Origin of the sequence: Pseudomonas sp. NFACC37-1, from assembly GCF_900101575.1 — a bacterium.
In the GTDB taxonomy this organism is placed as follows: domain Bacteria; phylum Pseudomonadota; class Gammaproteobacteria; order Pseudomonadales; family Pseudomonadaceae; genus Aquipseudomonas; species Aquipseudomonas fluorescens_AA.
In genome coordinates this window covers 1-115,343 of the sequence record NZ_FMUZ01000013.1, presented here as the reverse complement: position 1 = coordinate 115,343, position 115,343 = coordinate 1, and the positions used below count along the sequence as shown (strand labels likewise).

At 61.3% G+C, this 115,343-nt stretch carries 94 protein-coding genes, 1 tRNA gene and 2 pseudogenes; 53 read left to right on the top strand and 44 right to left on the bottom strand.

Going from position 1 to position 115,343, the window contains the following annotated elements; translation table 11 throughout:
* Positions 1-159 precede the first annotated feature (159 nt).
* A complete protein-coding gene (locus tag BLP82_RS15845) occupies positions 160-789 on the bottom strand; it encodes a response regulator (protein ID WP_060740366.1) in 630 nt (209 codons plus the stop codon).
* Positions 790-859: 70 nt separating this feature from the next.
* Positions 860-3,256, bottom strand: coding sequence for a PAS domain-containing sensor histidine kinase (locus BLP82_RS15840; protein WP_092169700.1), 2,397 nt, complete (start codon positions 3,254-3,256; stop codon positions 860-862).
* Positions 3,257-3,330: 74 nt separating this feature from the next.
* Between BLP82_RS15840 and BLP82_RS15835 the strand changes: the two genes are divergently transcribed.
* Positions 3,331-4,323: an alpha/beta hydrolase family protein gene (locus tag BLP82_RS15835; protein ID WP_092169696.1), complete on the top strand. Its 993-nt coding sequence runs from the start codon at positions 3,331-3,333 to the stop codon at positions 4,321-4,323.
* 196 nt (positions 4,324-4,519) lie between these two features.
* On the opposite strand, the gene BLP82_RS15830 is transcribed toward BLP82_RS15835, so the two are convergent.
* The 3 genes from BLP82_RS15830 to BLP82_RS15820 are packed head-to-tail and all read right to left on the bottom strand — an operon-like array spanning position 4,520 to position 6,982.
* Entirely contained in the window at positions 4,520-5,287 is a 768-nt protein-coding gene (locus BLP82_RS15830) for a TerB family tellurite resistance protein (protein ID WP_092169691.1), read from the bottom strand.
* 1 nt (position 5,288) lies between these two features.
* Positions 5,289-5,960, bottom strand: coding sequence for an N-acetylmuramate alpha-1-phosphate uridylyltransferase MurU (gene murU, locus BLP82_RS15825; protein WP_092169686.1), 672 nt, complete (start codon positions 5,958-5,960; stop codon positions 5,289-5,291).
* Positions 5,957-6,982: an aminoglycoside phosphotransferase family protein gene (locus tag BLP82_RS15820; RefSeq protein WP_092169681.1), complete on the bottom strand. Its 1,026-nt coding sequence runs from the start codon at positions 6,980-6,982 to the stop codon at positions 5,957-5,959. Before BLP82_RS15820 ends, murU begins: the two co-directional genes overlap by 4 nt.
* A gap of 130 nt (positions 6,983-7,112) precedes the next feature.
* On the opposite strand from BLP82_RS15820, the gene BLP82_RS15815 reads away from it, so the two are divergent.
* The 11 genes from BLP82_RS15815 (at position 7,113) to BLP82_RS15765 (ending at position 21,202) form a co-directional block, all read left to right on the top strand.
* A complete protein-coding gene (locus tag BLP82_RS15815; RefSeq protein ID WP_092169677.1) occupies positions 7,113-9,911 on the top strand; it encodes an LPS-assembly protein LptD in 2,799 nt (932 codons plus the stop codon).
* Positions 9,892-11,208 (top strand): peptidylprolyl isomerase SurA, encoded by a 1,317-nt coding sequence (gene surA / locus BLP82_RS15810; protein ID WP_139197862.1) that lies wholly within the window; start codon positions 9,892-9,894, stop codon positions 11,206-11,208. Before BLP82_RS15815 ends, surA begins: the two co-directional genes overlap by 20 nt.
* Entirely contained in the window at positions 11,205-12,194 is a 990-nt protein-coding gene (gene pdxA, locus BLP82_RS15805; RefSeq protein WP_092169668.1) for a 4-hydroxythreonine-4-phosphate dehydrogenase PdxA, read from the top strand. The genes surA and pdxA overlap by 4 nt, the downstream gene beginning before the upstream one ends.
* On the top strand, positions 12,191-13,009 hold the full coding sequence (rsmA, locus tag BLP82_RS15800) for a 16S rRNA (adenine(1518)-N(6)/adenine(1519)-N(6))-dimethyltransferase RsmA (protein WP_060740358.1): 819 nt from the start codon (positions 12,191-12,193) through the stop codon (positions 13,007-13,009). The genes pdxA and rsmA overlap by 4 nt, the downstream gene beginning before the upstream one ends.
* Before the next feature lie 116 nt (positions 13,010-13,125).
* The gene (gene apaG / locus BLP82_RS15795) at positions 13,126-13,506 is read left to right on the top strand and encodes a Co2+/Mg2+ efflux protein ApaG (protein ID WP_053125932.1); all 381 of its coding nucleotides are present in this window, start codon (positions 13,126-13,128) and stop codon (positions 13,504-13,506) included.
* Entirely contained in the window at positions 13,506-14,381 is an 876-nt protein-coding gene (locus BLP82_RS15790) for a symmetrical bis(5'-nucleosyl)-tetraphosphatase (protein ID WP_092169664.1), read from the top strand. Before apaG ends, BLP82_RS15790 begins: the two co-directional genes overlap by 1 nt.
* 32 nt (positions 14,382-14,413) lie before the next feature.
* Positions 14,414-14,743, top strand: coding sequence for a thiosulfate sulfurtransferase GlpE (gene glpE / locus BLP82_RS15785; RefSeq protein WP_060740356.1), 330 nt, complete (start codon positions 14,414-14,416; stop codon positions 14,741-14,743).
* 299 nt (positions 14,744-15,042) lie between these two features.
* Positions 15,043-16,965, top strand: a complete 1,923-nt coding sequence (locus BLP82_RS15780; RefSeq protein ID WP_053125937.1) for a PrkA family serine protein kinase — start codon at positions 15,043-15,045, stop codon at positions 16,963-16,965.
* A 113-nt stretch (positions 16,966-17,078) separates the two neighbouring features.
* On the top strand, positions 17,079-18,350 hold the full coding sequence (locus BLP82_RS15775; RefSeq protein ID WP_003206179.1) for a YeaH/YhbH family protein: 1,272 nt from the start codon (positions 17,079-17,081) through the stop codon (positions 18,348-18,350).
* On the top strand, positions 18,347-19,912 hold the full coding sequence (locus BLP82_RS15770; protein ID WP_060740355.1) for a SpoVR family protein: 1,566 nt from the start codon (positions 18,347-18,349) through the stop codon (positions 19,910-19,912). The genes BLP82_RS15775 and BLP82_RS15770 overlap by 4 nt, the downstream gene beginning before the upstream one ends.
* Positions 19,913-19,975: 63 nt before the next feature.
* Positions 19,976-21,202: a multifunctional CCA addition/repair protein gene (locus BLP82_RS15765; protein WP_092169660.1), complete on the top strand. Its 1,227-nt coding sequence runs from the start codon at positions 19,976-19,978 to the stop codon at positions 21,200-21,202.
* 150 nt (positions 21,203-21,352) lie between these two features.
* On the opposite strand, the gene folK is transcribed toward BLP82_RS15765, so the two are convergent.
* Together folK and folB are read right to left on the bottom strand one after the other, a co-directional pair.
* On the bottom strand, positions 21,353-21,871 hold the full coding sequence (gene folK, locus BLP82_RS15760) for a 2-amino-4-hydroxy-6-hydroxymethyldihydropteridine diphosphokinase (protein ID WP_092169657.1): 519 nt from the start codon (positions 21,869-21,871) through the stop codon (positions 21,353-21,355).
* Positions 21,862-22,215: a dihydroneopterin aldolase gene (folB, locus tag BLP82_RS15755; RefSeq protein ID WP_039590767.1), complete on the bottom strand. Its 354-nt coding sequence runs from the start codon at positions 22,213-22,215 to the stop codon at positions 21,862-21,864. Before folB ends, folK begins: the two co-directional genes overlap by 10 nt.
* A 74-nt stretch (positions 22,216-22,289) precedes the next feature.
* On the opposite strand from folB, the gene plsY reads away from it, so the two are divergent.
* A complete protein-coding gene (plsY, locus tag BLP82_RS15750) occupies positions 22,290-22,859 on the top strand; it encodes a glycerol-3-phosphate 1-O-acyltransferase PlsY (RefSeq protein WP_092169652.1) in 570 nt (189 codons plus the stop codon).
* Between the two features lie 8 nt (positions 22,860-22,867).
* On the opposite strand, the gene tsaD is transcribed toward plsY, so the two are convergent.
* Positions 22,868-23,893 carry a tRNA (adenosine(37)-N6)-threonylcarbamoyltransferase complex transferase subunit TsaD gene (tsaD, locus tag BLP82_RS15745; RefSeq protein ID WP_092169646.1) on the bottom strand — a complete coding sequence of 342 codons (1,026 nt, stop codon included), beginning with the start codon at positions 23,891-23,893 and terminating at the stop codon, positions 22,868-22,870.
* Positions 23,894-24,092: 199 nt separating this feature from the next.
* On the opposite strand from tsaD, the gene rpsU reads away from it, so the two are divergent.
* The 5 genes from rpsU (at position 24,093) to BLP82_RS15720 (ending at position 32,621) form a co-directional block, all read left to right on the top strand.
* On the top strand, positions 24,093-24,308 hold the full coding sequence (gene rpsU / locus BLP82_RS15740; RefSeq protein ID WP_002551877.1) for a 30S ribosomal protein S21: 216 nt from the start codon (positions 24,093-24,095) through the stop codon (positions 24,306-24,308).
* Between the two features lie 478 nt (positions 24,309-24,786).
* A complete protein-coding gene (dnaG, locus tag BLP82_RS15735; RefSeq protein ID WP_092169641.1) occupies positions 24,787-26,745 on the top strand; it encodes a DNA primase in 1,959 nt (652 codons plus the stop codon).
* 67 nt (positions 26,746-26,812) lie between these two features.
* Entirely contained in the window at positions 26,813-28,660 is a 1,848-nt protein-coding gene (gene rpoD, locus BLP82_RS15730; protein WP_092169636.1) for an RNA polymerase sigma factor RpoD, read from the top strand.
* A 125-nt stretch (positions 28,661-28,785) separates the two neighbouring features.
* Positions 28,786-32,529, top strand: a complete 3,744-nt coding sequence (locus BLP82_RS15725) for a bifunctional diguanylate cyclase/phosphodiesterase (RefSeq protein WP_092169632.1) — start codon at positions 28,786-28,788, stop codon at positions 32,527-32,529.
* Between the two features lie 15 nt (positions 32,530-32,544).
* Positions 32,545-32,621 (top strand) — tRNA-Ile (locus BLP82_RS15720).
* A 183-nt stretch (positions 32,622-32,804) separates the two neighbouring features.
* Here the strand turns inward: BLP82_RS15720 and BLP82_RS15715 are convergent.
* A complete protein-coding gene (locus BLP82_RS15715) occupies positions 32,805-33,056 on the bottom strand; it encodes a helix-turn-helix transcriptional regulator (protein WP_170842323.1) in 252 nt (83 codons plus the stop codon).
* A gap of 370 nt (positions 33,057-33,426) precedes the next feature.
* On the opposite strand from BLP82_RS15715, the gene BLP82_RS15710 reads away from it, so the two are divergent.
* Both BLP82_RS15710 and BLP82_RS15705 read left to right on the top strand, forming a co-directional pair.
* Positions 33,427-35,766, top strand: a complete 2,340-nt coding sequence (locus BLP82_RS15710) for a hypothetical protein (protein ID WP_256576620.1) — start codon at positions 33,427-33,429, stop codon at positions 35,764-35,766.
* Positions 35,767-35,801: 35 nt separating this feature from the next.
* Positions 35,802-36,263, top strand: coding sequence for an Lrp/AsnC family transcriptional regulator (locus BLP82_RS15705; protein ID WP_092169790.1), 462 nt, complete (start codon positions 35,802-35,804; stop codon positions 36,261-36,263).
* Positions 36,264-36,379: 116 nt separating this feature from the next.
* On the opposite strand, the gene BLP82_RS15700 is transcribed toward BLP82_RS15705, so the two are convergent.
* Positions 36,380-36,694 (bottom strand): XRE family transcriptional regulator, encoded by a 315-nt coding sequence (locus BLP82_RS15700; protein WP_025215812.1) that lies wholly within the window; start codon positions 36,692-36,694, stop codon positions 36,380-36,382.
* Positions 36,687-37,052 (bottom strand): type II toxin-antitoxin system RelE/ParE family toxin, encoded by a 366-nt coding sequence (locus BLP82_RS15695; RefSeq protein ID WP_092169623.1) that lies wholly within the window; start codon positions 37,050-37,052, stop codon positions 36,687-36,689. The genes BLP82_RS15700 and BLP82_RS15695 overlap by 8 nt, the downstream gene beginning before the upstream one ends.
* A 358-nt stretch (positions 37,053-37,410) precedes the next feature.
* Here BLP82_RS15695 and BLP82_RS15690 point away from each other — a divergent pair, with 358 nt between their 5' ends.
* From BLP82_RS15690 to BLP82_RS15650, 9 genes are all read left to right on the top strand, one after another.
* Positions 37,411-39,093: a flavin monoamine oxidase family protein gene (locus tag BLP82_RS15690; RefSeq protein ID WP_092169618.1), complete on the top strand. Its 1,683-nt coding sequence runs from the start codon at positions 37,411-37,413 to the stop codon at positions 39,091-39,093.
* 12 nt (positions 39,094-39,105) lie between these two features.
* A complete protein-coding gene (locus tag BLP82_RS15685; protein ID WP_092169614.1) occupies positions 39,106-39,900 on the top strand; it encodes a carbon-nitrogen hydrolase family protein in 795 nt (264 codons plus the stop codon).
* Between the two features lie 62 nt (positions 39,901-39,962).
* Positions 39,963-42,395 carry a pyrroloquinoline quinone biosynthesis protein PqqF gene (gene pqqF, locus BLP82_RS15680; protein WP_092169610.1) on the top strand — a complete coding sequence of 811 codons (2,433 nt, stop codon included), beginning with the start codon at positions 39,963-39,965 and terminating at the stop codon, positions 42,393-42,395.
* Positions 42,396-42,565: 170 nt separating this feature from the next.
* Positions 42,566-42,640: a pyrroloquinoline quinone precursor peptide PqqA gene (pqqA, locus tag BLP82_RS15675; RefSeq protein ID WP_003177660.1), complete on the top strand. Its 75-nt coding sequence runs from the start codon at positions 42,566-42,568 to the stop codon at positions 42,638-42,640.
* An 80-nt stretch (positions 42,641-42,720) separates the two neighbouring features.
* A complete protein-coding gene (gene pqqB, locus BLP82_RS15670) occupies positions 42,721-43,632 on the top strand; it encodes a pyrroloquinoline quinone biosynthesis protein PqqB (protein ID WP_092169607.1) in 912 nt (303 codons plus the stop codon).
* Positions 43,633-43,829: 197 nt separating this feature from the next.
* Positions 43,830-44,582 (top strand): pyrroloquinoline-quinone synthase PqqC, encoded by a 753-nt coding sequence (pqqC, locus tag BLP82_RS15665; protein ID WP_060740340.1) that lies wholly within the window; start codon positions 43,830-43,832, stop codon positions 44,580-44,582.
* The gene (pqqD, locus tag BLP82_RS15660) at positions 44,579-44,854 is read left to right on the top strand and encodes a pyrroloquinoline quinone biosynthesis peptide chaperone PqqD (protein WP_060740339.1); all 276 of its coding nucleotides are present in this window, start codon (positions 44,579-44,581) and stop codon (positions 44,852-44,854) included. Before pqqC ends, pqqD begins: the two co-directional genes overlap by 4 nt.
* On the top strand, positions 44,826-45,995 hold the full coding sequence (pqqE, locus tag BLP82_RS15655) for a pyrroloquinoline quinone biosynthesis protein PqqE (RefSeq protein ID WP_092169603.1): 1,170 nt from the start codon (positions 44,826-44,828) through the stop codon (positions 45,993-45,995). The genes pqqD and pqqE overlap by 29 nt, the downstream gene beginning before the upstream one ends.
* On the top strand, positions 45,961-47,790 hold the full coding sequence (locus tag BLP82_RS15650; RefSeq protein ID WP_092169598.1) for a S9 family peptidase: 1,830 nt from the start codon (positions 45,961-45,963) through the stop codon (positions 47,788-47,790). Before pqqE ends, BLP82_RS15650 begins: the two co-directional genes overlap by 35 nt.
* Positions 47,791-47,917: 127 nt before the next feature.
* Here the strand turns inward: BLP82_RS15650 and BLP82_RS15645 are convergent, their stop codons facing one another.
* The 14 genes from BLP82_RS15645 to bioB all read right to left on the bottom strand — a co-directional run bounded on the left by BLP82_RS15645 (position 47,918) and on the right by bioB (position 62,509).
* Complete coding sequence (locus tag BLP82_RS15645) at positions 47,918-48,076, bottom strand: YqaE/Pmp3 family membrane protein (protein WP_003177654.1); 159 nt, start codon at positions 48,074-48,076, stop codon at positions 47,918-47,920.
* A 347-nt stretch (positions 48,077-48,423) separates the two neighbouring features.
* Positions 48,424-50,202 (bottom strand): acyl-CoA dehydrogenase C-terminal domain-containing protein, encoded by a 1,779-nt coding sequence (locus BLP82_RS15640; RefSeq protein WP_092169594.1) that lies wholly within the window; start codon positions 50,200-50,202, stop codon positions 48,424-48,426.
* Positions 50,203-50,456: 254 nt separating this feature from the next.
* Positions 50,457-52,253: an acyl-CoA dehydrogenase C-terminal domain-containing protein gene (locus tag BLP82_RS15635; protein WP_092169590.1), complete on the bottom strand. Its 1,797-nt coding sequence runs from the start codon at positions 52,251-52,253 to the stop codon at positions 50,457-50,459.
* Positions 52,254-52,344: 91 nt separating this feature from the next.
* A complete protein-coding gene (locus BLP82_RS15630; protein WP_060740334.1) occupies positions 52,345-53,634 on the bottom strand; it encodes a GGDEF domain-containing protein in 1,290 nt (429 codons plus the stop codon).
* Positions 53,635-53,814: 180 nt separating this feature from the next.
* On the bottom strand, positions 53,815-54,327 hold the full coding sequence (locus BLP82_RS15625; protein ID WP_218189422.1) for a DoxX family protein: 513 nt from the start codon (positions 54,325-54,327) through the stop codon (positions 53,815-53,817).
* Positions 54,328-54,413: 86 nt separating this feature from the next.
* Positions 54,414-54,905 (bottom strand): DUF1097 domain-containing protein, encoded by a 492-nt coding sequence (locus BLP82_RS15620; RefSeq protein ID WP_092169585.1) that lies wholly within the window; start codon positions 54,903-54,905, stop codon positions 54,414-54,416.
* Positions 54,895-55,029, bottom strand: a complete 135-nt coding sequence (locus BLP82_RS31665; RefSeq protein ID WP_256576619.1) for a hypothetical protein — start codon at positions 55,027-55,029, stop codon at positions 54,895-54,897. The genes BLP82_RS15620 and BLP82_RS31665 overlap by 11 nt, the downstream gene beginning before the upstream one ends.
* 359 nt (positions 55,030-55,388) lie before the next feature.
* The gene (locus BLP82_RS15615; protein WP_060740332.1) at positions 55,389-57,194 is read right to left on the bottom strand and encodes a phenylacyl-CoA dehydrogenase; all 1,806 of its coding nucleotides are present in this window, start codon (positions 57,192-57,194) and stop codon (positions 55,389-55,391) included.
* 276 nt (positions 57,195-57,470) lie between these two features.
* A complete protein-coding gene (locus BLP82_RS15610) occupies positions 57,471-57,767 on the bottom strand; it encodes a pyrroloquinoline quinone biosynthesis protein PqqE (protein ID WP_092169580.1) in 297 nt (98 codons plus the stop codon).
* Positions 57,768-57,885: 118 nt separating this feature from the next.
* A complete protein-coding gene (gene bioD, locus BLP82_RS15605) occupies positions 57,886-58,566 on the bottom strand; it encodes a dethiobiotin synthase (RefSeq protein ID WP_092169576.1) in 681 nt (226 codons plus the stop codon).
* A complete protein-coding gene (gene bioC / locus BLP82_RS15600) occupies positions 58,563-59,375 on the bottom strand; it encodes a malonyl-ACP O-methyltransferase BioC (RefSeq protein ID WP_092169571.1) in 813 nt (270 codons plus the stop codon). The genes bioD and bioC overlap by 4 nt, the downstream gene beginning before the upstream one ends.
* Positions 59,368-60,099 (bottom strand): alpha/beta fold hydrolase, encoded by a 732-nt coding sequence (locus BLP82_RS15595; RefSeq protein WP_092169567.1) that lies wholly within the window; start codon positions 60,097-60,099, stop codon positions 59,368-59,370. The genes bioC and BLP82_RS15595 overlap by 8 nt, the downstream gene beginning before the upstream one ends.
* The gene (gene bioF, locus BLP82_RS15590; protein ID WP_092169562.1) at positions 60,092-61,270 is read right to left on the bottom strand and encodes an 8-amino-7-oxononanoate synthase; all 1,179 of its coding nucleotides are present in this window, start codon (positions 61,268-61,270) and stop codon (positions 60,092-60,094) included. Before bioF ends, BLP82_RS15595 begins: the two co-directional genes overlap by 8 nt.
* Positions 61,271-61,453: 183 nt before the next feature.
* Positions 61,454-62,509 carry a biotin synthase BioB gene (gene bioB, locus BLP82_RS15585; RefSeq protein ID WP_014340550.1) on the bottom strand — a complete coding sequence of 352 codons (1,056 nt, stop codon included), beginning with the start codon at positions 62,507-62,509 and terminating at the stop codon, positions 61,454-61,456.
* Positions 62,510-62,599: 90 nt separating this feature from the next.
* Here bioB and BLP82_RS15580 point away from each other — a divergent pair, with 90 nt between their 5' ends.
* The 5 genes from BLP82_RS15580 to rarD all read left to right on the top strand — a co-directional run bounded on the left by BLP82_RS15580 (position 62,600) and on the right by rarD (position 68,402).
* Complete coding sequence (locus tag BLP82_RS15580; protein ID WP_092169558.1) at positions 62,600-63,340, top strand: ComF family protein; 741 nt, start codon at positions 62,600-62,602, stop codon at positions 63,338-63,340.
* Positions 63,341-63,398: 58 nt separating this feature from the next.
* Complete coding sequence (locus tag BLP82_RS15575; RefSeq protein WP_092169552.1) at positions 63,399-64,163, top strand: TOBE domain-containing protein; 765 nt, start codon at positions 63,399-63,401, stop codon at positions 64,161-64,163.
* A gap of 67 nt (positions 64,164-64,230) precedes the next feature.
* Positions 64,231-66,132: a PhoX family protein gene (locus BLP82_RS15570; RefSeq protein WP_092169548.1), complete on the top strand. Its 1,902-nt coding sequence runs from the start codon at positions 64,231-64,233 to the stop codon at positions 66,130-66,132.
* Positions 66,133-66,318: 186 nt separating this feature from the next.
* Positions 66,319-67,293 (top strand): serine/threonine protein kinase, encoded by a 975-nt coding sequence (locus tag BLP82_RS15565; RefSeq protein ID WP_060740323.1) that lies wholly within the window; start codon positions 66,319-66,321, stop codon positions 67,291-67,293.
* A 221-nt stretch (positions 67,294-67,514) separates the two neighbouring features.
* Positions 67,515-68,402 carry an EamA family transporter RarD gene (rarD, locus tag BLP82_RS15560; protein WP_092169544.1) on the top strand — a complete coding sequence of 296 codons (888 nt, stop codon included), beginning with the start codon at positions 67,515-67,517 and terminating at the stop codon, positions 68,400-68,402.
* Positions 68,403-68,619: 217 nt separating this feature from the next.
* On the opposite strand, the gene BLP82_RS15555 is transcribed toward rarD, so the two are convergent.
* Positions 68,620-69,138: a glycine cleavage system transcriptional repressor gene (locus BLP82_RS15555; protein ID WP_092169539.1), complete on the bottom strand. Its 519-nt coding sequence runs from the start codon at positions 69,136-69,138 to the stop codon at positions 68,620-68,622.
* A gap of 571 nt (positions 69,139-69,709) precedes the next feature.
* On the opposite strand from BLP82_RS15555, the gene BLP82_RS15550 reads away from it, so the two are divergent.
* Positions 69,710-71,887 (top strand): malate synthase G, encoded by a 2,178-nt coding sequence (locus tag BLP82_RS15550; RefSeq protein ID WP_092169534.1) that lies wholly within the window; start codon positions 69,710-69,712, stop codon positions 71,885-71,887.
* 258 nt (positions 71,888-72,145) lie between these two features.
* Here BLP82_RS15550 and BLP82_RS15545 read toward each other — a convergent pair whose 3' ends face one another.
* Entirely contained in the window at positions 72,146-72,592 is a 447-nt protein-coding gene (locus BLP82_RS15545) for a response regulator (protein WP_092169530.1), read from the bottom strand.
* A 260-nt stretch (positions 72,593-72,852) separates the two neighbouring features.
* Here BLP82_RS15545 and BLP82_RS15540 point away from each other — a divergent pair, with 260 nt between their 5' ends.
* The 8 genes from BLP82_RS15540 to BLP82_RS15500 all read left to right on the top strand — a co-directional run bounded on the left by BLP82_RS15540 (position 72,853) and on the right by BLP82_RS15500 (position 82,241).
* Entirely contained in the window at positions 72,853-74,787 is a 1,935-nt protein-coding gene (locus BLP82_RS15540) for a putative nucleotidyltransferase substrate binding domain-containing protein (protein WP_305883176.1), read from the top strand.
* The gene (locus BLP82_RS15535; RefSeq protein WP_092169521.1) at positions 74,784-75,491 is read left to right on the top strand and encodes a 3'-5' exonuclease; all 708 of its coding nucleotides are present in this window, start codon (positions 74,784-74,786) and stop codon (positions 75,489-75,491) included. Before BLP82_RS15540 ends, BLP82_RS15535 begins: the two co-directional genes overlap by 4 nt.
* A gap of 225 nt (positions 75,492-75,716) precedes the next feature.
* Positions 75,717-76,235 carry an RNA polymerase sigma factor gene (locus BLP82_RS15530; protein ID WP_072405804.1) on the top strand — a complete coding sequence of 173 codons (519 nt, stop codon included), beginning with the start codon at positions 75,717-75,719 and terminating at the stop codon, positions 76,233-76,235.
* Positions 76,232-77,206 (top strand): FecR domain-containing protein, encoded by a 975-nt coding sequence (locus BLP82_RS15525; protein WP_092169516.1) that lies wholly within the window; start codon positions 76,232-76,234, stop codon positions 77,204-77,206. Before BLP82_RS15530 ends, BLP82_RS15525 begins: the two co-directional genes overlap by 4 nt.
* A 251-nt stretch (positions 77,207-77,457) precedes the next feature.
* Positions 77,458-79,896, top strand: a complete 2,439-nt coding sequence (locus BLP82_RS15520; protein ID WP_092169512.1) for a TonB-dependent siderophore receptor — start codon at positions 77,458-77,460, stop codon at positions 79,894-79,896.
* Positions 79,897-80,113: 217 nt separating this feature from the next.
* Positions 80,114-81,244, top strand: coding sequence for a PepSY-associated TM helix domain-containing protein (locus BLP82_RS15510; RefSeq protein WP_092169507.1), 1,131 nt, complete (start codon positions 80,114-80,116; stop codon positions 81,242-81,244).
* Positions 81,241-81,420: a hypothetical protein gene (locus BLP82_RS15505; protein ID WP_092169502.1), complete on the top strand. Its 180-nt coding sequence runs from the start codon at positions 81,241-81,243 to the stop codon at positions 81,418-81,420. Before BLP82_RS15510 ends, BLP82_RS15505 begins: the two co-directional genes overlap by 4 nt.
* A 191-nt stretch (positions 81,421-81,611) precedes the next feature.
* Positions 81,612-82,241 (top strand): glutathione S-transferase, encoded by a 630-nt coding sequence (locus BLP82_RS15500; protein WP_092169497.1) that lies wholly within the window; start codon positions 81,612-81,614, stop codon positions 82,239-82,241.
* A gap of 197 nt (positions 82,242-82,438) precedes the next feature.
* Here BLP82_RS15500 and creD read toward each other — a convergent pair whose 3' ends face one another.
* The 4 genes from creD to BLP82_RS15480 form a co-directional block, all read right to left on the bottom strand.
* On the bottom strand, positions 82,439-83,812 hold the full coding sequence (gene creD, locus BLP82_RS15495) for a cell envelope integrity protein CreD (RefSeq protein WP_092169493.1): 1,374 nt from the start codon (positions 83,810-83,812) through the stop codon (positions 82,439-82,441).
* A 220-nt stretch (positions 83,813-84,032) separates the two neighbouring features.
* A complete protein-coding gene (gene creC / locus BLP82_RS15490; RefSeq protein WP_092169489.1) occupies positions 84,033-85,451 on the bottom strand; it encodes a two-component system sensor histidine kinase CreC in 1,419 nt (472 codons plus the stop codon).
* Positions 85,451-86,131 carry a two-component system response regulator CreB gene (creB, locus tag BLP82_RS15485; protein WP_092169486.1) on the bottom strand — a complete coding sequence of 227 codons (681 nt, stop codon included), beginning with the start codon at positions 86,129-86,131 and terminating at the stop codon, positions 85,451-85,453. The genes creC and creB overlap by 1 nt, the downstream gene beginning before the upstream one ends.
* 69 nt (positions 86,132-86,200) lie before the next feature.
* Positions 86,201-86,707, bottom strand: coding sequence for a retropepsin-like aspartic peptidase RloA2 (locus BLP82_RS15480; RefSeq protein WP_092169482.1), 507 nt, complete (start codon positions 86,705-86,707; stop codon positions 86,201-86,203).
* Positions 86,708-87,035: 328 nt separating this feature from the next.
* Here BLP82_RS15480 and BLP82_RS15475 point away from each other — a divergent pair, with 328 nt between their 5' ends.
* Together BLP82_RS15475 and BLP82_RS31660 are read left to right on the top strand one after the other, a co-directional pair.
* Positions 87,036-87,932 (top strand): acyltransferase, encoded by an 897-nt coding sequence (locus tag BLP82_RS15475; RefSeq protein ID WP_092169478.1) that lies wholly within the window; start codon positions 87,036-87,038, stop codon positions 87,930-87,932.
* Positions 87,933-88,012: 80 nt separating this feature from the next.
* Complete coding sequence (locus BLP82_RS31660; RefSeq protein ID WP_256574128.1) at positions 88,013-89,098, top strand: RHS repeat-associated core domain-containing protein; 1,086 nt, start codon at positions 88,013-88,015, stop codon at positions 89,096-89,098.
* Between the two features lie 47 nt (positions 89,099-89,145).
* Here the strand turns inward: BLP82_RS31660 and BLP82_RS15465 are convergent, their stop codons facing one another.
* Complete coding sequence (locus BLP82_RS15465) at positions 89,146-89,718, bottom strand: DUF2780 domain-containing protein (RefSeq protein ID WP_092169473.1); 573 nt, start codon at positions 89,716-89,718, stop codon at positions 89,146-89,148.
* A gap of 303 nt (positions 89,719-90,021) precedes the next feature.
* On the opposite strand from BLP82_RS15465, the gene BLP82_RS15460 reads away from it, so the two are divergent.
* The 5 genes and pseudogenes from BLP82_RS15460 (at position 90,022) to BLP82_RS15440 (ending at position 92,347) form a co-directional block, all read left to right on the top strand.
* On the top strand, positions 90,022-90,444 hold the full coding sequence (locus BLP82_RS15460; protein ID WP_092169469.1) for a DUF3757 domain-containing protein: 423 nt from the start codon (positions 90,022-90,024) through the stop codon (positions 90,442-90,444).
* 105 nt (positions 90,445-90,549) lie between these two features.
* Positions 90,550-91,124: pseudogene (locus tag BLP82_RS32035) on the top strand (hypothetical protein).
* Positions 91,125-91,546: 422 nt separating this feature from the next.
* Positions 91,547-91,687 (top strand): ash family protein, encoded by a 141-nt coding sequence (locus tag BLP82_RS32030; RefSeq protein WP_092169466.1) that lies wholly within the window; start codon positions 91,547-91,549, stop codon positions 91,685-91,687.
* Positions 91,684-91,956, top strand: a complete 273-nt coding sequence (locus BLP82_RS15445) for a hypothetical protein (RefSeq protein WP_092169463.1) — start codon at positions 91,684-91,686, stop codon at positions 91,954-91,956. Before BLP82_RS32030 ends, BLP82_RS15445 begins: the two co-directional genes overlap by 4 nt.
* A gap of 178 nt (positions 91,957-92,134) precedes the next feature.
* Entirely contained in the window at positions 92,135-92,347 is a 213-nt protein-coding gene (locus tag BLP82_RS15440) for a cold-shock protein (protein WP_092169783.1), read from the top strand.
* A gap of 503 nt (positions 92,348-92,850) precedes the next feature.
* On the opposite strand, the gene fdhA is transcribed toward BLP82_RS15440, so the two are convergent.
* From fdhA to BLP82_RS15400, 8 genes are all read right to left on the bottom strand, one after another.
* Complete coding sequence (gene fdhA / locus BLP82_RS15435) at positions 92,851-94,050, bottom strand: formaldehyde dehydrogenase, glutathione-independent (protein ID WP_092169460.1); 1,200 nt, start codon at positions 94,048-94,050, stop codon at positions 92,851-92,853.
* 199 nt (positions 94,051-94,249) lie between these two features.
* Positions 94,250-95,107 (bottom strand): formyltetrahydrofolate deformylase, encoded by an 858-nt coding sequence (gene purU, locus BLP82_RS15430; RefSeq protein WP_060740301.1) that lies wholly within the window; start codon positions 95,105-95,107, stop codon positions 94,250-94,252.
* 205 nt (positions 95,108-95,312) lie between these two features.
* Entirely contained in the window at positions 95,313-95,945 is a 633-nt protein-coding gene (locus tag BLP82_RS15425; RefSeq protein ID WP_092169451.1) for a sarcosine oxidase subunit gamma, read from the bottom strand.
* 135 nt (positions 95,946-96,080) lie between these two features.
* Complete coding sequence (locus tag BLP82_RS15420) at positions 96,081-99,098, bottom strand: sarcosine oxidase subunit alpha (protein ID WP_060740299.1); 3,018 nt, start codon at positions 99,096-99,098, stop codon at positions 96,081-96,083.
* On the bottom strand, positions 99,095-99,424 hold the full coding sequence (locus BLP82_RS15415; RefSeq protein ID WP_014340581.1) for a sarcosine oxidase subunit delta: 330 nt from the start codon (positions 99,422-99,424) through the stop codon (positions 99,095-99,097). Before BLP82_RS15415 ends, BLP82_RS15420 begins: the two co-directional genes overlap by 4 nt.
* Before the next feature lie 15 nt (positions 99,425-99,439).
* Positions 99,440-100,690 (bottom strand): sarcosine oxidase subunit beta, encoded by a 1,251-nt coding sequence (locus BLP82_RS15410; protein WP_003177603.1) that lies wholly within the window; start codon positions 100,688-100,690, stop codon positions 99,440-99,442.
* A 21-nt stretch (positions 100,691-100,711) separates the two neighbouring features.
* Positions 100,712-101,965 (bottom strand): serine hydroxymethyltransferase, encoded by a 1,254-nt coding sequence (gene glyA / locus BLP82_RS15405; RefSeq protein ID WP_003206308.1) that lies wholly within the window; start codon positions 101,963-101,965, stop codon positions 100,712-100,714.
* A 403-nt stretch (positions 101,966-102,368) separates the two neighbouring features.
* On the bottom strand, positions 102,369-103,073 hold the full coding sequence (locus BLP82_RS15400; protein ID WP_092169446.1) for a TraX family protein: 705 nt from the start codon (positions 103,071-103,073) through the stop codon (positions 102,369-102,371).
* A 195-nt stretch (positions 103,074-103,268) separates the two neighbouring features.
* On the opposite strand from BLP82_RS15400, the gene BLP82_RS15395 reads away from it, so the two are divergent.
* Positions 103,269-104,309 carry a threonine aldolase family protein gene (locus BLP82_RS15395; protein WP_092169442.1) on the top strand — a complete coding sequence of 347 codons (1,041 nt, stop codon included), beginning with the start codon at positions 103,269-103,271 and terminating at the stop codon, positions 104,307-104,309.
* 116 nt (positions 104,310-104,425) lie between these two features.
* Here the strand turns inward: BLP82_RS15395 and gbcB are convergent, their stop codons facing one another.
* Positions 104,426-105,526, bottom strand: coding sequence for a glycine-betaine demethylase subunit GbcB (gene gbcB / locus BLP82_RS15390; RefSeq protein WP_060743118.1), 1,101 nt, complete (start codon positions 105,524-105,526; stop codon positions 104,426-104,428).
* Between the two features lie 281 nt (positions 105,527-105,807).
* On the opposite strand from gbcB, the gene gbcA reads away from it, so the two are divergent.
* The gene (gene gbcA / locus BLP82_RS15380; protein WP_092169437.1) at positions 105,808-107,103 is read left to right on the top strand and encodes a glycine-betaine demethylase subunit GbcA; all 1,296 of its coding nucleotides are present in this window, start codon (positions 105,808-105,810) and stop codon (positions 107,101-107,103) included.
* Positions 107,104-107,232: 129 nt separating this feature from the next.
* On the opposite strand, the gene BLP82_RS15375 is transcribed toward gbcA, so the two are convergent.
* From BLP82_RS15375 to BLP82_RS15365, 3 genes are all read right to left on the bottom strand, one after another.
* Positions 107,233-108,477: a metallophosphoesterase family protein gene (locus tag BLP82_RS15375; protein WP_092169434.1), complete on the bottom strand. Its 1,245-nt coding sequence runs from the start codon at positions 108,475-108,477 to the stop codon at positions 107,233-107,235.
* A 27-nt stretch (positions 108,478-108,504) separates the two neighbouring features.
* Positions 108,505-110,373, bottom strand: a complete 1,869-nt coding sequence (locus tag BLP82_RS15370; RefSeq protein ID WP_092169429.1) for a c-type cytochrome — start codon at positions 110,371-110,373, stop codon at positions 108,505-108,507.
* Positions 110,374-110,494: 121 nt separating this feature from the next.
* Positions 110,495-113,947: a GMC oxidoreductase gene (locus BLP82_RS15365; protein WP_092169426.1), complete on the bottom strand. Its 3,453-nt coding sequence runs from the start codon at positions 113,945-113,947 to the stop codon at positions 110,495-110,497.
* A 1,276-nt stretch (positions 113,948-115,223) separates the two neighbouring features.
* Between BLP82_RS15365 and BLP82_RS31645 the strand changes: the two are divergent.
* Positions 115,224-115,343 (top strand): annotated as a pseudogene (locus BLP82_RS31645) (IS110 family transposase); the annotation flags it as partial.

The window sequence follows — 115,343 nt, the reverse complement described above, 5'->3', positions numbered from 1 at the left end:
CAAAAAGCGCTGTCGGGGTGTGTCGCAAATGGATATGCCGACACAAAACCCTGTGGGAGCGGGCTTGCTCGCGAATACGGCGGACAGTCGATACAGATGTAACTGAAGCACCGCATTCGCGAGCAAGCCCGCTCCCACAAGGGGAAACTGCGGTGGGGCTCAGAGCAACTTATGCTCCATCGCATATTTCACCAACTCGGCCAATGAGGTGATGTTGAGTTTCTGCATCAGCCGCGCCTTGTGGGTGCTGATGGTCTTGCTGCTCAGGGCCAGTTGCTGGGCGATGTCGTTGACGTTGGCGCCCTGGGCCAGGCGTTCGAAGACTGAGAATTCACGCTCGGACAGCAGCGAGTGCAGCGGTCGCGTATCCGTCAGGCCGACTTCGAAGACCATGCGGTCGGCCAGGTCCGGGTCGATGTAGCGCCCGCCGGCCGCGACCTTGCGAATCGCCATGAGCAGCAGGGCCGGGTCGCTGTCCTTGGTGGCGTAGCCCGCGGCACCGACCTTCAGGGCACGGGCGGCCATTTGCGCCTCGTCATGCATCGACAGCACCAGGATGGCCGGCGGATTGTTCAACGCACGGATCCGCGGGATCGCCTCGAGGCCGTTGACGCCCGGCATGGAGATATCCAGCAGCACCACTTCGCAGGGCACCTGGCGCAAGGTCTCGAGCAACTGTTCGCCATTGCTCGCCTCTCCCACCACCAGCAGATCCTTGGCCAGGCCAATCAACTGCTTGATGCCTTCGCGGACGATGGTGTGGTCTTCGGCTACCAGTACACGGATCACATTACTCTCCAGATTCAGGATCTCATCGCGAGCTGGCTCGCGATAGCGTCAGCCCAGGCAACCCAAACCATCAGGCCTCATTCAACGGCACCCGCACCGACAGGGTGGTGCCCTCCCCCGGCTCGCTTTCCAGGGTCAACTGTCCACCCATGATCAGTACCCGTTCACGCATGCCGACCAAGCCAAAGGACGTTGGCCGGCTCGTATCGGCAATAAATCCTACACCGTCGTCACTGACAGCCAGACATAAATCAGCGCCTTGCTGAACCAGCGTCAACTCCACAGTATGCGCCTGGGCATGGCGCATCACGTTGGTCAGTGCCTCCTGGAGAATCCGAAACAGACCGATGGCCTTGGCGTCGCTCAGGGGCGGCAGGTTGTCCGGCACCTGCACCAGGCAAGGAATCTGCGTTCGCGCCTCGAAGCGCCGGGCCTGCCATTCGATGGCCGAGGCGATGCCAGCATCCAGGATTGGCGGGCGCAACGCCGTCGCCACGTCCCGCACCAGCTGGAACAACTGAGCAATCAGGCGCTTCATGCTGTTAAGTCGCTCATGCAGGCCCGGGTCGAGTTGCGCGTAGGCCAATTCACACATGGAAGTTTCAAGCTTCAATACCGTCAGCATCTGGCCCAACTCGTCGTGGACCTCCCGGGCAATCCGCGCTTTTTCCTCTTCCCGCACGCTTTCCAGGTGCGCCGACAACTCGCGCAACTGCTCCCGGGAACGGGCCAATTCCAGTTCGATACGCTTGCTGTCGGTGATGTCCCAGACGATACCGTCCCAGACATAGGCGCCATCCTCGAGGCGCCGAGTGATCGCCTTGATCTCGGCCCAACGCTCCTGGCCTTCGCGGGTCAGGATACGGCCCTGCCATGCCCAGTCACTGTCGGTATCCAGCGCCTGGTCCTGGGTGCGGTGGTAATCGGCCTTGTCCTGCGGATGCACCAGACTACGCAGCCCGGTGTCGCTGCGGGCCAGGGTTGCAGGGGAATACCCCACCAGGCTTTCGCTGCCTTCGCTGATGTAGGCAAAGTCGATCTGGCCGGTCACCGGCGCCCGCTCCAGGCGAAAGACCAGGCCCGGCACATTGGCGGCGATGCCTTGCAGCCGCGCCTCGCTTTCGCGCAACGCTGCCAGCGCACGTCGGCGCTCGGTCACATCATTGAGGTAGACCACCAGGTATTCGGCGTCGCGAAAACGCAGGAAGCTCAGGGAAACGTCGGTCGGCAGGATGCTGCCATCGGCTCGCACGCACTCGGTTTCGAAGCTCAGCGGCCCCTCTTCACTGGCCCGGGCGCGCTTCCACAGGTTCAACCAGCGGTCCATGTGCAAGCCCGGCTCGAAGTCGATCAAGGGCCGCTCGATGATGGCGCCCGGGGCATAGCCGAGCATGGTTTCGGCCGCTCGGTTGGCATAACGCACGTGGCTGTCCCAATTGACCCACAGGATGCCGACCGTGCTTTGATCGATGGAGAACTGGGTCAGGCGCAAGGCTTCTTCGCTGGCTGCACGCTGGGCGATGTCCTCCCTCGCGACACGCAGACGGCGCTCCAGTGCGCCTTGCTGGCGGCGCTGCCAGAACACGATGGCGACGCTGCTGAACAGCAGGACCAGGATCAACAGGGTCAGGTTCTGCCAGAAACCCGGGGTCTCGGTCAGGCGCGGGTATTTTGGCTTGAGCCAACGGCTGTGCAGCTGCTCCAGCTCCTTGGCCGGGATTGCCTGCAACCCTCTGTCGATGATTTCTGCCAGCTCCGGCCAGTCCCGGCGTGTGGCAACCCGTAGTAACTGCGGCAGGCCAATGTCGCCCACCACCGCCAGCTCGGCGAATTCGGGTTCGACCATCAACCTGCCCAGTTGCGCCTCGTCGACCACCGCGTACCGGGCCTGCTGGGTCAGCAGCAATTGCAGGGCCTCGCGCTCCATCGGCACGCCTTGCAGGTTCAGCGTCGGGTAGTTGCTGCGCAGGTAATCGGCCGTCGCACTGGGCATGCGCACCGCAACGCGGGCCTGGGCGTCGAGTTTTTCCAACTCCACCCCCTCGGCGCCTTTCTGCGCGCCGACGATCAATTGCGGCACGCGCATGTAGGGATCGGAAAACTGCCAGAGCTTGAGCCCGCCCCGGGATTGGGTCAGGCCCGGAGCGACGTCCACCTCGCCGGCACGCACCGCGGCTTCCAGTTGCGCCACGTCCTGGAAGTTGCGCCAGGTCAGCTCGACGTTCAACGCCTTGCCCAGCCACTGCATCAACTCGACATTGGTGCCGGACAAACGCTGCAAGCGCCGGTCGTATTGCGCATAGGGCGCCTGCAAGACCAGGCCGACCCGCCATTGCGGATGTTGCACCAGCCATTGGCGCTGCCCTGCATTCAATTGCACCCCAGGCGTCGACGGCGCGGGCGCGGCCCACGCCATCAAGGGAAGCCATAAACAGCCGATAACCCACAGGCAGCAAAAACGCATCATTGAAGTCTCACGCACTGACAAATACTGACCAACCCATTAGGCTGCCGGAAATACTTCTGGTCATGGAATATCCGATGCCCTCTGTTTATCGCCTGGCGTTGCCAGCATTGTGCCTATCGCTGATCCTGCCAAGTGCCTTTTCTGTCCAGGCCAGCGAAACGGCCCCCGCCGCCGAGCAACCTGCCGAGGCAAAACCTGTCGAGCGCCAGCCTTTGCTCGAGCGTAGCCAGGAAGAAGCGGCCGCACTTGGACGAGAACTCCCGCCCCAGGAACAGCAACAGTTGCAGACCGGCAGCGACACTTTCCTGGCACTGTGGAAACCGGCCAACACCAGTGATCCCAGAGGCGCGGTCATTATCATCCCCGGTGCCGGCGAAACCGCTGACTGGCCTCAAGTCGTCGGCCCATTACGCAAAAAATTGCCCGATGTTGAATGGAGCAGCCTGAGTATCACCCTGCCGGACCTGCAAAGCGATGTCATCGCACCGCGCGTGGTGGAAGCCGCGCCCGAGACCAAGCCGGCCGATACGGCTGCCGCGGCACCGGACGCGACCACTTCGGCGCCGATCGAACAGGTCGCCGGCGGCGAAGCCGATGCGGTGGATCCGGTCGTTGCGCAAACCGAAGAAGAACATGCCAAGGCCGACGCCGAGCGCATCTTCGCCCGCATTGATGCGGCGCTGGCCTACGCCGAACAGCAAAGCGCACGCCGTATCGTGCTGCTGGGCCATGGCACCGGCGCCTATTGGGCCGCACGTTACTTGAGTGAAAAGCAGCCTTCGCAAGTCGAACGCTTCGTGATGGTAACTGCGCAGACTCCGATCACTGCCAAGCCCGGCCTGGCCGAACTGACCCCGACCTTGAAACTGGCGACCGCCGATATTTTCTACATGGACAAACCGCTGGATCGCAACGCGGCGCTGGAGCGCTTGCAGGCGAGCAAACGCTTGAAAGGTTCGACCTTCAGCCAGGTGTCCCTCAAGGCCCTGCCGAACCCGGCGGCGGAGCAGGAGCAGCTGTTTCGTCGGGTTCGGGGTTGGTTGAATCCGCAGAAGGTGGGGGAGTAAGGCTTACTGCTGGCCAAGCCGAAGACTGACTTTGTGGCGAGGGGATTTATCCCCGCTGGGTTGCGCAGCAACCCTAAAACCCGCGCAACAACACAATCTGATAGCGAGCGCTGCGCACTCGAGCGGGGATAAATCCCCTCGCCACAATAAATCCCCTCGCCACAGTTTTTCCCCTCCTTATCTACTGTTATCCCTTCTAGCGAAAATCCCGCCGCTCGCGAATCAACCGATAGGCGTTATGCAGCTCTCGGGTTTTGTCGGTGGCTTCACGCACCTGCAAGGCCGTCGCCCCGCTGCCGGCAATCTTGTCCGGGTGATGGCGGCTGAGCAGTCGCCGGTAAGCCCGCTTGATCTGCGACGGTTCGCTGGTGGCCGAAACCCCCAGCAAGCGCAAGGCCTCCTGATAGGTCACGCCGGCGTTGGGCCGCGACAGTTTCTGCGGTTCATAATCAGCCGCCAGCGCCTGGACCTGTTGCGGCGTCCAGCCCAACCAGCGGCCCCATTGGGCAACCAGTTCCCGCTCGCCGACACCGGCACGCCCATCGGCCCAGACCATCCGCCAACAGGCGCGCAATACCCCTTCAGCCGCATGGGGCTGGACGGCCAGGCGACGCATATAACCGCGCAACCGATCGTTTCCGGACTTGCCCCGGTTGAACGCCGCGATCGCCCGGCGCTGCGCCGATTCACTCAAGTCCAACGCCCGCATCTCCTGGCGAGCCTGCTGGATGTGGCCATCGACCACGCGCCCATCGCATTTGGCCAGACGCCCGAGCAATACAAACAACAACTCATCGTTGCGCAACGCCGGGCGCCCGCCCAGCCGTTCGCGTATTTGCGCCCAGCCCTGCAAGTTCAGGCGCCGGTCCAGCGCCTGCCCCAACAACGCGCCAAGCATGGCCCCCGGAATGCTGGCGATGGCAAAGCCCGCCCCGGCTCCAATCAGAGTCCCTGGCCACCACATATCAACCGCTCGCTTCTATCAAGGTTTCGACCTGCGCCAACCGTTCATGGGTGCCGACATCGACCCAATGCCCTTTCAGGTGCTCGCCACTGACGCTCCCCTCGGCCATGGCCGTGCGCAACAGCGGTGCGAGCTTGAAGGCACCGCCTGTGCAACCGTCGAACAACCGTGGGTGCAGGACGGCGATGCCGCTATAGGTCAGGTTGTCGGCAGGCGTTCGCCCATCGTGAACTTTTCCGTCGGCCAGAATGAAATCGCCGTTCGGGTGATGCTCCGGATTATCGACAAGCACCAGGTGCGCCAGCCCTTTGAGCGGCCTGCGCAACGCGCTGAAATCGTAGTCGGTCCAGATATCGCCATTGACCACCACAAACGCGTCATCGCCCAGCAACGGCAAGGCCCGGAAAATCCCTCCCCCGGTCTCCAGCGGCTCGCCTTCAGGTGAAAACCGAATGCTCACGCCAAAACCCGAACCGTCCCCCAGGTGATCTTCGATCTGCTGGCCGAGCCAGGCGTGATTGATCACGATCTCGCTGAACCCGGCCTTGGCGAGCGCCCGCAAGTGGTATTCGATCAAGGGAACGCCACCCACGCGAATCAACGGCTTTGGCGTGGTGAGGGTCAGGGGGCGCATGCGCTCGCCCTTGCCCGCCGCCAGGATCATTGCCTTCATGCCGTTGCTCCGGCCGACTGCCGCAGGCTGCCAAGCAGCTCATCGAGCGGTGCCAGTTCAGGACGCCGGGCAATGACCGCTTCTATATAAGCAAAGAAACGCGGCACATCGCCGAGGTAACGAGGTTTGCCATCACGGTGGCAAATGCGCGCGAAGATCCCGATGACCTTGAGGTGACGCTGCACGCCCATCAAGTCGCTGGCCCGCAGGAAATCCTCGAGATCGGGCTGGACAGGAATGCCAAGGGCGCCTGCCTGCTGCCAGTAACGCTCCAGCCAGCCGCGCACACGCGCCTCGGGCCAACTGAGGAAGGCATCCTTGAACAGGCAGGTCACGTCGTAGGTCACCGGGCCATAGACCGCATCCTGAAAGTCCAGCACACCGGGGTTCGGTGCGCTGAGCATCAGGTTGCGCGGCATGTAGTCGCGGTGCACCAGCACTTTGGGCTGAGCCAGGGCGCTGTCGATCAACAGCTCGCTGGCCTGTTGCCAGAGTTGCTGCTGGGCCGGATCGAATTCGATGCCCAGCTCGCGCTTGACGTACCACTCGGGAAACAATTCCAGCTCCCGACGCAGCAACGCGACATCGTAGCTCGGCAACGGCGCGACCATTGGCAGTTGCTGGAAAGCCAACAAGGCTTGCAAGGCATCGCCGAATAAATCGTCGGCATTTTCGCTGTCGATCACGTCCAGGTAGGTCTGATTGCCCAGGTCATTGAGCAAAAGAAAGCCGCGTTCAAGGTCTTCAGCATAAATTTTCGGCACGTTGATGCCGGATTTAGCCAATAAAAAAGCAATATCCACGAAGGGTTTGCAGTTTTCCTGGGGCGGTGGCGCATCCATTACGATCAAACTGCGGCCCTCGCCTTCCCAGCGGAAATACCGCCGGAAACTCGCGTCACTGCTGGCGGCGGTCAACGTGGCCGGGGGTACGGTGCCCCAGCCCTGTTGAGTGAAAAGGATCGGCAGCTGTTCATCGAGCCAAACTTTCAGGTGTTGCAAGCGTACATCTTGGTCGGGCATTGCAAGGGTCTCCGACGGCGCTAGCCGTCAAGCGGGTCATGCTTTATTATCCAGCATCTTTTTCAGACCATCGAGAGGCGTGCGGCCCACACCGCGGGCAGATGGCACGCAGGAAGCCCGGACTAATAAGATGGCATTGAAATCCCCCGCGTTTCGTAAAAAATTTCCGTTGCTGGTCACCGGCAGTCTGCTGGCCCTGCAACCCCTGGCCTCTTCATTCGTCGTCGCGGCGCAGCAGTATGACTGCTCCGTCTCCGCTTCGGGTGCCTGGGACTGTGCGCCCAAGACGCCGGCCGCCGCGTTGCCGCCACGCCCCGTGCATGACGGCAGTGCGGTTTCCGACAGCGGCGCGGCGCCAGCCGACAGCAGCTCGGGCGAGGAAGCCGGCGAAAAGCCGATGCTCGTTACCGAAGCCAAGGGCCGCGGCCTGAAGTCGCGCAGTGCAGACTACAGCCACCTGGATTGGGTTCCACGCGAGAACCTCACCCCGGCGCAACTGGCTGAAACCGGTCCTTACTGCGCCGGTGCCTATATCGAGCCAACGCGTCCTGGCATGAATGACAAGACCGCCAAGAGCGATGCGCCCACGTTCCTCGGTGCCAAGGCTTCACGCTATCAGCAGGAAGAACAGGTGGCGACCCTGGCCGGTGACGTGGTCATGCGCCAGGGCAGCATGCAGGTCGAGGCCGACGAGGCCAGCCTGTACCAGGCCGAGAACCGTGGCGAGCTGAGCGGCAACGTACGGGTTCGCGACAACGGTGCGCTGATCGTCGGCGACCATGCCGATGTACAGCTGGACACCGGCGAAGCCAAGGTCGACAACGCCGAATACGTGATGCACAAATCGCGCATCCGCGGTAACGCGCTGTACGCCAAGCGTGCCGAGAACGCGATCATCCGCCTCAAGGACGGTACGTACACCACGTGCGAACCGGGCAGCAACGCCTGGACGCTCAAGGGCAACAACATCACCCTGAACCCGGCCACCGGCTTCGGCACCGCGACCAACGTGACGCTGCGCGTCAAGGACTTCCCGGTCCTGTACACGCCGTACATCTACTTCCCGATCGACGACCGTCGCCAGTCCGGCTTCCTGCCGCCGACCATCGGCAGCGGCAGCGACACCGGCTTCCTGCTGGTCACCCCGTACTACTTCAACCTGGCGCCGAACTACGACGCCACGTTGTACCCACGCTACATGAGCAAGCGCGGCCTGTTGATGGAAGGCGAGTTCCGCTACCTGACCAAGTCCAGCGAAGGTCAGTTCGGCGCGGCGTACCTCAACGATGAAGATGATGAGCGCAGCGGGCAGAGCGATTACGACAAGACCCGCTACATGTACAACTGGCAGCACAAGGGCGGCCTCGATTCCCGCGTGCTGACAGAAGTCGACTACACCAAGATCAGCGATCCGTACTATTTCCAGGATCTTGAAAGCGATCAGATTGGTATCGAGTCCAATGATTACGTCAATCAGCAAGGCGCAGTCAGCTATCGCGGCGACAGCTACACGGCGCGGGTGAATGCCCAGGCCTACCAGATGGCAACGATTTCGAAGATCACCCCTTACAACCGCTTGCCTCAGATCACCTTCATCGGTGAGCTGCCGCAACACCCGTATGGACTGGACCTCGCCTACAAAACAGAGCTGGTGCGGTTCGATCGTGATCTGCGGACCGGCGCCTACACTGACGAAGACGGTAACTCCGAGCCAAGGCTGGACTCCAACGTTCGCGGACTGGCACGGGCCAACGGTACTCGCCTGAATCTGGCGCCGGTAATGAGCCTGCCGATGGAAGCCACCTACGGCTTCATCACGCCGTCGCTCAAATACCAATACACCCAATACGATTTGGATCTGGACGGCACTGGCAAATCCCAGATCGCCGCGCAATCCGCCGAGACGGATCGTCTGCGTGGCACGTACAGCGGCAGCCAGAGCCGCGGCGTCCCAATCGCCAGCATCGATAGCGGCCTGTATTTCGACCGTGATACCCAGTGGTTCGGCACCAACTATCGCCAAACTCTGGAACCACGCCTGTTCTATCTCTACGTACCTGAGAAAGACCAGAGCGATATCCCTGTGTTCGACACCGGTGAGTACACCTTCAGCTACTCCTCGCTGTTCCGTGACAATCGTTTTTCGGGCTCCGACCGTGTCGGCGACGAGAACAAACTGTCGCTGGGCATAACCAGCCGCTGGATCCAAGAAAACGGTTTCGAACGCCAGCGCATCAGCGTCGGCCAGGCCTTGTACTTCAAGGATCGCGAAGTCCAGTTGCCGGGCATCGACTTCAATACGCGCGAAGACGCCAAATCGGATGTATCGCCTTACGCCCTGGAATATGAGTTCCGCTGGAACCGCGATTGGCGCACCACGGCTACCTACAACTGGGACCCGGACACTCGCAGCCCTCGCTCGGGTAGCGCGATGTTCCACTACCAGCCTGAAGACAACCCGAACAAGGTCATCAACGCCGGTTATCGCTATCGCAACGACCAGGTCCGTTACGACCAGACTACGGGTCAATGGTCCGTGGGCGGTGGCGACTACGGTACGCCTGGCCAGCCTGGCTACGTGAAGGACTACTACAAGATCCAGCAGCACGACTTCTCGGTCATCTGGCCGATCGTGCCGCAGTGGAACGCGATCAGCCGCTGGCAGTATGACTACAACCGCAACCGTACCCTGGAAGCCTTCGGTGGTTTCGAATACGACAACTGCTGCTGGAAATTGCGCCTGATCAACCGTTACTGGGTCGACTACGAAGAGTTCAGTCAAGCCGCCCCGGAAAACGAAAAAGGCGACCACGGCGTCTTCCTCCAAATTGTTCTGAAGGGACTCGGCGGCCTTACCGGCGCCAAGGTAGAGAGCTTCCTCGACAAAGGCATCCAAGGTTATCGTGAACGTGAAGACCAAGCTTTCTGATTGTCTGCGCCCGCTGATGCTGGGCGCGCTGTTCCTGGGTACCGCGGCCAACGCCGCGGTACAGCCCATCGACAAGGTCGTGGCCATCGTCGACAACGACGTGGTCATGCAGAGCCAGCTGGACCAGCGCGTCCATGAAGTGCAGCAAACCATCGCCAAGCGCGGCGGTGGCCTGCCGCCTCCGGGTGTGTTGGACCAGCAAGTGCTCGAGCGCCTGATCGTCGAAAACCTGCAACTGCAGATCGGCGAGCGTTCCGGCATTCGCATTACCGATGAAGAACTGAACCAGGCTGTCGGCACCATTGCCCAGCGCAATAACATGAGCATCGACCAGTTCCGCGCCGCCCTGGCTCGCGACGGCCTCTCCTACGAGGACGCCCGCGATCAGATCCGTCGCGAAATGGTCATCAGCCGTGTGCGCCAGCGCCGTGTCGCCGAACGCATCCAGGTGTCGGAGCAGGAAGTGAAGAATTTCCTCGCCTCCGACCTGGGCAAGATGCAGCTTTCCGAAGAGCTGCACCTGGCGAACATCCTGATTCCTACTCCGGAAAGCGCCAACTCCGAAGCCATCCAGAGCGCTTATCGCCAGGCAATGGATGTCTACCAGCAGCTCAAGCAAGGCGCTGATTTCGGCCAGATGGCCATTGCCAAGTCGGGCAGCGACAACGCCCTGGAAGGCGGCGACATGGGCTGGCGCAAGCCCGCTCAACTGCCGCCTCCGTTCGACCGTGAACTGAGCGCCATGGCCGTGGGCGACATCACCCAGCCAGCACGCACCCCAGGCGGCTTCATTATCCTGAAAGTGCTGGAAAAACGCGGTGGCGGAACCCAGGTCCGTGACGAAGTGCATGTTCGCCACATCCTGATCAAGCCAAGCGAGATTCGCAGCGAAGCCGAGACCAAGCGCCTGGCGGAAAAACTCTACGACCGCATCGAAGCGGGCGAGGACTTCGCCGAACTGGCGAAGAGTTTCTCCGAAGACCCGGGGTCGGCCCTCAACGGCGGTGATCTGAACTGGGTTGACCCGAATGCACTGGTTCCCGAGTTCCGCCAGGTCATGGCCGATACGCCGCAAGGCCAACTGTCCAAGCCGTTCAAGAGCCCGTATGGCTGGCACGTACTGGAAGTCCTTGGCCGTCGCGCCACCGACAGCACCACCCAGGCACGCGAACAGCAGGCGATGACCGTATTGCGCAACCGCAAGTACGACGAAGAGCTGCAAACCTGGCTGCGTCAGATTCGCGACGAAGCCTACGTTGAAATCAAACTTCCTGGTGCAGACCAGGCAGCGCAGTGAAACCCAAGCGTTTCGCGCTGACACCCGGCGAACCAGCCGGCATCGGTCCCGACCTGTGCCTGCTGCTCGCCTCGCACCCCCAGCCGCACCCTCTGATTGCCATCACCAGTCGCGACCTGCTCCTTGAACGGGCCGCGCAACTGGGGGTGGTCGTCGACCTGTTGCCAGTGACACCGCAGGCCTGGCCGGATGCTCCGGCACCCGCCAACAGCCTGTATGTCTGGGATACGCCCTTGGGCGCCCCGGTCGTCACCGGGCAGTTGGACAAGGCCAACGCCGCGTTCGTCCTGCAAACCCTGACCCGCGCTGGCCAAGGCTGCCTGGACGGAACGTTCGCCGGCATGATCACCGCACCGGTGCACAAGGGCGTGATCAATGAATCCGGGATTGCCTTTTCCGGACACACCGAATTCCTGGCGGACCTGACCCACACCGCGCAAGTGGTGATGATGCTCGCCACCCGCGGCCTGCGTGTGGCCCTGGTGACCACTCACCTGCCCTTGCGGGACATCGCCGACGCCATCACCCCGGAACGCCTGGAGCGGGTCACGCGTATCCTGCACGCCGACCTCCAGGCAAAATTCGGCATCGCCCGGCCACGCATCCTGGTCTGCGGGCTCAACCCCCATGCCGGCGAAGGCGGTCACCTGGGCCGTGAAGAAATCGACATCATCGAACCCACTTTGGAGCGCTTGCGCAGCGAGGGCATGGACCTGCGTGGCCCGCTGCCTGCCGACACTCTGTTTACCCCCAAATATCTGGAGCACTGCGATGCGGTGCTGGCGATGTACCACGACCAGGGCCTGCCCGTGCTGAAGTACAAAGGCTTCGGCGCGGCAGTCAACGTGACGTTGGGGCTGCCGATCATCCGTACCTCCGTGGACCATGGCACCGCCCTGGACCTGGCCGGCAGCGGCAAGATCGATACCGGCAGCCTGCAGGTCGCCCTGGAAACCGCCTACCAGATGGCCGAGACCCATTTATGACCGAGCAATACCAACACCGCGCGCGCAAGCGCTTCGGCCAGAACTTCCTGCATGATGCCGGCGTGATCGATCGCATCCTGCGCTCCATCCGGGCCAAGCCCGACGACCGCCTGCTGGAAATCGGGCCGGGCCAGGGCGCCCTGACCGAGGGCCTGCTCGACAGCGGCGCGCAACTGGACGTGGTGGAACTGGACAAGGACCTGGTCCCGATCCTCAACCAACAGTTCGCCGGCAAGAGCAATTTCAACCTGCACCAGGGCGACGCATTGAAGTTCGACTTCAATAGCCTGAATGCCGCGCCGAACAGCCTGCGGGTGGTGGGAAACCTGCCGTACAACATCTCCACACCGCTGATCTTCCATCTGCTGAGCAACGCCAGCCTGATCCGCGACATGCACTTCATGTTGCAGAAAGAAGTGGTCGAGCGCCTCGCCGCCGGCCCTGGCGGTGGCGATTGGGGCCGCCTGTCGATCATGGTCCAGTACCATTGCCGGGTCGAACACCTGTTCAACGTCGGCCCGGGGGCATTCAACCCGCCGCCGAAAGTCGATTCGGCCATCGTCCGCCTGGTACCTCATGCCGTCCTGCCGCACCCGGCCAAGGATCATCGCCTACTGGAGCGGGTGGTGCGCGAAGCGTTCAACCAACGCCGCAAAACCTTGCGCAACACCTTGAAACTATTGCTCAGCAGCGCCGAAATCGAAGCCGCCGGCGTCGACGGCAGCCTGCGCCCCGAGCAGCTGGACCTGGCAGCTTTCGTACGCCTGGCCGACAAGCTCAGCGAACAGGTCGCTCCGCAAGCCGACGCCAGCTGAACGGGTGACAAGCGCTATCGGGCAGTACGCCAGTCTGGTCTACTACCCGATACTTGGCCTAGACTGATCTCCTGAGTCGCGCCCGCGTCCCGCTTCGTTTTTAAGGCCTTATTTGCATGTCTGATCCTCGTTATCAGGTCGACGTCAGCGTCACCACCCGTTTTCTGGCAGAACAGTCGCAACCCGAGCATGACCGCTTCGCCTTCGCCTACAGCATTACCGTGCGCAACAACGGCTCCTTGCCAGCCAGGCTGCTGTCGCGGCACTGGGTCATCACCGATGGCGACGGCCATGTCGAAGAAGTGCGTGGTGAAGGCGTTGTCGGCCAGCAGCCGTTGATCGACGCCGGTAAAAGCCACAGCTACAGCAGCGGGACCGTCATGACCACCAAGGTCGGCACCATGCAGGGTACCTACCAGATGCTGGCCGAGGACGGCACACGCTTCGACGCCGTCATCAAGCCCTTTCGCCTGGCCGTGCCCGGAGCGCTGCACTAATGGCCACGTATGCGGTCGGCGACCTGCAAGGCTGCCTCGATCCGCTCAAATGCCTATTGGAACGCGTCGCCTTCGATCCCCAGAAAGACACGCTGTGGCTGGTGGGTGACCTGGTCAACCGTGGCCCGCAATCCCTTGAGACGCTGCGCTTTCTCTACGGCATCCGCCAGTCGCTGGTGTGCGTGCTCGGCAACCACGACCTGCACCTGCTGGCCGCCTGGCAGAACATCGAGCGCCTGAAAAAATCCGACACCTTGAAGGAAATCCTCGACGCCCCCGATTGCGTTGAGCTGCTGGAGTGGCTGCGCCAGCAAAAGCTCATGCACTACGACGAGCCACGCAACCTGGCGCTGGTCCATGCCGGCATCCCGCCCCAGTGGTCCCTGCGCAAGGCGCTCAAGTGCGCCGGCGAGGTGGAACAGGCCCTGCGCGACGACAATCTGTTCGCGCCCTACCTGGATGGCATGTACGGCAACGAGCCGGTCAAGTGGGACAACGACCTCACCGGCAGCGCCCGCCTTCGCGTCATCACCAATTATTTCACGCGCATGCGCTTCTGCACCCGCGACGGCAAGCTCGACCTCAAGGGCAAGGAAGGCATCGAGACCGCACCACCCGGCTACGCCCCCTGGTTCAAACACAGCGAGCGCAAGACCCGTCACCTGAAAATCATTTTCGGGCACTGGGCGGCACTGGGCGGTCAGTGCGACGAACCCGGCGTCTTCGCCCTCGATACCGGCTGCGTGTGGGGCAGCGCCATGACGCTGATGAACGTCGACACGGGCGAGCAACTGCGTTGCGACTGCGACGAACAGGGCCACGCCAGAATCCATCACCCGACCGCAGCACCATTGCCGGCCGGCACCGCCATTTGACCGGCGTTGCGCTCAAGCTACAGGAGTCCCCCATGACCGAATTCAAACGCATCCCCCCGGAACAGGCCCAGGCCCTGCGCGAGCAAGGCGCGGTCGTCGTCGACGTTCGCGACCCAGCCACGTTCGCAGCTCTGCATATCAGTGGCGCCAAGCACCTGGATAACCATTCCATCGCCGACTTCATCCGCGCCGCCGACCTCGATGCACCGACCGTCGTGGTCTGCTATCACGGCAACTCCAGCCAGAGCGCAGCCGCCTATCTGATCAGCCAGGGCTTCACCGACGTCTACAGCCTGGACGGTGGTTTTGAGTTGTGGCGCACGACCTATCCTGCAGAAACGGCGCAAGGCACCGCCGAATAATTTTTTATGCCGGCCAAGCCCGCGTGAACCGTGGGCTTGAGCGAGGGCAGACGAACGGTCTGCCACAACTAATTACTTATTCCACCTTTACCTCCGCGATTCCGAACTATCCTTAGCCTCAGGCCATCCAAAACAGGGGAGAGCCGGTACACCGGCGCGCGGGTCATCGGGAGTCAGCTTTCAGGAGCCTGCATTCTTGAAAGCATTCTGGGGGGTAAACGGCAACTGGGTTCCCAGCGGCTGTCCAGCATCGACTGATTGATCCGACACCGGCTCCACGTATCGAGCGAGGTGACGTCATGAGCATTTTTAGCCACTTCCAGCAACGTTTCGAGTCCACGCGGCAAGAGGAATACTCGCTGCAGGAATACCTCGAACTCTGCAAGCAGGACCGCAGTGCCTATGTGTCGGCTGCGGAACGTCTGTTGCTGGCCATCGGAGAACCGGAGCTGCTGGATACCTCGACCAACTCGAGGCTCTCGCGCATATTCTCCAACAAGGTGATTCGCCGCTATCCGGCCTTTGCGGACTTCCACGGGATGGAAGAATGCATCGAACAGATCGTGTCCTATTTCCGCCATGCCGCCCAAGGCCTGGAAGAGAAGAAACAAATCCTTTATCTGCTCGGCCCCGTGGGTGGTGGTAAATCGTCCCTGGCCGAAAAACTCAAGCAACTGATTGAAAAAGTGCCCTTCTATGCCATCAAGGGCTCGCCGGTGTTCGAATCGCCCCTGGGGCTGTTCAATGCCACAGAGGACGGCGCGATCCTCGAGGAAGACTTCGGTATTCCACGCCGCTACCTCAATACCATCATGTCGCCATGGGCGACCAAGCGCCTGGCCGAGTTCGGCGGTGATATCAGCCAGTTCCGGGTGGTCAAGCTCTATCCCTCGATCCTCAACCAGATCGCGGTAGCCAAGACCGAGCCGGGGGACGAAAACAACCAGGACATCTCGGCACTGGTGGGCAAGGTCGATATCCGCAAACTGGAAGAATTCCCACAGAACGACGCCGACGCCTACAGCTATTCGGGTGCGCTGTGCCGGGCCAACCAGGGCCTGATGGAATTCGTCGAGATGTTCAAGGCACCTATCAAGGTGCTGCACCCGCTGCTGACCGCCACCCAGGAAGGCAACTACAACAGCACCGAGGGCCTGGGGGCCATTCCGTTCACCGGCATCCTGCTGGCGCACTCCAACGAGTCGGAATGGCATACCTTCCGCAACAACAAGAACAATGAAGCCTTCATCGACCGGATCTATATCGTCAAGGTGCCGTACTGCCTGCGAGTGACCGACGAGGTGAAGATCTACGACAAGCTGCTGTTCAACAGCTCGCTGTCCAAGGCTCATTGCGCCCCCGACACCCTGAAGATGCTGGCCCAGTTCACGGTGCTGTCGCGCCTCAAGGAGCCGGAAAACTCCAACATCTATTCGAAGATGCGCGTGTACGACGGTGAAAACCTCAAGGACACCGATCCGAAGGCCAAGTCGATCCAGGAATACCGCGACAACGCCGGTGTCGATGAAGGGATGAACGGGCTGTCCACGCGCTTCGCGTTCAAGATCCTGTCCAAAGTCTTCAACTTCGACCCCCACGAAATTGCCGCCAACCCGGTTCACCTGCTGTATGTGCTGGAACAGCAGATCGAACAGGAACAATTCCAGGCCGAAACCCGCGAGCGTTACCTGCGCTTCCTCAAGGAATACCTGGCCCCACGCTACATCGAGTTCATCGGCAAGGAGATCCAGACGGCGTACCTGGAGTCCTACAGCGAATACGGCCAAAACATCTTCGACCGCTACGTGCTGTACGCAGACTTCTGGATCCAGGACCAGGAATACCGCGACCCGGAAACCGGCGAAATACTCAATCGCGTAGCCCTCAACGAGGAACTGGAAAAAATCGAGAAACCGGCGGGCATCAGCAATCCGAAGGATTTCCGCAACGAAATCGTCAACTTCGTGCTCCGCGCCCGGGCCAACAACAACGGCAAGAACCCAACCTGGCTCAGCTATGAAAAGCTGCGGGTGGTCATCGAGAAGAAAATGTTCTCCAACACCGAAGACCTGCTGCCCGTCATCAGCTTCAACGCCAAGGCCAGCAAGGAGGACCAGCAAAAACACAACGACTTCGTCACACGCATGGTCGAACGTGGCTACACCGACAAACAGGTACGACTGCTTTCCGAGTGGTACCTGCGGGTCCGGAAATCGCAGTAAGCAGCGGCAAGCTTCTAGCTACAAACTGCAAGGGAGCGGCGTCGAGCCCAAGGCTCGACGCCACGCCCCTTACGGCTTGAGGCTTACGACTTGAAGCTCCCCTGGAGGGGCCTATGAGCTATGTGATCGACCGACGCCTTAATGGCAAGAACAAGAGCACGGTGAACCGCCAGCGGTTTCTGCGGCGTTACCGCGACCACATCAAGAAGGCCGTCGAAGAGGCGGTCAGCCGGCGTTCCATTACCGATATGGAACATGGCGAGCAGATCAGCATCCCTGGCCGCGACATCGACGAGCCGGTGCTTCACCATGGTCGCGGCGGCAAACAGACCGTCGTGCACCCTGGCAACAAGGAATTCACCAGTGGCGAGCACATCCCCCGGCCCCAGGGCGGCGGTGGCGGCAAGGGCCCTGGCAAGGCCGGCAATTCCGGCGAAGGCATGGATGAGTTTGTCTTCCAGATCACCCAGGAGGAATTCCTGGAGTTCATGTTCGAGGACCTGGAGCTGCCGAACCTGGTCAAGCGCAACCTGACCGGTACCGACACCTTCAAGACCGTGCGTGCTGGTATCAGCAATGAAGGCAACCCGTCACGCATCAACATCATCCGCACCCTTCGTTCGGCCCACGCCCGACGCATCGCGCTGTCTGGCAGCAGCCGGGCCAAACTGCGCGAAGCCAAGGAAGAGCTGGCTCGTCTTAAACGCGAAGAACCCGACAATTTCGGCGACATTCAGGACCTGGAAGCGGAAATCGAGAAACTCAGCGCCCGCATCCACCGCGTCCCGTTCCTCGATACGTTCGACCTCAAGTACAACCTGCTGGTGAAACAGCCAAACCCCAGCTCCAAGGCGGTGATGTTTTGCCTGATGGACGTTTCCGGCTCCATGACCCAGGCCACCAAGGATATCGCCAAGCGCTTCTTCATCCTGTTGTACCTGTTCCTGAAGCGGAACTACGACAAGATCGACGTGGTATTCATCCGCCACCACACCAGCGCTCGGGAAGTGGACGAAGAGGAGTTCTTCTACTCCAGGGAAACCGGCGGCACCATTGTCTCCAGCGCCCTGAAGTTGATGCAGGAAATCATGGCCGAACGCTACCCCGCCAACGAATGGAACATCTATGCGGCCCAGGCATCGGACGGTGACAACTGGAACGACGATTCACCAATCTGCCGTGACATCCTGATCAACCAGATCATGCCGTTCGTCCAGTACTACACCTATGTGGAAATTACTCCACGGGAACACCAGGCCTTGTGGTACGAATATGAACGGATTGCCGAAGCATTTTCCGACACATTTGCCCAACAGCAACTGGTCTCGGCCGGGGATATCTACCCGGTCTTCCGTGAACTCTTCCAGCGCAGGTTAGTGACATGACCGCCAAAAAAGAGCAGAAACGCCAGCCCATTTCCACCGGCTCCGAATGGACATTCGAGCTGATCAAGGCCTACGACCGCGAAATCAGCCGTATCGCGGACCGTTATGCCCTCGACACCTACCCGAACCAGATCGAGGTGATCACCGCCGAGCAAATGATGGACGCCTACGCGTCGGTCGGCATGCCGCTGGGCTATCACCACTGGTCCTACGGCAAGCACTTCCTCAGCACCGAGAAATCCTACAGCCGCGGTCAGATGGGGCTGGCCTATGAGATCGTGATCAATTCCGACCCCTGCATCGCCTATCTGATGGAGGAAAACACCATCTGCATGCAGGCCCTGGTGGTGGCGCATGCCTGCTACGGGCACAACAGCTTCTTCAAGGGCAACTACCTGTTCCGCACATGGACCGATGCCAGTTCGATCATCGATTACCTGGTGTTCGCCAAGCAGTACATCATGCAATGCGAGGAGCGCCACGGTATCGATGCAGTGGAGGATCTGCTGGACTCCTGCCATGCCCTGATGAACTACGGCGTGGACCGCTACAAACGACCGTATCCGATTTCCGCCGAAGAAGAACGCCGACGCCAGAAGGACCGCGAAGAACACCTGCAAAAACAGATCAACGATCTTTGGCGCACCATTCCCAAGGGCGCGGACAAGTACAACGAAAAAGACAATGCCCGCTTCCCTGCCGAGCCCCAGGAGAACATTCTCTATTTCATTGAAAAACATGCGCCGCTGCTGGAGCCGTGGCAGCGGGAAATCGTGCGCATCGTGCGCAAGATCGCCCAGTATTTCTATCCACAGCGCCAAACCCAGGTAATGAACGAAGGCTGGGCCACGTTCTGGCACTACACGCTGATGAACGACCTGTACGACGAAGGCCTGGTCACCGACGGCTTCATGATGGAGTTCCTGACGTCACACACCAGCGTGGTGTTCCAACCTGGCTTCGACAGCCCTTATTACAGCGGCATCAATCCTTACGCACTGGGCTTCGCCATGTACCGCGACATTCGGCGCATGTGCGAAAACCCTACCGAGGAAGATCGTCGCTGGTTCCCGGAAATCGCCGGTTCGGACTGGTTGTCCGCCATTAAATTCGCCATGAGCAGCTTCAAGGACGAAAGCTTCATCCTGCAGTACCTTTCGCCCAAGGTGATCCGCGACCTGAAACTGTTCAGCATCCTGGATGACGACCAGAAAGATGACCTGGTGGTACCCGCCATTCACGATGAGAGCGGCTATCGCATCATCCGCGAAACCCTGGCGGCACAGTACAACCTGGGTAATCGCGAGCCCAATGTGCAGATCTACAGCATCGACCGCCGCGGAGACCGCTCGCTGACCCTGCGACACCAGGCGCACAACCGTAAACCACTGGGCGACTCCACCGATGAAGTGCTCAAGCACCTGCATCGCCTCTGGGGCTTCGACATCCACCTGGAAACCCTGCAAGGCGACCAAGTGATGAAAACCCATCATGTACCGCCCAGGGGCGAACAAGCCGAAGGCGATTATGGCCGCCTGGACCTGGCCGTCATTCATCTTTGATCCCGTTTTCGCCTCCGGACGTCCGACGCAAAGGTTATCCTGTCGGACCAACGGAGGTTTTTTATGCAGATCTATAAAGTTGGCGGCGCCGTACGCGATCGCCTGCTGGGCATTCCCAACACCGACGTCGATCGGGTCGTCGTGGGAGCCACCGCCGAGGAAATGCTCGCCAAGGGTTTTCGCCCCGTGGGGGCCGACTTTCCGGTATTCCTCGACCCGAAGACCGGCGAGGAATACGCCCTCGCCCGCACCGAGCGCAAGAGCGGTCGCGGCTATGGCGGCTTTGTGTTCCATGCCAGCCCTGAAGTCACTCTGGAGGAAGACCTGGTCCGCCGGGACTTGACCATCAACGCCATGGCTGAAGATGACCATGGCAACCTGACCGACCCCTACCACGGCCAGCGCGATCTGGAAGCCCGGGTGCTGCGTCACGTTTCCCCCGCTTTCGCCGAAGATCCGCTCCGAGTCCTGCGGGTTGCCCGCTTTGCCGCGCGTTATGCGCCGCTGGGTTTCAAGGTGGCGGGCGAAACCCTTGAGCTGATGCGCCAGCTCAGCGAGTCCGGTGAACTGGAGGCGTTGACGGCCGAGCGCAGCTGGAAAGAAATCTCCCGCGCCCTCATGGAAAAGCAACCACAGGTATTTATCCAGGTCTTGCGCGACTGCACAGCCCTCAAGGTCTTGCTGCCCGAAGTCGACGCCCTGTTCGGCGTGCCACAACCTGAAGCCCATCACCCGGAAATCGATACCGGCGTCCATACCCTGAGCGTGCTGGAACAGGCGGCACTGCATCAACAGCCGTTGACGGTCCGCTGGGCCTGCCTGCTCCATGACCTGGGTAAAGGCCTGACGCCCCAGCGCGAATGGCCGCGACACATCGCCCATGAGCACACGGGCGTGAAGCTGATCAAAATCGTAAACGAGCGCTTCAAGGCGCCGCGCGACTGTCAGGAACTGGCGTTATTGGTGGGCCAGTACCATACCCATGGTCATCGCGCGCTTGAACTGAAGGCATCCACCCTGCTTGAGCTATTACAAAGTTTTGATGTGTACCGTCGACCCCAGCGCTTCGAGGAATTCATTGCGGCCTGCGAGATGGATGCGCGGGGGCGCAAGGGGCTTGAGCAGCGAAGTTATCCACAGGCTGATTATCTGAGGGGCGCCGCGGCAGCGGCCCGCGCAGTGGCGGTGCAGCCTTTGCTGGAGAAAGGCTTCAAGGGGCCGGAGCTGGGTGAGGCGATCAAGCGTGAGCGCCTCAAGGCATTGAAAAGCTACAAGGAGGCGGCGAGCTGACGGGAGGTCGTGTCAGTTTGCGTTTTTGCTGGATCCTCCGCCGTCATCGCGAGCAAGCTCGCTCCCACAGTGACTCTCAGTGGACACATGTCTTGTGTTCGACTGAAATCCTCTGTGGGAGCGAGCTTGCTCGCGATGGCGGCAGGCGCCTCACAACAGGCTGGACGGCGTAAGCGGCCGGCCGCGCCACTCGAAGGCCACTGGCGCCAGCACCTGGTCGATCTGCGACTCTTCCCACAAAGTGGCAAAGCTCTTGCCCACTCCCGGGTGAACCCGATCCGGCGCGATCAACGACAAAGGCCACAGGACAAAGGCGTTCTTGAGGATTTCCGCACGCGGCAGGATCAGCCCATCGAAGTTGCCGACCTGCTCGCCATACAACAACACGTCGATATCCAGTGGCAGCCCCTTGCGGTCCGGCGCATAGCGACCGTTGTCCGCCTCGATGAACTTGAGGCGACGATCCAACTCCATCAGCGGCAAGTCCGTGAAGGCCGAGACGACAAAATTGAAGAACGGCCCGCTCTTGATCCCCACTGGCTGGCTCTCGAACACGGCCGAACAGCGCATGTCCATGAGGAAACCGGCCAAGGCCTCAAGACCAGCCCGCAAATGGGTTTCGCGCTCGATATTGCTGCCGAGCCCGAGAAAAACCTGAGTCAGCGACATCCGCGCTCGATCTCCACGCCAACGCCGCTGGCCGCCGGCACGGCACCAGGCTTGGTCACCTTCAAGCGCAGCCAGGTGATCTTGAACTCGTCCATCAGCTCCTGGGCCAGCCGTTCGGCGAAGGTCTCGACCAACTGAAACTGCGCTTGCTCGGCAAACGCCTGGATACGCGACGACACGCTGGCATAGTCGAGCGCCAGGGTGAGGTCATCGCCTGCGGCCGCCGGGCGGTTGTCCCAGGCGAAGCTCAGGTCAAGCCGCAGGCACTGTCGGATACCTCGCTCCCAGTCGTAGGCACCGATTACCGTGTCGACTTCCAGGCCCTCGATAAACACTCTGTCCAAGCACTCTTCTCCGCAGCACGACAAGGGCGCGATGCCCCGTTAGAATCAGGGCGTCCTCGCCCGGAATAGTTAGCATGTATTGGTTACTGGCGATTCTCGCCTACCTGCTCGGCTCGCTGTCCTTCGCCATTTTGCTCAGCCGCCTGACCGGTCGCCCGGATCCGCGAATGAGTGGCTCAGGCAATGCCGGCGCCACCAACATGCTGCGCCTGGCCGGACGCAAACTCGCTATCCTGACCCTGCTGGGCGACCTCTGCAAAGGCCTTGTCCCGGTATTGATCGCCAGCCTTGCAGGGCTCTCGTTGCAGCAACAGGCCTGGATCGGCGTCTGCGCCGTCATCGGCCACTTGTTCCCGCTGTACTTCCGCTTCCGTGGCGGCAAGGGTGTCGCCACCGCCGCCGGCATGCTGCTGGGCCTGTACCCGCCCGCCGCCCTGCTGGCTGTCTGTGCCTGGCTGCTGACGTTCTACCTGACCCGCACCAGCTCCCTGGCCGCGCTGATCGCCACGCCGCTGACCCTGCCATTGCTGGCCTGGCAGGAGCCGGCGGCCTTGCTGCCAATGACCGTGCTGGTTGCACTGATCGTCTGGCGCCACCGGGGCAATCTACGCGACCTGTTCGCCGGGCGCGAACGGCATTTTTAAATGCCGTTTCACAGGGGGACCAACTGCTCCATGGGCCACCGCGCCTGTACGCTGATTGCCAGGCTTTCCTGCTGACCGGCCTGCAAACGCTGGCAGCCGGCAAAGGCAATCATCGCGCCGTTATCTGTGCAGAACTCCGGCCGGGCGTAGTAAACGTCGCCCTTCATGTCACCGAGCATTTTCTCCAGCGATGTGCGCAAGGCCTTGTTCGCACTCACGCCCCCGGCGATCACCAGGCGCTTGAGCCCGGCCTGCTTCAGGGCACGCTTGCACTTGATGGTCAAAGTCTCCACCACGGCCTGCTGGAACGCCAGCGAGATGTCGCAACGGGCTTGCTCACTGTCGTCCCCGGCGCTTACACACTGCTGCCAGGTGTTCAGGGCGAAAGTCTTCAGCCCACTGAAACTGAAATCCAGGCCGGGGCGATCGCACATCGGCCGCGGGAACACGAAACGCCCATCGACCCCTTGCGTCGCAAGCCGGGAAATTTCCGGCCCACCGGGATAATTGAGCCCCATCATTTTCGCCGTCTTGTCGAATGCTTCGCCGGCGGCATCGTCGAGGGTTTCGCCGAGCAACTCGTATTGGCCGATGCCATCGACCCGGATGAGCTGTGTATGGCCGCCCGATACCAACAAAGCGACGAACGGGAATTGTGGCGGTTGCGCCTCCAGCATCGGTGCCAGCAAGTGGCCCTCCATGTGATGCACGCCCAGGGCCGGGATACCCCAGGCAAAGGCCAGCGCCTGGGCACAGGATGCGCCGACCAGCAACGCGCCCACCAGGCCCGGGCCGGCGGTGTAGGCGATGCCGTCGATCTCGGTCGCCACGCAGCCGGCATCGGCCAGGACCTGGCGGATCAAGGGCAGCATGCGCTTGACGTGATCCCGGGAAGCAAGCTCGGGCACAACCCCGCCGTAGGCGCGGTGCAGGTCGATCTGACTGAACAGCGCATCGGCCAGCAGGCCGCGCTCACTGTCGTAAAGTGCGACACCGGTTTCGTCGCAGGAGGTTTCTAATCCCAGTACTAGCATGGGTTTGCGCCTTGTAGAGGCTGAATTCGAAGGCGCGCATAATAGTCGCCGCGTTGTGCCCCGACCAGCGGTTTTCGATCAGAGGCTTTGCATTCCGAGCGTTGAGGGGTTAACATCCGCAACCCTTAAAAACCGACGTCTTCAAGTGCTCTTTTGCCGCGAGGATGTTGACCCCGGTAATGAATGAAGGTAGCTCTGGATGCCAGCCGTCAAAGTAAAAGAGAACGAACCCTTCGACGTAGCTCTGCGTCGTTTCAAGCGCTCCTGCGAAAAAGCCGGTGTTCTGGCTGAAGTTCGTAGCCGCGAATTCTACGAGAAGCCGACTTCTGAGCGTAAGCGCAAGGCAGCAGCCGCTGTTAAGCGTCACGCCAAGAAAGTTCAGCGCGAACAGCGCCGCGCCGTACGCCTGTACTAATACACAGACGTCCGTAGCAAGCTTCTGCCAAGCCCGGCCTTCAAGCCGGGCTTATGGCATTTGCGGAATAACGCTTGATGCTTCACCGTCAAAGCCGCAGACGCGACCAAGACAAACGCTTCACCGCGTCAGACCTGGCTCTTTTGCCAGCGGTGCACGTCTTTCCTGACGAGCCTTCCAAGGCTACCGACGAGCACACCCTGATTCCTCTAACGACGATCAGCCCAAGGCACCTGCCTGCGTGCCCGCTTCATGAGCTATCCGAGGCCTGACCGGCCGTTACCGGACTCAGCGCAACACATTCAAACAGTCGAATACTGATAGTTATTAACGTCAGTGGATTATCGGCAGATACACTTCCCGACAGCGATGATGCAGACGACCCGGTCGAGCCACCGATTCAGCGTGCCTCAAACCCAGACCCGGTTACGCCTGCCGATTTCGGGTCCATATTTCGCGCAGTGATGATGAGAACGCCATGGCCGGGCTGATTCCCCAGAGCTTTATTGACGACCTCCTGAACCGCACCGACATCGTCGACGTGGTCAGCTCTCGCGTGCAAATGAAGAAAGCAGGCAAGAACTACACGGCCTGCTGCCCGTTTCACAAAGAGAAAACGCCCTCTTTCAGCGTCAGCCCCGACAAGCAGTTCTATTATTGCTTCGGCTGCGGCGCGGGCGGCAATGCCCTCGGCTTCATCATGGACCACGACAACCTGGACTTCCCCCAGGCCGTCGAAGAACTGGCCAAAGCCGCCGGCATGGAAATTCCCCGCGAGGAAAGCGGTCGACCGCACAAGCCGCGCCAGCCGACCGACTCACCGCTCTACCCACTGCTGACAGCGGCGGCCGACTTCTATCGCCAGGCCCTCAAGAGCCATCCAGCGCGCAAGGCTGCGGTGGACTATCTCAAGGGCCGCGGCCTGACTGGCGAAATCGCCCGGGATTTTGGCCTCGGCTTCGCCCCGCCCGGCTGGGACAACCTGTACAAGCATCTAAGCAGCGACACGCTGCAGCAGCGCGCCATGATCGACGCCGGCCTGCTGATCGAAAACGCCGAAACCGGCAAGCGCTACGACCGCTTTCGCGACAGGGTCATGTTTCCGATCCGCGACACACGCGGGCGGATCATCGCCTTTGGCGGCCGGGTGCTGGGCGATGACAAGCCGAAGTACCTGAACTCCCCGGAAACCCCTGTGTTCCATAAGGGCCAGGAACTCTACGGCCTGTACGAAGCGCGCAAGAACAACCGCAACCTCGACGAAATCATCGTCGTCGAGGGTTACATGGACGTGATAGCCCTGGCCCAGCAAGGCCTGCGCAACGCCGTCGCGACCCTGGGCACAGCCACCAGCGAAGAGCACATGAAGCGCCTGTTTCGCGTCGTGCCCAACGTGCTGTTCTGCTTCGACGGCGACCAGGCCGGTCGCAACGCCGCCTGGCGCGCACTGGAGGCTACCTTGCCGTGCCTGCAGGACGGCCGGCGGGCACGTTTCCTGTTCCTGCCCGAGGGCGAGGACCCGGACACCCTGGTGCGCTCCGAAGGCACCGACGCGTTCCGTGCGCGGATCAACCAGCACGCACAACCGTTGGCCGACTATTTTTTCCAGCAATTGACCGAAGAAGCCGATCCACGCTCCCTCGAAGGCAAGGCCCACATGGCCACCCTCGCGGCACCGCTGATCGACAAGGTGCCCGGCGCCAATCTGCGCACGCTCATGCGCCAGCGCCTGACCGAGATCACCGGTCTCAACAGCGAAGCGGTCAATCAACTGGTGCACAGCGCCCCCCAGGAGGCGCCGCCGGCGTATGACCCGGGCATCGACTACGACGCGATGCCGGATTTCGCCGACTATCATCAACCCCAGCAGGATTACGCCCCCCAGCAGGAATGGACGCCGAAAAAACCCGGCAGCGGCGGCAAGAAATGGGACAAGAAACCCTGGGACAAGAACGGCAAGCGCGGTGATCGCGACCAGCCACGTGCCCCGCGCGTGCCGGCCGCCGTCGAACCCCCAACACTGGCCGCTTTGCGCACCCTGCTGCATCACCCGCAACTGGCGGAAAAAGTAGAAGACGCTGGGCACTTCGCCGCCGAGGATCACAGCAATACGCAATTGCTGGTCGCTCTCCTTGAAGCCGTGCAGAAGAACCCCAAGCTAAACTCTTTCCAGTTGATCGCACGGTGGCACGGTACCGAGCAGGGACGCCTCTTGAAGGCCTTGGCCGAGAAGGAATGGCTGATTGATGGAGATAACCTTGAACAACAGTTTTTCGACACCATTACTAGCTTGTCCGCCCGCCAACGCGAGCGAAACCTGGAACAACTTCTGCGAAAAGCTCGCCAGAGCGAGTTGACCAGCGAAGAGAAAAACCAATTGCGCGACTTACTCAGCCGCAATGTTTGCGCATCAAACCCGACCTCAACTGGCGCGTGAGGTCACAGCTCAGGTATAATCCTCGGCTTGTTTTTTGCCCGCCAAGACCTTCAGTGGATAGGGTGTTATGTCCGGAAAAGCGCAACAGCAGTCTCGTATCAAAGAGTTGATCCTATTGGGTCGTGAGCAGGGCTACCTGACTTACGCGGAGGTCAACGACCACCTGCCGGAGGATATTTCAGATCCGGAACAGGTGGAAGACATCATCCGCATGATCAACGACATGGGGATCAACGTATTCGAGGTTGCTCCAGATAAGGATGCCCTTATGCTGGCCGACGCCGATACCGACGAGGCGGCCGCTGAAGAAGCGGCCGCAGCGTTGGCAGCGGTCGAGACCGACATTGGTCGCACCACGGACCCCGTGCGCATGTACATGCGTGAAATGGGTACGGTAGAGCTCCTCACACGTGAAGGCGAAATCGAAATCGCCAAGCGTATTGAAGAAGGCATCCGTGAAGTGATGGGCGCAATCGCGCACTTCCCTGGCACGATTGACCATATTCTCTCCGAGTACACCCGCGTCACCACCGAAGGTGGCCGCCTGTCCGACGTCCTGAGCGGCTATATCGACCCGGACGACGGCATTGCGCCGCCTGCCGCCGAAGTGCCGCCGCCGATCGATGCGAAAGCCGTCAAGGCCGACGACGACACCGATGACGACGACGCCGAAGCGAGCGACGACGAGGAAGAAGCCGAAAGCGGTCCGGATCCGGTCATCGCCGCACAGCGTTTCGGCGCCGTGGCCGACCAGATGGAAATCACCCGCAAGGCGCTGAAGAAGCACGGCCGCAACAACAAGCAGGCGATTGCCGAGCTGTTGGCGCTGGCCGAGTTGTTCATGCCGATCAAACTGGTGCCGAAGCAATTCGAAGGCCTGGTCGAGCGTGTTCGCAGCGCCCTGGATCGCTTGCGTCAGCAAGAGCGCGCGATCATGCAGCTTTGCGTGCGTGACGCCCGCATGCCACGTGCTGATTTCCTGCGCCAGTTCCCGGGCAACGAAGTCGACGAAAGCTGGACCGATGCACTGGCCAAGGGCAAGAGCAAATACGCTGAAGCCATTGCCCGCCTGCAGCCAGACATCATTCGTTGCCAGCAGAAGCTCAGTGCGCTGGAGGCCGAGACCGGCCTGAGCATCGCCGAGATCAAGGACATCAACCGTCGCATGTCGATCGGCGAGGCCAAGGCCCGTCGCGCGAAGAAAGAGATGGTCGAAGCGAACTTGCGTCTGGTGATCTCCATCGCCAAGAAGTACACCAACCGCGGCCTGCAATTCCTCGACCTGATCCAGGAAGGCAACATCGGCCTGATGAAGGCGGTGGACAAGTTCGAATACCGTCGCGGCTACAAGTTCTCGACTTATGCCACCTGGTGGATCCGTCAGGCGATCACTCGCTCGATCGCCGACCAGGCCCGCACCATCCGTATCCCGGTGCACATGATCGAGACGATCAACAAGCTCAACCGCATTTCCCGGCAGATGCTGCAGGAAATGGGTCGCGAACCGACGCCGGAAGAGCTGGGCGAACGCATGGAAATGCCTGAGGACAAGATCCGCAAGGTATTGAAGATCGCCAAAGAGCCGATCTCCATGGAAACCCCGATCGGCGATGACGAAGACTCCCATCTGGGGGACTTCATCGAAGACTCCACCATGCAGTCTCCGATCGATGTCGCTACGGTCGAGAGTCTCAAGGAAGCGACTCGCGAAGTACTCTCCGGCCTCACTGCCCGTGAAGCCAAGGTACTGCGCATGCGCTTCGGCATCGACATGAATACCGACCACACCCTTGAGGAAGTCGGTAAGCAGTTCGATGTAACCCGTGAGCGGATTCGCCAGATCGAAGCCAAGGCGTTGCGCAAACTGCGCCACCCGACGCGAAGCGAGCATCTGCGCTCCTTCCTCGACGAGTGACCTCAAAACCCCCGGCCCTGCCGGGGGTTTTGTCATGTGCAGATAAAATCCCCTTCGTTGCGCTCCTCACCCCCTGTTGCCCGTCTACACTCGAAACATCCTCCCCAAGCCATGACGAGACAGTGATGCCCAGACTGACGGCCGCGCTTTTGCTGTCATTGATCACCTGGACCGCAACAGCTGGCGCGTTGACGCTCACCGATGAGGAGCTCCGCTGGCTCAAGGACCACCCCGATCTGCGCCTGGGTGTTGACGCCTCCTGGCCGCCGTTTGAGTTTCGCGACGATCAAGGCCGCTATCAGGGCCTGGCCGCCGACTACATCGAGATCATCCGTGAACGGTTGGCCGTCAGGCTCACGCCCGTCGAGCCGGCCAGCTGGACTGCCGTACTGGAGCAGGTCGGACAAGGCAAGATCGACCTGTTGCCTGGCATCATGTCCACTCCGGAGCGCCAGAATTACCTGGCATTTACCCGTCCCTACCTGGATTTCCCCATTGTCATCCTGGCCCATCGCGGTGGCGCCCAGCCCCAGAACCTCAAGGAGCTCTATGGACTGAAAATCGCGGTGGTGGAGAACTACGCGCCTCATGAATTGCTGCGCAACCATCATCCCGACCTGAACCTGGTGGCGCTGCCCAACGTCAGCTCAGCTTTGCAAGCACTGGCAACCGATGAAGTGGACGCGGTGGTGGGCGATCTGGCTTCCAGTGTCTGGAACCTGCGCCAACTCAAGCTCGAAGGCCTTTATGTCAGTGGGGAAACGCCTTATCGCTATCAACTGGCAATGGCCGTCCCTCGAGACAACAAGGTATTGGTGGGCATCCTGGACAAAGTCCTGGCAGACATGAACCCGGCCGAAGTCGCCGAGATCCAGCAGAAGTGGATCGGCAATGTGCACGACTATCGCCACCTCTGGTCAGACTTACTGTTTTACGGCCTGCCTGCGTTGCTGCTTCTGGTTGGCATACTGGCGGTGGTGATTCGCATCAATCGCCGGCTCAGCTCGGAAATCGCTCGCCGCGTCGAGCTGGAGCAGGAGCTGCGCAGCAGCGAATACCATTACCGTGGGCTGGTGGAGAGCCTGTCGGCCATTGCCTGGGAGGCAAGGGTCAGCGATTTCACTTACAGCTACGTTTCGCCTCACGCCGAAGACCTGTTGGGTTATCCCCTCTCCCATTGGCTGATCCCAGGCTTCTGGCGCAACATCATTCATCCGGCCGACCTGATCCGCGCCCAGACCTATTGCGACCATGAAGTGCTGGCGGGTCGCGATCACTGCATCGACTACCGGGTTATCACCGCCGATGGCCGCTGCCTATGGGTGCGCGACATTGTCAGCCTGATCGAACACGGGCACGAGCCGCTGATGCGCGGATTGATGATCGATATCAGCGAAGCCAAGCGCACCGAGGAAGCACTGCGTCTTTCGGAGCAGAAATTTGCCTCGGTGTTCCGCCAGTGCCCGGACATCCTGGTGATTGCACGACTGTTGGACGGCTGCCTGCTGGAGGTCAACAAAGCCTTCGAAGAGCAGATCGGCCTGAGTGCCGCAGAAGTGATCGGGCGCAACGCAACCGAGCTGAATATCTGGGGCATCCAAGGCGTCGGGCCGGGCCTGTTGCTGCGCTTGCAGGCCGGCAGCATTCGCAACCTGGAAATGCCCTTTCGCCGTAGCAACGGCCAGGTATTCACCGGACTGATCTCCGCCGAACCCTTCGACCTCGACACGACGCCTGCCCTGGTCGTGGTGGTGCGCGACATCAGCCAGCTCAAGGAAACCCAGCAGCAATTGCAGACATCCGAAGAGAAGTTCGCCAAAGCGTTCCACGCCTCGCCCGATGGCCTGCTGCTGTCACGGCAAAGCGACGGTTTGCTGATTGAAGTCAACGAAGGGTTCAGCCGCATTACCGGTTTCAACAGCGCCCTGTCGGTAGACCGCTCCACTCTGGACCTGGGCATCTGGGTCAATCTCAACGAACGCAAGCAGATGCTCGACCTGCTGAAACGGGACGGCTTCGTCAGGGATTTCAGCTGCCACATCCGTCGCAACGACGGGCAGATACGGCTCTGCGAAGTGTCCAGCCGCCCACTGCCCATCGGCAATGAAGACTGCATGCTGACCATCGCCCGGGATATCACCGAACGCCACCTGATGCAGGAAAAACTGCAACAAGCCGCCACTGTTTTCGAGAGCACTGCCGAAGGCGTGCTGATCACCGATACGCAACAGCACATCAGCGCCGTGAACCGGGCCTTCACCGAGATCACCGGCTACAGCGAAACCGAAGCCTTGGGCCATACGCCTCGGTTGTTGGCTTCCGGCCTGCATGACAGCGCGTTTTACGCGGCGATGTGGCACCAGTTGACGGCCGAGGGACACTGGCAGGGAGAGATCTCCAACCGGCGCAAGAACGGCGAACTGTATCCCAGCTGGCTGACCATCAGCGCGGTGCGCAATCGCGACCGGCAGATCACCCATTTCGTCGCGGTCTTCGCCGATATCTCCAGTCTCAAGCACGCCCAGGCCCGACTCGATTACCAGGCCCACCACGACCCGCTGACGGGCCTGCCCAATCGCACGCTGTTCGAAAGCCGATTGCTGGCCGCTCTCAACGGCCAGCAGGAAAACGGCGGCCAGGGTGCCGTGCTGTTCCTGGATCTGGACCGTTTCAAGCACATCAATGACAGCCTCGGGCACCCGGTCGGCGACCTGCTGCTCAAGGGCATTGCCGTGCGCTTGCGCGAGCAGCTGCGCGACATCGACACCGTGGCGCGCCTGGGCGGCGACGAGTTCATTATCCTGCTGCCGGGCCTGCAACAGCCCAGCGATGCCGAGCACATCGCCCAGAAGCTGTTGAACTGCTTTACCGCACCGTTCCAGGCTGGCGAGCATGAGTTCTTCATCAGCGCCAGCATCGGCACCAGCCTCTACCCCCAGGATGGCTGCGACGTCGCCACGCTGGTCAAGAATGCCGACGCGGCGATGTACCGCTCCAAGGCCAAGGGGCGTAACCGGGTGGAAAGCTACACCCGCGACCTCACCGCCCAGGCCAGCGAGCGCGTGGCCCTGGAACACGAGCTGCGGCGAGCGATTGAACGCAACGAGCTGTCACTGTCCTTCCAGCCGAAAATCAGCCTCGCCGACAATCGCCTGGTGGGGGCCGAGGCGCTGATCCGCTGGTATCACCCGACATTTGGCGACGTTCCCCCCGAACACTTCATCCCGTTGGCCGAAGAAAACGGCATGATCCTGCAGATTGGCGACTGGGTACTGGAGCACGCCTGCCGGCAACTGTGCGAATGGAACAGCACCTACGAAAGCCTCGGCCCCCTGTCAGTCAACCTGGCCGGCGCCCAACTGCGCCAGCCCAACCTGCTGGGGCGCATCGAACAACTGCTGCGCGAACACCAGCTCCAGCCCGGCTTATTGCAACTGGAAATTACCGAAAACTTCATCATGAGCCAGGCCGAAGAGGCCCTGACGGTGCTGCACCAGTTGAAGAACCTCGGCGTGCAACTGGCCATCGACGACTTCGGCACGGGCTATTCCTCCCTGAGCTACCTCAAGCGCCTGCCACTGGATATCCTCAAAATCGACCAGTCCTTCGTCCGCGGCCTGCCCGACGACCCGCACGATGTGGCCATCGTACGGGCAATCATCGCCCTGGGCCGCAGCATGCAATTCAGCATCATCGCCGAGGGCGTCGAAACCCTGGCCCAGCAGCAATTCCTGGCCGAAGAAGGTTGCGAACAGATCCAGGGCTACATCGTCAGCCTGCCCCTGTGCGCCGACGAGTTCGCCGCAACGTTTCTTCATGTGAGCGTATCGGATTTTTCGGATAGCACAGCCGAGAAACCGTCGCTATAATCCGCGACCTACTGAGGGCCTATAGCTCAGTTGGTTAGAGCAGAGGACTCATAATCCTTTGGTCCACGGTTCGAGTCCGTGTGGGCCCACCATACAAAAAAGCCGCGCATTGCGCGGCTTTTGCGTTCTCGAGCCTGTTGACTCTTGCGCCCTAGGCGAAGGTCTTCATAAACGGCTCTGCACACTGCCTGATGGCTGCGACCACATTCGGTGCCTGTTCACAAAGTTCAGTCAAGCGGGCCAGCACTTGTTCCAGTGCTTGCAACTGGTCGTCATCAGTCGAACACTCCCTGGATTTCCTCAAGCGTAGGCATCGCAGCCGGTACCACGGCGAACTCACAATCCAGGGCCCCCAGGACTCGTGCATAGGCAAGCATCCCAACTGACGGGTCACCCTTTTCGATGGCAATGACCTTCTGCCGAGTAACGCCTGCCAAGGTAGCGAGATTGGCCTGGGTCAGGCCGCGATTGAGGCGGCGCTTGCGAACCTGCTCGCCCAGACGCACGACGATGAGGGAATAATCCATGTTATGTATACAAGACAAAAAAGATTAAATGTAACGTATACCTAACCTCAAAAAAAATCAAAGCAGATATGCCCTCGAAGTCAACGTGCTCACCTTTCACCGGAACATCCGTCCCGAATCGTCTTCAAAAGCTCGCCGTTGTTTGACCGCGATAGCAACTTTGGCCACTGGCCGCTCCCTTTCCTTGTTCCTCGACTCACCTGGAAGTAATACTCTGGGGAATTAACGACGGGCGAAGACCCCACGTCCAAGCCGTTCAACCCCCTCAAGCGAGATCCCCATCATCGCCAGCCCCAGCCTCTCCCGACTGTTTCTTGAACTGTTCTGGCAACTCGGCATCCTGCTGGTGCCAGCTTTTTTCGTCACGATATTGCCGCCTCCATTGGCTTTGTTGGCGGTGTTGTTCTTCGGCCTGCTGATGGGGCTTGCCGCACGATTCGGTTTTCTATCGGCCGGGCGAGTCTGTGGCAGGTTGATCGTCGGCGCCGTGTTCGGCCTGGGTTTCAGCGTGGGCCGGGCCTTGCCTGAGTGGTGGGGCATCCTGGCGGCCATCGCTAGCATCGGCGGCGGGCTGGCGTGTGTCAGTGCCTGGGAGCGGCGTCTGGGTTTGGCGCCCGCTTCCGGCAAAGGCGCCAGTGCCTGGGGTGGAAGCAAGCCACAACTGACGCCTGAAGGCGAACCGATCCGGGTGTTCAACCACAGTGAAATCGCCATGGGCGGCCCCACTTATTGCGACTATCTGTTCCCCGACGGTGTACTCCTGCAAGGCCTTGGCTCTTCGTCCATGTTCTCCCGCGACGGGCGCTATTTCGCGGCGACCGTACCGTCCCGGCAGAACTGGGGGCTGGTCATCCTCGACCGTCAACAGCGCCAGGTGTACCGCTGTGCCGACAGCGAACTCTGGGAGTTGGATGCTTTTGATCTCGGCGTGTTGAGCGGGCGCCATAGCCCACTGGTGGACGACAGCGTTCGCGAAATCCGACTGGATGAGCTGTTCCAGACGGCCACTGTTACCCACTTGGTCCCCTTCGCCGACCTGTGGCTGGACTCCGATTGGCATCCCGAGCAGGTTCAACATACCTTCGAGCGGCGCTCTGCGGACGGCCAGCACTGCCTGCGGGGCGACATTGCCTTGCCCGCGACGTTTCGCGACCTGGCCCAGCCGCTGGAACCGCTGGTTTCACCGCGCTATACCATCAGCGTCAACGGGCAACCGGCCGGCCTGCTGATGGCGGCCGATACGCCGTTGGTATGGAGCAGCGATCAACGCGCCCTGGTGTGTCTGGCCCAGGAACAAACCCCTCATGCAGACGGCGACCAGTATTGGTTGTGGCAGCTCGACCAGGGCTGGCGCGCCCTGCCCTCGCCCTGGGTGAAGAGCGAAGCAGAACCGTCGTTCTATTGGCACGAGTTGCTGGGTCTCGACGCAAGCCATGTGCAGATCGGCTCGTATCTTGACTATCCGCGACCGGGCTCCGGGCGTTATGGCTACCGCTTGGACAGCATCCACGGCGATACCGAGACCCAGGTCGGTCACGATGCCCAAGGTCGCGCGCAGGAGGGCGAATTTGCGTTGACCCGCATGACCATCGTGATGCCGCTGGACAGCCAAGGCCAGCGCGGCGATTCATTCATCGAAACGCAGCCGATGCAGGACGGGGTGCGCGCACGGTTGACCTGGCTTGGCGATAATCCCGACGGTCTGGGCGGTTATCGCTGTCAGATCGGCGACTGGCAATTGCCTGGCCGCTGGTTGTTGGATCATCGGGTCTCCGATTGCGGGCGTTACCTGGCCCTGTTGCCCTTCGACGGGGCCACGACGGTCGCGACCCACGGGGTGGTTGCCGATCTGAAGGAGCGACAGCTGCTGCCGGGCCCCGCGATGTGGGTCGCCCGCCTGCTCGATTTCCGCGCCGGCCGGCTGAGCCTGGCGGTGGTGGCCGGCCGTCTCGATCAAGACCTGGACAGCAGCGCGTTGCAACGCTTCAACATCCCCGCGCCGCAGAGCGATAGCGACTCTTCGTTCTTTCAGCCCGACGAGCGATCACGGCTGTTCTACAACACCGTGGAGCTGCAGGTGAGCGATTCACACCTGCACAGCGTTACACCTTGGCGTCTGGTGGATCGCCCGCAAGTCGCCAACGCCGAAGGAGACTTCATCCTGCCCGCCCCCAACCAACAGGATGCCGCCTGGTTGTTCGGCAGCGAGACGGAATATGCCGACAGTTGGATGCGGGCGCGGACGCCTCGGCTTGGCGGCCACCTGCTGACAGCATCAGGCTGCGCGTTGACCGACCTGGCCCCCTCGATGATCTGGTCGGCGGATGGTCGCTATCTGGCCCTGACCTGTATGGCTACCGACGTGACCGAGTTGTGTGGCAGCTATCGAGGCTGGCAATTGCTGCTGCTGGATGTCCAGGCGCACACGTTGCGAGTGCACCCGCAGTGGCTGGGTCACCGCCCCCTATTTGAAGGTTTCGACGACGATCAAGTGCGCGTGCGCTGTTTTGAGCGCGATTGGGAAGCTGAGGACAATGACGACCCAGGTTCGGTACAGTCATTGCCTCTGACCCTTTTGCTGCAAGCGCCCGCTGAACAGCTGGTGTGCCAGGACGGTTTCTGGCTAAGGTCTTCGCAAGTACACCTGGCCCCCGCCTGGCGAGCGCTGGCCTTACCCGCCATTGGCTATTTCGAACGCGAGAGCCTGTAACATGCTCGTCACCGATGCCCACGCCGGAGCCCACCTTGCCTGACACCCGCCCTCCCGTCCTCGACGAAATCGACCGCCAACTGATCGCGGCCCTGCAAATCAATGCCCGGGAAAGCGTCGCCATGCTGGCCCGGCAGTTGGGCATCGCCCGGACGACCGTAACCTCGCGCCTGGCGCGCCTGGAAAAGACCAAGGTGATTACCGGATATGGCGTGCGACTGGGCCAACGGATGATTGATGGTGGTTTGCAGGCTTACGTGGGCATCAAGGTCCAACCGCGCTCCGGCAAGGATGTGCTACGACGCTTGAGCGCCATGGCCCAGGTCCAGCAATTGTGCGCGGTCAGCGGTGAGTTCGACTACGTCGCCTGGCTGCGCACCGATTCGCCGGAACAACTGGACCAGTTGCTGGACCAGATCGGCAGCGTGGACGGTGTGGAGAAGACCACCACCTCGATCATCCTCAGCAGCAAGATCGATCGGGGCCAACCGGTCTAGCCCCTACATGACTTAACCTGTGGGAGCGAGCTTGCTCGCGATAGCGGTCTGTCAGTCCATGAAAGTGCTGACTGAACCGACGCTATCGCGAGCCCTCCCACAGGGAATATCGCCAGTTACGGTGTTGGATGGGAGAAATTTTCGATCCTGACCTGCCCCTCTGGAAAGGTCGCGATAATCTCCAATTCCCCCCCCATGGCCCGGATGTAATTTCGCAACGTGCTGATGTACATATCCGTCCGGCGCTCCATTTTCGAGACTGCCGCCTGGTTGATATGCAGTGCCTTGGCCAAGGCCTCCTGGCTCAACTCCTGCGCCTGGCGCAACTCGTGCAACGGCATTTCTGCACGCAACGTCTGGTACAAAGCCTGTGCACGAGCCTGGGAGTCAGGCGACCGACGCGCCATCAAGTCGGAAAATTTCTTAGCCATTGTCAAAGCCCTCTCTCTTCAATACTTCCAAATGCTCGTCATAGAGGCGTTCGGCCAAAGGCACATATTCCTGATACCAACGGCCCTGGCCGGTTTTGTCTCCCCCGATCAGCAGGATGGCGCAGCGGCGGGGATCAAACGCATAGAGCACACGATAAGGCCTACCTGCGTGTTGCACTCGTAACTCACGAAGGTTGCCATGACGCGAACCCTTGATATCACTGGTGTGAGGAAAGCCCAGATACGGCCCCGTGTCGCCGAGCAGCATTACCGAGGCCTGTACAGAGTCTTGCTCTGACTCACAGAGACGGTCCCACCACATCTCAAATTCGTCGGTATATTCAACGTCCCATTTCATTCAAATATGCCACCCAGGCTATATAACCTCAAGGGAATAATCATAGGAGTTTGGGCGGGTATCTGCTCCTGTTGATCGCCCAAGCAATTGTTAAGGCGAGTTTCTGTGGGAGCTTGCCCGCGATAGCGGTCTGTCAGTCCATGAAAGTGCTGACTGAACCGACGCTATCGCGAGCAAGCTCGCTCCCACAGGAATGCATTTCGTCACTACGCCTTTCAATCACGTCAAAATGACTTAAAACCACTCAAAACGACGACATATTGTGTCTTATTAACGTGTTCTACCCTCCCTAGAATGGCTGGCATCTTTCCTATACTCAGACGCGAACACCGCGTCGAGTCGCCCATCAAGGTCCGCCATGAACAAGAACAATCGCCACCCAGCAGACGGTAAGAAGCCCATCACCATTTTCGGGCCGGACTTTCCTTTCGCCTTTGACGACTGGATCGAGCACCCGGCGGGCCTGGGCAGTATTCCCGCCCACAACCACGGTACGGAAGTGGCGATTATCGGTGCCGGGATCGCCGGCCTGGTGGCGGCGTACGAGCTGATGAAGCTGGGGCTCAAGCCCGTGGTCTACGAGGCGTCAAAAATGGGCGGGCGCCTGCGCTCACAGGCGTTCAACGGCGCCGAAGGGGTGATCGCCGAACTGGGCGGCATGCGTTTTCCGGTGTCATCCACCGCGTTCTACCATTACGTCGACAAACTGGGCCTGGAAACCAAACCCTTTCCCAACCCGCTGACCCCGGCGTCCGGCAGCACGGTCATCGACCTGGAAGGCCAGACCTATTACGCACAGAAACTGGCGGACCTTCCCGCACTGTTCCAGGAAGTCGCCGACGCCTGGGCCGATGCGCTGGAGGATGGCTCGCGCTTCGGCGACATCCAGCAGGCGATCCGCGACCGCGACGTGCCACGCCTCAAGGAATTGTGGAACACCTTGGTGCCGCTGTGGGACGACCGCACCTTCTACGACTTCGTCGCCACCTCCAAGGCGTTCGCCAAGCTCTCGTTCCAGCACCGCGAAGTGTTCGGCCAGGTCGGTTTCGGCACGGGCGGCTGGGATTCGGACTTCCCCAATTCGATGCTGGAAATCTTCCGCGTCGTGATGACCAACTGCGACGACCACCAGCACCTGGTGGTCGGCGGCGTCGAGCAGGTGCCCCACGGCATCTGGAATCACGTACCCGAACGCTGTGCGCACTGGCCGGAAGGTACCAGCCTGAATGCGCTGCACCTGGGCGCCCCACGCAGCGGTGTGAAGCGCATCGCTCGCGCGGCCGATGGCCGGTTCAGCGTGACGGACGTCTGGGAAAACACCCGCGAGTACGCCGCCGTGCTGGTCACTTGCCAGAGCTGGTTGCTGACCACCCAGATCGAATGTGAAGAAGCGCTGTTCTCGCAAAAAATGTGGATGGCCCTGGACCGCACCCGCTACATGCAATCGTCGAAGACCTTCGTGATGGTCGACCGACCGTTCTGGAAGGACAAGGATCCGGAAACCGGGCGCGACCTGATGAGCATGACCCTGACCGACCGCCTGACCCGTGGCACCTACCTGTTCGACAACGGCGATGACAAGCCAGGGGTGATTTGCCTGTCGTATTCCTGGATGAGCGATGCGCTGAAAATGCTCCCGCATCCGGTGGAAAAACGCGTGAAGCTGGCCCTCGATGCCCTGAAGAAGATCTACCCCAAGGTGGACATCGCCGCACGGATCATCGGCGATCCGATCACCGTGTCATGGGAAGCCGACCCGCACTTCCTCGGTGCCTTCAAGGGCGCCCTGCCTGGCCACTATCGCTACAACCAGCGCATGTACGCGCATTTCATGCAGGACGACATGCCGGCCGAACAACGCGGGATCTTTATCGCCGGCGATGACGTCTCATGGACACCCGCCTGGGTTGAAGGCGCGGTACAGACCTCACTCAATGCCGTGTGGGGCATCATGAAGCACTTCGGCGGTGAAACTCACGCCGAGAACCCGGGTCCAGGGGATGTGTTCCACGAGATCGGTCCGATCGCCCTGCCTGAATAAAAGGAGTTTTCGATGCGCGTAGCCCTCTACCAATGCCCACCGCTGCCACTGGATCCGGCCGGCAACCTGCACCGCCTGCACCAGGTGGCGCTGGAAGCCAGGGGCGCCGATGTGCTGGTGCTGCCGGAGATGTTCATGACCGGCTACAACATCGGCGTCGATGCGGTGAATGTGTTGGCCGAGGTCTACAACGGCGAATGGGCGCAGCAGATCGGCCGCATCGCCAAGGCCGCCAATCTGGCGATTGTCTATGGCTACCCGGAACGTGGCGAAGACGGGCAGATCTACAACGCGGCGCAACTGATCGACGCCCAGGGCGAGCGCCTGGCCAACTACCGCAAGAGTCACCTGTTCGGCGACCTTGATCACGCCATGTTCAGCGCCGGCGACTCAGCGCTGCCCATCGTCGAGCTCAACGGCTGGAAGCTCGGCCTGCTGATCTGCTACGACCTGGAATTCCCGGAAAACGCCCGGCGCCTGGCCCTGGCCGGCGCCGAACTGATCCTGGTGCCGACCGCCAACATGCAACCCTACGAATTCATCGCCGACGTCACCGTGCGCGCCCGGGCCATCGAGAACCAGTGTTTCGTCGCGTATGCCAATTACTGCGGCCATGAAGCTGAATTGCAGTATTGTGGCCAAAGCAGCATCGCCGCACCGAATGGCAGTCGCCCGGCGCTGGCGGGGCTGGACGAGGCCTTGATCGTCGGTGAACTGGATCGACAACTGCTGGACGACTCCCGCGCGGCCTACAACTACCTGCACGATCGCCGCCCCGAGCTTTACGACGACCTGCACAAACACTGATTGAGGATTGAGAAAGGGCCCTGATCCGCTAGCATGGGCGCATCCTTGTCCTGGAAGCGCCCATGCCGGTCCCCGATTCCCTCCGCCCCCACACTGAAACCCTGGCCAACGGCTTGCGGGTGACATTGCGTCATGTCCCGGGTCTCAAGCGCAGCGCCGCGGTACTGCGCGTCGCCGCTGGCAGCCATGACGCCCCCCTGGCCTGGCCGGGCATGGCACACTTGCTCGAACATCTGTTCTTCCTCGGTACCAAACGGTTCCCCGCCGAGGAGAATCTGATGGCCTACGTGCAGCGGCACGGCGGTCAGGTCAATGCGCGCACCAGTGAGCGCACCACGGATTTTTTCTTCGAACTCCCTCCCGCAACCTTCGCCGACGGGCTGGAACGGCTGTGGGACATGCTCGCCCAACCACGCCTGAACGAAGCTGATCAGTTAGGGGAACGGGAAGTGCTGCACGCGGAGTTCATCGCCTGGTCCCAGGATGCGGCTGCCCAACGGCAGCTTGCCTTGTATGACGGCGTGTCAGCGTCCCATCCACTACGGGGTTTTCACGCCGGCAATCGCGACAGCCTCGCCGTGGAACACGCCGAATTCCAAACCGCATTGCACGACTTCTATCGCCGTTTTTACCAGAGCGGCCAGATGACGTTGAGCTTGGTCGGCCCACAAAGCTTCGACGCCTTGAAAGCGCTGGCACAACGGTTCGGCAGCCATGTATCGGCCGGTGAAGCGGTCGCTGGATCGTCGCCGCCAAAACTGATGGCATCGTCCCAGACGCATTATCAACAGGCCCAAGAAGGTTGTCTCGACCTGTTGTTCGCCTTCGAAGCGTTGCCCGCCGCCTCCCCCCAAGCCTTGGACTTTCTCTGTACGTGGCTGAACTCCAGCAAACCGGGCGGCCTGCTCGCCACGTTGCGTCAGCGCGGCCTGGCTGACAGCCTCAAGGCCACTGCGTTGTATGAGTTTGCCGGACAAGGGCTGCTGCACATCGAGTTCAAGCACGGCAACGCTCAGGCAGCGGCGCAAATCCAGCCGTTGCTGCACGACTGGTTGGGATTCTTTGCCGCCCAGGACGATTGGGCGCCGTTGCGCCAGGAGTTCACCGCGCTGTTGCAACGACGGCAGGAAACAGGATCGGCCTTGCAGTTGGCCCGCAGGGACTGCGAAGGACGTGACACGCCGCTGCTGGCAAACGACCTCGTGAGACTCAGGGAAATCCTCAGGCAACTGCACCCCGCCGATACCGTCGTGGAACCCTGGCAACTGCCCACGCCCAATCCGTTCCTGCAAACACCAAGCGAAGCGCCTCGTGCCGGCCTGATCCGCGGCCAGACCAGTGCCCACCGCGGCTTGCGAACCTTCGCCCAGGATCGCTCCCGGGGCCGTCGGGAACGCTCGCCCATGCAGTTCAGCCAGGCGCTGCCAGACAAGGGTCGCGAAGGCGCGGTGTACCTGCGCTGGCAACTGGCGGCCCAGGCACCGCTCGACTTTCAATCCAGACTCGACCGACACCTGCAGGATGTCCGCGAAGAGGCTCGGCAGGCTGGCGTGGAGGTCAGTTTCGAACCGTCCGCTCATCAATGGCTGCTCAAACTGGTCGGCTTGCAGGCACCGCTGCCGTTGGTGCTCGAACACGTTCTGGCGAAGCTTGCCCAACCACTGCCGATGGCCCAGGCCGGTGACGAAACGCCGTCGATGCCGATTCGACAGCTGTTGAAGGCGCTGCCGGATCATTGCCGGCAATCATCAACGTTGCCAATGCCCGACAGCGATCAAGACGTGTGGACAACGGCCCGCTGGGATGGGCTGTCCATCGGTCTGTCGGCCGCCACCCAAGGGGCGCTTGGCCCGGCGCTGGCCCGTGTGCCGGGCGTTGCCGGCGAGGACGTCAGCCTGGCGTCGGCGTCGCGTGGGCAACGCGTCTGGCATGGGTTCCAGACCCACGGTGAAGAATCGGCCGTGTTGCTGTTTTGCCCGACCGCCACCTCGGCGCTCGCCGACGAAGCTGCCTGGCGGTGGCTGGCGCAGCTGTGCCAGACGCCGTTCTACCAGCGCCTGCGCGTCGAGTTGCAGGTGGGTTATGCGGTGTTCAGCGGCTTGAAGCAGGTCGATGGGCAAACCGGGGTGTTGTTCGGCGTCCAATCGCCCAGCCTCTCGGCGGCAGAACTGATCGCCCACCTCGAGCAATTCCTGGCCGGGTTACCGGCGCTGATCCAGCAGTTGGATGATGCGTCCCTGACCCGGCAGCAGCAGGCTCTCGCCGCCCAACTCCAGAGCAGTGCCCTGCCCTTCGCCCAAGCCGCCGAACTGCTCTGGCAGGGCAAGCTGGCCGGCCGCCCGTCGGATTATCTTGAGCAACTGCCCGCTGCCATCCTGTGCCTGGATCGCGCCCAGCTCGAGGCTGCCGTCCAGGGTTTGCTCGATGCGCAAGGGGGATGGTGTTGCCTGAGCAACGGCGCTTGCCCGTCAGAACACTGGCAAGCGGCGCAGTGATCATTGCAACCGCTGTAATGAGCTTTCTTCGAGAATCGCGGCGAACGAATTTGTCAGATTTAGTAACATAGGCGCCTAAGCATCTGAACATCTCCGAACGGAGGTGGACTATATGTATAAGTCTCCACCGTTCCATCGAACCAAAGCCCACCCACCAAAGGAGTATTCCCATGTCCTGGTCCAAACCCGCATATATCGACCTGCGTATCGGTTTCGAAGTCACCATGTACTTCGCCAGCCGCTGATTGCTGCAGGCTGTTAAGCACGCAGCACTACGCCTCGGCCAGCCGAGGCGTTTTTATTTCGGTTTGCAGATGGAGCAGCCATGTTCGTCCAGATTCTAGGTTCCGCCGCCGGTGGCGGCTTCCCCCAGTGGAACTGCAACTGCGCCAATTGCGCAGGTTTTCGCAACGGCAGCCTGCGGGCCCAGGCGCGGACCCAGTCGTCCATCGCCCTGTCCGATGATGGCGTGAACTGGGTGCTGTGCAACGCCTCCCCGGACATTCGCGCCCAGCTCCAGGGCTTCGCCCCGATGCAGCCGGGCAGGGCCCTGCGCGACACCGGCATTGGCGCGATCATCCTGATGGACAGCCAGATCGACCACACCACCGGCCTGCTCAGCCTGCGCGAAGGGTGCCCGCACCAGGTCTGGTGCACCGACATGGTCCATGAAGACCTGAGCACGGGCTTTCCACTGTTCAACATGCTGACCCACTGGAACGGCGGGCTGAGCTGGAATCGCATCGAACTCGACCAGAGCTTCACCATCGCCGCCTGCCCGAACCTGCGCTTCACCCCGCTGCCCCTGCGTAGCGCCGCACCGCCCTATTCACCCCATCGCTTCGACCCACACCCAGGCGACAACATCGGGCTGATCGTCGAAGACCTGCGCACGGGCGGCAAGCTGTTCTATGCCCCGGGCCTGGGCAAGGTCGACGAGTCGTTGTTGGCGATCATGGCCGGCAGCGATTGCTTGCTGGTGGACGGCACGATGTGGGACGACGATGAAATGCAGCGCCGTGGCGTAGGCAACCGCACCGGCCGGGAAATGGGCCACCTGGCCCAGAACGGCCCCGGCGGCATGCTGGAAGTGCTGGAGCAACTGCCCGAACAGCGCAAGGTCCTTATCCATATCAACAACACCAACCCGATCCTGGACGAAGACTCGCCCGAGCGGGCCGAGCTTGTACGCCGAAAGATTGAAGTAGCCTACGACGGAATGAGTATTGAGTTGTAGGAAGGTCGGTACCAATGTGGGACGACAGTCAACGCTTGTGCTGGCTGATAGGACGCCTTCGCGAGCAAGCCCGCTCCCACAGAGGCTGAGTAACTCGATATTTCATCCGCCGCAAAATCAATGTGGGAGCGGGCTTGCTCGCGAAGAGGCCAGACCAGGCACCCCAACCGCCAACGGTTATTCCCCCGGAGACCGAAATGACTGACACCCCCCTGTCCCCCGCCGAGTTCGAAGCGGCCCTGCGTGCCAAAGGCGCGTATTACCACATCCATCACCCCTATCACGTGGCGATGTATGAAGGCCGTGCCACTCGCGAGCAGATCCAGGGCTGGGTCGCGAACCGTTTCTACTATCAAGTGAATATCCCGCTCAAGGACGCCGCGATCCTGGCCAACTGCCCGGACCGGGAAATCCGTCGCGAGTGGATCCAGCGCCTGCTCGACCATGACGGCGCGCCCGGTGAGGACGGCGGCATCGAAGCCTGGCTGCGGCTGGGCCAGGCGGTGGGCCTGGACCCCGACCAACTGCGCTCCCAGGAGCTGGTGTTGCCAGGGGTGCGCTTCGCGGTGGACGCCTACGTCAACTTCGCCCGCCGGGCCAGTTGGCAAGAGGCCGCCAGCAGCTCGCTGACCGAACTGTTCGCCCCGCAGATCCACCAGTCGCGCCTGGACAGTTGGCCCCAGCATTACCCGTGGATCGACCCGGCCGGCTATGAATACTTCCGCACCCGCCTGGGCCAGGCCCGACGCGATGTGGAGCATGGCTTGGCGATCACCTTGCAGCACTACACCACCCGCGCAGGGCAGGAACGCATGTTGGAGATTCTCCAGTTCAAGCTGGACATCCTCTGGAGCATGCTCGACGCCATGAGCATGGCCTACGAATTGAACCGCCCGCCCTATCACAGCGTGACCGACCAACGGGTTTGGCACAAAGGAATTACCTTATGAGTTTCGACCGCAGCCAAACCCCGCGCTGGCGCCCCGGCTATCGTTTCCAGTACGAACCGGCCCAGAAAGGCCACGTGTTGCTCTATCCTGAAGGCATGATCAAGTTGAACGACAGCGCTGCGTTGATCGGTGGCCTGATCGACGGCGAACGGGATGTCGCGGCCATCATCGACGAATTGGCCAAGCAGTTTCCCGATGTGCCGGAACTCGGTGACGACATCGAGCAATTCATGGAGGTCGCCCGTGCACAGCACTGGATCGAACTTGCCTGACACCACCGCCCTGCCGCCCAGGCCGGAAGTCGGCCTGCCGCTGTGGCTGCTGGCGGAGCTGACCTATCGGTGCCCGTTGCAATGCCCGTACTGCTCCAACCCGCTGGACTTCGCCGAGCAGGGCAAGGAGTTGAGCACCGAGCAGTGGTTCAAGGTCTTTCGCGAAGCCCGGGAAATGGGCGCCGCGCAGCTGGGTTTTTCCGGTGGCGAGCCGCTGGTGCGCCAGGACCTGGCCGAACTGATCGGTGAAGCGCGCAGCCTGGGTTTCTATACCAACCTGATCACCTCCGGCATCGGCTTGACCGAACAGAAAATCAGCGACTTCAAGAAGGCCGGGCTCGACCATATCCAGATCAGTTTCCAGGCCAGCGACGAGCAGGTGAACAACCTCCTGGCCGGCTCGAAGAAAGCCTTCGCGCAAAAGCTGGAAATGGCCCGGGCGGTGAAGGCCCACGGCTATCCGATGGTGCTGAACTTCGTGACCCACCGGCACAACATCGACAAGATCGACCGCATCATCGAGCTGTGCATCGCCCTGGAAGCCGACTTCGTCGAGCTTGCCACGTGCCAGTTCTACGGCTGGGCGCAGCTCAACCGCGCCGGCCTGCTGCCCACCCGGGAGCAACTGGTACGCGCCGAGCGCATCACCAATGAATACCGCGCCAAACTGGAAGCCGAAGGCAATCCGTGCAAGTTGATCTTTGTCACGCCGGACTACTATGAAGAACGCCCCAAGGGCTGCATGAATGGCTGGGGCAGCATTTTCCTCACCGTCACGCCGGACGGCACGGCATTGCCCTGTCACGGTGCCCGACAGCTGCCGGTGCAATTTCCCAATGTGCGCGACCACAGCATGCAGCACATCTGGTACGACTCGTTCGGCTTCAACCGTTTCCGCGGTTATGACTGGATGCCCGAACCGTGCCGCTCCTGCGATGAAAAAGAAAAGGACTTCGGCGGCTGTCGCTGCCAGGCGTTCATGCTCACGGGGGACGCCAGCAACGCCGACCCGGTGTGCAGCAAGTCCGAACACCACGGGGTGATTCTCCAGGCCCGTGAAGACGCCGAGCACGCCACGCAAACCATTGAACAGTTGGCCTTTCGCAATGAACGAAACTCGCGCCTCATCGCTAAAGGCTGAGCCTTTCAGCGCCGCCCAGGCCGTTGCCGCCGGCACCGACTTCGCCGAACTGCAGGTCGGGCCCTTGGGCTTGTTCTGGAATGAATACCGCCCTGCGGACGGCGCCTGTCGGATCTGGCATTGGCAAGAGGCCGAGGCACGCTGTTTGACGCCGGACGGGTTCAGCGCGCGCAGCCGGGTCTATGAATACGGCGGCGGATCGTTCTGCCTGAGCCATGACGGCGTGCTGTTCGTCAATGAGACCGACCAGCAGCTGTACCACCAATCGCTGAGCGACAGGCAGCCCGTGGCGCTGACCTCCGGTGAGTGCCGCTACGGGGACCTTGGCTTTGCCGGTGGCCAGGTGCTGGCGGTGGAAGAACACGCCAACCAGCATCGCCTGGTGTCGATCGGGTTGGCGGATCATCAACGGCATCTACTGGCTGAAGGCGCCGATTTCTACGCTTCGCCGACCCTGAGCCCCGACGGCCAGCGGCTCGCCTGGGTTGAGTGGAGCCGCCCGCATCAACCCTGGACAGCGACGCGGTTGATGTTGGCCGAACGCACTGCTTCGGGTTGGGGCGAGCCACGCTGTGTGGCCGGCGACGGTCAGCAAGAGTCCATTCAGCAACCGCGTTTCGACGCGGCCAGTCGCCTTTATTGCCTGAGTGATCGCGGTGGTTATTGGCAGCCCTGGAGGGAGTCGGGCCAAGGCCTGGAACCACTGCCCGCCGCCGAAGCCGATCACGCCCCGGCGCCATGGCAACTGGGTGGCTGCACCTGGCTGCCGCTGGATGAACACACGTACCTGGCGAGTTGGACCGAAGCAGGTTTCGGGCGCCTGGGCCTGTGTCGCGGCGACGACGCCAGCGAAGACTTTACCGGCCTCTATACCCGCTTTCGCAGCCTGGCGCTGGATGAGCGGTTCATCTACGCCATTGCCGCCTCGCCGACCGGCCCGTCGGCGGTCATTGCCATCGAGCGGCATAGTCATGAAGTCGCGGTGCTGGCCGGCGGCGTCGCGCCATTGCCCATCGAACAGATCAGCCGTCCTCGACCCCTGCGTTATCCATCCGGGTCAGGCGAGGCCCACGGGTTCTTTTACCCGGCCATGAATGTACAGGCGAAGCCACCCTTGGTGGTGTTCATTCACGGTGGCCCCACCTCGGCCTGTTATCCCCTGTTCGATCCGCGTATCCAGTATTGGACCCAGCGTGGCTTTGCCGTTGCCGATCTCAATTACCGCGGCAGCAGCGGCTATGGCCGGGCCTATCGACAGGCATTGCATTTGAACTGGGGCGTGGTGGATGTCGAGGATGCCTGCGCGGTGGTTGCCTACCTGGATGAACAAGGCCTGATCGACGGCCGTCATGCGTTCATCCGGGGTGGCAGTGCCGGTGGCTACACGACCCTCTGCGCCTTGGCGTTCCATGAAGTCTTCCGTGCCGGCGCCAGCCTCTATGGTGTGAGCGATCCTGTCGCCCTCGGCCGGGCCACGCACAAGTTCGAAGGGGATTACCTGGACTGGCTGATCGGCGATCCGCAACAGGACGTCGAACGCTACCGCGCCCGCACCCCATTGCTGCACGCCGGGAACATCCGTGTGCCGGTGATCTTTTTCCAGGGTGAACTGGACGCCGTGGTGGTGCCGCAGCAAACCCGCGACATGGCCAGCGCCTTACAGGCCAACGGCGTGGCCGTCGAGGCACACTACTACCCGGATGAGCGCCATGGTTTTCGCAAAGCCTCGAACCAGGCGCATGCGCTGGAGCATGAGTGGTTGTTCTATCGCAGGGTGGTGGAGGGCGATCTGTAGGAAGCCAAACACACTGTGGGAGCGAGCTTGCTCGCGATGGCAGTAGTCCAGTCGATATTTCCGTGGACTGACACACCGCTATCGCGAGCAAGCTCGCTCCCACAGGGGGATTTCATGACCGATGAGTTCAGCGCTTGGCGATGATGTACACCGCATGCACGATGCCGGGGATGTAACCCAACAGCGTCAGCAGGATATTCAGCCAGAACGCCCCGCCGAAACCGACTTGCAGGAACACCCCCAGTGGCGGCAGCAGGATGGCGATAATAATGCGAATGAAATCCATGGATGACTCCCTGATCGACGATGGCCAAATTGCCACATAGCTCATTGACCCCAAGCCGCTCGTCAGGGTTCAGTGAAACGCAACCAGAAGCAGCCTCGGTGTAGGGCACGCTGCCAAGGAACAAAAAACGCAGGCAAAAGAAAACCCCGCCGAAGCGGGGCTTTGCAGACTGTTTCCCTGACATCCATTTCACTCCGCCGTCCTGGCAGAATCCTACGTGTCCGTGTTGTTACTTTTGCGCGTCCTGCGCGGCGTCCATGTGAAGTAGATTAGCCCTGGATCCAATCTGCCGATAGAGGGAAAACGCCAGTACATTGTGTAAGCCTTTGCTTACACAATGTCAGTTTTTAGAACTGCCCGGGCTCCAGCAGGAACAGCGACTCGCTGCCAGCTTTCACCGAAGCACTCAGGGAGTGAATGCGCGGCAGCAGGCGAGCGAAATAGAACCGCGCCGTGCCCAGTTTGCTCGCGTAGAAATCCTCCTGGCCTTCCTTGCCCATGGCCGCCCTGGCCATCAGTGCCCACATGTAGGCATAGGCGGTATAGCCGAACGCCTGAAGGTATTCCACCGACGCTGCGCCGATTTCGTTCGGGTTGTTCTTCGCCCGGTCCAGCACCCATTCAGTCAATTCATCCAGCGTACCGACCGCGTCGTTCAGGGGCTTGGTGAACTCCGCCAGATCGCTGCTCGCGGTGGCGGTGAAATGGCGGATTTCATCGGCGAACAACCGGTAGAACGCACCGCCACTGCCGACGATCTTGCGCCCTACCAGGTCCAGTGCCTGGATCCCGTTGGTACCTTCGTAGATCTGGGTGATGCGCACGTCACGCACCAGTTGCTCCTGGCCCCATTCACGAATGTAACCATGGCCGCCGAACACCTGCTGGCCATGGACCGTGGTTTCCAGACCCAGGTCGGTCAGGAAGGCCTTGGCCACTGGGGTCAGCAAGGCCACCAGGTCTTCGGCGCGCTTGCGGGTGACCGGGTCTTCGCTGAACTTGGCGGTGTCCAGTTGCATCGCCACGTAGGTGGAAAATGCCCGGCCACCCTCGTTCGAGGCCTTCATGGTCAGCAGCATCCGACGCACGTCGGGGTGGACGATGATCGGGTCTGCGACCTTGTCCTTGTTCTGCGCACCAGTGGGCGAACGGCTTTGCAGGCGGTCACGGGCATATTCGACGGCGTTCTGGTAGGAACGCTCGCCGGAGGCCAAGCCTTGGATGCCAACCCCCAGACGCTCGTAGTTCATCATGGTGAACATCGCCGCCAGGCCTTTGTTCGGCTCACCCACCAGGTAGCCCACGGCTTCGTCGAAGTTCATCACGCAGGTGGCGGACGCCTGGATGCCCATCTTGTGTTCGATCGACCCGCAGTTGGCCGCATTGCGCGCGCCCAGGCTGCCGTCGGCATTGACCATGAACTTGGGCACCAGGAACAGCGAGATACCCTTGGGGCCCGCCGGTGCGTCTGGCAGTTTCGCCAGCACCAGGTGAATGATGTTCTCGGTGAGGTCGTGCTCGCCACCGGTGATGAAAATCTTCGTGCCACTGACCTTGTAGGAACCGTCGGCCTGAGGTTCGGCCTTGGTGCGGATGATCCCCAGGTCCGTACCGGCGTGAGGCTCGGTCAGGCACATGGAACCGGCCCAGACGCCGGCGTACATGTTCGGCAGGTACGCCGCCTTCAGTTCTTCGCTGGCATGGGCATTGATCGACAGGCAGGCGCCGGCGGTCAGCATCGGGTACAGGCCGAAGGACAGGCTGGCGGAGTTGACCATTTCCTCGACCTGGGCCGAAACAGCCTTGGGCATGCCCATGCCGCCGTACACCGGATCACCACCGACACCGACCCAACCGCCTTCAGCGTAAGTCTGGTAGGCCTGTGGGAAACCTGCCGGCGTGGTGACGGCGCCGTCAGCCCAGTGGCAACCTTCTTCGTCAGCGGCGCGGCTGAGGGGGGCGATGCTTTTGCTGGTGACTTTGCCGGCTTCTTCGAGGATCGCTTCGACCGTTTCAGCATCCACGGTGTCAGCCAACCCCGGCAATTGGGCCCAGAGTTTCGCGACCTCGAACACTTCATTGAGGACGAAGCGCATATCGCGCAGGGGCGCTTTGTAGTCAGCCATGGCAAACCTCGCAGGATCTAAACAGTTGGATTCGTAAAAGACGGTTTCGCAATGACCTGAGTGTACCTCAACAACTTTTGCGACACATAGGGTCAACCCATGACTGTTTTGTTATTTTTAGTCACCATCACAGCTGCACTATCTAACGTTGTGAACCGTGACGAGAAAGCCTGCTCCCCGCTTGAGTGCGCAGCACTCACAAAAAGAGGCTGCTACGCAGCCCAGCGGGAGCCATCTCCCTCGCCACTGGTCAGTCAAAGTGCAAACAACTCCGCCGGCAGTTGCATCAGACAATCGCTCCCCGCCTCGATGGCAGCCTGATGGGCGGTCGTACGTGGCAGCAGGCGCTTGAAGTAGAACTCGCAGGTCGCCAGTTTCGCCTGGCAGAAATCGCCGTCACCGTTGCCGCTGTCGAGTTGCGCCTGGGCCACCAAGGCCATGCGCAACCACAGGTAGGCCAGGATGATGTAACCGCTGTACATCAAATAATCCACGGAGGCGGCACCGACTTCATCGGGGTTTTTCATGGCCGCCATGCCAACCCGAGTGGTCAACTCGCCCCACTGTTGGTTAAGCCCATCGAGTTGCGCGACGTACTCCTTGAGCTGCGGATGTTGCGCATTGGCAGCGCAGAACTTATGGACAATCTTGGTGAAGCCGCGCAACAACTTGCCCTGGCTACCCAGCACCTTGCGCCCCAGCAGATCCAGGGCCTGGATGCCGTTGGTGCCCTCGTAGATCGGCGCGATACGGCAGTCGCGCACCAACTGCTCCATGCCCCACTCGCGAATGAAGCCGTGGCCGCCGAACACTTGCATGCCGTGGTTGGTTACTTCCAGCCCGGTGTCGGTCATGAAGGCCTTGCAGATCGGGGTGAGAAACGCCAGCAGGTCCTCAGCTTCCTGCCGGGCAGTCGCGTCCGGACTCAGGTGCGCGGTGTCCAGCAGTTGCGCAGTGAAATAGGTCAGCGCCCGATTGCCTTCGTTGAAAGCCTTCATGGTCAGCAGCATCCTGCGCACATCGGGATGGACGATGATCGGGTCGGCGACTTTTTCCGGTGCCTTGGGGCCGGTCAGCGCGCGCATCTGCAGACGGTCGTTGGCGTATTTGATCGCGCCCTGGAAGCTCGCCTCCCCCAGGCACAGGCCCTGCATGCCAGTGCCAAGCCGGGCGTGGTTCATCATGGTGAACATGCAGTTGAGGCCCTTGTTCGGCTCGCCGATCAGGAACCCCTTGGCTCCATCGAAATTCAACACACAAGTGGCCGAGGCCTTGATGCCCATCTTGTGTTCGATCGAGCCACAGGAAACGCCATTGCGCGCCCCCGCCTCACCCGTGGCGTCGGGCAGGAACTTGGGCACGATGAACAACGAGATGCCTTTTGTCCCGGCGGGGGCGTCCGGCAGCTTGGCCAGCACCAGGTGGATGATGTTATCGCTCATGTCGTGTTCGCCGGCGGAAATGAAGATCTTGCTGCCGGAGATCGCGTAGCTGCCGTCGGCCTGGGGCACGGCGCGGGTCTTGATGATGCCCAGATCGGTGCCGCAGTGGGCTTCGGTCAGGCACATGGTGCCGGTCCACTGGCCGGCGGTGAGTTTGCTCAGGTAGGTCTGTTTCTGTGCTTCAGTGCCGTGGGCATGAATGGCCGACATGGCACCGTGAGTCAGGCCCGGGTACATGCCCCAGGACGTGTTGCTGGAACCGATCATCTCGCTGATGACCAGGCCCAGGGAGCTGGGCAAGCCTTGGCCACCATACGCCGGATCTGCCGCCAAGCCGTGCCAGCCGCCTTCCACGTACTGTGCGAAAGCCTGCTTGAAGCCTGTAGGCGTGGTGACCACGCCGTTGTCGAAATGGCAGCCCTCTTCGTCACCGGAGCGATTGAGCGGTGCCAGCACGTTTTCACAGAATTTGGCGCCTTCCTCGAGGATTGCGCTGACCATGTCCGGGCTGGCATCGCTGGCGCCCAACTCGGCATAACGGCCATGGAAATCGAAGACGTGATCGATCAGAAAGCGCATGTCGCGCAGGGGGGCTTTGTACTCGGGCATGGTGGTTTTCTCCGGTAGCAGATCGTTCCAACCTACTGCCGGCCACCCTGGCCCACAATCACAGTCCAGACGCTGAATGCGCCGTCATCACTCAACCCGCGGCGGCTTCCATGCGCACCGCGCCGCGGCGGTTCTGGCCGAAGGCAACGACACAGTTACGCCCCGCGCCCTTGGCGTTGTACAGCGCCTGGTCGGCGGACTTGAGTACTTCTTCGGGCGTGCGCTGCTCAAGGCGCTCCGCGACACCGATGCTGACCGTCACCGATACGCTGGAAGCACCCGCGCCGGAGCGACGCTGGCGGCCTTGCTGATCGTCCTGGGGACGGCTATCGGGATTGCGCAGCTGGATGGCATACGTCTCGATGGACTGGCGGATGACTTCCAGATGGGGCATGCACTCGTCGATGGTCTTGCCTGCGAACACCAGGGCAAATTCCTCACCGCCGTAGCGATACGCCCTACCGCCACCGCCGATCTTCGACAACTTGCTGGCGACCAGGCGCAGCACCTGGTCGCCCACGTCGTGGCCGTGGGTGTCGTTGAATTTCTTGAAATGGTCCACGTCACTCATCGCCAACACATAGTTGCGCCCCAGGCGCTGCATGCGTTCGTTCAGTGCCCGCCGGCCCGGCAGGCCGGTCAGCTCGTCACGGAAAGCCATCTGATAGGCCTCGTGGGCAACCGCCGCGGCGATCATCAACATGACCTGGCTGCACATGATGTTCAGGGTGAACGGCAGGATGAACGTCTTGGGCAGCATCCAGAACAACCCCAGCAAACCCACCAGTTGTGCCGCGTGCAGTGGCCGGGGATTGCGCCAGTATTGCCAGGCCAACAGCAGGAACGCGGCGGCGAACATCGGGTAGGACAATTGGATCAGGCTCATCCAGGCACCGTGCAACGCGGGCCAGCGGATCTCCGAGAGCCACAACAACAAGGCCTGGGGGAAACTCTGCTCCAAAGCCAGCGCCACACTGCCAAAGACCAGCAACACCGCGAACCGCGCCACCATGTCCTGGAACAGGTGGGTGCGCTCCTGCCACGCCGCGAACAGCCCGAACAACAGCGGCAACAACAGGCAGACGAGATGGAACACCACCGCCGCGTCTTCACGCACCTTACCGTTATCGCGATAAAAGTCGGTCTGGGTGTCCAGGAGAAAATAGGCGATATACACCGTGACCATCAGAAACAGTTCACGTTGACGTCGGTAGACCGCGCAATACGCCCCGCCTAGCAACAGCACCAGCGTCGGGAGAACGTTGAACAGCGAGGTGAAGAAAACGTTGAGATCCTTGACGTAGGCAGCCGCAAGCCCCGCCACCAGCAACAGCAATGACGGTAGGAAATGGCTCAAACGTACAGCGGAAGAACGCGGCAAGGGTAAAGCTCCGACCCGGCTGATCAAAGATGGCATTGTGCCTGCAATTGGAACAGTAAGGCACGCGAGATGTGACAGATGTCACACTGCCATCGCTGTAACGGCAGGGCGGGAGGTTTTCTTAAGGCTTTGTCGGAGCAATTGTTGTTACAGAGTTTTCATGCAAACAACTGCGCCTGCTCAGATGGAAAACCTGAGCTTGCGATCCACCGCAAAGTGGCCGCTACCACGCACGGCAATATAGAGCGCAAGGAATCCCATCAACACGGGAAATTCAATGCCGCGATCGATCCAGGGCCAAGTGGGGCCAAGGGCATAGCTGATACCGACCATTTGCATCGCCATCATCAACGCGACCGGGCGCGCCCACAGACCGATAGCCAGCATGACCGCGCCGACCGTTTCAAGAAGCATGACCAGAACGGCCCATTGCGCGGCGAACGGCAAGCCCATGACGTTCTGGATCAGGTTGATGGAGCCCGCCATGGGATCCGCCATGGAACCGTGGGATATCCCCAGGGCTTTGGGAAGGCCGTGGGTAAACATGACAACGCCGAACGCAAACCGCAGCACTGCATACAAAACGGGCTCCGCACGGGTGTAAAGCCCATCCAGCGCAGGAAACAGCAGGCGCTCTTGGGAGGCGGTGGTTTCTAGGGAGGTAATCCCGGACTTACGTTGTGACGTGTCCATCTCGGTAGTCCTTTTTGTGAATGAGGTTTTCAGAGGCACCCGCTAACGCGACCGGCACTTGCTGGCGAGATGCTGGACTCCTCGCGTCAATGACCAGCGCCCTGGCGAACCCGCTTTTGCAGCGAATGCGCCAGCAGGGCCGCTGTCGCTCCCAGCGTCCCGGCCAGGGCCAGCATCCCGAAGGTTGTGAGCGATGGGGGTTGGTGCGAAGCGAAATACGCCACCAGCCCCAGGAAGAAACCGAGCAGGTTGTTGAACACCGGTGCCTTGGCCAAAGACAGCGCAATGACCGTGATGGCGAACACCACTGCACTGATGGTATAGCTGCCCAGAACAGGCGTCAGCGCAGCCATGGCCTGGGCCGCACCGATACCCAGAATGACGCCGATCAGCACGCAAGCCAGGTTGATCGCCCCTTGCTTGAGGTTGAGCCCGCGGGTAAAGAATGAAATCCACCCGACAAACATGGCCCACACCGGAACCTCCAGTGCCATCACGCTCAGGGTGGCGGCTGATGACGCAATGACCGACTCACCTACCACCACCTTCAGATGAGTGAAAAATGCATTATTGGCCATGACTCACCTCCCGGGTCGCAGGTACCCGCCGTGACGTCAAGAGGCCAGACAGGGCGATACGACGCAGGAAGCAGTCGCCAGCGGCGATCAGGCACCAGGCCGCAAGAGTGATGTTCACTTTCATGGTCAATTCCTTTCCGGTACGTGCGATAAAGCTGGTTTCATGGGATCGGCACCGGCCGAGCCCACATGGGGCGAAGGTTTTCAGCCCCGCAACCCCATGATGTCGATTGACCGTCTGTGAATAAACGGGATGAAATTGACTTATCTATTCCAAAAACCACAACAAATGGGCCGCTCTGGACCGTTTCGACGCGTTGCAGGGACAGGTGACGGAATTTGAAGCACGAGGCTGGATTTCCACAGTGAGAAATTCGGCGACTTGAAGCCTGCTGGTGCTTGAGGCGGGTGTTTGTCGGCGGCGCAAAAAAAAACCGCTGCTCCCGAAGAAGCAGCGGCTTTTTTCAAAGAACTGCGTAAGGCTTAGTAACCCAGCGCGAAGTCTTCTTCTTTCATGTCCATCAGGTTGTTCGCGCCCGACAGCATGGTTGCCACGTGGGTACGGGTACGCGGCAGGATGCGCTGGAAGTAGAAGCGCGCGGTCTGCAGCTTGGCGGTGTAGAAGGCTTCTTCGGTGGTGCCGGCTGCAAGTTTTTCCGCCGCCAGGCGCGCCATGTCGGCCCAGAAATAGGCCAGGCAGGCATAACCGGAGTACATCAGGTAGTCCACCGATGCCGCGCCCACTTCTTCACGATCCTTCATGGCCGCCATGCCGACCTTCATGGTCAGCTCGCCCCATTCCTTGTTCAGCGCAGCCAGGGGTTCGACGAACTCCTTGACCGCTTCGTTACCTTCGTTGCTCTGGCAGAACTTGTGGACGATCTTGGTGAAGCCCTTGAGTGCCTCGCCCTGGGTCATCAGCACTTTACGGCCCAGCAGGTCGAGGGCCTGGATGCCGGTGGTGCCTTCGTACAGCATCGAGATGCGGCTGTCGCGAACGTTCTGCTCCATGCCCCACTCGGCGATGAAGCCGTGGCCGCCGTAGATCTGCACGCCATGGTTGGCCGATTCGAAACCGACTTCGGTCATGAAGGCCTTGGCGATCGGCGTCATGAACGCCAGCAGCGCATCGGCTTTTTTCTTCTCTTCTTCGTCCACGCCGTACTTGACGATGTCGACCTGCTTGGCGGTGAAGTACACCATCGCCCGGTTCCCTTCGGCGAAGGCCTTCATGGTCAGCAGCATGCGCCGCACGTCAGGGTGCACGATGATCGGGTCAGCGGCCTTGTCTGGCGCTTTCGGGCCCGTCAGGGAGCGCATTTGCAGGCGATCACGGGCATATTTCAGGCCGCCCTGGAAGCCGATCTCGGCGTGGGCCAGGCCTTGCAGCGCAGTGCCCAGGCGTGCGGTGTTCATGAAGGTGAACATGCAGTTCAGGCCTTTGTTCGCCGGGCCGATCAGGTAACCGGTGGCCGCGTCGAAGTTCATCACGCAAGTGGCGTTGCCGTGAATGCCCATCTTGTGTTCCAGGGAGCCACAGCTCACCGCGTTGCGCTGGCCGATGGAGCCGTCGGCGTTAGGCAGGAATTTTGGAACGATGAACAGCGAAATGCCCTTGGTGCCAGCCGGTGCGTCCGGCAGGCGTGCCAGCACGATATGGACAATGTTGTCGGCCATGTCGTGTTCACCGGCCGAAATGAAGATCTTCGTACCGGAAACCTTGTAGGAACCGTCGGCCTGAGGCTCGGCCTTGGTGCGCAGCATGCCCAGGTCGGTGCCACAGTGCGGTTCGGTCAGGCACATGGTGCCGGTCCATTCACCGGAGACCAGCTTGGTCAGGTAGGCCTCTTGCTGCTCGGGCGTACCGTGCTCGGAAATCGTGTTCATCGCGCCATGGGACAGGCCCGGGTACATGCCCCACGACCAGTTGGCTTCACCGACCATCTCGCTGACCGCCAGGCCCAGGGATTCCGGCAGACCTTGACCGCCATGCTCGACGTCGTGGGCCAGGCTCGGCCAGCCGCCTTCGACGAATTGCTTGTAGGCTTCCTTGAACCCGGCCGGGGTTTTTACGCCGGACTCGCTCCAAGTGCAACCTTCGATGTCACCCACACGGTTCAGCGGAGCCAGCACCTGCTCACAAAACTTGGCGCCTTCTTCGAGAATGGCGTCAACCATGTCCGGAGTTGCATCCTGGCAAGCCGGAAGGCTCTGATAATGCGCTTCGTAGCCAAGCAGTTCGTCACGAACGAAGCGAATATCACGCAAGGGGGCCTTGTAGTCAGGCATAGCGATAAACCTCTGCTGATGTAACCGGGAATGAACGACCGCGTGGATTTGTTGTAGCGGTCAAACAGTTGTTTGAAACATACGTTTACGCCCAAATCTTGTCAAGCGCCGATCTTTTGCCGTTCGTCATCAGCCTGAGAAAAATGTCGGACACAGGAAACCCATCGCCCTGAAGAATCCGCGATGCGCGTAGGAAAAGATTAGTTGAGCAATAAGACGTTAGAGACAAAAACGCCGCGAATAATCGCGGCGTCTTGGCAAATCTGAAGAGCAGGATCAGGCAAAGGTATCGATCAATGTCCCGAGCATTTCGTCGGATGCCTTGGCGACGTTGGCACCCAGTTGCACCTGGAACTTGCCTTGGGCCATTTCGACCATGTTGGCGGCCTGGTCCGACTGCTGGCTACGATCCACTGAACGCAGGCGATCAACCTGGACTTCCGAAGACTGGCTGGTGACCGAACGCTCGATCATGTTGTTGGCGATCTGGCCGGCGGCCTGATCGACGCGGTTCTGCCCTGTCTGAATCGTGCTCAGACCGGCATAGAACGCGGTACTTCCTGAGATTTCCATGGCAGAGCTCGCCTTCTTGAAGGGTCGACAGTGGCCATTGAATCAGAACCCCCGGGAAAAGGCCCGACAAAAACACTAATGGCACAGTGCCGTGTCATAGGCAAAACCTTGGCGAGGCTCAGTCCAGCAGATCCAATTGCAGGTGTCCGGCCACGGCTTCGGCCGTCACGCTCTGGATCCGCGCCACCCTGCCCAGGCACGGTGCCGGAAGTCGCTCGGCCAAGGTTGCCAGGTTTTCTTCCAGGCGCGAGGTGGCCGGGTCGATGATGTTCGCGACCCAACCGGCAAGCTGCAAGCCATCACGGGCGATAGCCTCGGCGGTCAATAACGCGTGGCTGATGCAACCCAGGCGCACACCCACCACCAGAATCACCGGCAAGTCCAGCGCGATCGCCAGATCGGAAAGATTGTCCTGGCCGGCCAGCGGTACACGCCAACCACCTGCGCCCTCGATCAGGGTGAAATCGGCGTTCAGCGCCAGCACTTCGCGCATCGGGCCAAGTAGCGACTGCACCGTCAGGGCAACGCCCGCTTCCCGGGCGGCCAGGTGCGGCGCTATTGCCGGTTCGAACGCCACCGGATTGACCTGTGCATAAGTCAACGGTATCGAGCACTCGGCCAGCAAGGCCAAGGCATCGGCGTTGCGCAGACCCTTGGGCGTCACGTCGCAGCCAGAGGCCACGGGTTTTCCGGCAGCCGTGCTCATGCCAGCCTGTCGGGCAGCATGCAGCAGGCCCGCCGCGACAGTGGTCTTGCCTACATCGGTATCAGTGCCGGTAATGAAATAGGCCTTGCTCATAGCGGTTTCTCCAAAACGGCGTAGACCACCTGGTAAGTTGCCGGTAGCCCCTGGGCCTGACGAAACCGCTCATAGGCTTCGACCAGCGCGAGAATCCGCGCCCTGCCCGTCAAGCCACCAGGACGACCTGGGTTCAGATTGTGGGCACCCAAAGCTTTCAATTCATGTGTCAGGCTGCGCACATCAGGGTAATGCAGCACATGCGGACGGATTTCAAGACTGACGACATTCAGCCCGCTGGCCGCGCAAAGGTGTTGATACGTCTCGAACGCACGGAAACGGTTGACGTGCACCAAGCCATCCACCTGACGCCAGCTGTCGCGCAATTCGTACAAAGTGCCCACGCAAAGGCTGGTGAAGGCCAACACCCCACCCGGCTTCAACACTCGATGGGCCTCGCTCAGCACCGTGGCGAAATCCGCGCACCATTGCACCGCCAGGCTGGAGAACACCAGGTCGCAGCTCGCCGCCTGCAAAGGCAGCCGCTCGGCATCACCGGCGATAAAATATTCGGCGCCACCCTGGGGACGCGCATGGTTGAGCATGCCTTCGGCGATATCCAACGCCAGGCCGGTGGCCGCACCAAAACGCGCACCCAAGGCCCGAGTGAAATAGCCGGTGCCGCAGCCCAGGTCCAGCCAACGTTGCGGCGTGAAAGAAGGCGCCAAGCGACCGAGCAACTGCTGGCCCACGTCGCGCTGCAGCTCGGCCACGCTGTCATAGCTGGTCGCCGCCCGGGAAAACGACGCCGCTACCTGGCGTTTGTCGGGCAAGGCACCGGGCAATGGAGGGAGAGACAAATCAGTCATCGCCGGACTCGTGCAAAAAAACCTGGATCGCCGCCGCTATACCGTGAGGGTCTTCCAGAAGGAATCCGTGGCCGGCCTGTTCAATCAGACCGATTTCGACATCCGGCAGCAAGGCCAGCAAATCACCCGCGGCCTCGGCCGGCACCAAGGCATCGAGCCCGGCAAACAGATGCAGTTGCGGGCCTCGGAAACTCTGCAACGCAGCACGGGTGTCCAATCGCGCCAGCAGTTCGAGCCCGGCCATCAATACGTCGGGCGAAGAACTTGGCGCCCCGGCCAACAACAACCGCGACAACCCGCGTGGATCGCTGCAGCCCTGGGCACACAGCAGACTGAAACGCTTGAGGGTCTGGCGTGGGTCGGCCCCACAGCCGGCGAGAAAGCCATCGAACGTCTGGCCGTCCATCGCGCTCGACCATTGCTCGTGGGCGACAAAGGACGGATTGCTGGCCATGGTCAGCAGGCCACAGCAGCGCTCACCCCGGCGCGCCGCCAGCGCCGAGGCCAGCATACCGCCCAGGGACCAACCGCCCAGCCAGGTGTCCTGAGGCAAGGTGGCGTCCAATTCTTCGAGCCATTCATCGGGGTCGCTCGATAGCAATGGCGGCAACGGCTCGATTTCCACCCGCAGGTGTTCGTCGAGCCCTTGCAAGGCCGCCGCCAGCGGTTCCAGCGGTGAAACGCCCAAGCCCCAACCGGGCAGCAAAATCAGTCGATCACGCATGGCTTGGCTCCGGTCCCAACAGGGCAAAACACTCGGCCAGTGCATTCAACAATAGCTGCACCTGGGCCTCGCTGTGGGCGGCGGTCAGGGTCACGCGCAAACGAGCGCTGCCGGCCGGCACGGTGGGTGGGCGGATCGCCGTGACCATCAGCCCCCGCTCACGCAGCATCTGCGACAAGCGCATGGCCCGTCCCGCATCGCCCACCAGGATCGGCTGGATCGGCGTGAAGCTGTCCATCAATTGCAGGCCGATCTGCTCGGCACCCTGGCGGAACTGGCGGATCAGCACCTGCAGGTGTTCACGCCGCCAATGCTCGCCGCGCAGCAGTTCCAGGCTCTTGAGCGTGGCGCAGGCCAGGGCCGGCGGTTGGCTGGTGGTGTAGATGTAGGGACGCGCGAACTGGATCAGGCTTTCGATCAGTTCCTCGCTACCGGCGACGAAGGCCCCAGCGGTGCCAAAGGCCTTGCCCAGGGTGCCGACCAGCACCGGCACGTCCTCCTGGCTCAAGCCAAAATGTTCGACGATACCGCCGCCATGGGCCCCCAGCGGACCAAAGCCGTGGGCATCGTCGACCATCAGCCAGGCACCCCGGGCCTTTGCCTCCCGGGCCAGGGCCGGCAGGTCGGCAATGTCGCCGTCCATGCTGAACACGCCGTCGGTGACCACCAGGGTATTGCCAGTGGCTTTCTCCAGGCGACTGGCCAGACTCTGGGCATCGTTGTGCAGGTATCGGTTGAAACGCGCACCGGACAACAGCCCGGCGTCGAGCAGCGAAGCATGATTGAGGCGGTCTTCCAGCACCGTATCGCCCTGCCCCACCAACGCGGTGACCGCGCCGAGGTTGGCCATGTAACCGGTGGTGAACAGCAACGCCCGCGGACGCCCCGTCAGGTCGGCCAACGCTTCTTCCAGGGCGTGATGAGGGCTGCTGTGGCCAATCACCAAATGGGAGGCGCCGCCCCCGACGCCCCAACGCGCCGCGCCAGCGCGCCAGGCCTCGATCACTTGCGGGTGATTGGCCAAGCCCAGGTAATCGTTATTGCAGAACGCCAGCAACGGCTGGCCGTCCACCACCACTTCCGGGCCCTGGGGGCTTTCGAGCAGCGGGCGCTGGCGGTAGAGGTTGTCGGCACGACGGGCAGCCAGGCGTGCGGCGAGATCGAAGGGCATGCAGGCCTCGGGGTGAACCACTTATTTAAGACGGGGGGAGATCCCCTGTGGGAGCGAGCTTTTGTGGGAGCCAAGCTTGCTCGCGATGAGGGCATCGCGGTCTATAGCAAGACCGCGTTATCGTTCATCGCGAGCAAGCTTGGCTCCCACAAAGCCCGCTCCCGCACTTGGTTTTGCGTCGACTCAGACAGCGGCGTTGTAAAACTGCTCGCTGCTCTTCTGCTCCACCAGCGCCTGTTCAATAGCCGCCTGGTGCACTTCGTCGGCATGTTCTTCGCGGGCTTCGGGCTGGATGCCCAGGCGTGCGAACAATTGCATGTCCTTGTCGGCTTGCGGGTTGGCGGTGGTCAACAGCTTGTCGCCGTAGAAAATCGAGTTGGCGCCGGCAAAAAATGCCAGGGCCTGCATCTGCTCGTTCATCGCTTCACGACCAGCGGACAGGCGCACATGGGACTGGGGCATCATGATCCGCGCCACGGCAAGCATGCGGATGAAATCGAACGGATCGATGTCTTCGGCATTCTCCAGCGGCGTGCCGGCGACTTTGACCAGCATGTTGATCGGCACCGACTCCGGGTGCTCCGGCAGGTTCGCCAGTTGGATCAGCAGGTTGGCGCGGTCGTCCAGGGACTCGCCCATGCCCAGGATGCCGCCGGAGCAGATCTTCATCCCCGAATCACGTACATAGGCCAGGGTTTGCAGGCGCTCGCTGTAGGTACGGGTGGTAATGATGCTGCCGTAGAACTCCGGCGAGGTATCGAGGTTGTGGTTGTAGTAGTCCAGGCCAGCCTGGGCCAGCGCTTCGGTCTGTTCCTGGTCGAGACGGCCCAGGGTCATGCAGGTTTCCAGGCCCATGGCCTTCACGCCTTTGACCATTTCCAGCACATACGGCATGTCCTTGGCCGACGGATGTTTCCAGGCCGCGCCCATGCAGAAACGGGTCGAACCAATGGCCTTGGCCCGCGCAGCCTCTTCGAGGACCTTCTGCACTTCGAGCAATTTCTCTTTATCCAGACCGGTGTTGTAGTGACCGGACTGCGGACAATATTTGCAATCTTCCGGACAAGCGCCGGTCTTGATCGACAGCAGCGTGGAAACCTGGACGCGGTTGGCGTCGAAGTGCGCGCGGTGCACGGTCTGCGCCTGGAACAACAGGTCATTGAATGGCTGGACAAAGAGTGCTTTGACTTCGGCCAAAGACCAGTCATGACGCAGGTTGGCAGTGGTGCTGGCGCTCATGGGCATTTCCTTGATTATGCTTGGCTGGCGCCTGGGGCATGCAATACCCACAGGCGCGACACGGATGTTCGGCATATTTAAGGAAGAGTCATGCGCTGTCAACCACGATACAAAGGACCGGTTTACATCTGGTTAAAAAACAAACAAACCTGCCTGCTGTGCGGCGAAAGCACCGATACCCCCCAGCCTATCTGCACCCCTTGCGAAAGCGAGCTGCCCTGGCTCGGCGATCAATGCAGCATTTGCGCCCTGCCACTGCCCATGGCCGGACTGCGCTGCGGCCAATGTGCCGCTCGGCCGCCAGCCTTCGAACGGGTCCTGGCACCCTGGACCTACGACTTCCCGGTGGACAGCCTGATCACCCGCTTCAAGCATCAGGCGAAATGGCCCCTTGGCCGGCTGCTGGGCGAACTGCTGGCGCAATCGCTGCAACATCATTTCGACGAAGGGCTGGAACGGCCCGACGCACTGGTACCGGTGCCACTGGCCACCCGGCGTTTGCGCCAGCGCGGTTTCAACCAGGCGGCACTGCTGGCCCGCTGGCTCAGTGGGCCGCTGGCGATCCCTTGCGCAGAAAACCTGCTGCGACGCACCCAGGATACGCCCGCCCAACAGGCCCTCGATGCCAAGGCCCGGCGCCAAAACCTGCGCCAGGCCTTTGCCCTCGCGCCCCAGGCGACGTTACGCAATCGTCACCTGGCGTTGGTCGACGATGTGCTCACTACCGGCGCCACCGCCCAGGCCCTGGCCGCCCTGTTACTCGATGCCGGCGCGGCGCGGGTCGACGTGTATTGCCTGGCCCGCACGCCGAAACCCGGTGAACCGGCTTGACGTACCGGGCCCAAGGCGCCAACGTCCGCTCATCGACTTTTGCACGCAGTTTGCCGTCATGTCATTGCCCACGCTTCTGACCCAACACATCGTTCGGCGACCACAACGCATCGCCCTGTTGCAGCACATCGCCGAACAGGGCTCGATCACCCGCGCCGCCAAGAGCGCGGGCCTGAGCTACAAGGCGGCATGGGATGCCATCGATGAGTTGAACAACCTCGCCGACCATCCGTTGGTGGAACGCAGCGTCGGCGGCAAGGGCGGTGGCGGCGCGAGGCTGTCGGAGGAAGGCCAACGGGTGCTGCGCCTGTATCAGCGCCTGCAAGCGCTGCAGGCGCAACTGCTGGAAGCCAGCGAAGACGCCGGGGACCTGGGCCTGCTCAGTCGCCTGATGCTGCGCACCAGTGCCCGCAATCAATTGCATGGCAAGGTCCTGGGCATCGAGGCCCGGGGGCACAACGACCGGGTACGCCTGGAGCTGGCCCGGGGCCTGGTCATCGAAGCTCGGATCACCCATGACAGCACGTTGCGCCTCGAACTGGCTGTCGGCACCGACGTGGTGGCGCTGATCAAGGCCGGCTGGCTGGAATTGCATCCCGTCGAACAAGCGGAAAAACCGGGGATCAATACGCTGCGCGGCATGATCGAGCAGGTCGACGCCGCCGAAGACGGCCCCAGCGAAGTGCGCATCGGCCTGCCCAACGGCCAGACGCTGTGTGCCCTGGCCGACCCGCTTCAGTTGCAAGCGCAGGACCTGGTAGCCGGCTCACCGGTGCAAGTGACGTTTTCAGCGACAAATGTGCTGCTCGGCACACCGCTGTAGCGCGCTGCAACAATAGTTTCATCGACCCGCTTTAAGGTGACTGCCAAAACCAGCAGGGAGCCTGATGATGAGCCTATTAGAAGAAAACCAATCCACCGACCTGGAAAAGATCGTCGGCCTGAGCCGACGCAGTTTCATCAGCGCCGGCGCCCTGTGCGGCGCGGCGATGTTCCTGGGCGGCAACCTGCTGAGCCGCAGCGTGCTGGCCGCCGCCGTGAGCGAAGGCAACAGCCGGCTGCTGGGTTTCAACAGCATCCCCGCCGCCACGGCCGACACCATCACGCTGCCGCCGGGCTACAAGGCCTCGGTGCTGATCAGTTGGGGCCAGCCGCTGCAGAAAAATGCACCGGCGTTCGATCCCAGTGGCAATGGAACAGCCCGCGCACAGGAAGTGCAGTTTGGCGACAACAACGACGGCATGAGCCTGTTCGAATTCCCCGGCGACAAGAACCGGGCGCTGATGGCGATCAACAACGAATACACCAACTACCGCTACCTCTTCCCCCACGGCGGCCAGCCGCAGTCGGCCGAAGACGTGCACAAGGCCCAGGCCAGCGAAGGGGTGTCGGTGATCGAGGTCCAGCGTCGTCGCGGGCAGTGGCAGTTCGTCCAGGAATCGCGCTACAACCGCAGGATCCACGGCAACACGCCGATTCGCCTGCGTGGCCCGGCCGCCGGTCACGAGCTGATGAAAACCAGTGCCGACAAGAGCGGCAAGAAAGTGCTGGGAACGTTCCAGAACTGCGCCAACGGCATGACGCCGTGGGGCACCTACCTGACCTGCGAAGAAAACTTCACCGACTGCTTCGGCAGCAGCAAGACCGACCTGCAGTTCGATGAGGCGCAAAAGCGCTACGGCGCCACCGTCACCAGCCGCGAGATCAACTGGCACCTGTACGACCCGCGTTTCGACCTGGCGAAGAACCCCAACGAACTCAATCGCCATGGCTGGGTGGTGGAAATCGATCCGTTCGATCCAGAATCCACGCCGGTGAAACGCACCGCCCTGGGCCGCTTCAAACACGAAAACGCCGCCCTGGCACAAACCAATGACGGTCGCGCCGTGGTGTACATGGGCGACGATGAACGCGGCGAGTTCATCTACAAGTTCGTCAGCCGCGAGCGCATCAACCATCGCAATGCCAAGGCCAACCGCAACCTGCTGGACCACGGCACCTTGTACGTGGCGCGCTTCGATGCCGGCGACGGCAACCCGGACCATCCCAAAGGCAAGGGCCAGTGGATCGAGCTGACCCACGGCAAGAACGGCCTCGACGCCAGCAGTGGCTTCGCCGACCAGGCCGAGGTGCTGATCCACGCGCGCCTGGCTGCCAGCGCCGTGGGTGCCACCCGTATGGACCGTCCTGAGTGGATCGTGGTCAGCCCGAAAGACGGCCAGGTCTATTGCACCCTGACCAACAACTCCAAGCGCGGCGAAGACGGCCAACCGGTGGACGGGCCGAACCCTCGGGCCAAGAACGTCTACGGGCAGATCCTGCGCTGGCGCACCGACCGCGACGATCATGCCGCCAAGACCTTCTCCTGGGATCTGTTCGTGGTCGCCGGCAACCCGACGGTACACGCCGGCACGCCGAAAGCCGGGTCGTCCAATATCAACCCGCAGAACATGTTCAACAGCCCCGACGGCCTGGGCTTCGACAAGGCCGGCCGGCTGTGGATTCTCACCGACGGCGACTCCAGCAACGCCGGGGACTTCGCCGGCATGGGCAACAACCAGATGCTCTGCGCCGACCCCAACAGTGGCGAAATCCGCCGTTTCATGGTCGGACCGGTGGGCTGCGAAGTGACCGGGATCAGTTTTGCCCCGGACCAGAAAGCCTTGTTCGTCGGAATCCAGCATCCAGGGGAAAACGGTGGTTCGACCTTCCCTGAGCACCTGCCCAACGGCAAGCCGCGGTCTTCGGTGATGGTGATTACCCGGGAAGACGGCGGGGTCATCGGCGCCTGATGCTGATCATTCCCACGCTCTGCGTGGGAATGCAGCCAGGGACGCTCCGCGTCCCAAAGCGTAACGCGGAGCGTCACATGAGGCATTCCCACGCAGAGCGTGGGAACGATCACCGATCAATCCAGGCTGCTTTGCGCTACCATGCTGTGCCGGACGCGGCAGCCCTGCCGCTGCGCAGGAGTCAGCATGTCCCATCCGTTCGAAACCCTCACGCCCGACCTGGTGCTCGATGCCGTTGAAAGCATCGGCTTTCTCAGCGACGCCCGCGTGTTGGCCCTCAACAGCTACGAGAACCGCGTCTATCAGGTCGGCATCGAAGATTCCGAGCCGCTGATCGCCAAGTTCTATCGCCCCCAGCGCTGGACCAACGAAGCGATCCTGGAAGAGCACAGCTTTACCTTCGAACTGGCCGAATACGAAGTGCCCGTGGTGGCGCCATTGATCCACAACGGTGCCAGCCTGCACGAACACGCCGGGTTTCGTTTCACCCTGTTTCCTCGTCGCGGAGGCCGTGCGCCGGAGCCGGGCAATCTCGACCAACTCTATCGCCTGGGACAATTGCTCGGACGCCTGCACGCGCTCGGGGCGACCCGGCCGTTCGAGCATCGTGAAGCCCTGGGCGTGAAGAATTTCGGTCACGATTCATTGGCCACCGTGCTGGCGAGCGGATTCGTTCCCCGCAGCCTGCTGCCGGCCTATGAGTCGGTCGCCCGGGACTTGCTCAAGCGCGTCGAAGAGGTCTACGCCGCTACGCCCCACCAGAACATCCGCATGCACGGCGATTGCCATCCCGGCAACATGATGTGCCGCGACGAGGTGTTCCACATCGTCGACCTGGACGACTGTCGCATGGGCCCGGCGGTGCAGGACCTGTGGATGATGCTCGCCGGCGATCGCCAGGAATGCCTGGGGCAATTGTCGGAACTGATGGACGGCTACCGTGAGTTCCACGACTTCGACCCGCGTGAACTGGCGCTGATCGAACCGCTGCGGGCCTTGCGGCTGATGCACTACAGTGCCTGGCTGGCGCGGCGCTGGGACGACCCGGCGTTCCCCCGCAGCTTCCCGTGGTTCGGCAGCGAACGCTACTGGGGCGACCAGGTGCTGGCATTGCGCGAGCAATTGGCGGCGCTCAATGAAGAGCCGTTGAAGCTGTTCTGATTGGCTTCAGCAGTCACCGCGCCACCTTTGTGGGAGCGGGCTTGCTCGCGAAGACGGAGGAACATTCAATATTCATGTCGACTGACCCACCGCTTTCGCGAGCAAGCCCGCTCCCACAGAGGGATCTGTGCCGGGGCCAGAACGCTCACAAAGGTTCACAGCACAACCTGACAAATCTCCTTACAATCCCCCTTTGTTAGCTGCCTAAGCAAGGATTCTGCATGCAAGCCGCCAACCCGCGTCGCGGGTATATCCTGGGCCTGAGTGCCTACATCATCTGGGGTCTGTTCCCGATCTACTTCAAGGCCATCGCCAGCGTACCGTCAGTGGAAATCATCATCCACCGGGTACTGTGGTCGGCCCTGTTCGGCGCGGCATTGCTGCTGGTCTGGAAACACCCGGGCTGGTGGCGCGAACTGCGGGACAATCCACAGCGCCTGGCGATTCTCGCCCTGAGCGGGACACTGATCGCGGCCAACTGGCTGACCTACGTCTGGGCGGTGAACAACGAACGCATGCTCGAAGCCAGCCTGGGTTACTACATCAACCCGCTGGTGAATGTGTTGCTGGGCATGTTGATCCTCGGCGAACGCCTGCGCCGCATGCAATGGCTGGCGGTGGGGTTGGCGGCCGTCGGCGTGGCGCAGCAGGTCTGGCAAGTCGGCAGCCTGCCCTGGGTGTCGCTGGTGCTTGCACTGACCTTCGGTTTCTATGGGCTGATTCGCAAACAAGCGCCGGTCAAGGCATTGCCGGGGCTGGTGGTGGAAACCTGGATGCTGGTGCCGATCGCCATCGCCTGGTTGCTGTTCAATCCCACGGCCACCAGTGCCCAGGCCGCGTTCTGGACCACCTCCGAAGCCTGGTGGCTGGTGGCGGCCGGCCCCGTGACACTGGTTCCGCTGGTGTGCTTCAACGCCGCGGCCCGGCATTTGCCCTACACCACCCTGGGATTTCTCCAGTACATCGCACCGACGCTGGTGCTGTTGCTCGCCGTGCTGCTGTTCGGTGAGCACCTGTCGCCCAGCACGCTGGTGGCGTTCCTGTTCATCTGGGCCGGGCTGGCGGTGTACAGCGTCGATGCGGTGATCAGCATGCGCCGGCGCAGCTGATCAAAAAACGCACAAACCTCTACAGGCCACGTCCGCCGTGGCCTGCGCTTATCCTTCCCAAGGTTATCCACAGCGTGATCCCCGCCGTTTGTGCACAAGCCCTTGAAAACTGGTGATTTTTTGATCACTGGCCGCTGCCCCCCGGCGGGCCTGGGCTGGGGCCGGGTCTCTACAGGTTATCCACAGGCAGGCGCAGTTTTTCCTTGGATAACCTTCATTACACGTCGTCGCTGAGCTTGAGCTCCACCATCAACTCATCGGCCAAGGTTTCCAGGCGTTCCTGCAAGGTCTCCAACGACAGGGTCAAAGGCACGCCCAGGATCGCTTCGGCATGAAACAGCAGCTCACTGCTCATCGGTGCCGGCCGGACATGGGTCACCAGACGCTCGACATTGACGCCCTGCTCGCTCAACAACCGGGTGATGTCCCGCACGATACCGGGACGATCGTTGCCCACCAGCTCCATGGTGATGGGTTTCCAAGTGCAGGACTCCTCAACGGCGCTTTCAGCGATCAATACGTGGATGCCGTGGGCCGCCAGCCCCTGCAAGGCTTCGATCAATTTTTCATGGGCCTCGGCCGGGGCGCTGAAGCGCACGATCCCGGCAAATTGCCCGGCCAGGTGCGCCATGCGGCTTTCCAGCCAGTTACCGCCATGTTCGGCAATGCACTCGGCGATGCGCTCGACCTGCCCGGGCTTGTCCGGGGCGAAAACAGTGATGACGAGGTGGTCCATGGCGCAGTCCTCTTGTTGATGGAAGGGACAGTATAGGCAGGACGCACAAGTCCTGTGGCGAGGGGATTTATCCCCGTTGGGGCGCGAAGCGGCCCTAAATCCGTCACTTCGGTGTATCAGACAGTTTGAGTTGAATGTCTTGGGGGGGCTGCTTCGCAGCCCAACGGGGATAAATCCCCTCGCCACAGGGACTCGTCCGCCCACGTCAATCGTGTACAAGTTTTAATATTTATCTGGAACAATCCACAGTTTTTTTGAGAACATCCGACACCGCGTCGTGACTGTACTGCTTTAGTCGGTCGCGGAACGACGCAATTAGTCTAATTTTCACAACCGCAATTGATCATGTAGTATGCCGCAGCACGCACTACATAATCGCGATGCCCCTGTTGTACCGATGTCTGCTTAAGGCCAGTCGCATCCCTGAAAAGCCCCGTCAGCAAGGCTTGAATACCCAGCCGCCAGCGATGGCATGTACTGGTTCCGGGGTTTGTGGTTTAAATGTCCCGAGGCTTCATTGTCAAAATCGAAGAGCTGAAAAGCGAAATAGCTGAGCAGAGTGAGGCAAGCAATGACTGAACACGTTCAAGTCGGTGGCCTGCAGGTCGCCAAAGTCCTGTTCGACTTCGTGAATAACGAAGCCATTCCCGGAACCGGCCTCACCGCCGATGCGTTCTGGGCCGGTGCCGACAAGGTCATCCACGACCTGGCCCCGAAGAACCAAGCCCTACTCGCCAAACGCGATGATTTCCAGGCGCGGATCGATGCCTGGCACCAGGCCCGTGCCGGCCAGGCCCACGACGCCGTGGCTTACAAAGCCTTCCTGCAAGACATTGGCTACCTGCTGCCAGAAGCGACGGATTTCCAAGCCACGACCCAGAACGTCGATGACGAAATCGCCCGCATGGCCGGCCCGCAGCTGGTGGTACCGGTGATGAACGCCCGCTTCGCCCTCAATGCCTCGAACGCCCGCTGGGGTTCGCTGTACGACGCGCTGTACGGCACCGATGCCATCAGCGAAGCCGACGGCGCGGAAAAAGGCAAAGGCTACAACAAGGTACGCGGCGACAAGGTCATCGCCTTCGCCCGCGCCTTCCTCGATGAAGCGGCCCCCCTGGCGGCCGGCTCCCATGTCGACTCCACCGCGTACAAGATCGTCGAGGGCAAACTGGTGGTCGCTCTCAAGGGCGGCAGCAACAGCGGCCTGCGTGACGATGCCCAACTGATCGGCTTCCAGGGCGATGCCTCGGTACCGACTGCCGTGCTGCTGAAACACAACGGCCTGCACTTCGAAATCCAGATCGATGCCAGCACGCCCGTCGGCCAGACCGATGCCGCCGGCGTCAAAGACATCCTGATGGAAGCAGCGCTGACCACCATCATGGACTGCGAAGACTCGGTCGCCGCCGTCGACGCCGATGACAAAGTGGTGATCTACCGCAACTGGCTCGGCTTGATGAAGGGCGACCTGTCGGAAGAAGTCGCCAAGGGCGGCCAGACGTTTACCCGGACCATGAACCCTGACCGTGTCTACACCGCCGTCGACGGCTCGGGCGTGACCCTGCACGGCCGCTCGCTGCTGTTCGTGCGTAACGTCGGCCATCTGATGACCATCGACGCGATCCTGGACAAGCACGGCAACGAAGTGCCGGAAGGCATCCTCGACGGCCTGGTCACCAGCCTGGCGGCGATCCACAGCCTCAACGGCAACACCTCGCGCCGCAACAGCCGCACCGGCTCGGTGTACATCGTCAAGCCGAAGATGCACGGCCCGGAAGAAGCCGCGTTCACCAACGAGCTGTTCGGTCGCGTCGAAGACGTGCTGAACCTGCCGCGCAACACCCTCAAGGTTGGGATCATGGACGAGGAGCGCCGTACCACGGTCAACCTCAAGGCCTGCATCAAGGCCGCCAGCGAACGCGTAGTGTTCATCAACACCGGCTTCCTCGACCGTACCGGCGATGAAATCCATACCTCCATGGAAGCCGGCCCGATGGTGCGCAAGGCCGACATGAAAGCCGAGAAGTGGATCGGCGCCTATGAAAACTGGAACGTCGATATCGGCTTGAGCACCGGCCTGCAAGGTCGCGCGCAAATCGGCAAAGGCATGTGGGCGATGCCGGACCTGATGGCGGCGATGCTCGAACAGAAAATCGCTCATCCGCTGGCCGGCGCCAACACCGCGTGGGTTCCCTCGCCGACCGCCGCCGCCCTGCACGCGCTGCATTACCACAAGGTCGACGTGTTCGCTCGCCAGGCCGAACTGGCCAAGCGCGCTCGCGCTTCGGTGGACGACATCCTGACCATCCCGCTGGCCGTCAACCCGAACTGGACGCCGGAGCAGATCAAGAATGAACTGGACAACAATGCCCAGGGCATCCTCGGCTACGTGGTGCGCTGGATCGACCAGGGCGTCGGCTGCTCCAAGGTGCCGGACATCAACGACATCGGCCTGATGGAAGACCGTGCCACGCTGCGTATCTCCAGCCAGCACATCGCCAACTGGCTGCGCCACGGCATCGTCACGCAAGACCAGGTGATGGAAAGCCTCAAGCGCATGGCATCGGTGGTCGACCGCCAGAACGCCAACGACCCGCTGTACCGGCCGCTGGCGCCAGACTTCGACAGCAACATCGCCTTCCAGGCGGCGGTCGAACTGGTGATCGAAGGCACCAAGCAACCTAACGGCTACACCGAGCCGGTGCTGCACCGTCGCCGTCGCGAGTTCAAGGCCGCCAATGGGTTGTGATTGAGCGGTAGAAGCGGCACAAAAAAAGCCCTGATCGAAAGATCGGGGCTTTTTCATTGGAAGTAACAGTACTGCCAACTCAGGCAATAACGCCAAGCGCTGCATTTGTGGCGAGGGGATTTATCCCCGCTGGGTTGCGAAGCAACCCTAAAGCCTGTCGGCTCGGTGTGTCAGGTTGATTGGGTTGAACTCTGTTGGGCTGCTGCGCAGCCAGCGGGGATAAATCCCCTCGCCACAGTTTATGCTCCACTGGAGGTCTTAAAGATCCATCCCCAACTCATGCTTGACCAACCCCAGCAGCTTGTCGGTATCGATCGGCTTGAGCAGAAAGTCCACCACGCTCAAGTGCATCGCTTCGATGGCGTCCTTCACGTCGGCATCGCCTGACACGATGATGATCGGCAGCGCTGCCCGCTCGGACTCGCGCACCAGGCGGACCAGTTCCAGGCCATCGACATTACCCATGCGCAGGTCGGTGATCAACAGGCCGATCGACGGCTTGGTTTCCAGCATCTTGAGTGCCGTTTCGCCGCTGGCGGCGGTCATGCAGTGAATTCCGTCCAAGGCCAGGATCTCCGACAACAGCTCACGGGCGTCCTTATCGTCATCAACGATCAAGACACGCTGCGGCGGCAAGTCAGGTTCCAGCATGACGGCATTCAGCGCCTCGCGCTCGTCGTCACTCAAAATATCGTGGTCAGGCATGGTGCTCTCTACGTTCTTTAAATCGATCCCCTGGCACAGTGGTCAGACATCGTTCGGCGGCGCTTCAATGTGCACTTCGTCGGATTTTTTTCCAAGAACATTCAATGAAGATTTTTCTGACGCCTGGCGTAAGACTTTTCCGTGAGTGCGGCCCTTAGGCCGCGACCTAGACTTACGTCCAATGGGCACCCCGCGCTGAGGGGCCGACCATGGCAGAACAGATCCGACCACAACAATTCGAATAAGACTGCGTAATGGCTATGAAAAAAGCGGACGCCTTCATCCAGGCAGGGAAAACCGCGGTGTTGCAAAACATCCAGGGGACGCTGCAGTTTCTCCAGCGCTTTCCGCCGTTCAACCAAATGGAAAATGCCCACCTGGCGTATCTGGTGGAGCAATGCCTGCTGCGTTTCTACGCCCCGGGCGACACCATCATCAAACCGGCCGACGGCCCGGTGGAGCACTTTTACATCGTCAAGCAGGGCCGGGTGGTGGGCGAACGCCCGCATTCGGCCAAGGGTGGCACCGAGACCACCTTCGAGATCACCACCGGCGAATGTTTCCCCCTTGCCGCGCTACTGGGCGAACGGGCCACGCGCACCGAGCACCGGGCCGGCGAAGACACGTTCTGCCTGCAACTGAACAAACTGGCCTTCATCAAGCTCTTCGCCCTGTCCGCCCCGTTTCGCGATTTCGCCCTGCGCGGGGTCAGCAGCCTGCTCGATCAGGTCAACCAACAGGTCCAGCAGAAATCCGCGCAAACCCTGGGCACCCAGTACTCCCTCAATACGCGGCTGGGGGAACTGGCGATGCGCCATCCAGTCAGTTGCAGCCCGGACACGCCGCTGCGCGAAGCCGTGAAAATGATGCACGAGCAGCAGGTCGGCAGCATCGTGGTGGTCAATGAGCAAAAAGCACCAGTGGGGATTTTCACTTTGCGCGACCTGCGGCAGGTGGTGGCCGATGGTTCCGGGGACTTTTCCCAGGCCATCGCAGGACACATGACCCAGGCTCCCTTCTTCCTTTCGCCGGACCACAGCGCCTTCGACGCGGCCATCGCCATGACCGAGCGCCACATCGCCCACGTCTGCCTGGTCAAGGACCAGCGCCTGTGTGGCGTGGTCTCGGAGCGCGATCTGTTTTCCTTGCAGCGCGTCGACCTGGTGCACCTGGCCCGGACCATCCGCAACGCCCCCAGGGTGGAAAACCTCGTGGCCCTGCGCGGCGAGATCGGCCAACTGGTGGAGCGCATGCTGGCCCACGGCGCGTCCTCGACCCAGATCACCCACATCATCACCCTGCTCAACGACCACACCGTGTGCCGCGTCATCGAGCTGACCCTGGCCGACAAAGGCGACCCGGGGGTGCCGTTCAGTTGGCTGTGTTTCGGCAGTGAAGGCCGGCGCGAGCAAACCCTGCACACCGACCAGGACAACGGCATATTGTTCGAAGCCCGGGACGCCGCCCATGCCGCGCAGATCCGCGGCCTGCTGCTGCCCATCGCCCAACAGATCAACCAGAGCCTGGCTCAGTGCGGCTTCACCTTGTGCAAGGGCAACATCATGGCCGGCAACCCCGAGCTGTGCCTGTCCCGCGCCGAATGGGCCCGGCGCTTCGCGTCATTCATTCGCGAAGCGACGCCGGAAAACCTGCTGGGTTCGAGCATCTATTTCGACCTGCGGGTGGTCTGGGGCGATGAGCAAGGTTGCGAGCAGTTGCGCCAGCAGATCCTTGATCAAGTGGCCGACAATCGCTTGTTCCAGCGCATGATGGCCGCGAACGCACTGCGTCATCGCCCGCCGGTGGGACGCTTCAGGGATTTCGTGCTGAGCCGCAAGAATGGCGAAAAGGCGACCCTGGACTTGAAAGTGCAGGGCCTGACGCCCTTCGTCGACGGCGCCCGCCTGCTGGCCCTGGCCAACGGCATCGAAGCCAACAATACCCTGGAACGCCTGCGGCAACTGGTCGTCAAGGAAGTGATCGAACCGCTCGATGGCGCGGCCTATGAAGAGGCCTATCACTTCATCCAGCAGACCCGCATGCAGCAACACCAACTGCAAACCCGCGAGAACCTGCCCTATTCCAACCGCGTCGACCCCGACAGCCTCAACCATCTGGACCGACGCATCCTGCGCGAGTCCCTGCGCCAGGCCCAACGCCTGCAAAGCAGCCTGACGCTGAGGTACCAGTTGTGAACCTGTTTTCCTGGCTGCGCCCGGCCCAGCCGACATTGCCCGACGCGCTGCAGCAGCGCCTGGAGCACCTGCCCGCGCCCTCGCCACTGGGCGAAGGCGACCTGCGGGCGCAACGCTGGGTCGTCCTGGACCTGGAAACCACCGGCTTGAACCTGAACAAGGACCAGGTGCTGTCCATCGGCGCGGTGGTCATCGAAGACGGCGCCATCGACTTCAGCCAGCAATTCGAACGTACGTTGCAGTGCAATCAGCAAAAGCTCGGCCCCAGTGTGTTGATCCATGGCCTGGCGCCCAGTGCCATCGCCGCCGGCAGCGACCCGGCGGAGGCACTGCTGGCGTTCATGGCGTTCGTGGGCGACAGCCCACTGCTGGCCTTTCACGCGCCGTTCGACTCCCACATGCTCGGGCGTGCCTTGAAAGATCATCTGGGCTATCGCCTGCAGCATCCGTTCCTCGACGTGGCGGACTTGGCTCCGATGCTTTGTCCACAAGCCAATCTGCGCAAGTCCGGCCTGGACGAGTGGATCGACTGGTTCAAGCTGCAAGTCTTCGACCGCCACAACGCCAGCGCCGACGCCCTGGCCACGGCGGAACTGGCGCTGATCCTGTTCAGCCGCGCCCGCCAGCAACAGATCCACAGCCCGCTTGAGCTGCAACAGCGCCTGGGCCAGTGGAGACGGCGGCAGCAGGCGCCTTCTCTTTGAAAGATGAACACACTCACTGTGGGAGCGAGCTTGCTCGCGATGGCGCACTGTCAGTCGGCATCGAAGTTGACTGACCTGTCGCTATCGCGAGCAAGCTCGCTCCCACACAGAACCCGGCCTCAATTTCCTTACCTGCACCGCCCGACCAGCGCCAATTGCTTTCCCGCCCCCGCCTCTGCCACAATCGCGAACAATTCTCGTTACTTAAAACGTCGGTGATGCTTCGTGTCGTCAGTTCCCAGTCCTCATAGTGATTTGGTTGGTGCGTTGTACCGTGACCATCGCGCTTGGCTATTGGCATGGCTGCGACGCAACGTGGCGTGTGCGCACCGGGCGGAAGACCTGAGCCAGGACACTTTTGTGCGCTTGCTGGGTCGCGAGGACCTGAAGGCGCCCCGCGAACCCCGGGCGTTTCTGGTGGCCATCGCCAAGGGCTTGTTGTTCGATTATTTCCGTCGAGCGGCATTGGAGCAGGCTTACCTCACCGAACTGATGCTGATCCCCGAGGCCGAGCAGCCTTCGGTGGAAGAACAGCAAATCATCCTGGAAGACCTCAAGGCCATCGATCGCCTGCTCGGCAAACTGTCCAGCAAGGCCCGCGCAGCCTTCCTCTATAACCGCCTCGACGGCCTCGGCCACGCCGAAATCGCCGAGCGCCTGGGGGTTTCGGTGCCGCGGGTACGGCAGTACCTGGCCCAAGGCATCCGGCAGTGCTACATCGCCCTGTACGGTGAACCGACATGAGCCAGGCCCATGCCAAACCGGTCTCGGCCAGCGTGCTGGATGCCGCCATTGCCTGGCAGTTGTCCTTGGACGCGAGCAGCGCCCAGGAGCATGAAGCGTTCGCCCGCTGGCATGCCGCCGATGAAGAGCACGCCCGCGCCTGGCGGCAATTGGGCATGCTCGACCAGCGCTTCAGCGTGGCCAATGGGCCGGCGCGGGCGGCGTTGCTGCAATCGCGGGTGAGCATTCGTCGACGGATACGCAAGCTCGGCAGCGGCCTGGCCAGCGTTGTCGCGGTCATCGGCCTGGCGTTGTTTGCCAGTGAACGTTACCTGCCGCTGGATTACTGGCTGGCCGATCAGCGCACCGCGACAGGCGAGCAACGCACCCTGCGCCTGGCCGACGGCACGCTGATCAACCTCAACACCCACAGTGCGCTGGACGTGCGTTTTGATGACAAGCAGCGCCGTATCGTCCTGCAGGAAGGCGAAATCCTGGTGGAAACCGGCCACGACGACCCGCGCCCGTTCATTGTCGAGACCCGCGAAGGCCGCCTGCGCGCGTTGGGCACACGATTCCTGGTCAAGCGCGAAGACGAAGGGACGCGCCTGAGCGTGTTGAAATCCGCCGTGGCGGCGCATCCCCAGGCCACGGACAGCGAACAGATCCTGCGCGAAGGCCAACAAGTGCTGATGCGCCGCGACGGCCTCGGGCCAACCGTTGCCCTGAGCCCCGGCGCCGATGCCTGGACCCGCGGCATGCTGGTGGTGGACAACGCCCGCCTTGAAGACCTGATCCATGAGTTGGGGCGTTACCGGCGCGGCTACCTCGGTGTCGAGCCACAAGTGGCCGACCTGCGCATCACCGGCAGTTTCCCGCTGCACGACACCGACCTGGCGCTGACCGCCCTGCTGCCGACTTTGCCGGTGCAGATCGGATATCACACGAAATGGTGGGTGGTCGTGGAACCGAGGAGCGGTGCCAAGCCCTGAGGGATGTTGTGTCAGGCAGGCCGCCTTCGCGGGCAAGCCCGCTCCCACAGGGGAATGGCGGCGCCCACAGTATTGTGGACGACCCGGTCAATGTGGGAGCGAGCTTGCTCGCGAAAAGGCCATCCCACACACCACAAAACCCAGGTCGCCCCCAAAACTGAATCTAAATTATTTTCATCCAGCCCTATCACTTTTCAACTTTCATTCGGCACCCAGGCAATTGAGAAATATTTCCATTCAGGAGCCGCCGTATGTCCCGCCCGCTAGACACCCTGTTGCGCCCCAGCCTGTTGGCCGTTGCCATTGCCTTCGCCGTCCCGTTGACCAGCGCCCCGCTGCTGGCCGCCGAACAAGCCACAAGCGTGCGCACCTACAACCTGCCCGCCGCGCCCCTGGCCAGCACCTTGAACCAGATCGCCAGCCAGGCCGGCCTCGCACTGAGCCTGAATCCGTCCCTGGCCTCGGGGAAGACCTCGGCCCCGGTCCAGGGCCAGTTCGACGCCACCGGCGCATTGCGCGAGGCCTTGCGCGGCACCGGCCTGCAACTGGAACAAAGCAGCGCTGGCACCTACAGCCTGGTGGCCGTACCTGAAGGCGTCATGGCCTTGCCGGAAACCAGCGTGATCGGCGCCGGTCTCAGCGAAACCGCGTGGGGCCCGACCGAGGGCTATGTCGCCACCCGCACCGCCGCCGGCACCAAGACCGACACGCCGATCGTCGAACTGCCGCGCTCCGTCTCCGTGGTCACCCGCCAACAGATGGAGGACCGTTCGGTCCTCAACCTCAATGACGCGCTGCGCTACACCGCCGGCGTGCAGAGCAGCGGCTACGGCTCGGATTCGCGCAACGACTGGCTGTTGGTGCGCGGCTTCGTACCGACCCAATTCCTCGATGGCCTGCCGCTGCCCAAGGGCAACTACATCACGCCGAAAATCGAACCCTGGAACCTTGAGCGCATCGCCGTGCTCCGCGGCCCGGCCTCCTCGGTCTACGGCCAGACGCCACCTGGCGGCATGCTGGACATGGTCAGCCGTCGCCCACAGGCCGAAAGCAGCCATGAGGTCGAGTTGCAGGCCGGCAGCTACGAACATAAGCAGATCAACTTCGACAGCACCGGCAAAGTCGATGACGAAGGCCAGTTCCTCTATCGGCTCAGCGGCACCGTGCGCGACAGCAACTCCCAGGTCGACCACATCCCGGACAAGCGCTACAACCTCGCGCCGAGCCTGACCTGGAACATCAACGACGACACGCGCCTGACCTTCCTGTCCCAGTACACCCGCGACGACACCGGCATCACCGGGCAATTCCTGCCGCTCCAAGGCACCAAGCTGTCCTCGCCAGCAGGCAAGATTTCCCACCACAAAAACCTCGGCGATCCGGATTGGGAATTCTACGACCGTACCTACTACGCCCTCGGTTATGCGTTCGAACACCGTCTGAACGACACCTGGCAGTTCCGCCAGAACCTGCGCTACACCAAGAGCGACCTGGAAACCCAGGGCATCTCCGCTGGCGGGCAATTCTGGCCGGCGGGGCCCGAGGAAGCAGTCAGCGCCGATGGCACCATCAAGCGCAGCGCAAGTGTCGTTGACGAAGACATCAGCCAGTTCGCCGTGGACAACAATTTCCAGGCCGACTTCCAGACCGGCGCCCTCAGTCACACCCTGCTGCTGGGCCTGGATCACCAGCGCTCCAACAGCAATTCCCGTTGGCTGTGGGGCTCGACCGGCGTGCCGACCAGCAACATCCACAACCCGATCTACGGACAGGATTTCTCCAACGTCCAGTACTTCACCATGTATGACTACAACCAGAAGACCAACCAGACCGGCCTGTATGTCCAGGACCAGATCGCCCTGGACAACTGGCGCCTGACCCTCGGCGGCCGTGAAGACTGGATTCACACCGGCACCGAATTCCACAACCAGAACAACGTCACCAACACCCAGCGCGACAAGAAATTCAGCGGCAACGCGGCGTTGAGCTACGTCTTCGATAACGGTGTGACGCCCTACATTTCCTTCGCCCAGTCGTTCCAGGCAGCGGCCGGTTCAACCGTCAACAGCACCGAAGCGTTCAAGCCAACAGAAGGCGAGCAGTACGAAGCCGGCATCAAGTATCAACCGCCGGGCACCAAGACCTTGCTGACCGCCGCGGTGTTCGACCTGACCCAGAAAAACAACTCCGTGACCGAAAACAACGTCACCCGCCAAGTGGGTGAAGTCCAGGTGCGCGGCCTGGAACTGGAAGCCTCGGGCGATGTGACCGACAACCTGAAGCTCATCGGTTCCTACACCTACAACGACAGTGAAATCACCAAGGGCACCGCTGCGGAAAAAGGCAAGCGCATGGCCCAGGTGCCGCGCAACCAAGCCACCGCCTGGGCGGACTACACCTGGCACAACGGCCCGCTGGATGGCTTCGGTGTCGGTGCCGGTGTGCGCTATGTCGGCGACACCTACGGCAATACCACCAACACCGATTGGGGCCATGTCGGCTCCTATACCGTGTACGACGCGTCGGCCCACTACGATCTCGGGCGTTTGAACAAGACCCTCAAAGGCGTCACGGTGGCGGTGGATGCGAAGAACATCTTCAACAAGGACTACCTGTCCACTTGCGATGGTTTCTATTGCTACTACGGCGACCAACGCAACGTCGTCGCCAGCGTGAATTACAAATGGTAAACGGTTAGCATTTGCAAAACCTTTTGAGGGCACCTGTACCCGAGACCTGCCAGTCAAATGAAATCCCTGTGGGAGCGAGCTTGCTCGCGAAGACGGCGTAACAGTCAACATTGATGTTGTCTGGCACACCGCTTTCGCGAGCAAGCTCGCTTCCACAGGTTTCATGACTGGACTGAAGGGGCTCAGGCATCGAGGCCCTCTTGCATTCGGATCGCTCATGAAAAGCAAAACCATCCGCCGCTGGTCCTTCGTACACACCTGGACCAGCCTGATCTGCACGGTGTTCCTGCTGATGCTGGCGATCACCGGGCTGCCGTTGATCTTCCACCATGAAATCGAACACCTGTTGGGCGACGCTCCCGAGTTCCGGGAGATGCCTGCCGACACGCCACACCTGGACCTCCAGCAGTTAGTGGAAAAGGCCAAGGCCCATCGTCCGGGTGAAGTGGTCCAGTATTTTGGCTGGGACGAAGACGAGCCCAACGGCATCTTCACCATCATGGCGCCGACACCGGACACCGAGCCCAATTCCTCCCATACTTTCATGCTCGATGCGCGCACCGGCGAGGCCCTGGAAATGCCCTCGGCCAACGGCGGTTTCATGATGGTCATGCTGCGCCTGCACGTGGATATGTTCGCGGGTTTGCCGGGCAAGTTGCTGCTGGCGTTCATGGGGCTATTGTTCGTGATCGCCATCGTTTCCGGCGTGGTCCTGTACCTGCCCTTCATGCGCCGGTTGAAATTCGCCACGGTGCGCCAGGACAAATCCACGCGCCTGCGCTGGCTGGACCTTCACAACCTGATCGGCGTGGTGACGCTGGTCTGGGCGCTCACCGTGGGCGTCACCGGCGTGATTGCCGCGTGCGCCGACCTGATCATCGCCGCCTGGCGCAACGACAGCCTCAGCGCCATGGTCGAACCCTATCGCAACACCCCGCCGCTGACGCAATTGGCCCCGGCCACTCGCTTGCTCGACATCGCCAAGGAGGTCGCGCCGGGCATGGAGCCCAGCTTCATCGCCTTCCCCGGCACGTTGTTTTCCAGCCAACACCACTACGGCGTGTTCATGAAAGGCAGCACCCACCTGACCTCGCACTTGCTCACGCCGGTGTTGATCGATGCCAGCACCCTGGAGGTCACCGCTGTGGCCGAGCGACCGTGGTACATGGACGTCATGAGCCTGTCTCTACCGTTGCACTTCGGCGACTACGGTGGCCGGCCGATGCAGATCTTCTGGGCCACCCTTGACGTGCTCACCATCATCGTCCTCGGCAGCGGCGTCTACCTGTGGCTGGTGCGGCGCAAGGCGGCCAGGCGTGCAACGGTCGGTACGGAGGTCGCCTCGTGAGGCCACGGCAGTCGAGTTTCTGGAAAGTGTTTGGTATTCCCGTGTTGATTGGCGCACTGAGCGCGGCAGGGTTGTTTTCGGCGTTGCTGGGCGATGGAGCGTGGGATGCAGTGGCCTGGGTCGGCCTGGGGATTCCAACGGCACTGGGAGTCTGGGGATTGCTCAAGCGCGGATAACCCGGCCAGGCATGAAACCTGTGGGAGCGGGCTTGCTCGTGAAGACGGAGTGTCAATCGCAGTGACTTGTCTGACGTACCGCTTTCGCGAGCGAGCTCCCACATGGGAATCGAGTCAGGCTATCCGCCCCCTCGCCAGCCGCCCCGGAACTGTCTAGGCTAAGCCCCTGGCCGTTTATCGAGGATACCCGCATGTCCACCCCCAGCATGACGCTGTTCCACAACCCCGCTTCGCCCTTCGTCCGCAAGGTCCTGGTGCTGTTGCACGAAACCGGCCAGCAGGATCGCGTGGCGTTGCAGCTCAGCCAGCTCACGCCGGTCAAGCCGGACCCTGTACTGATCGATGACAACCCGTTGAGCAAGATCCCGGCCCTGCGCCTGGCCAACGGGACGGTGATCCATGACAGCCGGGTCATTCTCGACTACCTCGATCAGCAGCATGTCGGCAACCCGCTGATCCCTCGCGAGGGTGCGTCCCGCTGGCGGCGTTTGACCCTGGCCTCCCTGGCTGATGGAATCATGGATGCGGCGGTGATGATCCGTTACGAAACCGCGCTACGTCCTGTGGAAAAACATTGGGACGAGTGGCTCGATGCGCAACGGGACAAGATTCGCCGGGCCCTGGGCCTGCTCGAAGCCGAGGCGATCGCCGAACTGGCCTGCCATTTCGACGTAGCGTCCATCAGCGTGGCCTGCGCCCTGGGCTATCTGGACCTGCGCCATCCGGACCTGGAATGGCGCAAGTCCAACCCACAATTGGCGGCGTGGTTTGCCGAGGTGAGCTTGCGGCCTTCAATGGCAGCGACGGTGCCCAAGGTTTAGTGCTGCACTGGCTGCACCGGCCCCATCGCGAGCAAGCTCGCTCCCACATTGGGTTGCTTCGCCTGGACGACCGGGATCTCCTGTGGGAGCGAGCTTGCTCGCGATAGGGCCACTGCGGTCCAGCGGAAACAACCCGGCAATCAGCGCCACCAACATCGCCCCCTCCCGCTGTTCCTCACGCAACCCCAACGACCGACTCATTTCACTTCTCCCAGATCGAAGGCCATCGCCGCGGCCGGTTTCGCCCCGACCCCATACCAATCCAGCTTGCGGGTCAGCACCATGAACACGCCCAGCAGGCCGAACAGCAACAGCGACCCCATCAACAACGCATAGTCCTCCGCGCTCAACAGGCCGTAGAGCAAACCATACAAACCCGCCAGCCCTGCCGAAAAACCCAGGCCGTGGCTCACGCTGCGCAACACGTGGCAGACATAAAAACCGATCAGCACGACACAAGCACTGGCCGACACCAGGTACGCCAGGGTGAAGCCGATGTGCTCCGACAGCGACAACAGCAGCAGGTAGAAGAACGCCAGCGCCACGCCCACCAAGGCATACTGGACCGGATGCACCGCCAGGCTCTTGAGCACTTCGAAGAGAAAGAAGCCGGCGAACGTCAGGGCAATGAACAGCAGCGCATATTTGATCGCCCGGTCGCTCTTGAGGTACTGGTCCACCGGGTCGATGAAGCTCACACCGAAGGCCCGGCTGCGGAACGCTTCACAGCCATCGCTCGGCTCACAGGCTTGCAATGTTTCCAGCAGGTTGGTGGAGAAAAACGACGTCTGCCAGTCGGCACTGAAACCCTGCTCATTGATCTCGCGATTGCTGGGCAGATAGTTGCCAATGAAGCTCGGGTGCGGCCAGTCCGCCGACAAGTGCACTTTGGTGGATTTGCCCACCGGCAGAATCTGGAACTCGCCAGTGCCTTGCAGGCGCAGGTCAAAACCGAAGGTCAGCTCGGGGCCGCCCTGGGCGGTGATCATCGGCAGCGGCACATGCACACCCTGCCCCAGCCAGCCAAGCCGCGAACCGGGCAGGAAGTCGACGGTCTGCTGGTTCAGCGTCAGGGTCAGCGCGTTCTCGATGCCACGAATATCGCTGATACCAACGCTCAAATACGGTTCGTCGAAGCGGTAGTCGGCAAAGTCCTTGGCGGCGACACCGTAGCGCTCTGGCACCTTGAAGCGGCCATCGATCCGGTTATCAGCGTGGAACATCCGCGCTTCGTAGATGCCTCGGGCACGGGTTTCGGTGCGGACCTGGCCGTCGAGTTCGAATTGTTCCGGCAAGAAATACAACTCGCCCGTTCGCTCGACGGTTTCCAGGAAACGCACGCCAGTCTTCTCGTTGGTGTTCCAGACCTTCACGCTCTTGCGAAACGGCACCACGATCATCGGCCCGATCAATTGCTGGCTGTAGCTGGAGCTGCGGGCGATGTCCTGCAGCACACCGTCGCGCAATTCCTGGCGCTCATCGATGAGGCCGTTGATCATCAACAGCGGAATCATCAGCAAGAGAATCAAGAGGGCGATCATGCCCAGTTTTATGGCGAGGCTGCGGTTCATGTGGGGCTCTCCCTGTTTGAATGAGGGAGAGTCTGGGGTGGCTGTGTGAGGGGTTTATGGGGGGAATGTGGAGATTGTGTGGAGAACCAGGAACCTTTGTGGGAGCGAGCTTGCTCGCGATGGCGGTGGGTCAGCGCCAGTTATGCCGACTGGTACCCCGCAATCGCGAGCAAGCTCGCTCCCACAGGAATGGGTGTTTAGTCAGATAGCAACTGCGGTTTCAGGGCAGCCGCAAAACCACCTCCACCCCGCCCTCGACATTGCCAATACTGAACTGCCCCCCATGCAACTGCACCACCTCCTCCACGAAGTTGAGCCCCAGGCCGGTGCTCTTGCGGCCGCTGTCCGGCCGCGGCAGGGAGTAGAAGCGTTCGCTCAGGCGGGGCAGCGCGTAGTCGGGGATCGGCGCAGCCTGGTTGAACAAGCGGATCTCGACGCGGCTCCCATGGCGCTCGGCGCTGACTCGTAGCAGGCCGTCGACGGGGGTGAAGTCCAGGGCGTTTTCCAGCAAATTGCCCAAGGCCTGGCGCAACAGGAACGGCTCTCCCGTCAACGTCAGGTCGGCAGCGATGTGCCGTTCGACCTTCAACTGGCGACTTTCGATCCAGCCGCCGCGCGCTTCCAGCAACTCGTCCATTAACGCCGCCAGTGGTACCGAGACTTCTTCTTCCAACCCCTGGCGCTGCTCGATCTGGGCCAGGTTGAGCAAGCGTTCGATCAACTGCTGCATGCGCGCACTTTCATTGTCGATGTTACTGACGAAGCGCTGGTGCTGGGCGGCGGGCATGTCGCTTTGCAGCAGCTCGGCGGCGCCACGAATCGCCGCCAGCGGGCTCTTGAGTTCGTGGGTGAGCGTGTGCACGTAACGCTCGACGTACGCCTTGCCTTCGAGTTGGGTGCGCATGTGTTCCACGGCACCCGCCAATTGCTCGAACTCGCCGCCACGATAATGCGGCACTTCCACCCGACGCCCCTGGCTGACCGCCTGGGCGTAGCTCGTCAAACGCCGCAATGCCGCGCTGAGCCACCACGACAGCAAGCCGCCCAGCAACAAGCCCAGGGCGACCAGGCCGGCGCCGTAGGCCAACAGGCGCCGTTCGGTGCGGTCGACATAAGGCTGCAAGGAACTGTTGGGCTTGGCGACGGTGACAACGCCGATGATCCGGCCGTTGTCGCGGATCGGCGCGCCGACGTGCATCACCGAAGACGCCGGATCGTCCGGATCGCTACGGCTCGAGCGGGCGCCGTAGTGGCCGCGCAGGGTCAGGTAGACGTCGTTCCAGCGCGAGTAATCCTGCCCTACCGCCACGCCACTGGAGTCGAGCACCACGATGCCGTTGGCATCCGTGACGTAGATGCGATGGCTGACCTGATTCTTCGGCAGGCCCCAGATCGTCGCCGCCGGCTGGCGCTTGCCGTAGGCCTTGAGCAATTGCGGCCAGCGATTCTGGTTGAGGGTGCCGGCCTTGAAATCGTCCCGCAGGATCTCGGCCATCAGGTTGGCGGTGTCCACCAGGGTTTCTTCGGTGGACTGGCGCACGCCGGGGCGGATTTCCTCCATGACCGTGTTGAGCACGAAATAGCCGGTCAGGGCGATAAACAGCACATACACCAGGAAAATCCGGATCCCCAGCGACATCAGCTGTGCCCCGGGCTGTAGCTGTAACCCAGGCCTCGATGTGTCTGGATCGGTTCGGCCTCGGCCCGGACCAGGCGCAACTTGGCACGCACGCTCTTGATGTGGCTGTCGATGCTGCGCTCGTAGCCGGCATCGCTGGCAACGCCCAAGGCATCGAGCAATTGTTCGCGACTGAAGACCCGCTCGGGTTGCTCCAACAGACAGTTCAGCAGACGAAATTCGTGGCGCGTGAGGTTCAGCGGTTTGCCGCGATAGTTGATCTGCACCCGGTCGCTGTCCACCAGGAACAACGCTGTGCTGGAGTCCGCCGCCGGTCGCGGCGCTACGCGCTTGAGGATCGCCCGGACCCGGGCCGCCACCTCACGGGGACTGAAGGGTTTGACCACATAATCGTCGGCACCGATTTCCAGACCCACCACCCGATCGATCTCGCCATCCCGGGCTGTCAGAAAGATGACCGGAACGTCGCTGAAACGTCTGAGATTTTTACACGTCTCGAATCCGCTGATATCCGGCAGACCCACATCGAGGATGATCAGGTCGGCCGGGGTGTTCTTCTGGTAATCGAGGGCGGCGGCGCCAAGGCTCAGCCACGTGGTGTCGAACCCCTCCCCTTGCAGGGCAAACACCAACGTATCGGCGATGGCGGCTTCGTCTTCGACAATCAGGATATGAGGCATGGCTTGCGAGCCCGGCTGTAAAGTTGCCGGAACGGTGCCGCAAGCCTCGCATCACGTCAATCGGGGAAATCAGCAGTCGGGTTTATCCGCCGTATAACGCCGGGCCGGGTTCACCGCCGCGCCGAACTCACGCAACGCCTTGGCGCCGATCAGCAACGGGTAGTTGAAACTGCTGCGGTCGGTCAGGTTGGCTTCCACGGTGCGCTTGACGTTGCCCAGGCACATTTCCAGCTCCACCACCGGGCGCTTGCTGGGGGCGATCTTTTCGTCGTCGTCTTCATCTTCTTCGGAGCGGGTCTTGATCTTGCTGATGCGCGCGACCTTGTGTTCATAGATCTTGTTGCTCGCATCCTTGGTCGCCAGGCGAAAGCGCACCCAGTCATCGCCGTCACGGGTGAAGGTCTCGATGTCCTTGGCCGACAACGAGGCCGTCAACGCACCGGTGTCCATCTTGGCCTTGAGTACTTCACCGCCGATTTCCGGCAGCGCAATGTATTCGTAGCGCCCGTACAGGGTCGGCTCAGCGGCCAGCACTGGGAGGGCCACCAGGGTAAGCAGGGCGAGAAGGGATTTCATGGAATAAGGCTTCCTGTATGGGTGGGCTTTTAGACAGTGGCAAAGGGATTCGTTCTGCGTACTTCAAGATCGATAGCCGAGAACAACCAGCCCGGCGCGGCCCCTGTGGCGAGGGGATTTATCCCCGTTCGAGTGCGAAGCGCTCGCCATGGTGCTGAATCGCTGTACAGAATCCGGGCCGCCGCGCAGCCCGACGGGGATAAATCCCCTCGCCACAGAAGCAAACCCAGCATACCGATCAAAAGGTGAAACATTCGTCCACACCGATTTGGCCTACCGCCCGAAGCTTGCTTATCATGGCCCGCCCACCCGTTCGCAAGAGTCATCTATGCGCCGCCTGCTCACCGGCTGTTTCGTCACCCTGCTGCTGTTGCTCAACACCCTGGTGCTGTTCGGGCCGCTGATGGTGTTCGCACTGCTCAAACTGGTCCTGCCCGGGCGCTTTCGCGACTACGCCTCGTGGGCGGTGATGTGGATCGCCGAGACCTGGGCCGAGATCGACAAACTGATCTTTGCCCTGTGCATCCCTACCCGCTGGGACATTCGCGGCGGTGCGGACCTGCGCAGCGATACCTCTTACCTGGTGATCAGCAATCACCAGTCCTGGGTGGACATCCCCGCCCTCGTCCAGACCCTCAACCGGCGCACGCCGTTCTTCAAGTTCTTCCTCAAGAAGGAACTGATCTGGGTACCGTTCCTGGGGCTGGCCTGGTGGGCCTTGGATTACCCTTTCATGAAACGCTACACCAAGGCGTTCCTGGCGAAGAACCCGGAGCTGGCCGGCAAGGATCTGGAAATCACCAAGGCCGCCTGCGAGCTGTTCAAGCGGCAACCGGTCACCGTGGTCAACTACCTCGAAGGCACCCGCTTCACCACCACCAAAAGCCAACAACAGCAATCGCCCTTCACCCATCTGCTCAAACCCAAGGCCGGTGGCGTGGCGTTCGTGCTGGCGGCCATGGGTGAACAACTGGATGCGGTACTGGACGTGACGGTGGTGTACCCGCAAGAGAAGATTCCCGGGTTCTGGGACTTGATCAGCGGCGCGGTGCCCAGGGTCATCGTCGACATCCAGACCCGCGAACTGGACCCGGCGTTGTGGCAGGGCGATTACGAAAACGATCCGGTGTTTCGCCAGCACGTGCAGGATTGGGTCAACCAGCTATGGACTGAAAAGGATCGGCGCATCGCGGCCTTGCGTCGCGAAGGGCAGCAGGGTTCCTAACAGTTCTGATAGTAGGCAGCGGCGGGGAAACCTACGATGCTGAGGGTCCGGATTTTTGGACCTTGCACGGAGCCCGGTGTATGCCTGCCGCCCCTCATGAAACCGTGTTGTGCCGCTATCGCTACGACCCACTGGATCGCCTGATCGATTGTGCGCCCGCTGTCGAGGCCCGCACCCAGCGCTTTTATTGCAAGAGCCGGCTGGCGACCGAGATACAGGGGGCGGTGCAACGCAGCGTATTCCAGCATGACGACCAACTGTTAGCGCAACTTCGGCGTGAGAATGCAAAGGTCGACACCACCCTACTGGCGACCGATCACCAGCGCTCAGTCCTGAACGCCCTCGACGCCCCCCGCCTCCATCCCCTCGCCTACACGCCCTACGGCCATCGCCCGGCGGAGAACGGCTTGCTCAGTTTGCTTGGGTTCAATGGGGAACGGCCTGATCCAGTGACGGGACATTATTTGTTGGGGAATGGGTATCGGGCGTTCAATACGGTTTTGATGCGGTTTAATAGTCCGGATAGTTGGAGTCCGTTTGGGGAAGGGGGACTGAACACATACGCGTACTGTAAAGCAGATCCAATAAACCGGACGGACCCAACAGGACACATATTTACTAGACTGACCCGTTTTTTCAAAAATTTTTTTGCGAATTCTCCAGCAAAAAAAATGCGCTTAACTGACTTGGATCCAAATAGCTTTCAAGAAATATCGAAATATTTATCAAGCAGCGACATGAACAGCTTAAGACTAGTTTCCAAAGAAACAAAAGAAATGACAGATCAAGCTTCAAATAGCAATTTTAAAATTTACTTGAATAAAAACATTTACAATCGTCGCGGAACCGCTGAAACCCCACTGGACAAAGTAATTGAAGTCGGCTTAGGTCGTAAACCTGGCATCAGTAGCTCTGAAGCCAGCAAAACAATAAGTTTAAATATGGCTCAAAATCTCTTCCCTACTCACGCAACACCCGGCTATTCCTATAGGCCAACGAGCCTTATAACAGGTGAGACCTTAAACTTTAAAAGTGCTTATAAATCCCGAATAAACCGTCGCCACTCTTATACCCTTGCCGATGAACTGGAAAAACTGCCTTCACATAAAGAAGTGATATTCGAGACAGAGCATGTAATTATTATCATTCGTCGAGGAAGCCTCTGACCGACTCTATAACAAGAACGAAACGAAGGGGCTCGATGCCTCAAAAATCAGATAGCGCCAGCCCCCCAGATCCCTCCCAGTCCTTGCAACAACGAACCACCCACACCTTGCTGCCCAAGATACTCAAGAATCACCGGAGCAAACTGCCCAATCATCCCACTGTCCATACCCAGCGCACTGAAGGCATTGTTCAAATCATTGGTGTCCTTGACATTACCCAGCAAGCCATCGAGCAGGGCATTTTTATCGGATCCACCACCCAACAAACCGCCCAGGCCATTTAGCCCACCAATGGCGCTGTTGCCGGCAATTTGATCCAGCCCCGGCACGCTTTTGCTCAACTCAGAAAACTGCGGCTCGCTGAGCCGATTCTTCGCCAGCCCCAGCATCGCACCGGCGCCGCCGATGGCCTGTTCCGGCGTGATCTTGAGTTCCGAGCCCAGGGTGTTGAGCAAGCCGGCCGCTTTCGGCGCGGCGGCTACGACGCCCTCTTCCTCACCTGAGTTGCCCTGCATCGCCGACACCACATTGGCCGCATCGCTGAGGCTGAACTGCGCGAAGGCCGGGCTGGCGGCCAGTGTCAGCAGCCAAGACAGTGCAAAACCACGTGAAACCTTCATCCGGTACATCCTCTTGAGCATGAAAAAGCCGCCCATAACGAGCGGCTTAAAACGTGCGTTGGACTGGCACGGACGGGGATTGTTCCTAAACGTATTACGAGAATGGCCGATAGCCATTACAGAAAATTCTTCAAGGGCCGTAGGAAGCATCTGATTTAACGAAAACTGCGCCTTTTTATATAGCAAAAAGTTACCAAACATCCCTATACAGTTCTAAATTGACATAAATAACGGCCAACATTGACAGTAGCCCGCCCCGACCAAAGCCGTGAAATTGTCGAACTGAGCCCTGGAGCCTGGCACATGAAAAAAATACTGGTTGGAGGCGCGGTCTTGCTTTTGCTGATCATCGGTCCCGTCCATGCCAGTGAAATAACGTGCCCCGCCGTCACTGACATTCACCGGAACATTGAATCCCTGGAAGACGTTTACTTCGTCGATATTCGGGAAGACCTCGAATGGAAGAGCGAAAGCCTGGTGGACGTGGTCGACCCGACCTCGTTGCAATTCGAAGGTGCCGAGTACGTCATCCATGAGGACGATGGGGACGAGCAGACAGCCCCCCGTGCGACCATCACGTGCAGGTACGGGGCGATCAATCTGAAGTTGGACGATCAACAAATCCTGGAACCGGCCTTTTCAAAGTGGATGAGCAATCGCTGCGAAAGCCCGGATACCCAAGTGTGCAGGTTGATGGACGGCGACTACTTCAACTTGATTTATTGATCGGTCCTGGTAACCGCGTCACCGTTCCAGCACCGCCGCCCAAAGCCCCCTGCCCTCGCCTGCACCATTACCGTACAGTGCGGCTTCCTCCAGCAGAGTTTGCCCATGAACGTAAAAATCGGCGGCGCCACCCTCGCGGTCATTCTGACGGGCATGCTCCTTGCCTTTGGCGTCACCGAATGCCAGCGGGGTCCGCTGAATCCGGAGCTTGCCGACGACGTCAGCGACGCGCAGAAGACCTGGTTGACCATCGAGCATCGCATCAAACGCTCCGACCCGGCCCTGACCGAGGTCAGCCGCGATCAGAGACGCTGACCGTGCTCTACCGTCCCGGCGCTTGCACGGACAATTGCGAGCCCTGGGTCCCGCACATGCTGCGTGTGGTCGGCCATGGCCTGGCGGCACTCAATGGCGCGCCAGGGGGCAAGCAATACACGCAAGTGACGGTCAAGGCGCGACTGCTGGCCGACGATGACGTGGAACTGGTCTACGACATGCAGGGTTTCGACGCCATCAAGACGCAACAGGGCGGCTACGTCACCTTCGCCAGCATGCCCCGTGGCCTGAACTTCAGCGCCGATGCCCTGACCCAGGCGCAAGACTATTGCCAAGGCCCCAGCGCCCGGGGTTTCTACCCTGAATTCTGCGACCGGGTCGGGGCCGCAGCTGCACACCCATAACCGTGGCGAGGGAGCTTGCTCCCGCTCGAGTGCGAAGCGCTCGCCGCTGGTATCTGAAAAGCAGGGGCTGCTCTTCCTTTGTGGCGAGGGGATTTATCCCCGCTGGGCTGCGCAGCAGCCCTAAAGCAGCGAACTCAATCCTCCTGACACACCGGGTTGTCTGGTTTGGGGGCCGCTTCGCAGCCCAGCGGGAGCAAGCTCCCTCACCACAATGGACGCGGTGTTCCCGCCTGAATACTCACGACCAAAAATCCCACAACTACTTGGGAAATCCCCCGCAACAGCGAGCCTTGCCCAGCCCAATAGGCGATGCCTATAGTTCTTCCCGTCGTCCACATGGCGACTCGGGTTTGGCGACTCGATAAACTACGGTCAGAAGCCCTGCTTTTTGGCACGGGCTTTTGCACTCGCAAAACTGCTCAATGGTAGCTGTGCGCGGGAGATCTTCGGGTCTGCCGGTTTCCGTAGTAACCCGGTTCGCCAACCCGCGTACAGCTACCACCCATTCGTTTGGCGACGAGTGCGTGGTGGCACTCACCGAACTACGGAGTTTTGCCCAATGAACCGATACATCCCCATCACCGGCGTCGACTGCACCCCCGCCACCCTGCTCATCGACACCCAAGCCCCCCTCGACGTCCTCTACGAAACCGCCGCCTACCGCATCCGTGCCGCCACCCAACTACTGGAGAACATCGCCTTCCGCGAGGAGATCAGTTCCGACGCCGTCGTCCTCCAAGACTTCGCCCTGCTCCTGGCGATTCCCTTGCGCGACGGTTGCGATGTGCTGGACGTGATCGGCCGCCGCTTACAGGCGCAAGCTATGGCATGACCGCCACGTGACGGTCATCTGAATATCACCTGCCACCGGTTATTTCCTCTCGGTATTGCCTACTGTCAACTCTGACAGTAGGCAGCTGTCCGGCCCGACTTTAAGCTCGAACCGTGTCAACGATAACAAGGCCATGGACAATCGGCCTTATACATTCGGGCAAGCAGAGACAATAAAAATGAGCGACCGAATCATAGGAACCGTTAAATGGTTTAACGATGCAAAAGGCTATGGCTTTATTACATGTGGCAAAGGTGGTGAAGAATTGTTCGTGCACTATTCCGCAATATCCGGCGAGGGTTATAAAACGCTGAAGGAAAGGCAAACCGTTTCCTTTGAAATCGAGAGGGGGGCGAAAGGCATGCAGGCTACGAGAGTGATGCCGGAATAATGACCGGCCCTTCCAGTCGATGATCGCGCTATGAAAGATAACCCAGTTAGTTCCTATCTGTTTGGAATGAAAATCATGAACAAAATTTTTTTTGCTGGCCTGCTATCCATCGCTGGGCTACTAGGCGCCGTTCATACTGTGTACGCAGCAAGTTGTCCCTCTATACAAGAGATAGTAGCTACTCCATTACCCAATACCTCGCCGAATGATCCGGTAGGGTCTTACGAATATAAAGTGAGCAGTTCAGGCTGGTCGGGGCAGGCCCATGGGGACAATATCCTGTTGCTGAATGGCTTAGCACTGGAAAGCTCATCCCCAAACACCTGCGTATATGCTGTGGAGATACCAATAGACCAATATGGGAACACCAAGAAGCGAACACTGACACTCACCAAAGGGAGTTGATAACTCATTCCGTACATCCCATTTTTTGCACGAAGCCAGCCAAGACAAATAAAAAAGGGCGACATCACTGTCGCCCTTTTTCCGTCCTGCCTACTGCTTTACGCCGCACTGAACAACTTATGCGGATCAATCACAAACTTCTTCGGCACGCCCGCATCGAACTCGCCATAGCCCTTCGGCGCATCATCCAGGCTGATAACCTGCACACCGACGATTTCGGCGATGTTGATGCGGTCCCACATGATCGCCTGCATCAGCTGGCGGTTGTACTTCATCACCGGGGTCTGGCCGGTGTGGAAGCTGTGGGATTTGGCCCAGCCCAGGCCGAAACGGATGCTCAGGCTGCCCATTTTGGCCGCCGCATCGACTGCGCCCGGATCTTCGGTGACGTAGAGGCCGGGAATACCGATCTTGCCAGCGACGCGGACCACACCCATCAACGAGTTGAGCACGGTGGCCGGGGCTTCGTGCTTGACGCCGTCATGGCCATGGCCGCGGGCTTCGAAGCCTACCGCATCGACAGCACAGTCGACTTCAGGCTCGCCCAGCAGCGCAGCGATCTGTTCGTGCAACGGTGTATCGGTGGACAGGTCGGCAATTTCGAAACCCTGGGCCTTGGCGTGAGCCAGGCGGATCGGGTTGACGTCGCCGATGATCACCACCGCCGCGCCCAACAGGCGAGCGGAAGCGGCAGCCGCCAGGCCAACCGGGCCGGCACCCGCGATGTAGACGGTGCTGCCAGGGCCAACACCCGCAGTGACGGCGCCGTGGTAGCCGGTCGGCAGAATGTCGGACAGGCAGGTCAGGTCACGGATCTTCTCCATGGCCTTGTCGCGGTCCGGCAGTTTCAGCAGGTTGAAGTCGGCGTACGGCACCAGCACGTATTCGGCTTGGCCGCCGGTCCAGTCGCCCATGTCCACATAACCGTAGGCACCGCCGGCACGGGCCGGGTTGACGCTCAGGCAGACGCCCGTGTGTTGCTCCTTGCAGGAACGGCAGCGCCCGCAAGCCACGTTGAACGGCACCGACACCAGGTCACCGATTTTCAGGTTCTCGACGTCGCTGCCCTTTTCGATCACTTCACCGGTGATCTCGTGACCCAGGACCAGGCCGGTCTGGGCAGTGGTGCGACCGCGGACCATGTGTTGGTCGGAGCCGCAGATGTTGGTGGAGACCACGCGCAGGATGACACCGTGCTCAATCTTCCTGCCGCGCGGGTCCTGCATTTTTGGATAGTCGATTTTCTGTACTTCGACCTTGCCGTTGCCGAGATACACGACACCACGATTACCAGACATGCTTTCACCTCGCTGTTGTTTTTGTGGAACTGCGTTGCCCAGGCAGGCAGCGCGTTGATTGCTCGGGTAGTGCTTGTGTCTTGTTTCTTTGTTGTCTGTAAGGGCCTCTTCGCGGGCAAGCCCGCTCCCACATTGTATTTTTGGTGGACCTGTGGGAGCGAGCTTGCTCGCGAATGGGCTGCGAAGCGGCCCCAAAAAACTAAAGAACGACCGTGCGATTGGCGTTCAAAAACACCCTTCTTTCGATGTGATACCCCACGGCCCGGGCCAGGGTCAGCCCTTCGATGTCCCGTCCCTTGGCAATCAAATCCTCGGGATAGTGGCTGTGGTCCACCACTTCCACGCCCTGGGCGATGATCGGGCCTTCGTCCAGGTCGTTGTTGATGTAGTGCGCCGTCGCACCGACCAGCTTCACGCCTTTGTTATAGGCCTGGTGATACGGCTTGGCGCCCTTGAAGCCCGGCAGCAGCGAGTGATGGATGTTGATCGCCTTGCCATCGAGCTTGCGGCACAACTCCGGCGACAGCACTTGCATGTAGCGGGCAAGGATCACCAGCTCGGCACCGGTGTCTTCGATCACCTGCCATACCTGTCGCTCCTGGGCCGGCTTGTCGTTCGGGTCCAGGGGGAAATGGTAGTAGGGAATCTGGTGCCAGTCGGCCAGCGGCTTGAGGTCCGGGTGGTTGGACACCACGGCCACCACGTCCATGGACAACTGGCCGATGCGCTGGCGATAGAGCAAATCGTTGAGGCAGTGATCGGCCTTGGAGACCATGATCACCACTTTGGGCCGATAGTTGGGCGGCGTCAGTTCGAAGACCATGCCGAAAGCTTGCGCACGTTCGGCCAGGCCGGCGCGAAAGGCCTGCTCGTCAAAACCGTCGGGCTGACGAAACTCCACGCGAATGAAGAAACGCGCCGAAAGCCGGTCGTCGAAGGAGTGGTGCTCGGTGACATAGCAGCCCTGCTCGAACAGAAAGCGGGTCACCGCGTCCACGGTGCCGAGCACGCTGGGGCAGTCGGCAGTCAAGATCCATGTATCCGGGGCGCGGCTCATTGCGGTGACTCCTGTTCGTTATGGCTAAACCCCGCCGAACACAGAACTCTGTGGCGAGGGGATTTATCCCCGCTGGGCTGCGAAGCAGCCTCAAAAGCTTGATGAGAACAACCTGACACTCTGAAGTAGCAGGTTTGGGGCTGCTACGCAGCCCAACGGGGATAAATCCCCTCACCACAAAAGTGTTCGGCTTTAGACCGTGTTTTTAGGCCTGCACGCTCAACCCATACTCAGCCGCGGCATCCTGCAACCACAGCCACCAGTAATCGGAGAAGCTGCGGCGGATCACCAGCTCCCAGGTGTCTTCGCCCGTGTGGCGGATCACCAGTTGCGACTTGGCGAACACCGTACCCACGGCCTTGCCCACCGGGAAGTTGCTTGGGTGTACATCGTAGCTGGTGGACTTCATCAGCACGTCGCGCACGTTCGGGCCGGACAGCTCGAGGAGCTGCTGGCCGCCGCTGACGTTGACGATCTGGATATGCAGGTCGCCCAGGGCCTCACGCAGTTTCTGCTCGGCGGCGAATTCTTCGCCAGTGGGCACCACCAGCAGCCATTCATCCGGGCCGAGCCATTGCAGGCTGGTTTCACCCTTGACGATGACGGTCAGGGCGCCTGGCAATTCCAGGCCCAGGGCCTTGTGCACGCCCGCGGCGAACGCCGGGTCGTGGCCGTCGCCACGAAGGGTCAGGTGACCCAGGAGTTTTTTCTCGCGCACGGTCACACCGGCGTTCTTGCGACCCTTGCCCACCAGGCTGGCGAGGTCGGCATGGTGCAGCGACGACTCGGCCTTGGCCCCGGTGGTTGGGCGTTGTTGGTACACGTTGACTGCGGTCATATGGAGCACCTGTCTCGTAGATTGATCGTTCCCACGCTCTGCGTGGGAATGCCGCCATGGACGCTCTGCGTCCGCTTTTGGGACGCGGAGCGTCCCGGGATGCATTCCCACGCAGAGCGTGGGAACGATCAGGTATCAAATATTCTGCCGATCCCCCTTCGGATCGAAGAACACCGAAGAAACGATCTCTGCCTCGATCACGCTGCCATCGGCCAATGGCGCGAACACTCGTTCGCCCATCCGCTTCAGGCCGCCCTTGACCACACCCATGGCAAACGAATAACCCAGGGAGTTGTGGGCGTAGCTGGAGGTCACGTGACCGACCATGGTCATCGGGATCGCCTGCTTGGTGTTGAACACCAGTTGCGCGCCTTCCGGCAGCCAGACATTCGGGTCGATCGGCTTGAGACCCACCAGTTGCTTGCGGTCTTCACGCACGCAATCTTCGCGATTCATGCCGCGCCAGCCGATCCACGAGAACGGTTTGGTCCGGCCTACGCACCAGCCCATGTTCAGGTCGTCCGGCGTCATCGAGCTGTCAGTGTCCTGGCCGACGATGATGAAGCCCTTCTCGGCCCGCAATACGTGCATGGTCTCGGTGCCGTACGGGGTCAGGTTGTATTTCTTCCCGGCCTCGACGATCTGCTCGAGCACGCCCATGGCGTAGTCGGCCTGTACGTTGATTTCGTACGACAGTTCACCGGTGAACGAGATCCGGAACACCCGTGCCGGCACGCCACCCACCAGGCCTTCCTTCCAGGTCATGAACGGGAACGCGTCCTTGTCCAGGTCGATGTCGGTGACTTCGCTCAGCAGCTTGCGGCTGTTGGGGCCCGACAGGGTCATGGTCGCCCAGTGGTCGGTGACCGAGGTGAAGTACACCTTCAGGTCCGGCCATTCGGTCTGGTGATAGATCTCCAGCCATTGCAGCACGCGCGCCGCGCCGCCCGTGGTGGTGGTCATCAGGAAGTGGTTGTCCGCCAGACAGGCCGTTACGCCGTCGTCGAAGACCATGCCGTCTTCCTTGCACATCAGGCCGTAGCGGGCCTTGCCCACGTCGAGCTTGGTCCAGGCGTTGGTGTAGACGCGGTTGAGGAACTCGCGGGCATCCGGGCCCTGGATGTCGATCTTGCCCAGGGTCGAGGCGTCCAGCAGGCCGACGCTGTCACGTACCGCCTTGCATTCGCGCTTGACCGCGGCGTGCATGTCTTCGCCGTTCTTCGGGAAGTACCAAGGGCGTTTCCATTGGCCGACGTCTTCGAACTCGGCGCCATTCTTCACATGCCAGGCATGCAGTGCGGTGAAGCGCACCGGCTCGAAGATGTGCCCACAGTGCCGGCCAGCCACCGCGCCGAAAGTCACCGGCGTGTAGTTCGGACGGAACATGGTGGTGCCCATCTGCGGGATGCTCACGTTCAGCGAACGGGCCGCGATGGCCAGGCCGTTGACGTTGCCCAGTTTGCCCTGGTCAGTACCGAAGCCCAGTGCGGTGTAGCGCTTGACGTGTTCCACCGACTCGAAGCCTTCGCGGGTGGCGAGTTCGATGGCGGCGGCGGTCACGTCGTTCTGCAGGTCGACGAATTGCTTCGGCGCCCGTGCGGTGGATTTTTCGTGAGGCACCTGGAACAGCGCCAGGGTCGGCTCTTCATGACGGCTCAGGGCTTTGGGCAATACGCCCTCCACCGCTTTGAAGCCGGCTTCGCTGGCCGCGCGCACGCCGCCCTCGAAGCCATCGGCCAAGCTGTCGCCGAGGCTGTAGACACCGTTCACACCGCCGACGCAGACACGTTTTTGCGGTGCTTCGCCCGGTACGAAACCGAGGATGTCTTCACGCCAGATCGGCTTGCCGCCCAGGTGCGAAGCCAAGTGAACCACCGGGCTGTAGCCGCCGGAGCTGGCCACCAGGTCGCAGTCCAGCCATTCGCCTGGGCTGGTGACTTTATGGGCGCGGACGTCGATCGCGGCAACACGGGCCCCGGTGACACGCTTGCTGCCACGGGCCTCGACCACGGCGCTGCCGGTGAGGATACGGATGCCCTTGGCGCGGGCTTCTTCCACCAGCGCGCCACGTGGGTTGCTGCGCGCATCGGCCACGGCCACCACTTGCAGACCGGCGTCGAACCAGTCCAGTGCTACGCGATAGGCGTGGTCGTTGTTGGTGCTCAGCACCAGTTTCTTGCCCGGTGCCACGCCGTAGCGACGCACGTAGGTCGACACCGCACCGGCCAGCATGTTGCCCGGCACGTCGTTGTTGCCGTAGACCAGCGGGCGCTCGCAGGCGCCGGTCGCCAGCACCACGCGCTTGGCGCGAACGCGGTTGATGCGCTGGCGAACCTGGCCGATCGGTGCGCGGTCACCGAGGTGGTCGGTGAGGCGCTCGTGGATGGTCAGGAAGTTATGGTCGTGGTAACCGTTCACCGTGGCACGAGGCAGCAACACCACGTCGGGCATCGACTTGAGTTCAGCGACAACAGAGGCTACCCATTCGGTCGCCGGCTTGCCGTCCAGGCTCTCGCGGGAGTCGAGCAGGCTGCCGCCGAACTCTTCCTGCTCATCGGCCAGGATGACGCGCGCACCGCTGCGGGCCGCGGCCAATGCGGCGGCCAGGCCGGCAGGGCCAGCACCGACGATCAACACGTCGCAGTGACGGTTCATGTAGTCGTAGGTGTCCGGATCGTTCTCGGTCGGCGAGCGGCCCAGGCCGGCGGCCTTGCGGATGTACTTCTCGTAGGTCATCCAGAACGATTGCGGGTACATGAAGGTTTTGTAGTAGAAGCCCGGCGGCATCAGCTTGCCGCCGACCTTGCCGAGAATGCCCATCATGTCGTTGTTCACGTTCGGCCAGCCGTTGGTGCTGGTGGCGACCAAACCTTGGTACAGCGCCTGTTGCGTGGCGCGCACGTTAGGGATCTGCGTGGCTTCGGTGGCACCGATCTGCAGCACCGCGTTCGGCTCTTCTGCGCCGGCGGCGAAGATGCCGCGCGGCCGGGAATACTTGAAGCTGCGACCGATGATGTCGACACCGTTGGCCAGCAGCGCAGCGGCCAGGGAGTCGCCCTCGAAGCCTTTGTAGGTCTGGCCGTTGAAGGTGAAGCTCAGCACTTTGTTGCGGTCGATCCGTCCGCCGTTGGACAGGCGATTGATCTGGCTCATACCTTCTCTCCCAGAGCCTGTGCAGCCGCTTTCGGACTGTCAGCCTTGTCGGTGAACTGCGGCTTTTGGCCGATCTTGTAGGTTTCGAGAATCTCGTAGGTCACGGTGTCACGGGTCACGTTGAAGTACTGACGGCAACCGGCGACGTGGTCCCACAGTTCATGGTGCAACCCGCGTGGGTTGTCACGGAAGAACATGTAGTCGCCCCACTCCTCGTCGGTGCAGGCGTTCGGATCCAGCGGACGCGGGATATGCGCCTGGCCGGATGCGTGGAATTCCTCTTCGGAGCGCAGTTCGCCGCAGTGAGGACAGAAGATGTGCAACATAGGGGATTTCTCCTGTTAGTGGGCGACGGCAGCAGCGCCGTGTTCGTCGATCAGTGCGCCGTTGTGGAAACGGTCGATGGAAAACGGCGCGGCCAGCGGGTGCATTTCACCCTTGGCCAGGCTTGCAGCGAAGACGTTGCCCGAACCCGGGGTGGCCTTGAAGCCGCCGGTACCCCAACCGCAGTTGAAGAACATGTTCGGCACCGGGGTCTTGGAGATGATCGGGCAGGCGTCCGGCGTGGTGTCGACGATGCCGCCCCACTGGCGGTTCATGCGTACGCGGGACAAAACCGGGAACATCTCGACGATGGCCTGGACCGTGTGTTCGATCACCGGGTACGAGCCGCGCTGGCCGTAGCCGTTGTAGCCGTCGATACCGGCACCGATCACCAGGTCGCCCTTGTCGGACTGGCTGATGTAGCCGTGCACGGCGTTGGACATGATCACGCTGTCGATGATCGGTTTGATCGGCTCGGACACCAACGCTTGCAGCGGATGGGATTCGATCGGCAGGCGGAAGCCCGCGAGCTTGGCCATGTGCCCGGAGTTACCGGCGGTCACCACGCCGACGCGCTTGGCGCCGATGAAGCCCTTGTTGGTTTCCACGCCGATGCACACGCCGTTTTCCTTGCGGAAACCGATCACTTCGGTCTGCTGGATCAGGTCCACGCCCAACGCGTCCGCCGCCCGGGCAAAGCCCCAGGCCACGGCATCGTGACGGGCCACGCCGCCGCGACGCTGGACGGTGGCGCCCATCACCGGGTAGCGGGTGTTTTTCGAGCAATCCAGGTACGGGATCTCATCGGCCACTTGCTTGGCGTTGAGCAGCTCGCCATCCACGCCGTTGAGGCGGTTGGCGCTGACGCGACGCTCGGAATCACGGATGTCCTGCAGGGTGTGGCACAGGTTGTAGACGCCACGCTGGGAGAACATCACGTTGTAGTTCAGGTCCTGGGACAGGCCTTCCCAGAGTTTCATCGCGTGTTCGTACAGGTGGGCCGATTCGTCCCACAAGTAGTTGGAGCGCACGATGGTGGTGTTGCGCGCGGTGTTACCGCCGCCCAACCAGCCCTTCTCGACCACCGCCACGTTGGTGATGCCGTGTTCCTTGGCCAGGTAGTAGGCGGTCGCCAGACCATGCCCGCCACCGCCGACGATGACCACGTCGTAGACCTTTTTCGGGGTCGGCGTGCGCCACATCCGCTGCCAGTTTTCGTGATGGCTGAGTGAGTGTTTGAAGAGGCCGAAGCCCGAATAGCGTTGCATAGTCATTACTCCAAAACCGACTCAGCGATAAACCGGGAAGTCCGCGCACAGGGCCGCCACTTGCTGGGCGACATTGGCCTCGACATCGGCATCGCCGAGGTTGTCGAGAATGTCGCAGATCCAGCCGGCCAGCGTGACGCACTGGGTAACCTTGAAGCCACGGGTGGTCACCGCCGGGGTGCCGATGCGCAGGCCCGACGTCACGAATGGCGATTGCGGGTCGTTCGGCACGGCGTTCTTGTTGACGGTGATGTGGGCGCGGCCCAGGGCAGCATCGGCATCCTTGCCGGTCAGGCCCTGACGGATCAGGCTGACCAGGAACAGGTGGTTATCGGTACCACCGGACACTACATCGTAGCCGCGCTTGATGAACACGCCAGCCATGGCCTGGGCGTTATCGATCACTTGCTGCTGATAAGCCTTGAAGCCAGGCTCCGCCGCTTCCTTGAAGCACACCGCCTTGCCGGCGATCACGTGCATCAGCGGGCCGCCCTGGGCGCCGGGGAATACCGCCGCGTTGAGCTTCTTCTCGATTTCTTCGTTGGCCTTGGCCAGGATCAGGCCACCACGCGGACCGCGCAGGGTCTTGTGGGTGGTGGTGGTGACCACGTCGGCGTACGGCAGCGGGTTCGGGTACAGACCGGCGGCAACCAGACCGGCCACGTGGGCCATGTCGACGAACAGCAGGGCACCGACCTTGTCGGCGATCTGGCGGAAACGTGGGAAATCCAGGGTCTTGGAGTAAGCGGAGAAACCGGCCACGATCATTTTCGGCTTGTGCTCGACCGCCAGGCGCTCGACTTCGTCGTAGTCGATCAGGCCGGTGGTGGTGTCGATGCCGTATTGCACCGCGTTGTAGAGCTTGCCCGAGGACGACACCTTGGCACCGTGGGTCAGGTGACCGCCATGGGCCAGGCTCATGCCCAGGATGGTGTCGCCGGCCTGCAGCAGGGCCAGGTACACGGCGCTGTTGGCCGAAGACCCGGAGTGCGGCTGGACGTTGGCGTAATCGGCACCGAACAACTGCTTGGCACGCTCGATGGCCAGGGCCTCGACTTTGTCGACGTGCTCGCAGCCACCGTAGTAGCGCTTGCCCGGATAGCCTTCGGCGTACTTGTTGGTCAGGCCGCTGCCCTGGGCCTCCATCACGCGCTTGCTGGTGTAGTTCTCCGACGCGATCAGCTCGATGTGATCTTCCTGGCGTTGCTCTTCGGCGTTCATCGCCGCCAGCAGCGCATCATCGTAGCCTTGAATTTGGTCTTGTTTGCTGAACATCGCGTCTCTCCCAGCGGCGGCGGTGCGCCTTTCGTCTCGGTGAGGCACGGACCATTCGGTCGTGCCCTTTGGATGCGATGGTATGGCTGGCGCAGGCATGTCAAATGCCTATGGACGCCACGCAAAGGTGCGTTTACGACATAGGAACAGACACGGTCCTGTTTGGACTGGAGACAGGGTCCTTGTGGCGAGGGGATTTATCCCCGCTGGGGCGCGAAGCGGCCCTAAAACCAGACACCTGGGTGTGTCGGATTGACCGAATTAGCCAGTTTTGGGGGGCTGCTTCGCAGCCCAACGGGGATAAATCCCCTCACCACAGATAAATCCCCTCGCCACAGATAAATCCCCTCGCCACAGATAAATCCCCTCGCCACAGATAGGTCCCCTCGCCACAGGGTTCTGTTCAGGCCGATAGGTGGCGAACCGCGAGCAACAGCAGGAAATGCGCTGGATAAAGGCCATAGGCCCAGCGCCGCATCGCCGGTGGATGAAAACGACCGGCGCGTCGCAAAAGCACCTGCCCAAGCCATGGCGCGACCAGGCAAGCCACCAGCCCCCACAACGCCACCCCATTTCCCAACCACGCCGCGCCATACAACACTCGCCATTGGTTGGCCGCCACGCAGACCAGCCCCGGCAACAGCGCCATGTACAAGGGACGCTTGAATACCAGCAACATCGCCAGCGGCAGCAGCACACCGAAGAAACCGAACATCAGCTGCGACGAAAACAGCGCCGCCAACAGCAACGCCATCACCGCCAGGCATCGCGCCTCCAAGGTGGGCGTTTGCCAGCAGCGCGCCACCAACAATCCCAGCACCAGGGTTGGCATCACATTCAGGGTGCCGGGATCAGGAATGAACAAGCGGTAGGGGATTTCGCTGACGGCACTGAATAACAGCAGCCAGCCCAGGTACCGCCATGGAGCGGCGCTGGCACCCCTGCGTGCCAGATTCGCCGCCATCGCCAGGCAGAACCACGGGAATGCCAGGCGTCCCGGCACATAGAGCCAATCGACGGAAAAACCGACATATCGCAGATGATCGAGGACCATCGACAAAAGAGCCAACCACTTGAGCAGGTCCAGAGCCCCATCACGCCGGCTCATGAATAAAGCCGCGCGACGAGATTGATACTTTCCGACAGAAACATCCGGTGTGTTCCCCCGCTAATCTTGGGTAAAGTGCGCACCAACATCGACCACGGCGCTGCGGACCCAAGCACGCCGAACAATGGAACCCCTTACCCGGGAATTCCGCCAGGGATCTCTTTTACCCAGGACTCTCTATTCAGGAGCAAGGCCATGACCGACAAGAGTCAACAGTTTGCCAGCGACAACTATTCCGGCATTTGCCCCGAAGCCTGGGCCGCCATGGAAGAAGCCAACCAGGGTCACCAACGTGCCTACGGCGACGATGAGTGGACCCACCGCGCGGCGGACGATTTCCGGGCCTTGTTCGAAACCGACTGCGAAGTGTTCTTCGCGTTCAACGGCACGGCGGCCAACTCCCTGGCCCTGTCCTCGCTGTGCCAGAGTTATCACAGCGTGATCTGCTCGGAAACCGCCCACGTCGAAACCGACGAATGCGGCGCACCGGAGTTCTTCTCCAACGGCTCCAAGCTGCTGCTGGCACGTACCGAAAACGGCAAGCTGACCCCCGAGGCGATCCGCGAGATCGCCCTCAAGCGCCAGGACATCCACTACCCCAAGCCTCGGGTCGTCACCCTGACCCAAGCCACGGAAGTCGGCAGCGTCTACACGCCGGATGAAATCCGCGCCATCAGCGTCACCTGCAAGGAACTGGGGCTGAACCTGCACATGGACGGCGCGCGCTTTTCCAACGCCTGCGCCTTCCTCGGCTGCTCGCCGGCGGACCTGACCTGGAAGGTCGGCGTGGACGTGTTGTGCTTTGGCGGCACCAAAAACGGCATGGCGGTGGGGGAAGCGATCCTGTTCTTCAACCATGACCTGGCCGTGGACTTCGACTACCGCTGCAAACAGGCCGGGCAACTGGCGTCGAAAATGCGCTTCCTTTCCGCACCTTGGGTAGGCCTGCTGCAAAACGACGCCTGGCTCAAACACGCCCGCCACGCCAACCACTGCGCCCAATTGCTGGCAGAGCTGGTCAGCGACATTCCCGGCGTGGAACTGATGTTCCCGGTCCAGGCCAACGGCGTGTTCCTGCAACTGTCGGAACCGGCCATCGCCGCACTGAGCGCCAAGGGCTGGCGCTTCTACACCTTCATCGGCAAGGGCGGCGCACGGTTCATGTGCTCGTGGGATACCGAGGAGGCACGGGTGCGGGAATTGGCGACGGATATTCGGGAAGTGATGGCCGGCTAAGTAAAGACTCATTCAAGACCGGGCCCGACCACTGTTGGGCCGGGGACATGATTAACCTGTGGCGAGGGGATTTATCCCCTCGCCACAGGAGCTTATCACCCGCCAGAGAGAACGGATCAGAACTCGATCCGCACATCCCCCTTCGGCACGCTGCAGCACGACAGGATGTAGCCCTCGGCCTCGTCGTCCTCGGTGATCCCGCCGTTGTGATCCATCTCCACCTCCCCGCCCAGCTTCAACACTTTGCAGGTGCCGCAGATGCCCATGCCGCAGGCCTTGGGGATCATCATGCCAAGCTTGGCGGCGGCGGCATGCACGGTTTCGCCCGGGCCCACGCGGATGCTCTTGCCAGAGGAGGTGAATTCCACCAGGTGCAGGTCCGCCGCATCGACTTCCGGCGCGTCGGCCGCCTGTTCGGCCTGTTCCACGGCGTCGGCGCGGGCTTCCGGCGGCGTGGCACCGAAGGATTCCTCGTGGTAACGCTTCATGTCGTAGCCAGCCGCTTCCAGCAGGCGCTTGACCGCGGTCATGTACGGGGTCGGGCCGCAACAGAACACTTCGCGCTCGAGGAAGTCGGGCACCATCAATTCCAGCATCTTGTGGTTCAGGTAACCGCGATACCCGGCCCAAGGCTCGCCCAGGCCATGCTTTTCACAGATCAGGTGCAGGCTGAAGTTGTCGATCCGCGACGCCATGTGTTCCAGCTCGCGGTGGTAGATGATGTCCTTGGGCGACCGGGCGCTGTGGATGAAGGTCATGTCGACATTGGCGTTGGTGTCGTAGAACCAGCGGGCCATGGACATGCACGGCGTGATCCCCACGCCACCGCTCAAGTACAGGACTTTCGGGCTCGGGAAATCGATGGCGTTGAACAACCCCACCGGCCCGTGCACCGCCAGCTCCTGGCCTTCATGCAAAGTATCGTGCAACCAGTTGGACACCTTGCCCCCCGGCACGCGCTTGATAGTGACCGAGAAGCTATAGGGCACCGACGGCGAACTGGAGATGGTGTAGGAGCGCATGATCGGCTGGCCTTCGATTTCCAGCTCCAGGGTGACGAATTGCCCCGGCTTGAAAAAGAACATGATCGGCTGATCGGCCATGAAGCAGAAGGTGCGCACATCCCAGGTTTCCTGGATGACTTTGACGCAACGTACGATATGTCGGCCATTGGCCCAGGTCTGGGTAGTGACCGGGTTCAGGAAGTTATTGGACATGCTGATCTCCACGGCCGACTGTCGGCCTTCATGATGGCGATTGTGCGCAGGCGTCTGGGTGACCATTTACCTATCTGCGACATTCACATACTTATCGCGACCAGCCCTTAACTACCGGGGCTTGCGCGTCGGGAACAGATTGGGCCATGTCGCCCATGGATAAGGTTCGGCCCCTGCGCGGCCCCACACTCGCCCCAACAGACAAACAATATTTTTTACCTTGCGTAGCACAACCGATCAGCCACTTTCGCGGCCACGTAGAGGGCCTTGAGGATAAAACGATGGACGTCACCACTACCCTGAGCCTGGGCGATCCGCTGGAACCCGCACGCAAGGCCACCGCGCAAATGCTGCAAGAGCGCGAGCGCACCTTCTCGCTGCCACAACCGTTCTACAGCGATGAGCGCCTGTTCGATATCGATATGCAGGAAATCTTCCAGAAGGAATGGTTGATCGCCGGCATGACCTGCGAGATCCCGACCAAGGGCAACTACCTGACCCTGCAAGTCGGCAAGAACCCCATCATCGTGATTCGCGGCGCCGACGGCGTGGTGCATGCGTTCCATAACGTCTGCCGTCACCGTGGCTCGCGGTTGTGCACCAGTGAAAAGGGCAAGGTCGCCAAACTGGTCTGCCACTACCACCAGTGGACCTACGAGCTGGACGGTCGCCTGCTGTTCGCCGGCACCGAGATGGGCGCCGACTTCGACATGAAGCAGTACGGCCTCAAGCCTGTGAACGTGAAGACCGCGGGCGGCTATATCTTCATCAGCCTGGCCGAGAATCCGCCGGCCATCGATGATTTCCTGTCGACGCTGAACCATTACATGGAACCGTACGACATGGAAAACACCAAGGTGGCGGTGCAAACCACCTTGATGGAAAAGGCCAACTGGAAGCTGGTGCTGGAAAACAACCGCGAGTGCTACCACTGCGGCGGTTCGCACCCGGAACTGCTCAAGACCCTGCTGGAATGGGACGACGTTACCGACCCACGCGCCGATCAGGCCTTCAAGGACCACGTGGCCGCCTCCGCCGCCGCCTGGGAAGCCGAGAAGATCCCTTACGCCCACGCCAGTTTCGGCCTGCGCAACCGCATCGTGCGCATGCCGCTGCTCAAGGGCACCGTGTCGATGACCATGGACGGCAAGCAAGGCTGCGCCAAGCTGATGGGCCGCATCAAGAACCCGGACCTGGGCTCGATGCGCATCCTGCACCTGCCGCACTCGTGGAACCACTGCATGGGCGACCACATCATCGTGTTCACCGTGTGGCCGATCAGCGCCCAGGAAACCATGGTCACCACCAAGTGGCTGGTGCACAAGGACGCGGTCGAAGGCGTGGACTACGACGTGGCGCGCATGCGTGAAGTCTGGGACGCCACCAACGACCAGGACCGTCGCCTGGCCGAAGAAAACCAGCGCGGCATCAACTCCACCGCCTACCAGCCTGGGCCGTACTCCAAGACCTACGAGTTCGGCGTGGTGAACTTCGTGGACTGGTACAGCGAGCGCATGCTCAACAACCTCGGGGCTGAACCGGCGCCGTACCTCAAGGGCGTTCCGGTCCAGGGCTAAAACCAGACGCTTCGGTTGGAGATCGTTCCCACGCTCCGCGTGGGAATGCAGCCCGGGACGCTCTGCGTCCCGAAAGCCGAACGCGGAGCGTCCGTTGAGGCATTCCCACGCAGAGCGTGGGAACGATCGTCAGTGAGAAGACCACCGCACACTGCCATCCTCCCCATAAAACGTCTCTTCGATGTTCTCTCCCACCAGCCGCACCTTCACGTACCCATTCAGCACCCGCTCCGGATACGCCTCATCCCCCGCCAACTGAGTCTCCGACCACAGCACCCGGGCATGCCCGTTCAGCTCGCTGGTGGTGCCATAGGGAATCGCCCCGTGCCCGGCGCAACGCGCATGCAGCCCGCCCTGGGTGGCGTAGCAGATGCCGTTATGCAAATGGCCCCAATACCAGTAGTCCGGCTCACGCCCCAGGGCATCGCACACCGGTTGGTAGAGGGCGGTCTTGTTGTGCCCGGAAATATCGAAGCCCTGATGATGACTGAGCACCATCACCTTCTTGCGCTTGGGCAGGGTTTTCATCCACTCGATCTGCTGGGTGTTGAGGGTGCCGTCCATGTACAGGTTCATCGCGTCCGAGGCGTAGGCACTGTCCAGGCCAACCACCAGCCAGTCGTCGTTGTACAAGGCAAAATAGCTGGTGCCTTGCTGCACCGGAAAACGCTTGGCCAGCTCCTTGAAGTAACCGTGGGCACCGCTGTACATCTCGTGATTGGAGTTGAGGGTGAACGAGCCGTGCTTGCCCTGGGGCCAGCCGACCATATCGACGTCTTCCTGGGAATGGGTGCCGGCGTAATACACATCACCCAGATGGATGGTGAAGTCAGCCTGGGCCAGTTGCATCTGATTGGCCACGGCCACCGCCGGCGCGTGGCTGTCGAACGGCCCGGTGCCCCAGTCGCCTGCGATGGCCAGCACCACATCGCTGTCCATTTTCACCAGCGCCGGGTTGGTGGCGAACGGCGCATGATGCCGCAAGTTCTCGATCCATTTGAGCAACGCCTCGCTCCACAGCAGGTCCAGCAGCTCCCATTTGCGGCAGCCGAGCAAGGTGCCGTCCTTGAGCACCCGGGTCGGCAGTTCGTCTTCGCTTTGCGGCAACGGCGTAGGATTGCCGATCTTCAGGATCGACAGGCCGTGGGCCAGCTCCCAGGGTACGGCCGGCTCGTCATCCGGGAGGTCGCCATGCTCGATGACGTGCCGCGCCTGGTCGTGCCCGCGCTGCAACAGTTTGACGATGGCCTGAAACTCCTCGGGCTCCAGGTCGTTGACGAGTTTCTTCCAGGACATCTCCAGCCGCGTGACCAACCCGTGCAGGCGGACTTTGACCTTGTCGAACTCATGTTCCCAATGGTGCAGTAATGACATGTGAACGCTCCTTCGCAATGCCCTGGGCTACAGGGTCTTCATGAATTCGATCAGGGCCCGTTTGTCGACGTCCGACAGCTGCGTGCCATACAGGTGGCCGCCGTTGTGGTTGCCTTCCAGGCGGGTGTCGTATTTGAAATCCGCCGATGCTTTCATCTGCGCGCCGCGGGTGACGAAGCCGACCTTCTCCTGGTCATAAATGTCGGAGCCGGTGTAGAACACCTGCGGACGCTGTTCCGGTGGTTGCAGCAAATCCCACAGGGTCGGCACCGAGCCGTTGTGCAGGTACGGCGCCCGCAGCCAAATGCCGTCGGTGGGGGTGTTGCTGTAGCTCTGGGTCTTGCGGTAGGCGTTGAAGTCGAACGGCGGTGTCTTGAAGCCGTGGAACGCCGTCACCAGGCCCGTGGTGAAGGAATTCAGGCGATGGGGATCAGTGCCCAACTGGTCGATGTGGGTGGTGACCTGGCCGGTGTCGCTGCGGCCGAAATCATGGCAGCCCGCGCAGTTTTTCTCCCAGATCGGTTGGCCCTGGGCGACTTTCGCCGAGTCCAGGGCGAACGGCCAGGCCGGTGCCTTGTGCCCCAGCAGCCAGTTGGTCACCCGGTTGAAACTCGGCGGCAGCACCGATTCCGGCGTCGCGCCCACGGCCATGGCCGCTGCGTAGTTGCGCTCGTGGATCTGGTTGTTATTGCCGTCCCAATGCAGGTACATGGACTCCCGGGGTTTCTGGTTCCAGACCTGTGGCAGATCCACGGTGCCGATGGTGGAGTCATCCGGGAAGCCGAACACCACCATTTTGGTCGGGTTGAAGGTATCGGTCCGCCCAGGCCCCTGGGCCGGACGCAGCTTCTGCCAGGCATAGGCCTGCTTCTGCTTGAGCAGCGCACTCTTGGCCATCGGGATGATCAAGTAACGGTTGTACAGTTTTTCGAAAAAACCCAACTGGAACTTGCCATTGATCGCCGCCATCACCGCCTCGGGGGTGAATTTCGGGTCGCTGGCGCAATCGTAGGCGAACCACTGGAAAGCTTGCAGTTGCAGGGTATTGGCCGGCGCGGCGGCGACCGGCACTGCCACGTCAGTGGCATTGGCCCGGTAGGAGCCGGTGTGGCACAGGGCGCAATTGGGCTCGACCGTGGGGTAACCGAGTTGCCGCTTGGCCATGCCGATGGGCAGGTCTTTGCCGTTTTCATAGAGAAACCCGAACACTTCGTAGCCGCCGGGCTTGGGCAGTTTTTCCGGGCACATTTGCGGCAGCACGGCGAACAGGTAGTAGGGAATCCGCGCCTCGATGCCCAGGCCGATGGCGGCGTATTTGTAATGGTCTTCGTCGGAGGCGAAGTCCGGCTGCGGCACCTCCCGGATCATTTGGTACCAGGTCTGGTAACCAATGAAACCCAGCAACACGACCACCACCAACATGCCGACCTTGAACCCGTGGCTCTGCCAGCGCAGCGCCCAGCCGGCGCGCCATTCCCGCCAACCGGCGCACAGTAGGGCCAGCGGACGATTGGCCACCGGACTGCCCAGGTACAGCAGCACGCCCAGGATCAGGAACATGCTCAGGTCGCCCATCAACATCGGCACAAACAATTGGCCCTGGTCATTGGTGTTGATCAGGTAGATCCAGAACACCACCGCCACCAGCCGCGACAGCACGCACAACCACGAATGCACCACGAAACGCGGCGCGTTGAACCCCGAGGGCATGTAGAACAGGCTGATCCCCACCAGCAACATGCCGGCGTTCTCCAGCCAGGGATCGGACAATACAGGTGGCAGGCCGATCATGGACGTCAGCAACGCCGGCGCGAACAACGCCGGAATCGCGAAGAACATGTTCATGACAATCCCGACCCAAATGATGCGTTGGAACCAGCGGATGTAAGCGTTCATGGCATTTCCCCAGATCGTTCCCACGCTCTGCGTGGGCATGCATCCCGTGACGCTCTGCGTCACAACAGCGGACGCAGAGCGTCCATGGCGGCATTCCCACGCGGAGCGTGGGAACGATCAGCTAGCCGAGGGCGGTCTTCTCCAAGTGCCCAAGAATGAGCGGATACACATCCACCACCGCATCCTTGCCGAACATGCAGTCGATGTGACCGTACCCTGGCACTTCGTGGCGACTGAACAACTGAGGGCCATGCATCTCGCACAGTCGCTCGTAGGTCTTGAGGGTGCTTTGCGGCAGGTAGCACTGGTTGTCGGCGCCGCTGATGAAGCAGATCGGCAACTTCAACCGATCGAAATGCGGCATGTAGACGTCGTTGCCCTTGAAGTCCACCAGGTGCCCCTTGCGCACGATCAGCGCCAGGTGCTCGAAGGTCTGGATGTTCGACTCGCCGAACAACTCATGCAGGTTGTCGTGCAGGGTTTCGTTGAGGGTGTCGTGGCGGTACAGCGACGCATACATGAACGTGATGCGATGGCAGACCGGGTTGGTGCAATAGCCCTGGGCCTCGATCCGGGCATAGCCATTGAGGGCCTTGTCGTAGAGTTTGTTGAACCAGCTTTCCTTGGTGTCGGCGTAGGCCGTGAGGGACTTGATGCCGATGGCATCGAGCATCCCCGGCAGGTGTAGACCGGCCTTCAGACCGGTGGCGGTGGCGACCACCGTGTCGGCGGCGATCTGCGAGCAAACCACCGAGCGCACGCCCTGCAGCCCCGCCAGCATCGACATGAAGAACGTCGTCGCGCCGTAGCAATGCACCACGCATTGCACGTCACGGGCCAGGGTCGCTTGCTGGATCTGCTCGATGGCCGCCTTGAAATCGTACTGGGCCACTTGGTCGCCGTTCCATTCATGCTTGCTGGCCGGCAGCAGGATGCTCACCCGCAAGTCCAGGAGCCAGACGTCGTACTCGTGCTTGCACAGGTACTCCAGCAAGTTGGTATGGATGGTGTCGGTGGAGAAGATGTTCGAGCCCACGCCCAAGCCATGGACCAACATCACCGGACCTTTGGTGCCGGCCTGATAGCGGGTCAGGCGCAGCTCGACATTGTCTTCGGTCTGGAAGAAATGCACGGCCGGCGCCGGCGCATCCAACGGCCGTTTCAACCGGGGCGGCGCGTCCGGGTTGAAATAGACGTCGCCGGCGAAGACACCGCCGTAGCTCTCCCACAGGATACCGGCAAAGAACTTGCCGAATCGCGCCAATGCCTCCACGCGCTCACGCTCGTTGCGCGCGTTGAGCACTTTCATGGTGGTCATCTGCTTGGCGAAGTCGGCCGGCAGGATGTGCATCACGCCGCAGCCAATCACTGCGCCGGTCTTGTCCGGCCCGCGATAGAGCGTGACATAGAGCGTGCTGGTGTCGTGCCAGATATTCAGCACACCGTTGTCCTCGGGCACGGTCTTGAAGGCGCTGAAGTAATAGTCGCTGCCGTCCTCGGCGGTCAGCTTCATGTCGTAGTTCATGTGCCGTACGCCGACCTGTTCCTGGTACTGCTCGAACAGGTTGAACACCCCATTGCTGGCCACCAGCGGTTGCGGTGAGAGCAGCGGTGCATCGAGGGTGCCCACCAGGGTTGCGGCGTGTTCCGGCTCCTTGATCAAACGGTTGAGGTCGGCGGCGGTGATGGTCAGGGTGAATTCGATGGGCGAGTTGTCGGCCTTGCCGCGCTTGGCCGCCGCTTCGTACAGGCTCAGATCGGTGCCCTGGGCCTGAGTGAAGGCCGTGGAGAAGTAGCCCTTCATGGTTTCGGTGAACTGCACGCCGAGTGTCGGCGGCGCCACCGCTTTGCGCGGGGCCGAGGGCAGCGTGTAGTCGATGATCCAGCCACGGTCGGCCGCCAGCAGCCCCATGTTGCGCTCACTTACCGCCGAGATGGTCAGCAGCGGATTGACCGCCAGGGACGTGGGGATCACCGCACCGTCGGTCACGTACAGGCCCGGGTAGACATCGGTGCCGCTGGCGCCACTGAACACCTGGCCCTTGTGGTTGACCACCCCTTGGGTGGCGTCCTCGCCCATCACGCAACCGCCCAGGGGATGGACCGAGACGATGCTGTGCTTGAGCAGCTTGGTCCAGATCGGGTTCTCGACCCAGATCCCGCCCAGGGCCTTGGTGCTCTGGTGCAGCCGCTCGTTGCCGAGGGTGACGTTCTCCTGTTCGCCGACGCCGGGCCAGTCGATGCGCAACTGGTCCTTGTTGTCGAGCAGCATGCGGCCCTTGGCGTTGTCATGGCTCATGATCAAGTAGGTCTGCATGTTGTGCAGCGCGCCGTAATACGGCCCACGCAGGAAGCTCTCGGCCTCCCGGCCCTTGTACTTGAGGCTGGCACCGAAACCGGTGTCGGTGGCCACGCCGATCATTTCGGCAAACGCCGCCATGCTCGGTACCATGGCCCGGCCGAGGGCGCCGGGAATCGAACCTTCCTCGATGACCATGCGGCTGCGCCAGTCGCCTTCGGTGCGCATGTCGATGACTGAGGTGATGCACGGCCCCACCGGCTCCAGCTCCTTGGCCGGATGGGCGCCGAAACCGATGCCATTGATGACCTGATCGCAGTTGTGGCCGAACCCGAGGATGTCGCCATTGCCGCTCATGTGCTCGCCCAGTTGGCTGGACATGGCCAGGCCCTTGTCCCGCGAGCGCAACATGATTTCGGTGGAGCCCAGGGTGCCGGCGGACACCACCACGATATCGGCCCGCACGAATAACGTGGGTGCCGAGAACAGCTCGCGGCCGCTGTCCAGGTATTGGAAGTGCACGATCCAGCCGTCGCCGTCGCGCTCCAGGTGCCGCACCTCGGCCTGGCAGAAAATCTCCGCACCGTGGTTCCAGGCATCCGGCAGGTAATTCATCAACGTGGTGTTCTTGGCCTTGTTGTTACAGCCCGACACGCAATCGCCACAGCCATTGCAGGGCAACTGTTCGACGCCGACGTGGTTGAGGTTGTTGGGCAGCTTGTCGAAGGTCACGTTGATCGGCGGCTTGTAGAAATGCGCGCCTTGCTTGAGGTAATCGGCCGACTTCTTGTGGGCGTCGAGCTTGGGCAGGTTCGGTTCCGAAGCCGGGTAAGGGTTGGGCTTGAGCATCTCCCGGGCCCGGGCGTAGCCGTCCTTGAGCAGCGTGTCGCGGTGCTCCCGGACCGCCAGGGGCCAGCGCGGGTCGTCGAACACGCCAGGCTCAGGCTCCAGCGCAACGTTGGCATTGATCAGCGACGTGCCACCCAGGCCGCAACCGACCACCACGTTCTGCTGGGCGTTGACATGCAGATCGAACAGCCCGGTACGCGAGCCGATGTGTCCGTCCGGGTCATGGACCTGCAATTCCTCGGTGGCCGCGAGCAGGGTGTTGGGGTATTCGCCGGGCTGGATCTCCCGGCCACGCTCCAGCAGGCACACCTTGCGTCCGGCCCGGGACAGGCGCGAGGCAGCAATGCCGCCACCGTAGCCGGAACCGATGACGATGACGTCGTAGTGCTCCTGGATATCACTGATGGGGGTTGAGATCCGTGTCATGTTCAAGTCCTCTCAGGCAGAAGGGGCAACTCTGCGGTTGCCTGCAAATCGACAGGCGCACGAACGCCTGGCCACTGTCCCGTGCAGGGGCCAGCGGCAGTCAGCGGTGCTACAGGGGGGAAAACCGGACGCTATAGACGTGCACGCTGATTGGCGGCGCGACGGTGGATGCGTTTGTGCAGCGAAGCAGGCGGTGCCGGGACGCAGGTCGGCAGGGGGAGCGGGTGCGAGCGGGGGTGCTTGCTATCCATCATGTGTTCTCCCTGAACCTGATGTGGATAAAGTGCGATGTCCTTGTGCCATGGAAGTGAAGACAGCCGACAGACCTGCGTCAAGGTTGGGCCTTAGAACTGTATGAAATTTGATCTATCGCGTTTTGCGCTATGCCGGCCGTGGCCTGCAGCGTTTGGCGAACAAGTTATCCACATGGCCACCCACAGCAAATGGGGACAAGTGTGCGTAGGCCACGCATTTTCTCCATGGCAAAGTGAATAAAAACCGTGACTTATGGACCATGACGGTTTTACTGGCCTATCGGTTGTTTTTTGACCAAATCTCTATAAGCCCCGATAAGCATGGGCTGTGGCGGTGAGCAAACACCTTATCCACAGAAGCGCCAACAGTGTTTGGGGGTAATTTTGACGATTCTGTGGAAAACCCCTTGGACGGCTTGTAAATCGCGGTTTTCCGGAAGTTTTCCTGATAAAAAACACCAATCGATCACTTTATGATCAATCCGCTGAACACCCCGTCCCGTATGGCTTGCAGCGTTGAGCGAACATCTTATCCACAGAAGCGCCAACAGAGATTGGGGGCAAGTTCGCCTGAGAGGAGTCGTTATTCACAACAAAAAGCCAATAAAAACCGTGGGTTAGCCTGGCTACTTTTTGATCGCAGGCCGGCAGGGCCTGATTTGCATGGGGTGCAGCGAGGGGCGAACAGGTTATCCACAGAGGCGCGCACAGGGATTGTGGGTAAACACATGCCCCTGTGGGAGCGAGCTTGCTCGCGATGGCGGTGCGTCAGTCAACATCGATGCCACTGATCTACCGCTATCGCGAGCAAGCTCGCTTGTATGGTAGGACTTGAAGGGAGGAGGAGGGACAAAGCTCGATTCTGACTGTTAGCCGCAGTACAGACCGTGGGAGATTTCACCCCTCCTCCTTTCACCCAAGCGCCGATAAAGAATGCATCTGGCCTAGACCGACGATAGGAACAAGCCTGCGCCTCTGGGTGAACCCTTCAAGTGTTCAAACCTTAGCCCGGAGGATTTTCAATGGCAATGCCGGTTTCTGTCGCAAAGCCGATCGTGGGTGTTGATGTCGCCAAAGATGAGTTGGTGATTTATCACGCAGAAACAGATCGACTGGAAGCGATCCCCAACACCAAGGCAGCG

What these genes read in the sequence shown, in the direction of transcription:
- BLP82_RS15815 (WP_092169677.1), top strand. Translation starts at nt 7,113, where the DNA reads ATGGCATTGAAATCCCCCGCGTTTCGTAAAAAATTTCCGTTGCTGGTC.
- glpE (WP_060740356.1), top strand. Translation starts at nt 14,414, where the DNA reads ATGACCGAATTCAAACGCATCCCCCCGGAACAGGCCCAGGCCCTGCGC.
- purU (WP_060740301.1), bottom strand. Translation starts at nt 95,107, where the DNA reads ATGAGCCGCGCCCCGGATACATGGATCTTGACTGCCGACTGCCCCAGC.
- BLP82_RS15830 (WP_092169691.1), bottom strand. Translation starts at nt 5,287, where the DNA reads ATGTGGTGGCCAGGGACTCTGATTGGAGCCGGGGCGGGCTTTGCCATC.
- BLP82_RS15580 (WP_092169558.1), top strand. Translation starts at nt 62,600, where the DNA reads ATGCGCTGTCAACCACGATACAAAGGACCGGTTTACATCTGGTTAAAA.
- BLP82_RS31660 (WP_256574128.1), top strand. Translation starts at nt 88,013, where the DNA reads ATGCCTGCCGCCCCTCATGAAACCGTGTTGTGCCGCTATCGCTACGAC.
- BLP82_RS15685 (WP_092169614.1), top strand. Translation starts at nt 39,106, where the DNA reads ATGCGCGTAGCCCTCTACCAATGCCCACCGCTGCCACTGGATCCGGCC.
- BLP82_RS15820 (WP_092169681.1), bottom strand. Translation starts at nt 6,982, where the DNA reads ATGCCCGACCAAGATGTACGCTTGCAACACCTGAAAGTTTGGCTCGAT.
- BLP82_RS15835 (WP_092169696.1), top strand. Translation starts at nt 3,331, where the DNA reads ATGCCCTCTGTTTATCGCCTGGCGTTGCCAGCATTGTGCCTATCGCTG.
- creB (WP_092169486.1), bottom strand. Translation starts at nt 86,131, where the DNA reads ATGCCTCATATCCTGATTGTCGAAGACGAAGCCGCCATCGCCGATACG.
- BLP82_RS15840 (WP_092169700.1), bottom strand. Translation starts at nt 3,256, where the DNA reads ATGATGCGTTTTTGCTGCCTGTGGGTTATCGGCTGTTTATGGCTTCCC.
- creC (WP_092169489.1), bottom strand. Translation starts at nt 85,451, where the DNA reads ATGTCGCTGGGGATCCGGATTTTCCTGGTGTATGTGCTGTTTATCGCC.
- BLP82_RS15620 (WP_092169585.1), bottom strand. Translation starts at nt 54,905, where the DNA reads ATGGCCAATAATGCATTTTTCACTCATCTGAAGGTGGTGGTAGGTGAG.
- pqqC (WP_060740340.1), top strand. Translation starts at nt 43,830, where the DNA reads ATGACTGACACCCCCCTGTCCCCCGCCGAGTTCGAAGCGGCCCTGCGT.
- rpoD (WP_092169636.1), top strand. Translation starts at nt 26,813, where the DNA reads ATGTCCGGAAAAGCGCAACAGCAGTCTCGTATCAAAGAGTTGATCCTA.
- BLP82_RS15635 (WP_092169590.1), bottom strand. Translation starts at nt 52,253, where the DNA reads ATGCCCGAGTACAAAGCCCCCCTGCGCGACATGCGCTTTCTGATCGAT.
- BLP82_RS15715 (WP_170842323.1), bottom strand. Translation starts at nt 33,056, where the DNA reads ATGGATTATTCCCTCATCGTCGTGCGTCTGGGCGAGCAGGTTCGCAAG.
- BLP82_RS15770 (WP_060740355.1), top strand. Translation starts at nt 18,347, where the DNA reads ATGACCGCCAAAAAAGAGCAGAAACGCCAGCCCATTTCCACCGGCTCC.
- fdhA (WP_092169460.1), bottom strand. Translation starts at nt 94,050, where the DNA reads ATGTCTGGTAATCGTGGTGTCGTGTATCTCGGCAACGGCAAGGTCGAA.
- rsmA (WP_060740358.1), top strand. Translation starts at nt 12,191, where the DNA reads ATGACCGAGCAATACCAACACCGCGCGCGCAAGCGCTTCGGCCAGAAC.
- BLP82_RS15440 (WP_092169783.1), top strand. Translation starts at nt 92,135, where the DNA reads ATGAGCGACCGAATCATAGGAACCGTTAAATGGTTTAACGATGCAAAA.
- BLP82_RS15480 (WP_092169482.1), bottom strand. Translation starts at nt 86,707, where the DNA reads ATGAAATCCCTTCTCGCCCTGCTTACCCTGGTGGCCCTCCCAGTGCTG.
- BLP82_RS15640 (WP_092169594.1), bottom strand. Translation starts at nt 50,202, where the DNA reads ATGGCTGACTACAAAGCGCCCCTGCGCGATATGCGCTTCGTCCTCAAT.
- glyA (WP_003206308.1), bottom strand. Translation starts at nt 101,965, where the DNA reads ATGTTCAGCAAACAAGACCAAATTCAAGGCTACGATGATGCGCTGCTG.
- dnaG (WP_092169641.1), top strand. Translation starts at nt 24,787, where the DNA reads ATGGCCGGGCTGATTCCCCAGAGCTTTATTGACGACCTCCTGAACCGC.
- BLP82_RS15375 (WP_092169434.1), bottom strand. Translation starts at nt 108,477, where the DNA reads ATGTCATTACTGCACCATTGGGAACATGAGTTCGACAAGGTCAAAGTC.
- plsY (WP_092169652.1), top strand. Translation starts at nt 22,290, where the DNA reads ATGTATTGGTTACTGGCGATTCTCGCCTACCTGCTCGGCTCGCTGTCC.
- BLP82_RS15500 (WP_092169497.1), top strand. Translation starts at nt 81,612, where the DNA reads ATGTCCACCCCCAGCATGACGCTGTTCCACAACCCCGCTTCGCCCTTC.
- BLP82_RS15765 (WP_092169660.1), top strand. Translation starts at nt 19,976, where the DNA reads ATGCAGATCTATAAAGTTGGCGGCGCCGTACGCGATCGCCTGCTGGGC.
- BLP82_RS15695 (WP_092169623.1), bottom strand. Translation starts at nt 37,052, where the DNA reads ATGAAATGGGACGTTGAATATACCGACGAATTTGAGATGTGGTGGGAC.
- gbcA (WP_092169437.1), top strand. Translation starts at nt 105,808, where the DNA reads ATGGACGTCACCACTACCCTGAGCCTGGGCGATCCGCTGGAACCCGCA.
- BLP82_RS15780 (WP_053125937.1), top strand. Translation starts at nt 15,043, where the DNA reads ATGAGCATTTTTAGCCACTTCCAGCAACGTTTCGAGTCCACGCGGCAA.
- BLP82_RS15460 (WP_092169469.1), top strand. Translation starts at nt 90,022, where the DNA reads ATGAAAAAAATACTGGTTGGAGGCGCGGTCTTGCTTTTGCTGATCATC.
- BLP82_RS15540 (WP_305883176.1), top strand. Translation starts at nt 72,853, where the DNA reads ATGAAAAAAGCGGACGCCTTCATCCAGGCAGGGAAAACCGCGGTGTTG.
- BLP82_RS15370 (WP_092169429.1), bottom strand. Translation starts at nt 110,373, where the DNA reads ATGAACGCTTACATCCGCTGGTTCCAACGCATCATTTGGGTCGGGATT.
- BLP82_RS15550 (WP_092169534.1), top strand. Translation starts at nt 69,710, where the DNA reads ATGACTGAACACGTTCAAGTCGGTGGCCTGCAGGTCGCCAAAGTCCTG.
- BLP82_RS15525 (WP_092169516.1), top strand. Translation starts at nt 76,232, where the DNA reads ATGAGCCAGGCCCATGCCAAACCGGTCTCGGCCAGCGTGCTGGATGCC.
- gbcB (WP_060743118.1), bottom strand. Translation starts at nt 105,526, where the DNA reads ATGTCCAATAACTTCCTGAACCCGGTCACTACCCAGACCTGGGCCAAT.
- murU (WP_092169686.1), bottom strand. Translation starts at nt 5,960, where the DNA reads ATGAAGGCAATGATCCTGGCGGCGGGCAAGGGCGAGCGCATGCGCCCC.
- pqqF (WP_092169610.1), top strand. Translation starts at nt 39,963, where the DNA reads ATGCCGGTCCCCGATTCCCTCCGCCCCCACACTGAAACCCTGGCCAAC.
- BLP82_RS15545 (WP_092169530.1), bottom strand. Translation starts at nt 72,592, where the DNA reads ATGCCTGACCACGATATTTTGAGTGACGACGAGCGCGAGGCGCTGAAT.
- BLP82_RS15475 (WP_092169478.1), top strand. Translation starts at nt 87,036, where the DNA reads ATGCGCCGCCTGCTCACCGGCTGTTTCGTCACCCTGCTGCTGTTGCTC.
- BLP82_RS15395 (WP_092169442.1), top strand. Translation starts at nt 103,269, where the DNA reads ATGACCGACAAGAGTCAACAGTTTGCCAGCGACAACTATTCCGGCATT.
- BLP82_RS15615 (WP_060740332.1), bottom strand. Translation starts at nt 57,194, where the DNA reads ATGCCTGACTACAAGGCCCCCTTGCGTGATATTCGCTTCGTTCGTGAC.
- BLP82_RS15700 (WP_025215812.1), bottom strand. Translation starts at nt 36,694, where the DNA reads ATGGCTAAGAAATTTTCCGACTTGATGGCGCGTCGGTCGCCTGACTCC.
- BLP82_RS15520 (WP_092169512.1), top strand. Translation starts at nt 77,458, where the DNA reads ATGTCCCGCCCGCTAGACACCCTGTTGCGCCCCAGCCTGTTGGCCGTT.
- bioB (WP_014340550.1), bottom strand. Translation starts at nt 62,509, where the DNA reads ATGAGCGCCAGCACCACTGCCAACCTGCGTCATGACTGGTCTTTGGCC.
- BLP82_RS15400 (WP_092169446.1), bottom strand. Translation starts at nt 103,073, where the DNA reads ATGAGCCGGCGTGATGGGGCTCTGGACCTGCTCAAGTGGTTGGCTCTT.
- BLP82_RS32030 (WP_092169466.1), top strand. Translation starts at nt 91,547, where the DNA reads ATGGTAGCTGTGCGCGGGAGATCTTCGGGTCTGCCGGTTTCCGTAGTA.
- rarD (WP_092169544.1), top strand. Translation starts at nt 67,515, where the DNA reads ATGCAAGCCGCCAACCCGCGTCGCGGGTATATCCTGGGCCTGAGTGCC.
- bioF (WP_092169562.1), bottom strand. Translation starts at nt 61,270, where the DNA reads ATGCCCTTCGATCTCGCCGCACGCCTGGCTGCCCGTCGTGCCGACAAC.
- BLP82_RS15790 (WP_092169664.1), top strand. Translation starts at nt 13,506, where the DNA reads ATGGCCACGTATGCGGTCGGCGACCTGCAAGGCTGCCTCGATCCGCTC.
- BLP82_RS15410 (WP_003177603.1), bottom strand. Translation starts at nt 100,690, where the DNA reads ATGCAACGCTATTCGGGCTTCGGCCTCTTCAAACACTCACTCAGCCAT.
- bioD (WP_092169576.1), bottom strand. Translation starts at nt 58,566, where the DNA reads ATGAGCAAGGCCTATTTCATTACCGGCACTGATACCGATGTAGGCAAG.
- apaG (WP_053125932.1), top strand. Translation starts at nt 13,126, where the DNA reads ATGTCTGATCCTCGTTATCAGGTCGACGTCAGCGTCACCACCCGTTTT.
- BLP82_RS15565 (WP_060740323.1), top strand. Translation starts at nt 66,319, where the DNA reads ATGTCCCATCCGTTCGAAACCCTCACGCCCGACCTGGTGCTCGATGCC.
- BLP82_RS15425 (WP_092169451.1), bottom strand. Translation starts at nt 95,945, where the DNA reads ATGACCGCAGTCAACGTGTACCAACAACGCCCAACCACCGGGGCCAAG.
- BLP82_RS15610 (WP_092169580.1), bottom strand. Translation starts at nt 57,767, where the DNA reads ATGGAAATCTCAGGAAGTACCGCGTTCTATGCCGGTCTGAGCACGATT.
- BLP82_RS15510 (WP_092169507.1), top strand. Translation starts at nt 80,114, where the DNA reads ATGAAAAGCAAAACCATCCGCCGCTGGTCCTTCGTACACACCTGGACC.
- pqqD (WP_060740339.1), top strand. Translation starts at nt 44,579, where the DNA reads ATGAGTTTCGACCGCAGCCAAACCCCGCGCTGGCGCCCCGGCTATCGT.
- BLP82_RS15595 (WP_092169567.1), bottom strand. Translation starts at nt 60,099, where the DNA reads ATGCGTGATCGACTGATTTTGCTGCCCGGTTGGGGCTTGGGCGTTTCA.
- BLP82_RS15725 (WP_092169632.1), top strand. Translation starts at nt 28,786, where the DNA reads ATGCCCAGACTGACGGCCGCGCTTTTGCTGTCATTGATCACCTGGACC.
- creD (WP_092169493.1), bottom strand. Translation starts at nt 83,812, where the DNA reads ATGAACCGCAGCCTCGCCATAAAACTGGGCATGATCGCCCTCTTGATT.
- BLP82_RS15420 (WP_060740299.1), bottom strand. Translation starts at nt 99,098, where the DNA reads ATGAGCCAGATCAATCGCCTGTCCAACGGCGGACGGATCGACCGCAAC.
- bioC (WP_092169571.1), bottom strand. Translation starts at nt 59,375, where the DNA reads ATGACTGATTTGTCTCTCCCTCCATTGCCCGGTGCCTTGCCCGACAAA.
- BLP82_RS15650 (WP_092169598.1), top strand. Translation starts at nt 45,961, where the DNA reads ATGAACGAAACTCGCGCCTCATCGCTAAAGGCTGAGCCTTTCAGCGCC.
- tsaD (WP_092169646.1), bottom strand. Translation starts at nt 23,893, where the DNA reads ATGCTAGTACTGGGATTAGAAACCTCCTGCGACGAAACCGGTGTCGCA.
- BLP82_RS15365 (WP_092169426.1), bottom strand. Translation starts at nt 113,947, where the DNA reads ATGACACGGATCTCAACCCCCATCAGTGATATCCAGGAGCACTACGAC.
- BLP82_RS15645 (WP_003177654.1), bottom strand. Translation starts at nt 48,076, where the DNA reads ATGGATTTCATTCGCATTATTATCGCCATCCTGCTGCCGCCACTGGGG.
- BLP82_RS15570 (WP_092169548.1), top strand. Translation starts at nt 64,231, where the DNA reads ATGAGCCTATTAGAAGAAAACCAATCCACCGACCTGGAAAAGATCGTC.
- pqqB (WP_092169607.1), top strand. Translation starts at nt 42,721, where the DNA reads ATGTTCGTCCAGATTCTAGGTTCCGCCGCCGGTGGCGGCTTCCCCCAG.
- BLP82_RS15445 (WP_092169463.1), top strand. Translation starts at nt 91,684, where the DNA reads ATGAACCGATACATCCCCATCACCGGCGTCGACTGCACCCCCGCCACC.
- BLP82_RS15775 (WP_003206179.1), top strand. Translation starts at nt 17,079, where the DNA reads ATGAGCTATGTGATCGACCGACGCCTTAATGGCAAGAACAAGAGCACG.
- BLP82_RS15690 (WP_092169618.1), top strand. Translation starts at nt 37,411, where the DNA reads ATGAACAAGAACAATCGCCACCCAGCAGACGGTAAGAAGCCCATCACC.
- BLP82_RS15465 (WP_092169473.1), bottom strand. Translation starts at nt 89,718, where the DNA reads ATGAAGGTTTCACGTGGTTTTGCACTGTCTTGGCTGCTGACACTGGCC.
- BLP82_RS15555 (WP_092169539.1), bottom strand. Translation starts at nt 69,138, where the DNA reads ATGGACCACCTCGTCATCACTGTTTTCGCCCCGGACAAGCCCGGGCAG.
- BLP82_RS15625 (WP_218189422.1), bottom strand. Translation starts at nt 54,327, where the DNA reads ATGGACACGTCACAACGTAAGTCCGGGATTACCTCCCTAGAAACCACC.
- folK (WP_092169657.1), bottom strand. Translation starts at nt 21,871, where the DNA reads ATGTCGCTGACTCAGGTTTTTCTCGGGCTCGGCAGCAATATCGAGCGC.
- rpsU (WP_002551877.1), top strand. Translation starts at nt 24,093, where the DNA reads ATGCCAGCCGTCAAAGTAAAAGAGAACGAACCCTTCGACGTAGCTCTG.
- BLP82_RS31665 (WP_256576619.1), bottom strand. Translation starts at nt 55,029, where the DNA reads ATGAAAGTGAACATCACTCTTGCGGCCTGGTGCCTGATCGCCGCTGGC.
- BLP82_RS15575 (WP_092169552.1), top strand. Translation starts at nt 63,399, where the DNA reads ATGTCATTGCCCACGCTTCTGACCCAACACATCGTTCGGCGACCACAA.
- BLP82_RS15415 (WP_014340581.1), bottom strand. Translation starts at nt 99,424, where the DNA reads ATGTTGCACATCTTCTGTCCTCACTGCGGCGAACTGCGCTCCGAAGAG.